This window comes from Thioclava sp. DLFJ5-1, assembly GCF_002020115.1.
Taxonomy (GTDB): domain Bacteria; phylum Pseudomonadota; class Alphaproteobacteria; order Rhodobacterales; family Rhodobacteraceae; genus Thioclava; species Thioclava sediminum.
The window spans coordinates 1,288,304-1,399,697 of sequence record NZ_MPZU01000001.1 but is presented as its reverse complement, the minus strand read 5'-3'; the positions used below and the strand labels follow the sequence as shown (position 1 = coordinate 1,399,697).

At 63.8% G+C, this 111,394-nt stretch carries 109 protein-coding genes (2 of these 109 cut by a window edge); 63 read left to right on the top strand and 46 right to left on the bottom strand.

All coding sequences use genetic code 11. The features are described 5' to 3' along the window. The 3 genes in view from BMI86_RS06680 to fliF are tightly spaced (at most 1 nt apart) and all read right to left on the bottom strand, a layout consistent with a single transcriptional unit that may run on beyond the window. Positions 1 to 245 carry the 5' portion of a FliM/FliN family flagellar motor switch protein gene (locus BMI86_RS06680; RefSeq protein ID WP_078540270.1) on the bottom strand. It extends 157 nt beyond the left edge of the window, so only the first 245 of its 402 coding nucleotides appear in the window; it begins with the start codon at positions 243 to 245; its stop codon lies off the left edge, out of view. Continuing rightward, positions 246 to 896: a FliH/SctL family protein gene (locus BMI86_RS06675; RefSeq protein ID WP_078540269.1), complete on the bottom strand. Its 651-nt coding sequence runs from the start codon at positions 894 to 896 to the stop codon at positions 246 to 248. It lies immediately after the preceding gene. A gap of 1 nt (position 897) precedes the next feature. Then, on the bottom strand, positions 898 to 2,571 hold the full coding sequence (gene fliF / locus BMI86_RS06670; protein WP_246831648.1) for a flagellar basal-body MS-ring/collar protein FliF: 1,674 nt from the start codon (positions 2,569 to 2,571) through the stop codon (positions 898 to 900). Between the two features lie 174 nt (positions 2,572 to 2,745). On the opposite strand from fliF, the gene BMI86_RS06665 reads away from it, so the two are divergent. Genes BMI86_RS06665 through BMI86_RS06650 form a run of 4 tightly spaced genes read left to right on the top strand, consistent with a single transcriptional unit; the run spans position 2,746 to position 5,225 of the window. Further along, the gene (locus BMI86_RS06665) at positions 2,746 to 3,282 is read left to right on the top strand and encodes a flagellar basal body-associated FliL family protein (RefSeq protein WP_078540268.1); all 537 of its coding nucleotides are present in this window, start codon (positions 2,746 to 2,748) and stop codon (positions 3,280 to 3,282) included. A gap of 2 nt (positions 3,283 to 3,284) precedes the next feature. After that, positions 3,285 to 4,238, top strand: a complete 954-nt coding sequence (locus tag BMI86_RS06660; RefSeq protein WP_078540267.1) for a FliM/FliN family flagellar motor switch protein — start codon at positions 3,285 to 3,287, stop codon at positions 4,236 to 4,238. Continuing rightward, on the top strand, positions 4,222 to 4,599 hold the full coding sequence (locus BMI86_RS06655; protein WP_078540463.1) for a hypothetical protein: 378 nt from the start codon (positions 4,222 to 4,224) through the stop codon (positions 4,597 to 4,599). The genes BMI86_RS06660 and BMI86_RS06655 overlap by 17 nt, the downstream gene beginning before the upstream one ends. Then, positions 4,596 to 5,225: a hypothetical protein gene (locus tag BMI86_RS06650; RefSeq protein WP_143594732.1), complete on the top strand. Its 630-nt coding sequence runs from the start codon at positions 4,596 to 4,598 to the stop codon at positions 5,223 to 5,225. The genes BMI86_RS06655 and BMI86_RS06650 overlap by 4 nt, the downstream gene beginning before the upstream one ends. 54 nt (positions 5,226 to 5,279) lie before the next feature. On the opposite strand, the gene flhB is transcribed toward BMI86_RS06650, so the two are convergent. The 8 genes from flhB to BMI86_RS06610 are packed head-to-tail and all read right to left on the bottom strand — an operon-like array spanning position 5,280 to position 11,516. Next, positions 5,280 to 6,413, bottom strand: a complete 1,134-nt coding sequence (gene flhB / locus BMI86_RS06645; protein WP_246831647.1) for a flagellar biosynthesis protein FlhB — start codon at positions 6,411 to 6,413, stop codon at positions 5,280 to 5,282. Between the two features lie 10 nt (positions 6,414 to 6,423). Next, positions 6,424 to 7,185: a flagellar biosynthetic protein FliR gene (locus BMI86_RS06640; RefSeq protein WP_246831646.1), complete on the bottom strand. Its 762-nt coding sequence runs from the start codon at positions 7,183 to 7,185 to the stop codon at positions 6,424 to 6,426. 3 nt (positions 7,186 to 7,188) lie between these two features. After that, positions 7,189 to 9,279, bottom strand: a complete 2,091-nt coding sequence (flhA, locus tag BMI86_RS06635; RefSeq protein ID WP_078540264.1) for a flagellar biosynthesis protein FlhA — start codon at positions 9,277 to 9,279, stop codon at positions 7,189 to 7,191. A 7-nt stretch (positions 9,280 to 9,286) separates the two neighbouring features. After that, on the bottom strand, positions 9,287 to 10,099 hold the full coding sequence (locus BMI86_RS06630; RefSeq protein WP_078540263.1) for a lytic transglycosylase domain-containing protein: 813 nt from the start codon (positions 10,097 to 10,099) through the stop codon (positions 9,287 to 9,289). Then, the gene (fliQ, locus tag BMI86_RS06625) at positions 10,099 to 10,368 is read right to left on the bottom strand and encodes a flagellar biosynthesis protein FliQ (RefSeq protein WP_078540262.1); all 270 of its coding nucleotides are present in this window, start codon (positions 10,366 to 10,368) and stop codon (positions 10,099 to 10,101) included. The genes BMI86_RS06630 and fliQ overlap by 1 nt, the downstream gene beginning before the upstream one ends. A 16-nt stretch (positions 10,369 to 10,384) precedes the next feature. After that, on the bottom strand, positions 10,385 to 10,705 hold the full coding sequence (locus BMI86_RS06620; RefSeq protein ID WP_078540261.1) for a flagellar hook-basal body complex protein FliE: 321 nt from the start codon (positions 10,703 to 10,705) through the stop codon (positions 10,385 to 10,387). 7 nt (positions 10,706 to 10,712) lie between these two features. Then, positions 10,713 to 11,123 carry a flagellar basal body rod protein FlgC gene (gene flgC / locus BMI86_RS06615; RefSeq protein WP_078540461.1) on the bottom strand — a complete coding sequence of 137 codons (411 nt, stop codon included), beginning with the start codon at positions 11,121 to 11,123 and terminating at the stop codon, positions 10,713 to 10,715. Between the two features lie 21 nt (positions 11,124 to 11,144). Then, entirely contained in the window at positions 11,145 to 11,516 is a 372-nt protein-coding gene (locus tag BMI86_RS06610; protein ID WP_210402699.1) for a flagellar basal body protein, read from the bottom strand. 86 nt (positions 11,517 to 11,602) lie between these two features. Between BMI86_RS06610 and BMI86_RS06605 the strand changes: the two genes are divergently transcribed. Continuing rightward, entirely contained in the window at positions 11,603 to 12,952 is a 1,350-nt protein-coding gene (locus BMI86_RS06605) for a FliI/YscN family ATPase (RefSeq protein WP_210402698.1), read from the top strand. Positions 12,953 to 12,973: 21 nt separating this feature from the next. On the opposite strand, the gene BMI86_RS06600 is transcribed toward BMI86_RS06605, so the two are convergent. From BMI86_RS06600 to BMI86_RS06590, 3 genes are read right to left on the bottom strand one after another with little or no spacing between them, the layout of a single operon-like run. Continuing rightward, positions 12,974 to 14,830: a hypothetical protein gene (locus BMI86_RS06600; RefSeq protein ID WP_078540258.1), complete on the bottom strand. Its 1,857-nt coding sequence runs from the start codon at positions 14,828 to 14,830 to the stop codon at positions 12,974 to 12,976. Further along, on the bottom strand, positions 14,827 to 16,173 hold the full coding sequence (locus BMI86_RS06595) for an FkbM family methyltransferase (protein ID WP_078540257.1): 1,347 nt from the start codon (positions 16,171 to 16,173) through the stop codon (positions 14,827 to 14,829). Before BMI86_RS06595 ends, BMI86_RS06600 begins: the two co-directional genes overlap by 4 nt. A 3-nt stretch (positions 16,174 to 16,176) precedes the next feature. After that, positions 16,177 to 17,313 (bottom strand): hypothetical protein, encoded by a 1,137-nt coding sequence (locus BMI86_RS06590; protein WP_078540256.1) that lies wholly within the window; start codon positions 17,311 to 17,313, stop codon positions 16,177 to 16,179. 232 nt (positions 17,314 to 17,545) lie between these two features. On the opposite strand from BMI86_RS06590, the gene motA reads away from it, so the two are divergent. From motA to BMI86_RS06575, 3 genes are all read left to right on the top strand, one after another. Beyond that, positions 17,546 to 18,415: a flagellar motor stator protein MotA gene (motA, locus tag BMI86_RS06585; RefSeq protein ID WP_078521940.1), complete on the top strand. Its 870-nt coding sequence runs from the start codon at positions 17,546 to 17,548 to the stop codon at positions 18,413 to 18,415. 7 nt (positions 18,416 to 18,422) lie between these two features. Next, the gene (locus BMI86_RS06580) at positions 18,423 to 18,854 is read left to right on the top strand and encodes a flagellar FliJ family protein (protein ID WP_078540255.1); all 432 of its coding nucleotides are present in this window, start codon (positions 18,423 to 18,425) and stop codon (positions 18,852 to 18,854) included. Positions 18,855 to 18,933: 79 nt separating this feature from the next. Then, the gene (locus BMI86_RS06575) at positions 18,934 to 19,326 is read left to right on the top strand and encodes a DUF805 domain-containing protein (protein WP_078540254.1); all 393 of its coding nucleotides are present in this window, start codon (positions 18,934 to 18,936) and stop codon (positions 19,324 to 19,326) included. A gap of 62 nt (positions 19,327 to 19,388) precedes the next feature. Here BMI86_RS06575 and ileS read toward each other — a convergent pair whose 3' ends face one another. Further along, entirely contained in the window at positions 19,389 to 22,373 is a 2,985-nt protein-coding gene (gene ileS / locus BMI86_RS06570; protein WP_078540253.1) for an isoleucine--tRNA ligase, read from the bottom strand. A gap of 413 nt (positions 22,374 to 22,786) precedes the next feature. Between ileS and BMI86_RS06565 the strand changes: the two genes are divergently transcribed. The 17 genes from BMI86_RS06565 to BMI86_RS06485 all read left to right on the top strand — a co-directional run bounded on the left by BMI86_RS06565 (position 22,787) and on the right by BMI86_RS06485 (position 38,797). Continuing rightward, the gene (locus BMI86_RS06565) at positions 22,787 to 23,482 is read left to right on the top strand and encodes a hypothetical protein (RefSeq protein WP_244176581.1); all 696 of its coding nucleotides are present in this window, start codon (positions 22,787 to 22,789) and stop codon (positions 23,480 to 23,482) included. Continuing rightward, the gene (ybgC, locus tag BMI86_RS06560; protein ID WP_078521933.1) at positions 23,472 to 23,873 is read left to right on the top strand and encodes a tol-pal system-associated acyl-CoA thioesterase; all 402 of its coding nucleotides are present in this window, start codon (positions 23,472 to 23,474) and stop codon (positions 23,871 to 23,873) included. Before BMI86_RS06565 ends, ybgC begins: the two co-directional genes overlap by 11 nt. Before the next feature lie 115 nt (positions 23,874 to 23,988). Further along, positions 23,989 to 24,684 carry a protein TolQ gene (gene tolQ, locus BMI86_RS06555; RefSeq protein WP_078540252.1) on the top strand — a complete coding sequence of 232 codons (696 nt, stop codon included), beginning with the start codon at positions 23,989 to 23,991 and terminating at the stop codon, positions 24,682 to 24,684. Positions 24,685 to 24,686: 2 nt separating this feature from the next. Continuing rightward, a complete protein-coding gene (tolR, locus tag BMI86_RS06550; RefSeq protein ID WP_078540251.1) occupies positions 24,687 to 25,166 on the top strand; it encodes a protein TolR in 480 nt (159 codons plus the stop codon). 19 nt (positions 25,167 to 25,185) lie between these two features. Then, entirely contained in the window at positions 25,186 to 26,415 is a 1,230-nt protein-coding gene (locus tag BMI86_RS06545) for a hypothetical protein (protein ID WP_078540250.1), read from the top strand. Between the two features lie 138 nt (positions 26,416 to 26,553). After that, the gene (tolB, locus tag BMI86_RS06540; RefSeq protein ID WP_244176580.1) at positions 26,554 to 27,840 is read left to right on the top strand and encodes a Tol-Pal system beta propeller repeat protein TolB; all 1,287 of its coding nucleotides are present in this window, start codon (positions 26,554 to 26,556) and stop codon (positions 27,838 to 27,840) included. A gap of 71 nt (positions 27,841 to 27,911) precedes the next feature. Continuing rightward, positions 27,912 to 28,439, top strand: coding sequence for a peptidoglycan-associated lipoprotein Pal (gene pal / locus BMI86_RS06535; RefSeq protein WP_078540248.1), 528 nt, complete (start codon positions 27,912 to 27,914; stop codon positions 28,437 to 28,439). Positions 28,440 to 28,444: 5 nt separating this feature from the next. Next, a complete protein-coding gene (ybgF, locus tag BMI86_RS06530; protein ID WP_348638949.1) occupies positions 28,445 to 29,278 on the top strand; it encodes a tol-pal system protein YbgF in 834 nt (277 codons plus the stop codon). Beyond that, positions 29,250 to 30,512, top strand: coding sequence for a tRNA lysidine(34) synthetase TilS (tilS, locus tag BMI86_RS06525; protein ID WP_246831645.1), 1,263 nt, complete (start codon positions 29,250 to 29,252; stop codon positions 30,510 to 30,512). The genes ybgF and tilS overlap by 29 nt, the downstream gene beginning before the upstream one ends. Before the next feature lie 82 nt (positions 30,513 to 30,594). Next, positions 30,595 to 32,508 carry an ATP-dependent zinc metalloprotease FtsH gene (gene ftsH / locus BMI86_RS06520; RefSeq protein WP_078521918.1) on the top strand — a complete coding sequence of 638 codons (1,914 nt, stop codon included), beginning with the start codon at positions 30,595 to 30,597 and terminating at the stop codon, positions 32,506 to 32,508. Positions 32,509 to 32,526: 18 nt separating this feature from the next. Further along, positions 32,527 to 33,336, top strand: a complete 810-nt coding sequence (locus tag BMI86_RS06515) for a methyltransferase domain-containing protein (RefSeq protein ID WP_078540247.1) — start codon at positions 32,527 to 32,529, stop codon at positions 33,334 to 33,336. Further along, positions 33,336 to 33,926: a sulfurase gene (locus BMI86_RS06510; protein WP_078521914.1), complete on the top strand. Its 591-nt coding sequence runs from the start codon at positions 33,336 to 33,338 to the stop codon at positions 33,924 to 33,926. Before BMI86_RS06515 ends, BMI86_RS06510 begins: the two co-directional genes overlap by 1 nt. 81 nt (positions 33,927 to 34,007) lie before the next feature. Continuing rightward, a complete protein-coding gene (locus BMI86_RS06505; RefSeq protein WP_078540246.1) occupies positions 34,008 to 35,675 on the top strand; it encodes a formate--tetrahydrofolate ligase in 1,668 nt (555 codons plus the stop codon). Positions 35,676 to 35,742: 67 nt separating this feature from the next. Beyond that, complete coding sequence (locus BMI86_RS06500; protein WP_078521910.1) at positions 35,743 to 36,063, top strand: chorismate mutase; 321 nt, start codon at positions 35,743 to 35,745, stop codon at positions 36,061 to 36,063. Then, positions 36,044 to 36,922 (top strand): bifunctional 5,10-methylenetetrahydrofolate dehydrogenase/5,10-methenyltetrahydrofolate cyclohydrolase, encoded by an 879-nt coding sequence (locus BMI86_RS06495; protein ID WP_078540245.1) that lies wholly within the window; start codon positions 36,044 to 36,046, stop codon positions 36,920 to 36,922. The genes BMI86_RS06500 and BMI86_RS06495 overlap by 20 nt, the downstream gene beginning before the upstream one ends. A 12-nt stretch (positions 36,923 to 36,934) precedes the next feature. Beyond that, positions 36,935 to 37,837 (top strand): bifunctional methylenetetrahydrofolate dehydrogenase/methenyltetrahydrofolate cyclohydrolase FolD, encoded by a 903-nt coding sequence (folD, locus tag BMI86_RS06490; protein WP_078540244.1) that lies wholly within the window; start codon positions 36,935 to 36,937, stop codon positions 37,835 to 37,837. 105 nt (positions 37,838 to 37,942) lie between these two features. Continuing rightward, positions 37,943 to 38,797 carry a LytTR family DNA-binding domain-containing protein gene (locus BMI86_RS06485; RefSeq protein ID WP_143594703.1) on the top strand — a complete coding sequence of 285 codons (855 nt, stop codon included), beginning with the start codon at positions 37,943 to 37,945 and terminating at the stop codon, positions 38,795 to 38,797. Positions 38,798 to 38,802: 5 nt separating this feature from the next. Here BMI86_RS06485 and BMI86_RS06480 read toward each other — a convergent pair whose 3' ends face one another. The 13 genes from BMI86_RS06480 to BMI86_RS06420 form a co-directional block, all read right to left on the bottom strand. Then, positions 38,803 to 40,113 (bottom strand): ATPase, encoded by a 1,311-nt coding sequence (locus BMI86_RS06480; RefSeq protein ID WP_078521903.1) that lies wholly within the window; start codon positions 40,111 to 40,113, stop codon positions 38,803 to 38,805. A 142-nt stretch (positions 40,114 to 40,255) separates the two neighbouring features. Further along, entirely contained in the window at positions 40,256 to 40,756 is a 501-nt protein-coding gene (locus BMI86_RS06475; RefSeq protein ID WP_078540242.1) for a prepilin peptidase, read from the bottom strand. A 4-nt stretch (positions 40,757 to 40,760) separates the two neighbouring features. Further along, positions 40,761 to 41,633: a hypothetical protein gene (locus BMI86_RS06470; protein WP_078540241.1), complete on the bottom strand. Its 873-nt coding sequence runs from the start codon at positions 41,631 to 41,633 to the stop codon at positions 40,761 to 40,763. Positions 41,634 to 41,660: 27 nt separating this feature from the next. Continuing rightward, positions 41,661 to 42,230, bottom strand: a complete 570-nt coding sequence (locus BMI86_RS06465) for a tetratricopeptide repeat protein (RefSeq protein WP_078540240.1) — start codon at positions 42,228 to 42,230, stop codon at positions 41,661 to 41,663. 4 nt (positions 42,231 to 42,234) lie between these two features. Further along, positions 42,235 to 43,242: a type II secretion system F family protein gene (locus tag BMI86_RS06460; protein WP_078540239.1), complete on the bottom strand. Its 1,008-nt coding sequence runs from the start codon at positions 43,240 to 43,242 to the stop codon at positions 42,235 to 42,237. A gap of 10 nt (positions 43,243 to 43,252) precedes the next feature. Then, positions 43,253 to 44,212, bottom strand: coding sequence for a type II secretion system F family protein (locus BMI86_RS06455; RefSeq protein ID WP_078521894.1), 960 nt, complete (start codon positions 44,210 to 44,212; stop codon positions 43,253 to 43,255). Positions 44,213 to 44,224: 12 nt separating this feature from the next. Continuing rightward, positions 44,225 to 45,679: a CpaF family protein gene (locus tag BMI86_RS06450; protein WP_078540238.1), complete on the bottom strand. Its 1,455-nt coding sequence runs from the start codon at positions 45,677 to 45,679 to the stop codon at positions 44,225 to 44,227. A 19-nt stretch (positions 45,680 to 45,698) separates the two neighbouring features. Beyond that, complete coding sequence (locus BMI86_RS06445; RefSeq protein WP_078521890.1) at positions 45,699 to 46,967, bottom strand: AAA family ATPase; 1,269 nt, start codon at positions 46,965 to 46,967, stop codon at positions 45,699 to 45,701. A gap of 261 nt (positions 46,968 to 47,228) precedes the next feature. After that, positions 47,229 to 47,858, bottom strand: coding sequence for an OmpA family protein (locus tag BMI86_RS06440; protein WP_078521888.1), 630 nt, complete (start codon positions 47,856 to 47,858; stop codon positions 47,229 to 47,231). A 17-nt stretch (positions 47,859 to 47,875) separates the two neighbouring features. Continuing rightward, on the bottom strand, positions 47,876 to 49,267 hold the full coding sequence (locus tag BMI86_RS06435) for a type II and III secretion system protein family protein (protein ID WP_078540237.1): 1,392 nt from the start codon (positions 49,265 to 49,267) through the stop codon (positions 47,876 to 47,878). Positions 49,268 to 49,477: 210 nt separating this feature from the next. Beyond that, the gene (gene cpaB, locus BMI86_RS06430) at positions 49,478 to 50,347 is read right to left on the bottom strand and encodes a Flp pilus assembly protein CpaB (RefSeq protein ID WP_078540236.1); all 870 of its coding nucleotides are present in this window, start codon (positions 50,345 to 50,347) and stop codon (positions 49,478 to 49,480) included. 106 nt (positions 50,348 to 50,453) lie between these two features. Then, positions 50,454 to 50,684: a hypothetical protein gene (locus BMI86_RS06425; RefSeq protein ID WP_078540235.1), complete on the bottom strand. Its 231-nt coding sequence runs from the start codon at positions 50,682 to 50,684 to the stop codon at positions 50,454 to 50,456. Between the two features lie 177 nt (positions 50,685 to 50,861). Further along, positions 50,862 to 51,107, bottom strand: a complete 246-nt coding sequence (locus tag BMI86_RS06420) for a hypothetical protein (protein ID WP_078540234.1) — start codon at positions 51,105 to 51,107, stop codon at positions 50,862 to 50,864. A 354-nt stretch (positions 51,108 to 51,461) separates the two neighbouring features. Between BMI86_RS06420 and BMI86_RS06415 the strand changes: the two genes are divergently transcribed. Beyond that, a complete protein-coding gene (locus tag BMI86_RS06415; RefSeq protein ID WP_078540458.1) occupies positions 51,462 to 52,352 on the top strand; it encodes a lytic transglycosylase domain-containing protein in 891 nt (296 codons plus the stop codon). A gap of 36 nt (positions 52,353 to 52,388) precedes the next feature. Here BMI86_RS06415 and BMI86_RS06410 read toward each other — a convergent pair whose 3' ends face one another. From BMI86_RS06410 to tldD, 5 genes are all read right to left on the bottom strand, one after another. Continuing rightward, complete coding sequence (locus BMI86_RS06410; RefSeq protein ID WP_078521878.1) at positions 52,389 to 53,018, bottom strand: CoA transferase subunit B; 630 nt, start codon at positions 53,016 to 53,018, stop codon at positions 52,389 to 52,391. Positions 53,019 to 53,021: 3 nt separating this feature from the next. Then, positions 53,022 to 53,726 (bottom strand): CoA transferase subunit A, encoded by a 705-nt coding sequence (locus tag BMI86_RS06405; RefSeq protein WP_078521876.1) that lies wholly within the window; start codon positions 53,724 to 53,726, stop codon positions 53,022 to 53,024. Positions 53,727 to 53,962: 236 nt separating this feature from the next. Then, positions 53,963 to 56,581 (bottom strand): type I DNA topoisomerase, encoded by a 2,619-nt coding sequence (topA, locus tag BMI86_RS06400; RefSeq protein ID WP_078540233.1) that lies wholly within the window; start codon positions 56,579 to 56,581, stop codon positions 53,963 to 53,965. Positions 56,582 to 56,683: 102 nt separating this feature from the next. After that, positions 56,684 to 57,820 (bottom strand): DNA-processing protein DprA, encoded by a 1,137-nt coding sequence (dprA, locus tag BMI86_RS06395; protein ID WP_078540232.1) that lies wholly within the window; start codon positions 57,818 to 57,820, stop codon positions 56,684 to 56,686. Positions 57,821 to 58,024: 204 nt separating this feature from the next. After that, on the bottom strand, positions 58,025 to 59,449 hold the full coding sequence (gene tldD / locus BMI86_RS06390) for a metalloprotease TldD (protein WP_078540231.1): 1,425 nt from the start codon (positions 59,447 to 59,449) through the stop codon (positions 58,025 to 58,027). A gap of 168 nt (positions 59,450 to 59,617) precedes the next feature. On the opposite strand from tldD, the gene coxB reads away from it, so the two are divergent. From coxB to BMI86_RS06340, 10 genes are all read left to right on the top strand, one after another. After that, positions 59,618 to 60,496, top strand: coding sequence for a cytochrome c oxidase subunit II (coxB, locus tag BMI86_RS06385; protein WP_246831644.1), 879 nt, complete (start codon positions 59,618 to 59,620; stop codon positions 60,494 to 60,496). Positions 60,497 to 60,530: 34 nt separating this feature from the next. Continuing rightward, on the top strand, positions 60,531 to 61,466 hold the full coding sequence (gene cyoE, locus BMI86_RS06380; RefSeq protein WP_078540230.1) for a heme o synthase: 936 nt from the start codon (positions 60,531 to 60,533) through the stop codon (positions 61,464 to 61,466). A gap of 3 nt (positions 61,467 to 61,469) precedes the next feature. Next, positions 61,470 to 61,664, top strand: a complete 195-nt coding sequence (locus BMI86_RS06375; protein WP_078540229.1) for a hypothetical protein — start codon at positions 61,470 to 61,472, stop codon at positions 61,662 to 61,664. Next, complete coding sequence (locus BMI86_RS06370) at positions 61,661 to 62,254, top strand: cytochrome c oxidase assembly protein (protein ID WP_078521866.1); 594 nt, start codon at positions 61,661 to 61,663, stop codon at positions 62,252 to 62,254. The genes BMI86_RS06375 and BMI86_RS06370 overlap by 4 nt, the downstream gene beginning before the upstream one ends. 17 nt (positions 62,255 to 62,271) lie before the next feature. Then, positions 62,272 to 63,075 (top strand): cytochrome c oxidase subunit 3, encoded by an 804-nt coding sequence (locus tag BMI86_RS06365; protein WP_078540228.1) that lies wholly within the window; start codon positions 62,272 to 62,274, stop codon positions 63,073 to 63,075. A gap of 72 nt (positions 63,076 to 63,147) precedes the next feature. Continuing rightward, complete coding sequence (locus BMI86_RS06360; RefSeq protein WP_078540227.1) at positions 63,148 to 63,828, top strand: SURF1 family protein; 681 nt, start codon at positions 63,148 to 63,150, stop codon at positions 63,826 to 63,828. 9 nt (positions 63,829 to 63,837) lie between these two features. Next, a complete protein-coding gene (gene thrC, locus BMI86_RS06355; protein WP_078540226.1) occupies positions 63,838 to 65,235 on the top strand; it encodes a threonine synthase in 1,398 nt (465 codons plus the stop codon). Further along, entirely contained in the window at positions 65,232 to 66,491 is a 1,260-nt protein-coding gene (locus tag BMI86_RS06350) for a pitrilysin family protein (protein WP_078540225.1), read from the top strand. The genes thrC and BMI86_RS06350 overlap by 4 nt, the downstream gene beginning before the upstream one ends. Then, positions 66,491 to 67,075: a GNAT family protein gene (locus BMI86_RS06345; protein ID WP_078521856.1), complete on the top strand. Its 585-nt coding sequence runs from the start codon at positions 66,491 to 66,493 to the stop codon at positions 67,073 to 67,075. Before BMI86_RS06350 ends, BMI86_RS06345 begins: the two co-directional genes overlap by 1 nt. 110 nt (positions 67,076 to 67,185) lie before the next feature. Further along, positions 67,186 to 68,589, top strand: coding sequence for an FAD-binding oxidoreductase (locus BMI86_RS06340; protein WP_078540224.1), 1,404 nt, complete (start codon positions 67,186 to 67,188; stop codon positions 68,587 to 68,589). 123 nt (positions 68,590 to 68,712) lie between these two features. Here BMI86_RS06340 and BMI86_RS06335 read toward each other — a convergent pair whose 3' ends face one another. Genes BMI86_RS06335 through BMI86_RS06325 form a run of 3 tightly spaced genes read right to left on the bottom strand, consistent with a single transcriptional unit; the run spans position 68,713 to position 70,542 of the window. Beyond that, positions 68,713 to 69,135: an NUDIX hydrolase gene (locus BMI86_RS06335; protein WP_078540223.1), complete on the bottom strand. Its 423-nt coding sequence runs from the start codon at positions 69,133 to 69,135 to the stop codon at positions 68,713 to 68,715. Then, positions 69,132 to 69,662, bottom strand: a complete 531-nt coding sequence (locus BMI86_RS06330) for an adenine phosphoribosyltransferase (RefSeq protein WP_078521850.1) — start codon at positions 69,660 to 69,662, stop codon at positions 69,132 to 69,134. Before BMI86_RS06330 ends, BMI86_RS06335 begins: the two co-directional genes overlap by 4 nt. 7 nt (positions 69,663 to 69,669) lie before the next feature. Further along, complete coding sequence (locus BMI86_RS06325; protein WP_078540222.1) at positions 69,670 to 70,542, bottom strand: S-methyl-5'-thioadenosine phosphorylase; 873 nt, start codon at positions 70,540 to 70,542, stop codon at positions 69,670 to 69,672. A gap of 137 nt (positions 70,543 to 70,679) precedes the next feature. Between BMI86_RS06325 and BMI86_RS06320 the strand changes: the two genes are divergently transcribed. Beyond that, a complete protein-coding gene (locus tag BMI86_RS06320; RefSeq protein ID WP_078540221.1) occupies positions 70,680 to 71,558 on the top strand; it encodes a DMT family transporter in 879 nt (292 codons plus the stop codon). Here BMI86_RS06320 and BMI86_RS06315 read toward each other — a convergent pair. Then, entirely contained in the window at positions 71,548 to 72,147 is a 600-nt protein-coding gene (locus BMI86_RS06315) for a flavin reductase family protein (RefSeq protein WP_078540220.1), read from the bottom strand. The two genes, BMI86_RS06320 and BMI86_RS06315, sit on opposite strands and share 11 nt — an antisense overlap. 77 nt (positions 72,148 to 72,224) lie before the next feature. Between BMI86_RS06315 and BMI86_RS06310 the strand changes: the two genes are divergently transcribed. Both BMI86_RS06310 and BMI86_RS06305 read left to right on the top strand, forming a co-directional pair. Beyond that, positions 72,225 to 72,707, top strand: a complete 483-nt coding sequence (locus BMI86_RS06310) for an N-acetyltransferase (protein ID WP_078540219.1) — start codon at positions 72,225 to 72,227, stop codon at positions 72,705 to 72,707. A 48-nt stretch (positions 72,708 to 72,755) separates the two neighbouring features. Continuing rightward, positions 72,756 to 73,511, top strand: coding sequence for an EcsC family protein (locus BMI86_RS06305; protein WP_078540218.1), 756 nt, complete (start codon positions 72,756 to 72,758; stop codon positions 73,509 to 73,511). 156 nt (positions 73,512 to 73,667) lie between these two features. On the opposite strand, the gene BMI86_RS06300 is transcribed toward BMI86_RS06305, so the two are convergent. Beyond that, positions 73,668 to 75,263, bottom strand: coding sequence for a GMC family oxidoreductase N-terminal domain-containing protein (locus BMI86_RS06300; RefSeq protein WP_078540217.1), 1,596 nt, complete (start codon positions 75,261 to 75,263; stop codon positions 73,668 to 73,670). Positions 75,264 to 75,431: 168 nt separating this feature from the next. Between BMI86_RS06300 and BMI86_RS06295 the strand changes: the two genes are divergently transcribed. From BMI86_RS06295 to ptsP, 4 genes are all read left to right on the top strand, one after another. After that, complete coding sequence (locus BMI86_RS06295; protein ID WP_078540456.1) at positions 75,432 to 76,640, top strand: glycosyltransferase N-terminal domain-containing protein; 1,209 nt, start codon at positions 75,432 to 75,434, stop codon at positions 76,638 to 76,640. A 67-nt stretch (positions 76,641 to 76,707) separates the two neighbouring features. After that, positions 76,708 to 77,142, top strand: coding sequence for a DUF1178 family protein (locus BMI86_RS06290; RefSeq protein ID WP_078540216.1), 435 nt, complete (start codon positions 76,708 to 76,710; stop codon positions 77,140 to 77,142). A 156-nt stretch (positions 77,143 to 77,298) separates the two neighbouring features. Further along, positions 77,299 to 78,552 (top strand): aspartate kinase, encoded by a 1,254-nt coding sequence (locus BMI86_RS06285; protein ID WP_078521836.1) that lies wholly within the window; start codon positions 77,299 to 77,301, stop codon positions 78,550 to 78,552. Between the two features lie 40 nt (positions 78,553 to 78,592). After that, a complete protein-coding gene (gene ptsP, locus BMI86_RS06280) occupies positions 78,593 to 80,836 on the top strand; it encodes a phosphoenolpyruvate--protein phosphotransferase (protein WP_078540215.1) in 2,244 nt (747 codons plus the stop codon). Between the two features lie 143 nt (positions 80,837 to 80,979). On the opposite strand, the gene BMI86_RS06275 is transcribed toward ptsP, so the two are convergent. Continuing rightward, positions 80,980 to 84,048, bottom strand: coding sequence for an efflux RND transporter permease subunit (locus BMI86_RS06275; protein ID WP_078540214.1), 3,069 nt, complete (start codon positions 84,046 to 84,048; stop codon positions 80,980 to 80,982). A 10-nt stretch (positions 84,049 to 84,058) separates the two neighbouring features. Continuing rightward, positions 84,059 to 85,327, bottom strand: coding sequence for an efflux RND transporter periplasmic adaptor subunit (locus BMI86_RS06270; RefSeq protein WP_078540213.1), 1,269 nt, complete (start codon positions 85,325 to 85,327; stop codon positions 84,059 to 84,061). Positions 85,328 to 85,645: 318 nt separating this feature from the next. Between BMI86_RS06270 and BMI86_RS06265 the strand changes: the two genes are divergently transcribed. Further along, the gene (locus tag BMI86_RS06265) at positions 85,646 to 85,948 is read left to right on the top strand and encodes a hypothetical protein (protein WP_078545282.1); all 303 of its coding nucleotides are present in this window, start codon (positions 85,646 to 85,648) and stop codon (positions 85,946 to 85,948) included. A 50-nt stretch (positions 85,949 to 85,998) separates the two neighbouring features. Here the strand turns inward: BMI86_RS06265 and BMI86_RS06260 are convergent, their stop codons facing one another. The 3 genes from BMI86_RS06260 to BMI86_RS06250 all read right to left on the bottom strand — a co-directional run bounded on the left by BMI86_RS06260 (position 85,999) and on the right by BMI86_RS06250 (position 89,103). After that, a complete protein-coding gene (locus BMI86_RS06260) occupies positions 85,999 to 87,099 on the bottom strand; it encodes a glycine betaine/L-proline ABC transporter ATP-binding protein (RefSeq protein WP_078540211.1) in 1,101 nt (366 codons plus the stop codon). Continuing rightward, the gene (locus BMI86_RS06255) at positions 87,092 to 88,003 is read right to left on the bottom strand and encodes a proline/glycine betaine ABC transporter permease (protein WP_078521824.1); all 912 of its coding nucleotides are present in this window, start codon (positions 88,001 to 88,003) and stop codon (positions 87,092 to 87,094) included. The genes BMI86_RS06260 and BMI86_RS06255 overlap by 8 nt, the downstream gene beginning before the upstream one ends. A 92-nt stretch (positions 88,004 to 88,095) precedes the next feature. Then, on the bottom strand, positions 88,096 to 89,103 hold the full coding sequence (locus BMI86_RS06250; RefSeq protein WP_078540210.1) for an ABC transporter substrate-binding protein: 1,008 nt from the start codon (positions 89,101 to 89,103) through the stop codon (positions 88,096 to 88,098). A gap of 251 nt (positions 89,104 to 89,354) precedes the next feature. On the opposite strand from BMI86_RS06250, the gene BMI86_RS06245 reads away from it, so the two are divergent. Both BMI86_RS06245 and BMI86_RS06240 read left to right on the top strand, forming a co-directional pair. Beyond that, positions 89,355 to 90,440, top strand: a complete 1,086-nt coding sequence (locus BMI86_RS06245) for a diacylglycerol kinase family protein (protein WP_246831643.1) — start codon at positions 89,355 to 89,357, stop codon at positions 90,438 to 90,440. Then, positions 90,437 to 91,222 carry a metallophosphoesterase family protein gene (locus BMI86_RS06240; protein WP_078540209.1) on the top strand — a complete coding sequence of 262 codons (786 nt, stop codon included), beginning with the start codon at positions 90,437 to 90,439 and terminating at the stop codon, positions 91,220 to 91,222. The genes BMI86_RS06245 and BMI86_RS06240 overlap by 4 nt, the downstream gene beginning before the upstream one ends. On the opposite strand, the gene BMI86_RS06235 is transcribed toward BMI86_RS06240, so the two are convergent. Further along, positions 91,223 to 91,702 carry a MarR family transcriptional regulator gene (locus tag BMI86_RS06235; RefSeq protein WP_078522117.1) on the bottom strand — a complete coding sequence of 160 codons (480 nt, stop codon included), beginning with the start codon at positions 91,700 to 91,702 and terminating at the stop codon, positions 91,223 to 91,225. A 190-nt stretch (positions 91,703 to 91,892) separates the two neighbouring features. On the opposite strand from BMI86_RS06235, the gene ectA reads away from it, so the two are divergent. From ectA to BMI86_RS06200, 7 genes are all read left to right on the top strand, one after another. Further along, positions 91,893 to 92,486 (top strand): diaminobutyrate acetyltransferase, encoded by a 594-nt coding sequence (ectA, locus tag BMI86_RS06230; protein ID WP_246831642.1) that lies wholly within the window; start codon positions 91,893 to 91,895, stop codon positions 92,484 to 92,486. 48 nt (positions 92,487 to 92,534) lie between these two features. After that, entirely contained in the window at positions 92,535 to 93,821 is a 1,287-nt protein-coding gene (gene ectB, locus BMI86_RS06225; protein WP_093476885.1) for a diaminobutyrate--2-oxoglutarate transaminase, read from the top strand. 52 nt (positions 93,822 to 93,873) lie between these two features. Beyond that, a complete protein-coding gene (locus BMI86_RS06220) occupies positions 93,874 to 94,275 on the top strand; it encodes an ectoine synthase (RefSeq protein WP_078540207.1) in 402 nt (133 codons plus the stop codon). Positions 94,276 to 94,285: 10 nt separating this feature from the next. Next, positions 94,286 to 95,716 (top strand): aspartate kinase, encoded by a 1,431-nt coding sequence (locus BMI86_RS06215; protein WP_281480102.1) that lies wholly within the window; start codon positions 94,286 to 94,288, stop codon positions 95,714 to 95,716. Positions 95,717 to 95,881: 165 nt separating this feature from the next. Next, positions 95,882 to 97,300, top strand: a complete 1,419-nt coding sequence (locus BMI86_RS06210) for a cytochrome ubiquinol oxidase subunit I (RefSeq protein WP_078540205.1) — start codon at positions 95,882 to 95,884, stop codon at positions 97,298 to 97,300. Continuing rightward, positions 97,297 to 98,310 carry a cytochrome d ubiquinol oxidase subunit II gene (gene cydB / locus BMI86_RS06205; protein WP_078540204.1) on the top strand — a complete coding sequence of 338 codons (1,014 nt, stop codon included), beginning with the start codon at positions 97,297 to 97,299 and terminating at the stop codon, positions 98,308 to 98,310. The genes BMI86_RS06210 and cydB overlap by 4 nt, the downstream gene beginning before the upstream one ends. Positions 98,311 to 98,496: 186 nt before the next feature. Further along, positions 98,497 to 100,779 (top strand): FdhF/YdeP family oxidoreductase, encoded by a 2,283-nt coding sequence (locus tag BMI86_RS06200; RefSeq protein ID WP_078540203.1) that lies wholly within the window; start codon positions 98,497 to 98,499, stop codon positions 100,777 to 100,779. Here the strand turns inward: BMI86_RS06200 and BMI86_RS06195 are convergent. Then, positions 100,776 to 101,954: an MFS transporter gene (locus tag BMI86_RS06195; RefSeq protein WP_078540202.1), complete on the bottom strand. Its 1,179-nt coding sequence runs from the start codon at positions 101,952 to 101,954 to the stop codon at positions 100,776 to 100,778. The two genes, BMI86_RS06200 and BMI86_RS06195, sit on opposite strands and share 4 nt — an antisense overlap. Before the next feature lie 84 nt (positions 101,955 to 102,038). Continuing rightward, positions 102,039 to 103,052 carry an SDR family NAD(P)-dependent oxidoreductase gene (locus tag BMI86_RS06190; protein WP_078540201.1) on the bottom strand — a complete coding sequence of 338 codons (1,014 nt, stop codon included), beginning with the start codon at positions 103,050 to 103,052 and terminating at the stop codon, positions 102,039 to 102,041. A gap of 421 nt (positions 103,053 to 103,473) precedes the next feature. Here BMI86_RS06190 and rplO point away from each other — a divergent pair, with 421 nt between their 5' ends. The 10 genes from rplO to BMI86_RS06140 form a co-directional block, all read left to right on the top strand. Beyond that, positions 103,474 to 103,941: a 50S ribosomal protein L15 gene (gene rplO, locus BMI86_RS06185; RefSeq protein ID WP_078540200.1), complete on the top strand. Its 468-nt coding sequence runs from the start codon at positions 103,474 to 103,476 to the stop codon at positions 103,939 to 103,941. Between the two features lie 103 nt (positions 103,942 to 104,044). Beyond that, a complete protein-coding gene (secY, locus tag BMI86_RS06180; protein WP_078540199.1) occupies positions 104,045 to 105,415 on the top strand; it encodes a preprotein translocase subunit SecY in 1,371 nt (456 codons plus the stop codon). Positions 105,416 to 105,445: 30 nt separating this feature from the next. Next, positions 105,446 to 106,096: an adenylate kinase gene (locus BMI86_RS06175; protein WP_078521795.1), complete on the top strand. Its 651-nt coding sequence runs from the start codon at positions 105,446 to 105,448 to the stop codon at positions 106,094 to 106,096. Positions 106,097 to 106,280: 184 nt separating this feature from the next. Next, positions 106,281 to 106,649 carry a 30S ribosomal protein S13 gene (rpsM, locus tag BMI86_RS06170; RefSeq protein WP_078521793.1) on the top strand — a complete coding sequence of 123 codons (369 nt, stop codon included), beginning with the start codon at positions 106,281 to 106,283 and terminating at the stop codon, positions 106,647 to 106,649. Positions 106,650 to 106,664: 15 nt separating this feature from the next. Beyond that, positions 106,665 to 107,054 carry a 30S ribosomal protein S11 gene (gene rpsK / locus BMI86_RS06165; RefSeq protein WP_078521791.1) on the top strand — a complete coding sequence of 130 codons (390 nt, stop codon included), beginning with the start codon at positions 106,665 to 106,667 and terminating at the stop codon, positions 107,052 to 107,054. Between the two features lie 120 nt (positions 107,055 to 107,174). Then, positions 107,175 to 108,191: a DNA-directed RNA polymerase subunit alpha gene (locus tag BMI86_RS06160; protein WP_075775948.1), complete on the top strand. Its 1,017-nt coding sequence runs from the start codon at positions 107,175 to 107,177 to the stop codon at positions 108,189 to 108,191. Positions 108,192 to 108,331: 140 nt separating this feature from the next. Continuing rightward, positions 108,332 to 108,751, top strand: a complete 420-nt coding sequence (rplQ, locus tag BMI86_RS06155; protein ID WP_078521789.1) for a 50S ribosomal protein L17 — start codon at positions 108,332 to 108,334, stop codon at positions 108,749 to 108,751. A gap of 245 nt (positions 108,752 to 108,996) precedes the next feature. Beyond that, a complete protein-coding gene (locus BMI86_RS06150) occupies positions 108,997 to 109,608 on the top strand; it encodes an autoinducer binding domain-containing protein (protein ID WP_078521787.1) in 612 nt (203 codons plus the stop codon). A 52-nt stretch (positions 109,609 to 109,660) separates the two neighbouring features. Then, on the top strand, positions 109,661 to 110,251 hold the full coding sequence (locus BMI86_RS06145) for an acyl-homoserine-lactone synthase (protein WP_078540198.1): 591 nt from the start codon (positions 109,661 to 109,663) through the stop codon (positions 110,249 to 110,251). 86 nt (positions 110,252 to 110,337) lie between these two features. Next, positions 110,338 to 111,394 carry the 5' portion of a replication-associated recombination protein A gene (locus tag BMI86_RS06140; protein WP_078540197.1) on the top strand. 260 nt of this gene lie beyond the right edge of the window, so 1,057 of the gene's 1,317 nt are visible here — the first part of the coding sequence; it begins with the start codon at positions 110,338 to 110,340; the stop codon falls past the right edge of the window.

Genomic DNA, 111,394 nt, shown 5'->3' with positions numbered 1-111,394 from the left:
CGGCTGAGGTTGAGAAGCTGCGAGATCGGGATACGGCTCTGGCCCAACACGATCTGAACCGAGAGCCCGACATTGAGCATCGCGTTGACGTTCTGTCCGTCACCGTCACTCGCGGCCTGCTTGCTGGCGAGGCTGTGCAGCAGATTCTCCGCCGCTGCCGCGCGGGCTTCGTCCTGCGTCGGCTGCGCTTCGGTCTCCGGCGTCTCAGGCGGTTGCGTGGATTCGGGCGTATCGTTGTCGGACATTTACACGGCTTTCCTGATTGGTGTGGCTTGGGGGGAGACGGTCTGGCGCAAAGCGATGAGGATGCTGCGGCAGACCGTCTCGAAGCTGTAATCCATCACGCCGTCATCCCAGTCGGCATGGATGTCGCCATCGGCAAGCGCCGGGTCCGCGACGATGTTCAGGGTGGGGCTGTTCGGCCCGGCGCTGGCCTCGATCACCGGCGTCAGCCCCGCGACATTGGCGGGGGAGAGGCGGATCGTGAGGCTCGGTTTGCGCAGCGCGATTTCCATCGCCCGCCGAATCTGCGTCTCGACCCGCGCGGTCGAGCAGCTCGCGATGAATTCGGGGAAGACCTTCTCGCAAACGCGCAGCGCGAAGCCGCAAAGGTGCCGCTCCAGCGCGGCCTGATGGGCCAGTTGATTGCCAAGAAGCGTCGCGACCTCGGGGGCGAATTTCTCCAGCGCCTCGGTCTGGCGCGCCTCGAGCGAGGCTGTGATCTCGGCGCTGGCCTCATTGCGCCCCTGCACACGGCCCGCCTCGAACCCCTCGGCGCGCGCAGCCGCCGCTGCCGCATCGAGATCGGCCTGGGTGAAGACCTTCAGGCGTTCGGCGGCGCGGCGGGCATCTTCCGCCTGCATCTCTTCATCGAAATCGCGCTGGAAAACCGTCATCTCACGCCTCGTTCAACAGCCAGCCGCGCAGGACCTTGAGGGCCTCTTGCGGTTCGTCTTCGGCGATCTTCTGGATCGCGGAGACCTTGCGCTTCAGGATTGCGCCGCTGATCGCGAAGTTGGTGATCAGCTCCTCGTCCCCGGCGGGGTCGTAGCGCTCTGCACGTTGGACGGGGGCTGCGGGCTCGGCGGCCTCCTGCGTTCGGGGCGCTACGGCGTTGGCGGGCGCGGCGGGCAGGTTGTTGCTCGCGGGGGTCGCTGCTTCCGCCTCGCCCTCGGGGGCTGCGAGCGCCCCGGCGCCGGTCGCCTCGCTCAGCCGCGCGCGCTCGCGGTCGGCCCGGTTCAGCAGCGGGCGCAGGCCGAAGACCAGTACCGCGACCACGATCAGCAGGGCGAAGACCCAGCGCAGGATTGAGACGATATTGTTCGAAAGCCGCTGCATCAGCGTCGGGCCAACGGGGCCGCCGACCTCCATCGAGTAATCGATGAAGCGCAGACTATCGACGGAGACGGTGTCGCCGCGGTTCTGGTTATAGCCGATCGCCGATTTCACCAGCGCAGTAAGGCGGGCGATTTCTTCCGGCGAGCGCTGTTCGTATTTCAGCGAGCCGTCGTCCTGCACGTTGTAGATGCCGTTCACCAGCACCGCGACCGAGACGCGTTGCACCGCACCGGCTTCGGTCGTGGTCTCGCGCCGGGTGTTGCCGATCTCGTATTGCACCGACTCGCCGTTCTTGCTGCGGCTGTCGGTCGTGCTGCTCGCACCTGGACCGCCAAGCGCGCCGGGGATGTTGTTGCCGGTGTTCACACCGGAATCGCCGTTCTGCACGCCCTTCTGCTGCTCGGCATTGTTCTGGGTGGAGCGCACGACCTGCTGATCGGGGTCGAAGCTTTGCTGCACCACGACTTCGCGCTGGTTGGATAGATCGACATTGACCTGCACGCGGGCGTTGCCCGCACCGACGCGCGCCGTCAGGATCTGTTCGATCGAGCGCGCCATCCGGTCCTCGGTCGCGGCCTTGTTCGACTGGAGCGTCGCTTGCCCGGCCGCATCGGAGTTCTCCGCGAGGATCGTCTCGCCGCTGGCCGAGAGCACCGTCACCCGGTTGCCGTCGAGATTGGGAACTGCCGCCGCAATCAGGTTGCGAATCGCCAGTGCCTCCTTGCGGCTGATCCCGCGAGAAGAGGCGGCGCGGACGATGACGCTCGCGCTCGGATCGGGGCTGGTGCGCGAGAAGGCTTCGCGTTCGGGCAGAACCAGATGGACGCGGGCGCTGCGCACCCCGTCGATGGTCTGGATCGAGCGCGCCAGCTCGCCCTCCATCGCGCGCAGCCGGTTCACATGCTGCATGAAGGTGTTCATGCCGAAGCCGCTCGCATTGTCGAACAGCTCCCAGCCGGGTTCGCCATCCACGGGCAGGTTCTTCTCGGCCAGCGCCATGCGGGCGCGGGCGATATCGCCTTCGGGGACCGACACCGCGCTGCCATCTGCGGATAGCTGCGTCTTGAACCCTGCCTGATCGAGCGCGTCGACGATTCCCGCGGCGCTGGAGGGCGAAAGCTGGCTGTAGAGCAGCTTGTAGCTCGGGGCCGTCACGACTGAGAGGCCGAAGACCAGCGCGAGAACGCTGACGACACCGACAGCCCCAAGCATCAGGAGCTTGCGCCGTCCCAAGGATTGAAGGTTCTGCAAGAATTGCTGCACGGCGAACACCAGTTATTCTTAATTGATCCTGTAGAGGCTATTCTATCTTTGTATTGCAAGTAAAGTGCGGATGTATATACTTCATGATATCCAGTTGAGATCGGATTTTATCTTTAAATTCGACGAAGAGAGGCGTGATAGCCGATGTTTGATGCGGCCGTTGATGAAGAAGAGGTTGCCGAGGCGCCCGAAACGCGCTGGCGGACCTTGCGCGACCATAAGCGTCTCGTCATGGCGGCGGGTGCGCTCGCGGTCGTGGCCATGTTCTGCGGTGGTTTCGTAGCCTTCGGCGGCGTCTCGGCGCTCACCGGGGGCGGCGCGGCGGATTCGGCCGGGCATGGCGCTTCGGGCGCAGCTGGCGCGGATGCGCTGCTGGATTTCGACGACATCGTGGTGAACATCACCGAGACGACCGCAGACGGCACGCCCGCCGCGCGCTACCTCAAGATTCACCTCGCGCTGGTCTATCCCGAATCGCCGGATGCCGATGCCAAGATGACCGAGAAGAAGCCCTTCATCCGCGACACCTTCACCGGGTTCCTGCGTCAGATGACGGTGGAGGATCTGCGCGGCAGCATCGGCCTCATCAAGCTCAAGGCGGAACTGCTCAAGCGCGCCCGCGCGGTCGTGGGCGATGACACGCCGAGCGAAATTCTCATCAGCGATCTGGTGGTGCAGTGACGATGGCGGAACAGGCGGACATGGCGACGGCGGCCACAACGACGGCGGAGATCGAAGACGAGATTATCCGCATGTCGATGCTCAATTACGAGCGTCTGCCGATGCTGGACGTGATCTTCGAGCGCTTCGTTCTGTCCTTCTCCAGCTCGCTCAAATCGCTGACCGGTTCGGTGTTGGATGTGACGCTGGGCGAGGTCGAATACCTGCCCTTTGCCGACGCGATGAAAAGCCTGCCCAAGCATGGTTTGATCGCGGTCGCGCAGGCCGATCCTTGGGACGACCAGTTTATCCTTTCGCAGGATCCGGTCTTCCTGTTCTCCGCGCTCGAACTGATGCTGGGCGGACAGCCGTCGGGCCGGGCGAAGGATGCCAAGCACGGTTTCACCACGATCGAGCGCCGGATGGGCGAGCAGGTCGCCGAACGCATCCTTGCCGATATGGCGGTGGGGTTCCGGCAGATTTGCGAGGTCTCGTTCCAGGTCGACCGGATGGAGAGCAATCCGCAATTCGCCAATATCGCCCAGCCCAACAGCCCCACGGTCCGCGTGCCGCTCAAGGTCAGTCTCGAGGGATATAATGGCGAGGTCCACCTGATCCTGCCCTATGCAACGCTCGAGCCGGTGCGCCCGCTGCTCACCAAGATCTTCTTCGGGGATCGGCTCGGCGCGGACAGCTCGTGGCGCACGCAGCTGAAGCAGAAGATCGAAGGGTCTTCGGTGGCGCTTACCGCGCAGCTGCACGAGCTGGTGGTGCCGATGCGCGAGATTCTGGACTGGAAAGTCGGGGACACGCTCGATCTGCGGATCGACGACAGCCATCCGGTCCTGTTGCTCTGTGCCGGGAGCCCGGTTCTCGAAGGCGAAATGGGCAAGAAGCAAAACGGGTCGATGGCACTGAAAGTGACCGCGAACCTCATGGGAAAGGACGAGTGGAGCAATGATGTCGATGCTGATTAACGCGATTATTCTCGTGTCTCTTGTCGGGCTGATGGCCTATGGCGTGGTGATCACGCGGCGGGTGAAAAAGCTCATGCTCGTTCTCGAAGAGATGGAGCCGCTCGTCGCGGCCTTCTCCGCGGCCGTGGACAAGTCGCAACTCTCCGTCGAGGAGATGAAGGACGCCGTGGCCGAGGCTCAGAAAGCGCCCACGCCCGAACCGGCGCCCGCGCAAGAGGCCGCGCCCGCCCTGACCTTCAACTCGCGCCGCGCTGCGCCGAAAGCGCCGATGGGGCTGACCCGTGTGACCGGCAAGGCCGAACTGGTCAAAAGCTTCTTCGAGCAGACCCGAGTGCGCCGGGAGGCGCAGGGCCAGTGGTGAAGGGCCGTCCGCTTCAGGTTCTCGTGGGCGTATTGCTGCTCTCTGGCGGTGCGAAACTCGCGACCAGCCTTCCCTCCGACATGATCCCGTTTCCGGATTCGCTGTTGCAGGCCGCGCTCGCAAGCGGGGCGGAGAAGGACGCCGCCGCGACGCCGGCGAGCGATGCCTCCGCCGATGCGACCGGCGGCTGCGGACCGACGCCGGAAGAGCTGTTGATGTCCGTGCGGCAGGAGCGCGATCTCCTCGCCGAGCAGAAGAAGAAACTCGACGCCCGCAGCGCCGAGATCGAGCTTGCCAAGCAGGGTCTCGACACCCAGTCGCAGCATCTGACCGAGTTGAAGGACAAGGTGACCAAGCTGCTCGACAAGGTCGACAAATCGCATAGCGACGAGGTCGATCGTCTCGTGTCGATCTACAAGAACATGAAGCCCGCGGCGGCGGCCTCGATCATGAACGACCTCGATATCGAGGTGACGGTCATGGTGCTGGCCACGATGAAGGAGCGCGACGTCGCCCCGATCATGGCCGAGATGAACCCGGTCCGCGCGCGGGCGGTCTCCAAGATCATTCTCGAACGCTCGAAGCTGCCGGGCGATCAGAAGCTGGTCAACGTCAAGCTAAACTGATCCGCGCGGCGCAGTTGTTGCTGATTGGGGAAAGGGGGCGCGCAGCCCCCTTTTTTAATCTTCGTCGACCCGCAACACCGAGCCTTTCGGCGGTGCGCGCCGGATGTTGCGGCGCAGGTCCATGACGTAGCCGATGATCTCCGCGACCGCCTGCCAATGCTCGACCGGCACCGTGTCATCCACGTCGATCGTGGCGTGAAGCGTGCGGGCGAGGGGCTTGTTCTCGACGATCGGCACCTCATTCTCGCGCGCGATCTGGCGGATGCGCGCGGCCACGGCATCGGCCCCTTTGGCGACGCAAACAGGGGCGGCGTCGCTGCCCTGCTCGTATTTCAGCGCCACCGCGTAATGCGTCGGGTTCGTCACGATCACGCTCGCGGTCGGCACCGCCTGCACCATGCGCTGACGGGCCCGCTGGCGCGCGATCTCCGTGCGGCGACCCTTGATCTGCGGATCGCCCTCGGAATCCTTCATCTCGTCACGGATTTCCTTGAGCGACATGCGCAGTTTGCGCCGCCATTCGAACCGTTTCCAGATGATATCGCCAATTGTGATCGGCACAAGAAACACCATCGCCGCGCTCAGCAGCCAGCTTGCCCAATGAGCCGCGTAGCTGGGGATATGCTCGGGCAGGAAATTCTCGCCCTGCCAGATCCCGGTGACCGCGCGTTTCGCCACCCAGAGCGCGAGCGCGCCGATGACCAGAACCTTGGTGATGCTTTTCGCGAACTCGACCAGCGCGCCGGGCGAGAACATCTTCTTGAGCCCTGCGAGCGGCGAGAGCTTCGACAGTTTCGGCTTCATGCGCTCGGACGAGATCACGGTCTCGCCCTGGATCAACACGCCGAACAGCGCGGCCAGAAGCATCACGCCGAAGATCGGGGCGGCCCAGCCCGCGATCTCGCCGAAAAGCAGGCTGAGGATGTCGCCGATATCGCGCGCACCTGCCGACCCCTGGCCGATCTTCACCTGGCCCGCCCCGGCGAAGACCTGACCGAGCGACGTCATCGCCCGGCCCGCGACGACCGGAAGGACGAACACCACGATCATCAGCAGCGAGAAGACCGACATCATGTTGCCGGTCTCGCGCGAGGAGGGAACATCGCCTTTCTCGCGCGCCGATTTCAGCCGCTTGTCTGTCGGCTCTTCGGTCTTCGAGGATTTGTCCTGTTCGTCGCCTTCGGCCACGGCGCGCTCCTTAGGGTATGACGAAAGTTCCGAGCCAGTCGGTGAACTGGCCGAGGAAGACATGCAGCATGCTGGGCGAGGCCGCCGCGAGGATCAGCAGGCCCGACGCGATCAGCGCAGGCGCTGCGACGAAGAAGACCGGCAGCGCGGGCATCATCCGGTTCGCAAGCCCCATCCCGAGATTGAAGATCAGCCCCATGACGAAGAATGGGGCCGCGATCGCCGCCCCGATATAGAGGCTGGCCGATGCGGCTTTGACGATCTGCTTCGCCATGTCGCCCAGGAGAAGCGTGCCCGGCGGAAAGACGTCGTAGGAATAGAGCAGCGCGCGGATGATAATGTGATGCGTATTCGTGACGAAGATCAGGGCAACGCCGGAAATCAGCAGGAAGCTCGCGATCATGGTGGAGCCCTCGAACGAGCCGAGGCTGGGCGCGAAAGCGTTGGCTAGGCCCGAGACCTGCCCGGCCTGATGGCCCGCGAATTGCAGCGCGCTGAACAGCACCCGCGCCGTCAGCCCGATCCAGAGGCCCGTCGTCACCTCGAGGCCAAGGTAGATGGCGAAGGTCACGAGATTGTCGGGCTGCATCGGCATCACCGGCGTCGCGGGGTAAAGCGCGAGGCTGAACACCACCGCCATCGCCAGACGGCTGCGGGTCGGCACCTGCATCTCGCCGAAACCCGGCATGAACATCAGCGCGCTGCCCAGCCGGGCAAAGACGATGAGATAGCCGAAAAGCTGCCCGTCGAGAAATGCGCTGAGCCCGCTCACCGCTCAGGCCCCGATCGTCCCGACCGTCTTCATCGCGGCCTTCCGGTGGACCTCGTTATGCGAGATCACCTGCGTCATCGGGCTCACGCGTTCGAGCATCGAGCGGACATATCCACGCACTTCCGGTGCGACCATCAGCGCGGGCCATTCGTCGCGTGCCGCGTGGCGCTGGATTTCCTGACGCGCCTCCAAAACGAATTCCTGCACGCGTTGTGGCGACATCAGGAAGGTCCGATCCTTGCCGTTGATCTTCACCGCTTCGCCGAATTCATGCTCCCACGCCCCCGACATGGTCAGGACCGGCACGAAGCCCGAACCATCCGCCAGCGCGCGGCAGATCTGGTTCGCGAGGCGGGCGCGGACCCGCTCGGTGATGACGGCGGGGTTGGTGCTCGACGGCGCGGCCTCGGCCACGGCCTCGATGATCAGCGGCAGGTTTCGGATCGAGATCCGCTCGGCCAGCAGCGATTGCAGCACCTGTTGCAGCAGAATCTCCGGCGCTGAGTTGGAAATATCGCTCGCGAGTTTCTGGTAGTCGCGGTCCAGCTCGGCCAGAAGCTTCTTCACCGCGCCATAGGTGAGCAGTTCGGACATATGCTCCTTGATGATCTCGGTGAGGTGGGTGGTGATCACGCTCTCCGGATCGACGACCGTATGGCCCTGCTGTTCGGCCTCGGACGCGCGCGCCGGGTCGATCCAGACCGCACTCAGCCCGAAGGTGGGCTCCTTGATCCGTTCGCCGGGCAGCTTCACCTGATCGCCGGACGGGTCGATCACCATCACGAGGTTGGGGCGCAGCTCGCCTTTCGCCGCTTCGACGCCCTGCACGAGGATCGAATACCTGTTCGTCGCCAGCATCGGGTCATCTTTGATGCGCACCGAGGGCAGAACGAAACCGTAATCCTTCATGAAAAGGTTGCGCAGGCTTTTGACCTTTCCGGGCAGGGCGGCATCCATGCTCGAAATCAGCGGCACCAGTCCTGCGCCGAGGCTGAGGCGCAGCTCGTCGAGCTTGAGTTGCTGCTGCGTCGTCTCGGCCGATGTCTCTTCCATCTGGGCCGCGCGGGCCTCCGTTGCCGCCTCGTCGCTGGCGCGCAGCGCGGCCTGCTCCTGCATCACATAGCCTAGGCCCGCAAGCAGCCCGGCCAGCGCGAAAAACACAACGATGGGGAAGCCCGGCAGCAGCCCGATTCCGGCAAGAAGCACCGCCGCCATGTAGAGCGCCTTGGGGAAGTTCGACAGCTGCCCCAGCACCGCCTCGTTCGCCGCGCCCTCGGTGCCGCCTTTCGTGACGATCAGGCCTGCCGCCAGCGAGACCACCAGCGCCGGGATCTGTGTCACCAGCCCGTCGCCGATCGTCAGGACCGTGTAGTTGCCCGCCGCCTGAGAGACGCTCAGCCCGTGCTGGACGACGCCGATCAGAATGCCGCCCACGACATTGATCAGCGTGATGATGATCCCGGCCACCGCATCGCCGCGCACGAATTTCGACGCACCGTCCATCGCGCCGAAGAAGCCGCTCTCGTCCTCCAGCTCCTTGCGGCGGCGCTTGGCCTCAACCTCGTCGATCAGCCCGGCACCGAGATCGGCGTCGATCGCCATCTGCTTGCCCGGCATCGCATCGAGCGAGAACCGCGCGGAGACCTCGGCGATCCGGGTCGAGCCCTTGGTGATGACGACGAAGTTGATCACCACGAGGATCGCGAAGATCACGATCCCGATCACGAAATCCCCGCCGACGATGAAGCGCGAGAACCCCTCGATGACGCCGCCCGCCGCGCCGGGGCCGGTATGGCCCTGGCTGAGAATGAGCCGCGTCGAGGAGATGTTGAGCGACAGCCGCAGCATCGTCACCACGAGCAGCAGCGTCGGGAAGGAGTTGAACTCCAGCGGCTTCGGGATCCACAGCGCCACCATCAGGATCAGCACCGACAGCGACAGCGAAATCGCGAGGCCGAAATCGAGGATGATCGGTGGCAGCGGGACGAACAACATCCCGAGGATCAGCGTCACGCCAATCGCGAAGCCGATATCGCGGTTCTTGATGCCAAGCCCTACGAGGTTCTTGCCGAAACTGGTTTGATTTTGGCTCATCGCTCGCTCAATTCGTTCGCGTGAAATTGGGAAGCACGGGTTGCAGGTCGTTGGTCGAATAGATCGACAGCCGCATGTCCTGATCCGCCGTCAGGTCGGCCGACCAGAAGACGGGAAGTTTCCGGCGCGCAGGGCGCGGCGAGGTGCTCGGCGCGGGCGCATCCACGGGGGCGGCCCCTGCGAGCTGGACGAAATAATCGCCACGTTTCTGCGCCACCGCGAGATTGCGTTTCAGCGCGGTCAGATAGGTCTGGCGCGCCTCCGGGGTGAAGGAGTGATAGGAGCCCGCCGCAATCCACCAATCCCCCGTCCGCCGATGCAGATCGACCAGAAACCGCGCGGCATAATCCACATTCGCCGCCGGATCGAAGGACTGGGCCAGCGAGTCGAACGCGTCCGGGTGCCACTTGCGGTTCACCTGCATGCAGCCCGTATCGATCGACGTAACGCCCGCGGCCTGTCTCTGGTGGACCCACGCCATCGCCGCCTCGCGGCTGTCGAACACGCGCCCTTCGCCAGCGGCGTTCACGCTCCACGGCCAAACGGTCAGGCGGCCCTCGTTGCGAAACCCCGCCTCCTGCAGCCCGATCGCGAGCAGCAGGTTGTCGGGGATGCCGTAGCGGTCCTGCGCCGCGAAAATCTGGCGCAGGCATTGCTGGTCATTGCCGAAGGTAGAGGGGAGGGGCGTCGTTGCCTCCGGCACGCTGGGGCGGCTGGAGGTGTAGAACCCCGCCCAGCCTTCGGCCCGTGCGGGGCCTGTCGCGGCGAGGCTCGCGACCGCAAGCACCGCCAAGGCCTGAAGCCACGCCGCCCGCGCCATCACGCGGGTCCGTTCATGATGAGATCGAAGACGGTATCCGACAGATGCGAGAGCGTTGCGTAGATGAAGGGCAGGGCGAGGACGAGACCGACGAAGATCGCGACGATCTTCGGCACGAAGGTCAGCGTCATCTCCTGAACCTGCGTCAGCGCCTGAAAGATCGCGATGCCGAGCCCGACGAGCAGCGCGAGCGCAAGAATAGGGCCGGCCCCCATAAGGATCGTCCAGATCGTGTCCGACATGATCGCATAGACATCGGCCTCTTCCATGTCGCCCCCGCCTGCCTCAGATCGGCATCCGCATGATTTCCTGATAGGCCTCGACCAGCTTGTCGCGCATCGCCACCGTGACCTTGACGGTGGATTCCATCGCCATGGTCGCCTCGACGACCTGCTGCGTGCTGGCCTGCCCGGTCAGACCTGCCTGCGCGGTCGTATCGGCCGTGCGCATGGTCTGCACCGCCTCTTCGGCGGCGCTTTTGAGCATGTCGCCGAAGCTCTGTCCGGCAGATTTTGCTTCATGTGCGGAGGCCGGGCCGCCGCTCAGGCTGCGCGACGCGCCATAGGCACCCCGGATCGCTGCATTGGAGAGGACTGGATCGCTCATGCGTCACCTATTTGAGGAGGTCGATCATCTCGCGGCGCATCTGGCGGCCGGTCTCGAGCATGTTCAGGTTGGCTTCGTAGCTTCGCGCCGCTTCGCGCATATTGCTCATCTCGATGATCGGATTGACGTTCGGCAGTTTCACGAAGCCCTCGGCATTGGCGGCCGGATGGGCAGGGTCGTATTTCAGCACGAAATCAGAGGTGTCGCGGCCGACATCGGTCACGTCGACCATCGAGGCGCCCGAGGCGTCGTCGACCATCTCGCCGAAGGAGATGGTCTTGCGGCGATACGGGTCCGCGCCCGGCGTCGAGCCGGTCGAATCCGCGTTGGCCACGTTTTCGGAGACGACCTTCAGCCGCTCCCCTTGTGCCCGCAACCCGCTTGCCGCGATCGCACCGATTGATTTCAGAGGGTCCATGCTCATGGTCGTCTCCTCGCGTTATTCCTTGCCGCTGGCGGCGTTGAGAAGTTGGTAGGCCTTGCGATAGAGGTTCGCCGCCAGCCGGTATTGATCGGCATTCTCGCTCGCCATCACGGATTGCTGTTCCAGCGCCACGTCGTTGCCGTCGAGGCTGCTGTCCCACGCGCCGCTGCCGCCCACGGTTTCGACCGTGGTCTCGTGTAGCGGGCCGCCCGCGGAGCGGTTCGCGTCGCTCTTCTCGAGGAAGCTATGGAAGTCGGTCACATCCCGCGCGCGATAATTCGGCGTGTCGGCATTGGCGATGTTTTCGGCCAGCACCTTCTGGCGGGCCGCAAGCCACTGCATCCGATCCGAGGCGAGGTTAAAAAAGGATATCGTATCAAGTTTCACGTTGGATCGCTCCGTTTTCATGGATAGTATATCGGTATGAGAATGGATTGGTAGGGTTTATCCTTGTGAATACGATTTTTTCTTCCTTGAATTATGCGGTTGATGAGGCCGACGAGGCAAGAATTGTCGGTCATGTCCATTCGGTCACGGGCCTGTCGCTGACTGTCGTCGGGCTCGAACGCGCGATGGGAATCGGTCAGCGGTGCATCGTGCACGGTCGGCGCGGCCCAGTGCTGGCCGAGGCGGTCGGGTTGAACGAGGCCGGAACCCGCGTTCTGCCGTTCGGCAGCTGGGATGGTGTGTCGGTGGGGGATCGGGTCGAGCTCGATCAGCACGGCGATCTGATCCATCCCGATGAAAGCTGGATCGGTCAGGTCGTGGATGCGCTGGGCCGCCCGGTGCGCAGCGGCACCGGCTGGACTCCGGGCGAGACGGCGCGTGATCTCAAGGCTGCGCCGCCGCGCGCCTTCGACCGCAAGCGGGTCGGCGCGAAGCTGGAGACGCAGATCAAGGTTTTCGACATCTTCACCCCGATCTGCCGTGGCCAGCGCATGGGGGTCTTCGCGGGGTCGGGCGTCGGGAAATCGACGCTTATGGCGATGCTCGCGCGCAATACCGATACGGATGTGATCGTGATCGGGCTGGTGGGCGAGCGCGGCCGCGAGGTGCAGGACTTCATCCAGAACGACCTCGGCCCCGAGGGGATGGCACGCGCGATCGTCGTGGTGGCGACGGGCGACGAGCCGCCCTTGCTGCGCCGTCAGGCGGCCTGGACTGCGACGGCGGTGGCCGAGCATTTCCGCGATCAGGGCAAGCAGGTGCTGCTGCTGATCGATTCCGTCACCCGCTTCGCGATGGCGCAGCGCGAGATCGGCCTCTCCGGGGGCGAGCCGCCAACCACCCGCGGCTACCCGCCGACGGTCTTCGCCGAACTGCCGCATCTTCTGGAACGGGCCGGCCCCGGCGTCGAAGGGACGGGCGACATCACCGGGCTTTACACGGTTCTGGTGGATGGCGACGACATGAACGAGCCCATCGCCGACACCGTGCGCGGGATCGTGGACGGGCATATCGTGCTGGACCGCCACATCGCCGAGCAGGACCGCTACCCGGCGGTGAACGTGCAGAAAAGCATCTCGCGGATGCTGCCCGACTGCCATAACGATGCCGAGTATCGCATCATGCAGGCGGCCCGGCGTGCGCTGGGGAAATATGCGGATATGGAGGATCTGATCCGGGTGGGCGCCTATCGCCCCGGCGCGGATCCCGACACCGATGCCGCGATCCGGTTCCACCAAAGCGCGACGGTGTTCTTCTCGCAGCGGAAATCGGAGCAGCTTGGGTCGATGCGGGCCTTCGCGGAAACCTACAGGCTGCTACTGGAGGCGGGGTTCGACGTGCCGCTTCCCGAAGAAGTGGATGGCGAGGGCGCGTAAGCCCTCGGTCCTGAGCGCCCCTTAAAGCGCGGCGATCTCGGAGAGCGGACCGCTCCAGTCGCCAAGCTGCGTCTGGCGATGAAGTTGCAGATTGCCATACCAGCGATCCGGGCTTCCGTGACGGCCCCAATACCACATGCAAGCCGCCCCTTTCGGGATCAACACATGGCTGTCGGGATGCCCCAGCGCGCCGCAGACATGGGCGGTGGTGTTGTCGATGCTCACCACCCGGTCGAGCGCCATGATCTGCGCCGCGAACCCGTCGAGATCGGCGAGCTGGTCGATCTCTAGATCGTCGAAAAGCGTCAGATCGGGGCGCGTGCGGGCTGCCTGTGCAAGCTCTGCTTCCCGGTCGCCATATTGCAGGTTCACCAGTAGCGCACCCTCGGGCAGCGCCGCCAGCAGGGTCTCGAGCGCGAGGGAGCGATGCGCACCGGTGATCGGGTCGTTGCTGTGCCAGGCGATGCCCACGACCGGCCCGTCCTGCGCCATCTCGCGGTAGCGGGCGCGGATCACCTCGACCCGCTCGGCATCCGCGCGCAGGTAGCCGCCAAGCGGCTGTTCCGCGAGCGCCTCGACGTTGAGATAGCGCACGAGGTCGCCCACGAAGATCATCTCTTCCGGCGCGACGTTCATCTTGTCGACCTCGGTGGTCTCCGCGAAATCGACGCCAAGGCCGCAGCGCTCGATCAGCGGCTTCATCCTTGCCTCGCCCACGAAAGTCACCTTCGCCCCAGGGGGGAGGGGGGCACGGTCGATGATGGGCAGCAGCGCAAGCTGATCGCCGATCCCCTGCTCGTCGACCAGAAAGAGACGCTCGCGCGCGGCGAGGCGATCGGGTTCGGAGTTCTCGTAGGGAATACGGCGGCGGTTCGCCTCGGGTTGACGTCCCGCGTAGTAAGGCGCGCCGCCAGCGAAATCGCCCTGTCCCATCAGGAAAGTGCCATAGGCGCGCTTCACCCAGAGCCCGCCGCCATCGACAAGATGCAGCGCCTCCCGGAAGGCAATATGCGCCTCATGGAACTCCTCGCGGTCGAGGTGGCAATTGGCGGAAAACCCGAGGGCACGCTGAAACTGGGCCGGGTCCTGGAAGCGATGCGAGAGCGTCTCGAGCGCGCGCGGGATGTCACCCAGTGCCCGCAGCGCGGCCATGCGCAGGGTCACGACGTCGTCTCGATGCGCGTTCGTTTCCTCAAGTTCGGACAGCAAGGCGTCGGCTCCGGCGATGAGGCCCTGATAGTCCTGCCGGAAGAGTTTCGCCTTGAGCAGGCCGATCCGGTGGGAAAGGGGCTGCGGGGCGAGACGCGCGGCTTCCTCGTAGGCCGGTGCGGCCTCGCCGTTGCTTTCGCCGGTGGCAAAGGCATCGGCGGTGATGAGCCACATCTCGGCCGTTTTCATGCGTTGAGCCATCTTGCGCAGATTTCGTCCGGCCGTGGTCGAGCGATCGAGCCGCCCCATCAGATCGGCATAAAGGCGGGCCATCGGAACGTCTTCGCTGCCACGCTCGATCGCCTGCGCGAACAGATCGATGGCCGCGAAGATGTCGGCCTTCAGAACCCGCGCTTTGCCCAGCCCCGCCAAACCCATCGCATCTTTGGGCGCGATCAGCAGCGCGCGGTCGAAGAACTGCGCCGCCGCCTCCGCCTCGCGGCGATCCAGCGCCACGGTGCCCAGCACGAGCCACGGGTGGCGGTTGGCCGGGTGGGTCTGGCTGACCTCATGCGCCAGTCGCGCGGCTTTCGGGCCGTCGGCCGCAGCCAGCGCCTCATAGGCTTCGTGCATCGTCAGTGCCGCGGCGCCATCAGCGATGCCGTAATACTTCGCGGCTTTCGCGGCCCGGGCGCGCCGGTCCTTGCGCGAGAGGGTTGTCTGGGTCATGCGCGTTCCCTCGGAATGGCGAAGTAGTCGATCGAGTGGACGTAGAACACGCTGTCGATCAGCACGTAGTCATGCGCGCGGCACCACTCCTGCGCGAAGGCGAGGAGGTTGTCGCGGCGGGTCTCGACCCAGATCAGCGGGCGGTCGCGCGCGATCAGCGCCTCTGCCCCGGCGAGCACGTCCAGCTCCATCCCCTCGGCGTCGATCTTGAGGAAATCGGCGCGGGCATCGGCCATCAGCGCGTCCAGTGTCACGACCTTCAACTCGCCCGCCTCGTCGGCGACCAGTGTCGTAGCCCCGAGGTTGTTTTCCTGCGTCGTCTCGGCGCGGAAACTACCCTCGGCGCGGCCCACGCCGAAGCCCATCCCGCGCCGGTCGATCAGGTCTTCGATCCCGTTCGCGGCGATATTGCCGTCCAGAAGCGTCAGCGCCGCGGGGTTCGGCTCCACCGGATAGATGCGCGCCGGGTCCAGATGCTGCGCGTACCAGACGACGTGGTTGCCGATATTCGCGCCGACCTCGACGATATGCGGGTGCGCCATGCCGATCAGATCGCGCAGCTTTTCGAGCGAGCTATCCTCGAAGAACCGCCCCTGAAGATGGGTGTTCTGGATGATGTCGAGCGGATTGGTGATCTGCATCTTCGCAGCCACGCCCCGATGTTCGAGCTGCGCCCAAACCGGATCGCGTTCGACCGCGTCGGCCCACATCCCCTCGACCTGCCGGGCCCAATCGGCCCCTGTCGCAGAGCGGGGACCGGTGGAATGCTGGTCGCGGCGATTGACGAAGAAGATCTCGGGGCGTTTCGCGCAGTGTCCCGTCTGCCAGAGCTGCAGGTAGAGCTTGTAATCCTCGCCCGTATCCATCGCTTCATCGAAGCCGAAGCGCGCGACCAATTCGGTGCGGATGAAGGCGCCGATCTGGACCGCGAAGAAGGGCGGGGTGGCGAGAAACTCCGCATAGGAGGATATCTCGGCAGGCTGGCCGTCGCGCAGTTGCGGCTCGCCCGCCGCGTCGAATTCGCAGATCAGACCCCAAAGCGCGTCGAGATCAGGCTCCGCTGCAAGGCGCGCGCCGAAGGCCTCGAAGGCATTCGGGGTCAGCACGTCGTCCGCATCGAGGAAGAAAATCCACGCGACGCCCGCCTCCTGCGCCTGCCGGATCGCGGTGTTGCGGCGCGCAGACCGGCCGTGAAGCCCTTGCGTGTCGTCCATCGCGTAATGATGGATCTGGTCGAACGGGCCCTTGGAGAAGCCGATCGCGGTCTCGACGGAGGGCGCGCAGCTTTCCTCGAATAGTGCACGGTGGCCGGGGCCGATCGGGGTGATGATGGCGCAATCCATGGCTCAGCGCTCCTCGCCGGTTTGGTCGTCCGTAAGTGACTGGAAGACGGACTCGCGGATCGTATCGAGCGAGACCTTCCGCGCCTCGCCGTGGCTGAGCGCGGGCGTCAGGCCGAGTTGCAACGCCAGCGCCGAGAAGAACAGCAGTGCCGCACCACCTAGCATCGTACGCATCTGCGGCTTTGCGCCCGCGCGCTTCACCGGGAGCTTGCCTGTCTCTTCGCGCGGCGGGGCGGCGAGGGGGGCGGCCTGTTGCTTCGCGGCCTCGGGTGCGATGAAGATGAAGTGGTCGAGCGCGGTCAGTCGCGCCGAGAGCGGGGTCCGCCGCAGGGTCGCAAGAAGCGAGGCGGGAAAATGGTCTGCGGGGGCGTGAATCTGACCGGGCAGGGCGGTCGCGCCCTGTCGCGCCAGTTCGGCGACCGGAATGGCGAAGCTGTGCAGATCGTCACGGAAATAGACGTCCCGCACCCCGAAACTTTGCGCATCGGCACCGGCGTCTTCGATGGAAATGCGCACGGTGTCGGCGCTGAGGCTGATTTCGCACGTCGCCATCAGCGCCTCGGCCCAGTGGGTGTCGCTCAGCCGCCGGAAGCCGGGCGGGCCGCCATCCTCGCCGGCGGGGCGCACGGGCTCCGCGCTGGCACGTGGCGGGGGCGCGGCGATCTTGCTCGCGGGCGGCGTGGTCGTGGATTGCTCCGGGTTCAGCTCCGACAGAAGCCGCTCCACCTCGCGCATCGCTGGCGAGACCGAGGCCGATTTCGCATCGGTCAGCGCTTCCGGGTCGAGCCCCTCATCGGCGGCATAGGCGAAATTGATCGCGTAATCGCGCGCGATCTCGGGAAGATCGTCGGTCTCATGCACGAGCGACAGGATCTTCTGCTCGTCGGAAAACAGCATCCGCCGGGTCCGGTAGCCGTCGATCTTCGGAATGACGGCGAACTCATCCGCGCGCCAGTTCATCGACCGCGCAAGCCGGGGCAGGACGCGCTCGGCCTCGCTCGCATGAAAGACCAGCATCGCGCAGCCGCCTTCCGGGTCGAGGCCGACGGCCAGACACATCTGCTGCGGCCATTGCTGGAACAGATGGCGCAGGTCCTGCTCTTCGAGCAGAAAGGCTATGGCTTCCGCGCTGGCGCTCATGAAATGCCCTGAATGCAAGATCCGTGTTGGATTGAACCTATCTATTCATGGATAATCGGTCAAGTTTCCTTGTTAAGCCTACGAAATCTTAAATTTATGCTTAATATTGCTCGCGATATTGGCATTTATACTTGACTTAACGGGAGCGTCACCGGAGATTTAGCCAAGAATTTCAGGAAACGGCGGCTGTCGGTGAAAGACCGCAGGACGCGAAACACACGGACAAAGAATAATGACGATCATCCTTGGCCTGTTGGCCGTCGTGGGCCTCGTGTTCGGCGGCTTCCTTCTCTCCGGCGGCAGTATGGACGTTCTCATTCACGCTCTGCCCTTCGAGGGGATGATGATCGGCGGCGCCGCCTTGGGCTCTTTCCTGATCGCGAACTCGTTCAGCATGATCCGCCGCTCGGGGCGCGGGCTTGTGAAAGTGATGAAGGGCAGCCAGTGGAAGACGGCGGATTACACTGATCTGCTCAACCTGCTGTTCGAACTGTCGCGGCTGTATCGCAACAAGGGGATCATCGCGCTCGACTCGCATATCGAGACCCCGGAAGAGAGCGAGATCTTCGGTCGCTATCCGCGCATCCTGAAGGACCATTTCGCGATCCAGCTGATTACTGACAGCTTCCGGATGCTGGCGATGAACTTCGATGACAAATACCAGACCGAGGACGTCATCAACCGCAAGCTCAAGAAGCATCACCGCGAGGTCATGGCACCGGCCTCGGCGCTGCAGACCGTCTCCGACGCATTGCCCGCCATCGGCATCATCGCGGCCGTTCTGGGCGTGATCAAAACGATGGGTGCGATCGACCAGCCGCCGGAGATTCTGGGCGGCATGATCGGCGGTGCGCTTGTCGGTACCTTCCTCGGCGTGTTCCTTGCCTATTGCTTCGTGCAGCCGATGTCCGGTCGTCTGCGCCAGATCGAGGAAGAGGATTCCGCGTTCTATGCCGTGATCCGCGATATCTTCGTGGCGCTGGTGAGTGACCACCCGCCGAATATCTGTATCGAGATCGGTCGCGGCAGCATTCCCACCGTCTATCAGCCCGATTTCTACGCCGTCGAACAGGCGCAGAAAGAGCTGCCGCAGGCGGCGTAAACAGGCGATGGCGCGCAACCGGATCGCGGCTCTGGAGGTGATAGGGCGGCTGCGCAGGCGCGAGCTCGAAGAGCAGGCTGGCGAGCTGTCGAAGCTGAATGCGCAGGTCGCGCGGCTGGAAGGCGAGCGCGATACGTTGACAGAGCGCGCCCGCGCCGAGCTTCACGTCACCTCGCCCGAGACTGCGCCCTATGCCGCCGGGTTTCGCGAGGCGGTGCGCGAGACGGTCTCGTGGCTCGATCAGGAAATCGGCGCGCTGAACGAGCGCCGCGTGCCGCTCGAAGATCGGATGCGAGAGCTGTTTCGAGAGGCGAAGACCTACGACACGCTTCTCGACCGTGCCCGCGCCGAACGCGCGGCGGAACTGGCAAAGCGCGAGCAGGCACAGGCCGAAGAGCGCACGCTCCAGCGCTGGCTGCGCGACAGGGACGCCGTCTGAATCTGCATTGAGGCTGGCGTCGAGAGCGACCCTGCGGCTAAGCTTTCCCTACGGCACATAAACAGAGGGAGACGCTCCGATGGAGTTCAGCGACGCAATCCGCAAATGTTTCTCGAACTACGTGACCTTCACCGGCCGCGCGGCCCGGCCCGAATTCTGGTGGTTCGTTCTGTTCATCTTTCTCGGCAACATCGTCTTCGGCATCTTGGACCGTATCCTTTTCGGTCCGATGATGATGCGGGACGATGCGTCGCTTCTTGGCGCGATCTTCTCGCTCGTCGTGTTCCTGCCCTCGCTCGCGGTGCTGGTGCGGCGGCTGCACGATATCGACCGGACCGGCTGGTGGGCTCTGATCGCGCTGATCCCGGTGATCGGGACGCTGGTCCTGCTCTTCTTTACCGTCCAGCGCGGCTCCACGGGCGGCAACCGGTTCGGGCCTCCGGCTCTGCCGCCGCATCAGATGCCGTCCTGAGGTGACATGAAAAAGGGCACCCGCGCGGGGTGCCCTTCATTCCGTCTTTGGTAGCGGTCTGCTCAGTCCAGCGCCGCATCGCACCGTTTGCAGGTGCCGGGATGCTTATGCGTGCCGACATCGGGCAGGATCTTCCAGCAGCGTTCGCATTTCTCGCCATCCGCCTTCTCGAAGACCACCGAGATGCCCGAAACTTCGGGCAGGCGGTACGCTTCCTGTGGGGCCGGATCGGCGGTCAGCGCGATATCCGAGGTGATGCAGAGATCCTCGAAGGGCACAGATTTCAGCGCCGCAAGAACGTCCGCATCCTCGACATGCACGACAGGTGCCGCCTCGAGCGAGGCCCCGATCACCTTGGCCGAGCGCTGCACTTCCAGCGCCGCCGTCACCACGCGACGGGCGCGGCGGATGCCGTCCCATTTCGCGGCAAGGCTCGCGTCGGCCCAAGCTTCGGGCGTCTCGGGGATGTCCTGCAGGTGCACCGAGGCGTCGTCGCCCGGGAAGCGCGACAGCCACACGTCTTCCATCGTGAAGACGAGGATCGGCGCGAGCCAGGTCGTCAGGCGATGGAACAGAAGGTCCAGCACCGTGCGCGCCGCGCGGCGACGCAGGCCGTCTTCCGGGTCGCAATAGAGCGCGTCCTTGCGGATGTCGAAATAGAAGGCCGACAGGTCCACCGTGCAGAAGTTGAACAGCTGCTGGAACACGCCCTGGAAGTCGAACGCGTCATAGCCCTTGCGCACCTCGGTATCGAGCTGCGCCAGACGGTGTAGCACCCAGCGCTCCAGCTCCGGCATCTCGGCCGGATCGACGCGCTCGGCGTCGGAGAACCCGTCGAGATTGCCCAGCATGAAGCGCAGCGTGTTGCGCAGGCGGCGATAGCTGTCGGCGACGCCTTTCAGGATCTCCGGGCCGATGCGCTGATCCTCGGTGAAGTCGGTCTGCGCGACCCAGAGGCGCAGGATATCCGCGCCGTATTGCTTGATGACTTCCTCGGGCACGATCGTGTTGCCCAGCGATTTGGACATCTTCATGCCCTTCTCGTCGAGCGTGAACCCGTGCGTCACCACGTTGCGATAGGGCGCGCGGCCTTTCGTGGCGCAGGCCTGAAGCAGCGAGGAGTGGAACCAGCCGCGGTGCTGGTCGGTGCCCTCAAGGTAGACATCGGCGATGCCATCCTCGGTGCCGTCTGCGCGGTCGCGCAGCACGAAAGCATGGGTGGACCCGCTGTCGAACCACACGTCGAGCACGTCGAAGACCTGCTCGTAATCGTCGGGGTTCACCAGACCTTCGAGAACCTTCGCTTTGAAGCCGTCCTCATACCACGCATCCGCGCCCTCGGTCTCGAAGGCGGCGATGACGCGGGCGTTGGCTTCGGCATTGCGCAGCAGGAAGTCCTCGTCGGTGGGCTTGGCGCCCTTCTTGACGAAGCAGGTCAGCGGCACGCCCCAGGCGCGCTGACGGCTCAGCACCCAGTCGGGACGGTTCTCGATCATCGAATGCAGGCGGTTCTTGCCCTTCTCGGGCGTGAAGGTCACCAGCTCCTCGATCGAGGTCAGCGCGCGCTTGCGGATCGTGTCACCATAGGTGCCCATGCCATCGTCGAGCGTGTGGTCGATCGCGGCGAACCATTGCGGCGTGTTGCGATAGATCAGCGGCGCTTTCGAGCGCCAGCTATGCGGGTAGGAGTGCTTGATCTTGCCCTTGGCGAGAAGCGCACCGGCCCAAGCGAGCTGCTTGATGTTCGACACGTTCGCCGGGCCGTCCTTGCCATCCGCCGCGACGATCGCCTCGCCGCCGAATAGCGGAAGATCCTTGCGGTAGCTGCCGTCGGGCTCGACGTTGTAGGTCATCGGCAGGCCGAACTTCAGGCCCATCTGATAGTCGTCATCACCATGCGACGGCGCGGTGTGCACGAAGCCCGTCCCCGCCTCGTCGGTCACGTGATCGCCCGGCAGGACCGGCACGTCGAAATCCCATTCGCCATTCGCGCCATCGACACCTGCATAGGGGTGCGACAGGGTCAGCCCTTCCAGCTCCGCAGCGGACACATCGCGCACGCGGGTGAAGCTCTCGACCTTCGCCTGATCCATCACCGATTGCGCCAGCGCATCGGCCATCAGCAGCAGCTCGCCTTCCTCGGCGGTCGATTTCTCGCCCAGCGTATCGACCCGGTAGAGGCCGTAGGCGATCGTCGGGTGGAAGGAGACGGCGCGGTTTTGCGGGATCGTCCACGGCGTCGTGGTCCAGATCACGACGCTCGCCTCATGCAGCTGATCGGCCAGCAGCGCCTGATCGGCCGCGTCATACTCGACCGCATCCTCGGTCGGCATCGCCGCGTTGCCGCCCCGGCGGACCTTGAAGCGCACCCAGATCGTGTGGCTGGTGTGGTCGTGATATTCGACCTCGGCCTCGGCCAGCGCGGTCTTCTCGACCGGCGACCACATCACGGGCTTGGAGCCCTGATAGAGCGTGCCGTTCATCAGGAACTTCATGAACTCCTCGGCGATCACTGCCTCGGCATGGTAGTTCATCGTCAGGTAAGGATCGGCCCAGTTGCCATAGACGCCCAGACGCTTGAATTCCTCGCGCTGGATGTCGACCCAGTTCTCGGCAAAGGCGCGGCATTCGCGGCGGAAATCCACGACGTCGACCGCGTCCTTGTCGAGACCCTTGGCACGATACTGCTCTTCGATCTTCCACTCGATCGGCAGGCCGTGACAGTCCCAGCCCGGAACGTAGCGCGCATCGCGGCCCATCATCTGCTGCGAGCGGGTGATGAAGTCCTTCAGGATCTTGTTGAGCGCGTGACCGATATGGAGATGGCCGTTCGCATAGGGAGGGCCGTCATGGAGCACGAAGCTCGGGCGGTTGTCCTTCGCGGCCTTCTCGCGCAGGCGGTCGTAGACGCCGATCTTCTCCCAACGTGCCAGCCAGTCGGGCTCGCGCATGGGCAGGCCCGCGCGCATCGGGAAATCGGTTTTCGGCAGGAAGACGGTGCCACGATAATCGGGGGCGGTCGTCTCGGTGGTCTGGTCGGAACTCATGGAATTGTCGTCCTTGGGAAAGGGAAGGGCGTGCGCGCGCACGCCTCGGGGCTTGGCGCAATATCCCGGCTACCCTGACGCGTCAGAGCGCCGGGCAGGTAATTCGCGGATATGCAGCCAGCAAGAACATGCCGCCCTTATAGGCGTGCGACCGCAGGGCGGCAAGCGCAGATCAGGGAGGGCTGCCGCCCGTCACTGTGGGTGCGCAATCGACGAAGAAGAGGGGGGCGCTGCCCCCACGCCCTGTCGGGCGCTCCCCCGGGATATTTGTGCCAAGCCGAAATGCATCTGCAGGCAAGAGCCGGGGATACGCGGCAGAAGGGTTGGCCCCTTTCCCCCTCCGTCGCGATCTCTTAGGGTCAGGGCGAAGCGAGGGAGGCAGCATGTCGGAACAGGCAGAGATCACGGGCGAAATGGTGGAGCAGCTCTTCCGGCGTTCCTCCGACGAGTATCTGTTCGCGCGCTGGGGGCGCCCGGTCGTGCCGGTCGTCTTCGGGGTCGAGGCTGCGACGCTGGCGACCGTGAAGGGCGCGGTCGAGGCGGTCGTGGCACTGGCCGGGCACAAGATGGCCGAGACCGATCCTGAGCTTGGCGCGAACCTGATGATCTTCTTCTTCCGCGACTGGCAGGAATTGCTCGAGGTGCCCAATCTCGATCACCTGATCGACGGGCTGCAGGATCTGGTGATCCGGCTCGACGATCAGGGCGCGAACCAGTATCGCGTCTTCCGCTTCGACAAGGACGGTGCGATCCGGGCCTGTTTCGCCTTCGTGCGGATGGATGCCGGGCTCGACGAGGTGCCTGCCGAGGTGATCGCGCTGAGCCAGGCGGTGCAGATGATCCTGCTGTGGTCCGACAAGGCTTTCGTGAAACGCTCGCCGCTGGCGGTTGCGCGCGGGGTGACCGTGCTGCGCCCCGAGATCGCGGCGATCATTGCGGCGGGCTACGATCCGACGATGCCGGCGGTTGCCAAAGATCCGAGCCACGCGCTGCGCCTTGCCGCCCGCGCAGGTCTGCGTCAGGGCGAGGCCGCAGAGGCGGTGCGGGAATTGTCGCGCGAAGTGGGCGAGGCGGAGCCGGACGATCAGGAGAACGAGAATGGCGCATGAGTTTCCGATCCGGGTCTATTACGAGGACACTGATCTCGCGGGGATCGTCTATTACGCCAATTACCTGAAGTTCATCGAGCGCGGGCGGTCCGAATTCGTCCGCGCGCTGGGCGTGGATCAGGTCGCGCTGAAGGCCGATCACGGCGTGGTCTTCGCGGTGCGCCGGGTCGAGGCCGACTATCTGCGCCCCGCGAAATTCGACGACGAGCTGGTGGTCACGACCGATCTGGTGGCCGAGACGGGCGCGCGTTTCGTGATGGAGCAGACCGTGCAGCGCGACGGCGAGGTGCTGTTCACCGCGCAGGTCACCATCGTCTGTCTCAATGAGGCGGGGGCGGCTCAGCGGCTTCCCGCCGATATTCGCCGGAAACTGGCCCCGAAACTGCATTGAAAAGCGGCGGGGTTTCGCCGGTTACATTGTTGTTATGGCGTTCCCCTTACTGCTGATATAGAATCGCTGGTAATCAGAGGCCCGATAACGTGGCCCCAACCGGCGAGCAGTACCTATGGACCAATCTTCGCTTGCGATGGCGCAGGAGATCGACTTCTCCCTGCTTGCGCTCTTTCTGCGCGCATCGCTGACCGTCAAACTCGTGATGATCATCCTTGTGGTGGCCAGCTTCTGGTCCTGGGCGATCATCATCCGCAAATTCATCGCCTATCGCGCGGCGCGCTCCGAGGCGGAAGCCTTCGATCGGGCCTTCTGGTCGGGTGAGCCGCTCGATGAGCTGTTCGACCAGATCGGCCCCGCGCCGGATGGGGCGAGCCAGAAGATCTTCGCCGCCGGCATGCTGGAATGGCGTCGGTCGCACCGTCAGGACGGCGCGCTGATCACCGGCGCGCAGGCGCGGATCGAACGCTCGATGGATGTCGCGATCCAGAAAGCCACCGAGAACCTCAATTACGGGCTGAATTTCTTGGCGACCGTGGGCTCGATCTCGCCCTTCGTGGGCCTGTTCGGCACGGTCTGGGGGATCAAGGTCGCCTTCGAGGAGATCGCGATCTCGCAGAACACCTCGCTCGCCGTCGTGGCGCCCGGCATCTCGGAAGCGCTTGTCGCGACCGCGCTGGGTCTGCTTGCGGCAATCCCGGCGGTGATCTTCTACAACAAGCTGTCGTCCGATGCCGATCGCATCGCGGGCAACTACGAGGCCTTCGCGGACGAATTCTCGACCATCCTGTCGCGCCAGTTGGATAGCTGATCATGGGCGCGGGTGTTGCAAAACGCGGATCGGGCGGATCGCGGCGCCGCAGGAGCGGGCGCGGGCGCCACGCTGCGATGAGCGAGATCAACGTCACGCCGATGGTCGACGTGATGCTGGTGCTGCTGGTGATCTTCATGGTCGCCGCGCCGATGATGACCGTGGGCGTGCCGCTGGAGCTGCCGAAGACGGCGGCCAAGGCCGTGCCGACAGAGCAGGAAACGCCGCTGACGATCTCGCTTCAGGCGGACGGGAAAGTCTCGCTGATGAACTCGGAAGTACCGCAGGACCAGCTGATCGATCGTCTCAAAGCGATCTCGGCCGAGCGTAACAGCAACAAGGTGTTCCTGCGCGCGGATGGCAAGATTTCCTATTCTCAGGTGGTGCAGGTGATGGGCGCGCTCAACGGCGCGGGGTTCTCGAACATCACGCTCGTCACCGATACCGGGGGGCCGCAATTGACGGCGCCTGCGGGGAACTGAGCCCAGGGGGCAGCATCGCATGAACCGTGCGGACAAGATCGGTTACGGCCTGTCGGGCGCGCTGCATGTGGGCGTGCTCTTCTGGGTCATTGCCGGGGGGCAGTGGTTCTTCCCGAAGCCGAACGCGCCGGTGGTGATCAGCCAGGTCGCGGTGATGTCCGAGGAGGACTTCAACACGATGATGGCCTCGGCGCCGAAGGATGCGCCGCAGCCGACGCCGGATCCGGTTGCGCCCACGGCGCCCGATACACCTTCCGAGACGACACCGCCGCCTGAGACGCCCGCGCCCGATCCGCAGGCCAAGCCGGAACCCGAGCCGCAGGCGATGCAGCAGCCCGATCCGGCCCCTGATGCGCAGCCCGACGTCTCGGCCCTGCAAGAGCCGACGCCGCCCGCAGAGGTCAGCGACACGCCGCCCGAAATCGTGCCGCCGGTCGAGGAGCCCTCGCCGACGGTCACGCCCGATATCTCTCCTGCGCCGAAGCCGAAACAGGCGCCACGCGTGGCCCCGACCCCTGCGCCCGAGCCGCCGCCCGAAGCGAAGGTCGATCCGCAGGCCCAGCCGCAAGAGGCGCCAAAACCCGCCGACACGCCCGATCAACCGGTCGAGAAGCCGAAGGAGGCGACTGCGCCGCCGGAAGCCTCGACGGAGATCGTGACCGAAGCGAACAAGACCGAAGACAAGCCGGAAAGCTCTGCGCCGCTGGCCTCGCCGCGTCCGAGCGCCAAGCCGAAACCGCCTGCGCCGAAAGAGACGCAGACGGCCGCCGCGCCTGCCGAGAAGAAGCCCGCCGAGCCGAAACCGGCAGAGACCAAGCCCGCGCCGAGCGAGCCGAAGAAAGTCGACAGCGCCTCGGTCAACGATGCTCTGGCGGCAGCCTTGGGTGGCGAGGGCACGGGCGGCACCGGCTCTGCGCCGACGGGTCCGCCGATCACCGCGGGCGAGAAAGACGCGCTGATCGTCGATATCAAGCAGTGCTGGAATACTGGCGCGCTCAGCTCGGATGCGCTGCGCACCACGGTGACGCTCTCGGTCGACATGCAGCCCGACGGCCACCCGATCATCTCCTCGATCAAGCTGGTCGGGGCGACGGGCGGCAGCGGCAACGCGGTCGATCAGGCCTTCGAGGCCGGGCGTCGCGCTATCGTTCTGTGCGGCTCGGACGGGTTCCCGCTGCCGCCGGAGAAATACGACCGCTGGAAAACGATCACCATCGACTTCAATCCCGAAAAAATGAGGATGAAATGACGATGGATCGGCGAGTTTCCGCGCGGTGTCATGGGGTTGTGATGCACGATCGTGCCGCAGCGCGTTACAAACCGGGCAAGACCCGGAAAGGGAGTGTGTGACATGATGCGTTTCGTTCTCAGTTTGCTGGCGGCTGTGATGCTGGCACCCATCGCCGCAACCGCGCAGGATTCCGAACCGCTGCATATCGAGATCACCGACGGTGTGATCGAGCCGATGCCGTTCGCGATTGCGGGCTTCATCCCCGAAAGTTCCGAGGCCGCCGATATGGCGAGCCAGATCACGCAGGTGATCTCGAGCGATCTGACGGGCACGGGCCTGTTCCGCGAAATCCCGAAATCCGCCTATATCCAGAACGTGTCGAGCTTCGACACGCCGGTGAAATATTCCGACTGGCAGGCGATCAACGCGCAGGCGCTGGTCGTGGGCTCGGTCGGGATGCAGGGCGGCAAGGTGGTCGTGAAGTTCCGCCTCTTCGACGTGTTCTCGGGTCAGCAGATGGGCGACGGGCAGCAGCTCGCGGCCTCGCCGGCAAGCTGGCGGCGTCTGGCGCACAAGGTCTCGGACGTGATCTATTCGCGCATCACGGGCGAGGGGCCCTATTTCGACAGCCGCGTGGTCTTCGTCTCGGAAAGCGGGCCGAAGGACAATCGCCAGAAGCGGCTCGCCGTGATGGATTACGACGGCGCGAACGTGACCTATCTCACCGATGCCTCGACCATCGTGCTCGCGCCGCGCTTCTCGCGTGACGGGACGAAGGTGCTGTTCACCACCTTCGAGACCGGCTTCCCGCGCATCAAGATGCTCGACGTGGCCACCGCCTCGGCGCGGCTTCTGCCGGAAGTGCCCGGCACGATGACCTTCGCGCCGCGCTTCTCGCCCGATGGCACGAAGATCGTCTATTCGATGGAGCAGAACGGCAATACCGATCTGTGGATGATGAATATCAGCTCGGGCCAGACCCAGCGCCTGACGACCTCGCCTGCGATCGAAACCTCGCCCAGCTTCTCGCCCGACGGTTCGCGGATCGTGTTCGAATCCGACCGTTCGGGCACGCAGCAGCTCTACATCATGCCCGCGGGCGGCGGTGACGCGACGCGGATCAGCTTTGGTGACGGGCGCTATTCGACCCCGGTCTGGTCGCCGCGCGGCGACATGATCGCCTTCACCAAGCAAAATCAGGGCCGCTTCCATATCGGCGTGATGCGCACCGATGGCTCGGAAGAGCGTCTGCTGACCTCGTCCTTCCTCGACGAGGGCCCGACCTGGTCGCCCAATGGCCGCGTGATCATGTTCACCCGGGAGAGCCCCGGCGCCCAAGGGTCGGCCTCGCTCTATTCGGTCGACATCTCCGGGCGCAACCTGAAGAAAGTCTCCACGCCGGGAGCCGCATCGGACCCGGCCTGGTCGCCGCTTCTGCCCTGAGGGCGGATTAACAAGCGTTAGAGAAACTGGTAGGCTCGCCCGCAATGGGCAGATCAACAAAGGCGGAACCAATGAATTTTGCAGTGAAGGCCGTGTTGGCCATCTCGATGCTGGGCCTCGCGGCCTGTTCGAACCCCGACCAATACGGCTCCGGTGCGACCGGCCCAGGCGGCGCGCTCGGCCCGGGCGGTGCAGGCGGCATCAGCCAAGGCGGGATCAACGATCCGAACTCGCCGGCCTATTTCAGCCAGACCATCGGCGACATGGTGCATTTCCAGGTTGACCAGTCGACCCTGACCGACACCGCGCGCGGCATCCTGTCCCAGCAGGCAAGCTGGCTGGTGAGCCACCCGAGCTACACTGCGATCATCGAAGGCCATGCCGACGAGCAGGGCACCCGCGAATACAACCTCGCGCTCGGCGCGCGCCGTGCCTCGGCTGTGCAGGAATACCTGATCAGCCAGGGCGTGGCAGGCAACCGTCTGCGCACGGTTTCCTACGGTAAGGAACGCCCGCTGGCGATCTGCTCCACTGAGGAGTGCTACATGAAGAACCGTCGCGCCGTGACGGTGATCTCGCAATCGGCGGTCGGGAGCTGATCGCGATGCTGAGAGCTTTGCTTCTCGGCGCGGCTGTTCTGGCAGCCGCGCCCGCGCTGGCTCAGGACGCGAACCGCGCCCAGACGCTGGCGGATATCAAGACCGAATTGGGTCAGCTTCAGACCGAGATCGACAGCCTGCGCCAGGAGCTGAAATCCTCTGGCCAGGCGGGTCTGCAGAAAGCGGGCGGCGATTCCGCTCTGCAGCGCATGGACTCGATGGAGCTGTCGCTGTCGCATATGACCGACCGCGTCGAAGAGCTGGAAAACAAGATCAACCGCGTCGTGGCCGATGGCACGAAGCGGATCGGCGATCTGAATTTCCGGGTCTGCGAGATGGAAGAGAACTGCGACATTTCGAAGCTGGGTATGGCCAAGCCGCTGGGAGGCGACGCGCCGACCAATGCGCCCTCGGTCACCGGCCCTGCGCCGGATTCCACGCCCGGCCCCGATCTCGCGATCAACGAGAAATCGGATTTCGAAGCGGGCAAGAAAGCCTATGAGGATGGCGATTACGCCTCGGCGGCTGATCTTCTCACCACTTTCCGGCAGACCTATCCCGGCTCCCCGCTGACCAGCGACGCGATGTATTATCGCGGCATGGCGCTGCAAAAGCAGGGCGACGAGGCGGGTGCTGCACGCGCGTGGCTCGACGGGTTCTCCGCCGATCCGAAAGGGTCGCGGGCGGCCGACAACCTGCTGTCGCTCGGCAAGGCGCTGGGGCAGCTTGGCCAACAGAGCGAGGCCTGCACCACGCTGGGTCAGGTGAGCGCACGCTTCCCGGGTTCGTCGGCGGCGGGCGAGGCGCAGAGTGCGCAGCAATCGCTGGGATGCCAGTGAGCGCGCTCCGGTGACGCTGGACGACATCGCAAGACACGGTTTTGACCCCGATGCGCCCCGGCGCGTCGGGGTTGCCGTTTCCGGGGGCTCGGATTCGATGGCGGCGCTGGTGCTGCTGGCTGCGCATTTCGAGGTCGCCGCGGTGACGGTGGATCACGGGCTGCGCCCCGAGGCCGCCGAGGAAGCTGCGTTTGTCGGGCGGTTCTGCGCGGATCGCGGCATTGCACATAGCGTCCTGCGCTGGGACGGAGCCACCGCCGAAGGCAACCTGATGGATGCCGCGCGCCGGGCGCGGTTGCGGCTGATCGGCGCTTGGGCACGCGAAAACGGGATTGCCGATGTCGCGCTGGGGCATACCGCCAACGATCAGGCCGAGACCTTCCTGATGCGGCTCGCCCGCGAGGCAGGGCTGGAGGGGCTCTCGGGCATGCGTCCGCGGTTCGAGGCCGAAGGCGTGACATGGCATCGTCCGTTTCTTGGCCAGACACGCGAGTCGTTGCGCGACCATCTGCGCGCGGAAGGCATCACGTGGATCGACGACCCCTCCAACGCGAATGACCGCTTCGACCGGGTCAAGGCGCGTCAGGCGCTCGGGGCGCTCGCGCCTTTGGGCGTCGATGCGCAGGCGATCGCCGGCGTGACGGCGAACCTCTCGGCGGCGAATGCCGCGCTGAATCGGTTGCTGTCGGCGGAGGTCGCACGTCACGTCTCCGAGGCGTCGGGCGATATGCTGATCGATGCCACGGGCTTCGCCGCGATGGATTCGGAATTGCAACGCCGCCTGATCGTGGCGGCGCTGCGCTGGGTCTCCGGGGCGGAGTATGCGCCGCGCGCCGCGAAGGTGCTGAGCTTGCTGTCGGAGATCGTGCAGCCCGGCGACCGCACCCTGCATGGTTGCCGCATCACCTCCGGCAAAGACGCGATCCGCATTACCCGCGAGGCGCAGGCCGTGGCCGACCTGCGCGTGGCTGTCGAAGCTGGCGCCGCGCTTTGGGACCGCTGGGAGGTCACCGGGCCCGCAACCGACGTCGCGGAAGTCGCGGCGCTGGGGGAGGCGGGATTGCGCCAATGCCCCGACTGGCGCGACACTGGCCTTCCGCGTGCCTCGCTTGCCGCAAGTCCTGCCATTTGGCGCGGCGAGACGCTTGTCGCGGCCCCGATCGCGGGCTTTGGCGCAGGCTGGCGGGCGCGGATTTCCCGCGACGCATTCGCCACTTGGCTAATTCGACGTTGAACCCCGGCGCGTAATGCCTATTTTCACTGAGGAAGAGGCGGCGACCGCAGGTCAGCCGCCCGATACGATTGGAGGATATTCCTTGGGTAATGCGCGCAATCTGGCCTTTTGGGCGGTGCTGTTCCTGCTGATTTTAGCCCTGTTCAACCTTTTCGGTGATGGGCAATCTTCGATGAACTCGTCCCAAGCGACCTACTCGGAGTTCATGGACGCCGTCGATAAAGGCGAGGTGAAGAACGTTCGCCTCGATGGCGAAGAGGTGCGCTACCAGCTCGCCGATGGAACAAGCTTCACCACCATCAAGCCGATGGAAGATCAGATCGCAGAGAAGCTGATCGACAAGGGCATCGCGGTGAGCGTCGTCAAACAACAGCAGTCGGGCTTCATGTCGTTGCTGGGCGTCTGGCTTCCCTTCCTCGTGCTGATCGGCATCTGGATCTTCTTCATGAACCGGATGCAGGGCGGCGGCAAAGGCGGCGCGATGGGCTTCGGCAAGTCCAAGGCGAAGCTGCTGACCGAGAAACATGGCCGCGTGACGTTCGACGACGTGGCGGGTATCGACGAAGCCAAGGAAGAACTCGAAGAGATCGTGGAATTCCTGCGCAACCCGCAGAAATTCTCGCGCCTCGGCGGCAAGATCCCGAAAGGCGCGCTGCTGGTTGGCCCTCCGGGTACCGGTAAGACGCTTCTGGCCCGCGCCATTGCGGGCGAGGCGGGCGTGCCCTTCTTCACCATCTCGGGCTCCGACTTCGTCGAGATGTTCGTGGGTGTGGGCGCATCCCGTGTCCGCGACATGTTCGAGCAGGCCAAGAAGAACGCGCCCTGCATCGTCTTCATCGACGAGATCGACGCGGTGGGTCGTGCCCGCGGCGTCGGCATCGGCGGCGGCAATGACGAGCGCGAACAGACCCTCAACCAGCTTCTGGTCGAGATGGACGGCTTCGAGGCCAATGAAGGCATCATCATCATCGCGGCGACGAACCGTAAAGACGTGCTCGACCCCGCGCTGCTGCGTCCGGGCCGCTTCGACCGTCAGATCCACGTCCCGAACCCCGACATCAAGGGCCGCGAGAAGATCCTGACGGTTCACTCGCGCAAAGTGCCGGTGGGGCCGGATGTCGACCTGCGCACCATTGCGCGCGGCACGCCGGGCTTCTCGGGCGCCGACCTGATGAACCTCGTCAACGAGGCCGCGCTGATGGCGGCCCGCGTCGGGCGCCGTTTCGTCTCGATGGAAGATTTCGAGAACGCGAAGGACAAGGTGATGCTGGGTGTCGAGCGCCGCTCGATGGTCCTCACCCCCGAGCAGAAGGAAATGACCGCCTATCACGAGGCCGGTCACGCCATCGTCGGCCTCTCGCTGCCGAAATGCGATCCGGTCTACAAGGCCACGATCATTCCGCGCGGTCAGGCGCTGGGTATGGTCGTCTCGCTGCCCGAGATGGACAAGCTCAACTACCACAAGGACGAGGCCAAGCAGAAGATCACCATGACCATGGCGGGCAAGGCAGCCGAGATCCTGAAATGGGGCGAAGAGCATGTCTCGAACGGCCCCGCGGGTGACATTCAGCAGGCGTCGGCGATTGCCCGCGCCATGGTGATGCGCTGGGGCATGTCCGAGAAGGTCGGCAATATCGACTATGCCGAGGCACATGAGGGCTATCAGGGCAACACCGCCGGCTTCTCGGTCTCGACCAAGACGAAAGAGCTGATCGAGGAAGAGGTGCGCGGCCTGATCGAAGACGGCTACCAAGAGGCGCGCCGCATCCTGACCGAGCGGATCGAGGATTGGGAACGCCTGGCGCAAGGCCTTCTGGAATACGAAACCCTCACCGGCGACGAGATCAAGAAGGTCCTCTCCGGAGAGCCGCTGGGCGGTGACGACGACGACAGCTCCTCGGGGAGCCTGCCGTCGGTGACCGCGCTGCCCAAAACGTCCAAGAAGAAGGACCAGGGCGACGGCGGGGCGGAAACTACCCCCGAGCCTTCGGCCTGACCGCGAAGGTTCGCGAGAATGGTCACGCGTGACGCTTCAGTGCCGGGCGCAGCCGATTGGGACCCAGACGCTTATGCGCGGTTCCGCAATCTGAGGCTGCGCCCGGCACTCGACCTTCTGGCCCGAGTGCCGCAACTGCCCGAGCGCGGCAAAATCATCGATCTGGGCTGCGGCAACGGCGCGGTGTCCGAGGCGCTGAACCACCACTACCCCAAACGCAAGATCGTGGGCGTCGACAATTCCGAGGCGATGCTGAAGCGCGCCGCGGCGACCGGCGCCTATCACCACTGCGATCTGGTCGATATTTCCGAATGGGTGCCCAACAAGCCGCCGGCAATGATCTTCTCGAACGCCGCGCTGCATTGGCTGCCCGATCACGCCACGCTGTTTCCGCGTCTGGCCGGAGAGCTGCGCGAGGGCGGCGTTCTGGCGGTGCAGATGCCCGCTCAGCATGGCGCGCCGTCGCATCGCATCCTGCGCGACCTGTCGCAGGAGATGTTCCCCGACCGGTTCAACTTCGCGGGCTGGGTGCCGCCCGTGGCCCCGGCGGTGGATTACGCGAAAATGCTTAGCCCTCTGGGCGAGGTCGATATCTGGCACACCGAATATCTGCAGGAATTGCAGCCGACGCCGGGGGCGCATCCGGTGCGCCGCTTCACGGAAAGCACGGCGATGCGTCCTTTCCTGCGACTCCTAGGCGACACTGAAGCGCAGGTTCTCATCGAACGCTATGAAACCGCGCTCGAGACGGTTTATCCTCTGCGGGACGACGGCAGCGTCTTTTTCCCGTTCCGTCGTCTGTTTGTCGTCTTGTCAAAGAGGGGCTGATGGCCGCGCTGAAACCCACGCAATATCAAGGGGAGGTCGTCTGGCTCGGGCTGGTGACCACCGAGGGACAACTGACCTCGACCCCGGTCGAAGAGATCGACTTCACCTTCGACGGTCCCGTGGGAGAGCTGCATGGCGGGCGCACGCGTCCTTCCTGCTCGCGGGTGACCGATCAGCATCCCAAGGGCACCGAGATCGCCAATGTCCGCCAGCTGACGATCCTCTCGGCGGAGGAACTGGCCGAGACTGCGTTCGCCATGGGCGTTCCGGAGATCGACCCTTCCTGGGTCGGCGCGACGATCGTGCTGCGCGGCCTGCCGGATCTGACTCATATCCCGCCCTCGGCGCGGCTGCAGAACGAGACCGGGCTGACCTTCGTGGTGGATATGGAGAACCGTCCCTGTGTCCTGCCGGGCCGGGTGATCGAGGAGCACTATCCCGAGAAGGGCAAGCGCTACAAACCGGCCGCCCAAGGTCGGCGCGGCGTCACCGCATGGGTGGAGCGTCCCGGCCGTCTGGTCGTGGGCGAGACCCTGCGGCTGCATATCCCCGATCAGCGCGCCTGGGAGCTGATGGACGAGGTCCGCTGAGGCGATTTAATCCCGCAACTGTCGCTTCTTTCCCTTTCGCTGCGCCGTCAAATGGCTACCCTCCCTCAGCAGGAGGACCCGATGACCAGTGATCTAGAGATTGCCCGTGCCGCGACGCTGCGCCCGATGCCGGAAATCGCGGCGAAGCTGGATATTCCCGAAGAGGCGCTGATCCCCTATGGCCGCGACAAGGCGAAGCTGGAGGCGGAGTTCATCGCGGGTCTGGACGCGCGCGAAACCGGCAAGCTGATCCTCGTCACCGCGATCTCGCCGACCCCTGCGGGCGAGGGCAAGACCACCACGACAGTTGGCCTCGGCGACGGGCTCTCCCGGATCGGCAAGCGCGCCGCGATCTGCCTGCGCGAAGCCTCGCTCGGTCCGAATTTCGGGATGAAAGGCGGGGCCGCGGGCGGCGGCTACGCGCAGGTCGTGCCGATGGAGTCGATGAACCTCCATTTCACCGGCGATTTCCACGCGGTCGGGGCGGCGCATAACCTGCTCTCGGCGATGATCGACAACCACATCCACTGGGGCAACGCGCTCGAGATCGACGCGCGCCGGATCACGTGGCGGCGCGTGCTCGACATGAACGACCGGGCGCTGCGCGATATCGTCGTCAGCCTTGGCGGCGTCTCGAACGGCTTCCCGCGCCAGACCGGCTTCGACATCACCGTGGCCTCGGAGGTCATGGCCTGCCTCTGCCTCAGCCGCGATCTGACGGATTTGCAGGAGCGGCTGGGTCGGATCGTCGTAGGCTATCGGCGCGACCGCTCGCCCGTGACCTGCGCCGAAATCGGGGCCGATGGCGCGATGGTGGTGCTGCTGAAAGACGCGCTGCAGCCCAATCTCGTGCAGACGCTGGAGGGCACGCCCGCCTTCGTGCATGGCGGGCCCTTCGCCAATATCGCGCATGGCTGCAACTCGGTGATCGCGACGCAAAGCGCGCTGAAACTGGCCGATTACGTCGTGACCGAAGCGGGCTTCGGGGCCGATCTGGGGGCGGAGAAGTTCTTCGACATCAAATGCCGCAAGGCCGGGCTGAGCCCGAATGCTGCGGTGGTCGTGGCGACGGTGCGGGCGCTGAAGATGAATGGCGGTGTCGCGAAAGCGGATCTCGGCGCGGAGAACGTGGCCGCCGTCGAGGCGGGCTGTGCCAATCTCGCGCGTCACATCGCGAATATGAAGAAATTCGGCGTGCCGGTCGTGGTCGCGATCAACCGCTTCACCGCCGACACCGAGGACGAGATTGCAGCGGTGCGCGCCGCCGCCGAAGCGCAGGGCGTGGAGGCGGTTCTGTGCACCCATTGGGCCGAAGGCGGCGCGGGGACCGAGGCGCTGGCGGAGAAGATCGTCGCGCTGACCGAGCGCCCGTCGCAATTCGCGCCGCTCTATCCCGATGACATGCCGCTGTTTGAGAAAATCGAAACCATCGCCACGCGCATCTACCACGCGAGCGACGTCTATGCCGATCAGAAGATCCTCAACCAGCTGCGAGACTGGGAAGAGGCGGGCTATGGCAACCTGCCGATCTGCGTGGCCAAGACGCAGTATTCCTTCAGCGCGGACCCGACGCTGCGCGGGGCGCCCTCGGGCCACACGCTGCCGATCCGCGAAGTGCGGCTCTCGGCGGGGGCGGGGTTCGTCGTGGTGATCTGCGGTGAAATCATGACCATGCCGGGCCTTCCCCGGCACCCGGCTGCGGAGACGATCGGCCTCGATGCCGAAGGCCGCATCACGGGTTTGTTCTAGGGGCGCGGTCTTGAGCTTGTTGGGCCAAGCTGCGATAGGGGGCGCGAGTGTTCCGGGAGCCTTGTCGATGAAATCTCCGTCAGACCTGCACACGATGGAAGAGCTGCGCGTCGCGATCGATGCGCTCGACCGGGAGCTGGTCGAGATGCTCGGTGCGCGCACCCGGCTGATCGCCCGTGCGGCAGAACTCAAACAGGGAAATGGCTGGCCCGCACGCATCCCCGACCGGGTCGAGGATGTGGTGGCGAAAGTGCGCGCCGCCGCCGGTCCTGCCGGGCTCGATCCCGATCTCGCCGACCGTCTGTGGCGCGAGATGATCGAGCATTTCATCGCGCAGGAAGAACAGGTTCTGGGCAAGGGAGATCCCGATGAGCGCCACGATCATTGACGGCAAGGCGCTTGCGCAGGTCAAGCTGGACGAGACCTATGCCGAGGCGCAGAGGCTTTCGGAGGCAGGCTGGGCGCCGCGCCTCGTCTCGATCTCTGTCGGCGATGTCGCGGCGGCCGAACTTTATGTGCGCAACCAGAAGAAATACGCCGAGAAAGCCGGCGTGGCCTTCGAGGTGCGCAACTACCCCGAGACGATCAGCCTCGAACAACTTCAGGGCGTGCTGGCCGGTCTGAACGCGGATCCGCGCGTCAACGGCATCATCATCCAGCGCCCGCTGCCCGCCCATATCCCGGTCAAGGTTCTGCAGAAGGCGGTTCATCCGCTCAAGGACGTGGAGGGGATGCACCCGTCCTCGATCGGCAACATCGTCTATAACGAGCTGGAACTGGGCCCCTGCACCGCCGTCGCGGCGGTGGAGATCCTGAAATCCCTTCCGCTCCAGACCGAAGGGCTCAATGTCTGTGTGATCGGTCACTCGGAGATCGTGGGCAAGCCGATCGCCTTCCTGATGATGGGGCTCGGCGCCACGGTCACCGTGTGCCACCACATGACGCGGCAGGTCTCGGTGCATTCGCGCGCCGCCGATGCCGTGTTCGTCGCGGTGGGCAAGCCGGGGTTGGTCCATGGCGAGATGCTCAAACCCGGTGCGGCGCTGATCGATATCGGCATCAACCGGGTCGAGGGGCGCACCGTGGGCGACGCCGATTTCGACAGCTGCGCCGAAGTGGCGGGCTGGATTACGCCCGTGCCGGGCGGGGTGGGGCCGGTCACGGTCTCGACGCTGATGAACAACGCGGTCCGCGCGACCCGCATGCAGATGGACCATTACCGCACGACCTTCACAGCGGCGGAGTGACGGAGGAATGAAATGACGGCGACGATCATCGACGGGAAGGCCTTCGCAGCGAGCGTGCGCGAGAAAGTGGCCGAGCATGTCACCCGGCTGCAAGAGGAGCACGGCATCACGCCGGGGCTCGCAGTGGTGCTGGTGGGCGAAGACCCGGCCAGTCAGGTCTATGTGCGCAACAAGGGCAAGCAGACGCTCGAAGCCGGGATGAACTCCTACGAGCACAAGCTGCCCGCGGAGACCTCCGAGGCCGATCTGCTGGCACTGGTCGAGAAGCTGAACGCCGATCCGGCGGTGCATGGCATCCTCGTGCAGCTGCCGTTGCCCGATCACATCGACGAGGAGAAGGTGATCAACTCGATCACCCCCGCGAAGGATGTCGATGGCTTCCATATCCTCAATGTGGGCCTTCTGGGCACCGGGCAGAAGTCGATGGTGCCCTGCACGCCGTTGGGCTGCCTGATGATGCTGCGCGACCAACTGGGCAGCCTCTCGGGGCTGAACGCCGTCGTGGTGGGCCGCTCCAACATCGTCGGCAAGCCGATGGCGCAGCTGCTGCTGCGCGACAGCTGCACCGTCACCATCGCGCATAGCCGCACCAAGGATCTCGCCGATGTCTGCCGTGGCGCCGATATCCTCGTCGCCGCCGTGGGCCGCCCGCGCATGATCCCGGGCGACTGGGTGAAGCCCGGCGCGACCGTGATCGATGTCGGTATCAACCGGATCGACGCGCCCGAGAAGGGCGAGGGCAAGACCCGGCTGGTGGGCGATGTCGATTTCGACAGCGCCAAGGAGGTCGCGGGCGCGATCACCCCGGTGCCGGGCGGCGTCGGCCCGATGACCATCGCGTGCCTTCTGGCCAACACCGTGACCGCCTGCTGCCGCGCGAACAATCTGCCCGAACCTGAGGGTTTGACTGCCTGACAAAGGTAGGTAAGGATTTCCACAGGTTGGGTGGGGTAAGCGGCCTTTGCCGTTGTCGGAACCGTAACGCTTGCGTTACCCAAGCGTCATTGGGGCGTGACGGCAATGGCAGGTTTCTGGAAAATATATTGGCGGGCATTGAAGATCCCGGCTCTGCCGGTGATCTGGGTCGTGGCATCGCTATTCGGCATCGTGGCCGGACCATTCAACACTCTCGAATCCATGTCGCTCGGTGCGCGCGTGATTTTCTGGCCGCTCAGTGTCGCGGTCGGCATCCTGATTGGCGCGGCGATCCGCATTTTTGTGCGGCGGAAGCTGGGTTTGCGCCGGTTCCGTTACGAGGCGCCCACGCTTGCCGGCCTTTCCGCTTTGGTACTAACTGTGCCGCTTTACCTGCTCGTCCTGCTGCTTGCGGCGAAGCCCAACTTCCGGGGGTTCGAGATATTCCACATGGCTGGCTATATCCTCGGCCTCTCGATGGCAGGCTCCACCCTGCGGCACTGGATGGCGCCTCAGCAGGGGCATCCGAGGCGGGCGCAGGAGGCCTCGGTGGCCGCCGCGGAGAAGGAGGCCCACCGGGACGTTGAGGCAGCGGGTAAGGGGGCTCTGTCTTCGCCCACGCCGCGTTTGCTGTATCGGCTTGAGCCTGACCTGCGCGCACCGCTGATCCGCCTCGCGGTGAATGACCACTATGTCGACGTGGTGACCGAAGCCGGGGAGACGAGCCTGCTGATCCGGCTTGCCGATGCGATCGCCGAGACCGAGGGCACGTCGGGCCTGCAGGTCCATCGTTCGCATTGGGTGGCGCGAGATGCGGTGCGCGGCATACGTAAGGAGAAGGGGCGCCTCTTCCTGCAGATGGCCGATGGCGAAGAAGTGCCCGTCTCGCGCACCTATCAGCCGCAGGTCGAGTCGGCACGGTTCCGCGCACCCGATACCGATGGGATGGCCGCGCAGTAACACCCTTAGTGGACGATCACCTCGTCTCTGACGAACATGTTGTCCCAGGCGCGATCCACCAGTTCCGGCGTCATCTGATAGGGGATGCCCTCGAATTCGCAGATTGAAATCATCTGGTCGATCAGGAAGACCGGCTGATAATTCGCGTAGATATTGTCGATGGTGGGGTACTTCACCTTGAGGAGATGCAGCAGCGCCTTCTCGTCGAGCGGCATGTTGCGCTTCTTCGCCATCATCTGGAAAATCTTGAGATAGTCGGACTGGTTCGGCCCGTCGATCTTGATCTTGAAGAAGATACGACGCAGCGCCGCCTTATCGAAGATCTCGTTCGGGTGGAAGTTGGTCGAGAAGATCACGAGCGTGTCGAAGGGCACCTCGAATTTCTCGCCCGATTGCAGCGAGAGGATGTCGCGGTTCTCTTCGAGCGGCACGATCCAACGGTTCACCAGCTTCTGCGGCGGCTCGGCCTGACGGCCAAGGTCGTCCACGATGAATACGCCGCCCGCCGATTTGAACTGCAGCGGCGCGGTATAGGTGCGCGCGGTCGCATTGTATTTCAGGTCGAGCATGTCGAGCGAAAGTTCACCACCGGTGATCACGGTCGGGCGCTCGCAATAGACGTAGCGCTGGTCGAACTGCATCCCGCGCTTGCGCAGCGAGGTGGGATCGTCTTCCTCGACCGGGACGGGGGTGTGTACGATCGGGTCGTAGACGGTGATGATCTGGCCCGCATATTCGATGGCGCGGGGGATGAAGATATTGTCGCCGATCGCGTCGCGGATGCCGTTCGAGATCGAGGATTTCCCGTTGCCGGGCGGGCCGTACATCAGGATCGAGCGCCCCGAGGAGACCGCCGGGCCAAGCTGGCCGATCAGGTCGGGCGGCAGGATCAGGTGGCCCATCGCGCCCAGAAGCTGCTGGCGAGTGAGCTGGATGTTGCGGATCGACTGGCGCTTCACCTGCTCGCGATAGACGGTCAGCGGCACCGGCATTGCGCCGTAATATTCCGACTGCGCCAGCGCATCGAGCGCGCGCGCCTTGCCGGTGTCCGACAGCTGGAAGCCCATCTCGCCGCCGGAATTGGCGTGCAGCGTGCCCATCGCCTCCAACAGGCCCTGCTTGCGGCACATGTCGATCAGGTCCTGCACCATCGTCATCGGCAGGCAGACGAGCTTGGACAGCGCAGAGGCCGTGTCCGTATTGGTGCGGAACATCGTTTTGAGCAGGATGTCCCGCATCATCACGACGTTCAGCCCGGTTTCCTCCAGCGCGCGCGGCGGGGCCGGGGCGATGACATTCGAGGTCATCATGTTCATCTGGCGCGTCCTCTCGGCTGTGCACCCCGCTTTGGTCCTGCGCGGGGGCTAAGATCGGTCCGGGCCAATCTTGCCGGTGATTGTGGCCAAATGTTGGAAAAACCGGGTAATCGCCGCGATACCCGATCGCGGAGCTGAACAATCAGCCGAGGGCCACGAGCAGCAGATATGCCCAGAGCGTGCCGACCAGCGCCAGCCCCATCGGGAAGTCCTTGCGCTTCCAGCTCACCCAATCGGGCGTGGCCTTCACCACGGCCGGGATTGCGCGAAAGATCCGGTGCGCGGCAAAGGCCGCAAGCAGGAAGGCGCAGAGCAGGAACATCGTCAGCTGCACGTCGAACAGCTCATGCGAGAAAAACGGCGCGGCGGCGGCTGCGAATTTCGCGTCGCCCGCACCGAAATGCGCGATCTGGTTCAGGATGTAACCGATCACGAAGACGACCAGCGCATGGCTCCACCGCCAGGCATAGACGTCGATCGGCAAGAGGAACGGCCCCGCGAAAGCGAAGATCACCAGAAGCGCCAGCACCGCCTTGTTGCGGATTTTCATGTATTTGAGATCGGTGAAGACCACCCAGGCGCAAACCGGGGTGATCAGCACCAGAAAGATCAGCGCCGACAGGGGCGGGGCGAGACCGAGCATCCTCTTAGCCTTTCAGCGCGCTCGACGATCCCTGATCGAGCGCCTTCAGCGCCCGGTCGGCCTCCGCGAAATACTGCGGATTGGTGTCGATCGCGTCTTGCAACAGCGTCTTACCGATATTGACGTCGCCGCGCTTCACCGCGGCCAGACCCGCCGTATACAGAAGCTGCGCGCGTTCCGTCTGGGTCATGTCGATCACGGGCAGGTCGTATTTGCCCTGGCTGGCCCGCGCGAGCACGAGGTTGTTCTTCGTGGTGAAGCGGGTCGGATCGTAGGTGAGCGCTTCCTTGAACAGCTTCTCGGCGCCTGCGGCATCGCCGCGGCTGAGCTTGGAGAAGCCCCAGTTGTTGTAGATGCCCGCGGGCTTCGTGGTCAGGCCCGCCGCGGTCTCGTAGAAGCTGTCGGCTTTCTTCCACTTTTTCTCGCTATCGGCGACCATCGCTTCGAGCCGGTAGCGGTCATAGGTCTCATGGGTCGGCGGCACGGTGTCCAGCGTGGCCTTCGCCCCGGACCAGTCGTTGGAGCGGATCTGCGCCTCGGCCATCGACACGCGGTCGTCATTGGTCGCGCCCGGCATCGTGAGGACTTCTTGCCAGACCTTCACGGCCTGCACGGGCTTTTGCGCGCGCACCAGCGATTTCGCGAGCCCACGCTTGGCATCAATGCGGTCGGGATGGTCGTTGGACAGCCGCGTGAAATAAGTCACAGCCTCGTTCGGATCGGCGACCGTCAGCATGATGTCGGTGAGGTTGGTCTCATCAACGGCATTCACGCTTTTCATCGCGCGCGCGACTTCGGCGTCGCTGTTATTGCCCATACAGCCGGAGAGAGTCATCGCGCAGCCAGCCAAGGCTGCCAGAAAGATCGGGTGGCGCATGTTACCTGCGTCCTTTTTGCTCGAGCCTCAGTGCTTCGTCAGCAGCAGGTAGTCACCGACCCCTTTCCTGACGAGCGTGAACTGCTTGTCCTGTGGCGCAGCGTAACCCGGCTCTTCTATTTTTGCGAGCGCCCGCTTGAGGTTTTGCTTGATCGCGTCCGATTGGCCACTGTCCAGCGCGAAGGCGAGTTTGAAGACGCGCGCGGCTTCGGCGTATTTGCCGCGCTCCATCAGAACGACGCCAAGGTTATTCCATGCCGGCACGAAGGTCTGATCGGCGTCGGTCGCACGGCGCAGCATCTGTTCGGCTTGGTTCAGGCGTCCCAGTTTCAGGTCGGCCGAACCGATGCCCGAGAGGATTTCCGCCGTCGCGCCATGCTGGCCCGCCGCGCGGTAATAGGCCTTGAGCGCAAGTTCGTATTCGCCCGCTTCCATCAGCCGATGACCGACGAGAAGCCCGTCGACTGCCTGCGCACCGGGTTTCGTGCCGGGGGCGAAAGCGCCCCGTTTCTCAGCCGAAAGGCCGCCCGGGTTGCAGGCGGCCAGTGTGCTTACTGTCAGCGCGGCCAGTAGCAGGCCGCGGCGCTTTGGGGTCATACCGTCAAATGCCCATATTCCTGAAGTTCTCAAGCATATCATGGATCGACGGGCCAACAAGAATGATCAGAAGCGGCGGCACGGTGAACATCATCGTGCCCAGCGTCATCTTGGTCGGGATCTTGTTGGCGGCTTCCTCGGCGCGCATGATCCGCTTGTCGCGCATGTCGGCGGCATAGAGGCGCAGGGCCTCGGCGATCGAGGTGCCGAATTGCTGCGACTGGATCATCACGGTCACGAAGCTTGCAATATCCGGCACACCCGAGCGTTCGCCGAAATTGCGCAGCACGGTCGACTTGTCGAGACCGGCCTTGATCTCGTGGGCGACCATCGCGAATTCCTCCGACAGCGCCGGGTAGGATTTGTTCAGCTCTTTCGAGACCCGGATGATCCCCTGATCGAGCGACTGGCCGGCCTCGACGCAGACGAGCAGCATGTCGAGCGAGTCGGGGAAACCGTTCTGCATTTCGTCGGTGCGCGCTTTCACGCGCTTGTTCACCCAGTATTTCGGGCCGTAATAGCCGACGCCGCCGGGGCCGAGCACCCAGAGCACCGTGCCCAGCATCCCCATGCTTTGCCCCTCGGGCGCGCCGGAGTTGTAGAGCACGACATAAAGCGAGCCGAGCGCGAGCAGGCCGATGCCCGCCGCGAACTGGACCGCGTGGAAGGTGCGCACGGCATTCGGGCCGCGATAGCCGGCCGATTGCAGCCATTTCCGCGACTCCGACAGTTCCTCGGCGTTTTGCGGCTCGAGGAAGGCCGAATATTTCTGCAGCTTGTCGCTCTGGGTATCGCGCAGTTTCTGGTTCGTTTTGTCCGTGTTCCCACCGGTGTTCTGGCGCGGCGGGCGCGGGGCTTTTCCGCGAATCTTGTCGAACGGATCCTCGCGCTTCTTCAGGAGTGCAGGGATCGCGGCGAGCACCAGAAGCCCGCCGAGCGCCGCCAGAGCGATCATCGGCCCCATCGGCCCGAGCGCATCGGTCAGCATCTGGTTGATGGCAGCGAAATCCATTGGGCTCTCCTCAGACCTTGATGGTTGTCATGACCTTCATGAAGATCACGTTGGCGCCGAGCAGCAGGAACACCACGATGGCGGCCGGGATGAAGGCGGCGGTCGTTTTCACCTCGTCGTAATAATCGGGCGAGACGACCTGAATGATCACCATCACCACGACGGGGAAGGCCGACAGGAAGATGCCCGACCAGCGCGGCTCTGCAGTGATCGCCTTCACGCGGCGGAACAGCCGGAAGCGCGAGCGGATGACTTTCGACAGGCCTTCGAGAACTTCGGCGAGGTTGCCGCCCGAGGTCTGCTGGATCGACACGGCAACCGCGAGGAAGCGCAGATCCTGCATATCCAGACGTTCGGCCATTTCCGAGATTGCCTCGGCCACGTTGCGCCCATAGGCGGCCTCGTCGGCGATGATGCCGAACTCGGTGCCCATCGGATCGGGGATTTCGCGTGCAACCGCCTGGATCGCGGAGGCTAGCGGATGGCCCACGCGCAAACTGCGCACCATCAGTTCCACCGCGTCGGGAAGTTGCTCCTCCATCAGCGCCATGCGCTTCTTGGCCTTCGAGCTGACCCAGAAGAACACACCGCCCACGCCCATGAAGAGCGCGAGGAAGATACGGATGAAGAGCCCCGCCTGCGAGGCTACCGTGAGGGCGATGAAGGCGGCGAAACAGGCGAAGGCCATGATGCCGATCAGGGCCATCGGCGAGAAGGCGATATTGCCCTTCTGCGCCTTGTCGGCCAGCAGCGAATAAAGCGGGATCGAGCGCGCATCGTTATGCTGCGTCGCTTCCTTGCGCAGACGTTCCAGCACCTCTTCGCGCCGCTCACCCTTGTTGAGCATCTCGAGGCGGCGATTGACCCGCTTGTTGAGCGAGATCGATTTGCCGAAGAACAGCAGATAGACGCCTTCGACGAGCAGAAGCACTGCGACGAAGATCAGCAGGTAGATAATGGGGGTCGCCATGGCGGGGTGTCCTTAGTCCTGCACGGGTTCGTAGATCGAAGCCGGCAGGTCGTAGCCCCATTGCCGGAACCGATCGGAATAATGCGAGCGCACGCCGGTCGCGGTGAAGCGCCCGATGATCTTGCCGTCGGGGGCGAGGCCGAGACGCTCGTAGCGGAAGACTTCCTGCATCGAGATCACGTCGCCTTCCATGCCGGTGACTTCCGTCACCGAGACCATGCGGCGCGAGCCGTCCTGCAGGCGCGAGGCCTGCACGATCAGGTTCACAGCCGACGCGATCTGGCTGCGCATCGCCTTCATCGGCATCTCGATGCCCGACATCGAGATCATGTTCTCCAGACGCGCCACGCCGTCACGGGCGGAGTTCGCGTGGATCGTGGTCATCGACCCGTCGTGACCGGTGTTCATGGCCTGCAACATGTCGATGACTTCCTCGCCGCGCGTTTCGCCAACGATGATACGGTCGGGACGCATCCGCAGAGCGTTCCTGAGACAGTCGCGCTGCGTGACCGCGCCCTTGCCTTCGACGTTCGGCGGACGGCTTTCCATCCGGCCCACATGGGTCTGTTGCAGCTGAAGTTCGGCCGTGTCCTCGATCGTCAGAATGCGCTCGGCGTTGTCGATGAAGGACGACAGCGCGTTGAGCGTCGTCGTCTTACCCGAGCCCGTCCCGCCCGAGACGATCACGTTGAGACGCGTCGCGACCGCGGCTTGCAGATAGGCCGCCATTTCCTCGGTGAAGGCGCCGTAATTGACGAGATCGTCGATCCCGAGCTTGTCCTTCTTGAACTTACGAATGGAGACGAGCGAGCCGTCCACCGCGATCGGCGGTACCATCGCATTGAAGCGCGAGCCATCGGCAAGACGGGCGTCCACGTAAGGGTTGGATTCATCGACGCGACGACCCACGGCCGACACGATCTTGTCGATGATGCGCAGCAGGTGGCGTTCATCCTTGAAGGTGATGTCGCTCAGTTCGAGTTTGCCATCGCGTTCAATGAAGATCTGCTGCGGGCCGTTGACCAGAATATCGTTGACGGTCTCGTCCTTGAGCAGCGGCTCGAGCGGGCCGAGGCCCATGACCTCGTCGTAAAGCTCCTGCTGTAGGGCCTGACGGTCCTGCGCGTTCAGCGCGACCGAAAGCTCGGTCATCGCCTCGGCGGTGATGTCGGCGATCTCGGCGCGCAGCTCGCGTTCCGATGCGTGCTCGAGCGCGGCGAGGTTCAGGTTCTCCAGTAGCCGCTTGTGCAGCTCCACCTTGAGTTCCTGAAGGCGCTGCTTGCGCTTCTTTTCCTTGTCGACGGCCACCGGGTCGGCTGCGACCTTCTGAGGCGCCATCTTGCGATGCACCTGCGTCTTCGGCGCAGCGTCGATCGGCGGCGGCTTGGCGGCACCGGGCGCGGGCGGCGGGGGGGCGGCCTTGCCGTTGGTGGGCTTTGCCCCGTCTTTCTTGTAGCGCGAAAACATCTGGACGTGTCCTTTCGGGTCAGGCGGCCGCTTCGACGGCTTCGTTCAGCTCAACCAGCGAGCCGGCAAGCTTCTGGAATTCCTTGCGCAGCGGCACTTTCGGCGCCGAGAGCGCCAGCGGAAGCCCGTGATCGTTGGCTTGCGTGATCTGCTTGCCGCCATCGCTCATCAGCAGTTCGAGCGAGATATCGAGGCTCTCGGCCAGTCGCTTCACGCGGGCCTTGCCGTTCAGATCGGTGAATTTCGGCGCGCGGTTGAGCACGTAGCGCAGCTTCTCGGTCGGCAGCCCTTCGGATTTCAGTGCGCGCTGCATCCGCAGCACGTTCTGGGCCGAGCGCATGTCCAGCTCGATCAGCGCGAAGTAGAGATGCGCCTTGTTCAGCACCGTCTCGGTCCAGCTGACCACGGTCGAGGGCATGTCGATCACGACGAAATCGTAATGCGCGCGCGCCATGTCGATCAGGCGCTCCAGATCCTCGCCGCTCAGCAGATCGAGCGGCAGCATGTCGGTCGGCGCGGTCAGCACATCGAGCTTGTCGTTGAAGCTGAGCATCGCCTGCCGGAAGGTTTCCTTATCCATATGCTCGGTATCGGCGAGCATCTCGTAGATCACCTCGCGACGCGGCAGGTCGAGATAGGTCGCCGCAGCGCCGAATTGCAGGTCGAGATCGAGCAGGCAGACCTTCGGCGAGGTCGACGGCGCTTTCTTCTTCTTTTTGCCGTCGTGGATCGTCGCCATTTCCCAGGCGAGGTTCATCGCGAAGGTGCTCGCGCCGACACCGCCGGACAGGCCGTGGACCGGAAGAACGACACCATCATGGTTGCCGGTCGCCGCAAAGGTCGGGGCGTGCATGGGGGTCGACATCTCGGGCGGGGGCGCGGCTTGGCCCAGACGCTCGATCGCGTCATGGAGCGCACCTTCGGGAAGCGGGTAGGGGACGAAATCATCGGCCCCGAGGCGCAGCAGCTGATGCAGCGCGATCGGGCTGACCTCGTCGGCGATCAGGATGACGCGAATATTACGGTCCTTGGCCTCGGTGATGATGCCGGAGATCTTGGTCAGCTCATCCTCGTCTTCGCCATCCACGGCGATCGCGATGAACTCGAGCTGTTCCGCATCGGGTTGGCTCAGGAAGATTGCCGCTTCGTCAAAGGTAAGGTCGCCCCAGCTTTCACCAAGCTCGGTCTCCATATCCTCGATCAACAGGTCGAAATTCGACACATCGCGTGACACGGTGCACGCCTGAATCGGGGCCGGCTCCGAAGTCATGATAGCTGCTGCAGTCATTGCCTCTGTCCTCTTTTTCGTGACCCGCGGCGGGGTTCGGTTAACTCTGTTGCTACGCCGCAGACCGGACGCGACTCGCTGGACGCGCCTATTCCGTCGAGGATCAATCTCGTTTCCAATCTGGGCGACATTGGGGCCAGACTGTTTCAATTGTGGGATAAAGAGAGACGATAAAGAAAAACGGCGGGCTTTGTTGAAAGCGCCCGCCGTTCGGTACTGTGTCGTCTCGCCGCAGCGAGACAAATAGGTGAATCCAGAGCCTTAGTTGCCTTCGCCCCCGGCGCTCGCCGAGGCGATGTAGTCGCGATAGATCACCGCCGCGTACTTGCCGTCGAGCAGCATCGGTTTGCCCTTGGTCACGAAACCCGAGACCTCGGTGACGGTGCGGCGATTCTGTTCGTTCGGGGCCTGCGTGTAGACCAGCGGATGCGTTTCACCGTAGGACACGAGCGCCTCGAGCCGAGACCGAGAGATGCCCTGCGAGACGAGGAAATTCACCACGGCCCGCGCGCGGCGCAGCCCGAGAGCCTTGTTGTAAGCGTTGGAGCCGACAAGGTCGGTATGTCCGTAGACGCGGAAGCGCACTTCCGGGTTCTGCCGGATCCAGTTCGCCTGCTGCGACAGCGCATTGCGCGCCTGCGCATCAAGCACTGACGAGTTGAAGGCGAAGTGCACTGTGTTCGGCACATCGGCGGCGAACTTGCGCGTCATATTGATGACGTAGCTTTTGTCGCCGCTCATCATTGCTTGGTTCTGTGCGATGGCGGAGCCGAAGCCCAGCGATCCTTCCGTGGTTGAGCCGACTTCGGAGTTGAAGGTCTGGGTGCCTTCGGCGCAGCCGGCCAGTGCCGCGACGGTGCCGACGGTGATCGCGAGAGTGCGCAGTTTCATGTTTCCAGTCATCTCGCTCACTCCATCACATAGCCATAGGAGCCGGAGAAGTCCTGCTTGGCGACTTCTGCAGCAGGGCCTTTTTGCGGCGCTTTGCCGCCCGAGGTTCTGCCGTTGAGGAACAGCTCGGCCTCGGTTGGCGGCTTCAGGCGATCCGTCGGCAGCGCCAGCGCGTCACCCTTGACGGGCGAGACAAGATGCGGCGTGACGATGATCACGAGTTCGGATTGCTTGCGTTCGAATTCGGTCGAGCGGAACAGCGCGCCGAGCACCGGCACATCGCCGAGCCACGGGATCTGGCCCACGGAATCGTTGAAGTCGTCCTGAAGGAGGCCCGCGATCGCGAAGCTTTCGCCGTCGCGCATCTCGACCGTGGTCGAGGTCGAGCGTTTCTTGAAGGCGCTGACGTTGAACGTGCCGCTCGTATAGCCGTTCGCCGTGTCGATCGAGGAGACCGAGGCGGCGATTTCGAGGTTGATCACGTCACCGTCCACCACGCGCGGCGTGAAGGACATCTCGACGCCGAACGGTTTGTACTGGATCGAGACATCGCCGTTGTTGAGCACCGGGATCGGATATTCGCCACCGGCGAGGAAATCCGCCGACTGGCCCGAAAGTGCGGTCAGGTTCGGTTCCGCGAGGGTGCGTACGACGCCTTTGTTTTCCAGCGCCTGGATGAGAACGCCCAGTTGGAACGTGCCACGGGTGAGGCCAAGGCCGATGCCGTTGTCGTAGCTTTGAGTGGTCGCGCCGAGGGTGGTAGTCTGGGTGCCGCCGAAGCCAGCCCCGGTCCCGAAGCCACCACGCGGACCGACGCTCGCATTGATCGAGGAGCTAAGGCTTTTCGCGACCGAGCGCTGCATCTCGGCGAAGCGCACTTTCAGCATGACCTGCTGCGTACCGCCGACCATCATCAGGTTCGACACCCGGTCGGGCGCGTAACGATTGGCGAGTTCCAGCGCGCGGCTGAGCTTCTGCGCCGAGGAGACCGTGCCCGATAGGACGATCCCGTCATTCGCAGTGCGCACCTGAATGTTCTCGCCGGGCAGGATCTGTTTGAGGCGTTCCTTGAACTCCGCGAGGTCCGGGGTCACCTGAACGTCGACATTCGAAACCAGCTTGCCATCGGCACCAAGGATCGTCAGCGTCGTCCGGCCCGGCACCTTGCCCAGCACGTAGATCGAGCGATCCGAAAGGGTCTGGATGTCCGCGATGCCGGGATTGGCGATCGAGAGTTCCGAAAACGGCGTGTCGCTTTCCACGACCACCGCGCGGTTCAACGGAACCGTCAGCGGAGCTTGAGTTGCTCCGGACAGAATCCGCAACGTGTCTGCTTGCGCCGGGCTCATTACCGCGACGCTCAGCGCCATGCCGCATAGGCAGGCCTGCATTAAGGTTTTCAATTTCATCTGTGACCCTGCCTCTCCGATCACGCCACTCGCAAATCTTTTGTCTGCTTAGGGACTGTTTTGGTCCGTTATTGCAAAGGAGAATGCGCCAAGACCTGTTTTTTTGCAAGAATCAATGGATTGAGCGGCGTTCTTGATGTGGATAAACGGTCACATGTGAAGGCGGGGCCCCGTAGGACCCCGCGCAAATGACTGATATTTGTCATTTATTTAGTTGGTGCAGGGGATCGGCGTCTCGATGACTTCCGTGCCCTTGCGGGTCTTGATCGTGCAGACCTGCGCTTTTTCTACCTTCTTGGCCTCTTGCTTCTGGATACCAAGCAGCTCGTCACGGTTGATTTCGATCTGGCCAAGCTGTGCGCTGTTGTCGAGGCCGACGAGCGACAGGGTCAGGCGCCCGGTGTTCTGCGCGAGTGTCAGGGCCGCGACCTGCTCAGGGCTAACTTCGGCGGTGACCGAGCGGGCGATTTGGGTGGCGTTGCTACGGTCGGGATTAGTGCTCTGATCAATCGCGATCAGTTTCAGATTACTGTCGATCAACTTGGTCACCGGCTCGCCGCCGATCTCACCGGACCAATAGACATCGACTAGGTCGCCCGGGCGCAGGAAGCCCGACACAGCTGAGCTCGACGAGACTTGAATGGTAAATGCGCGACGACCGTCAGGCAGGCTCGCCATGATGCCCGCGTTCTCGCCAGGCTGGGTGACACGCGAGGCGAGCAGCATTTCGCCGGGCGCAAGTGAGCGCATCGATGCCCGATCACGGGTTTCACCCTCTAAGAACGCGGCACGTGCTGCTTCCGGCGTGCCTTCCTTTGCCGCGATAACGGTAAAGGCGTTTTTGGGCACCGCATTAGCCTGCATCTTGACGATAACGAGATCCTTTGGGCCGAAATGCTCCCCGTATTTCAGACCTTTCCGCACGACGACGACATCGGCGAGCTTCGGCGCATTCTTCTGCATAGCGACCAATTGGTCGCGCTCGGATTGGAACTGAGCGATTTGACCTTGCGCCATCATAACCGCCACCCCCGCGAGCCCGACGCCCGCGACGAGGAAGAGAACAAAGATCAGTCGCATTGGTGCATCCTTCTGTTTTCTGAACGGCGACAATACCGCGACGACAGTTGTTTAATTGCAGAAGAAAATGGCGAAACGTTGGCGCATGAAAGGTCTGGACGTGGAATCAGCCGCTCTTGTCCTCACTGACTTCCTCCGCAGCAAAGGCCGGTACGACCTGTTGCTCGCCGATGTGTTCCGAGATTTTGCCAGACGCCCTGCCAGTCTCCTGCCAAATCAATACTGTCGCCGTGAAACCGAGAGCAACGAGCGACGATGTCAGCACCACCCAGTCGATCGTGACCGCTCCATCTTCGTTGCGCAGCATGGCTTTCAATTCCCAGAACCGATTGCTCATCTAGTTCCCTCTCCACGCGTAAGACATTTTGGATTCGAAACCTCAATCGGGTCGACGAAGGCGCTTTATCCGACTGCGCCGCTGACAGGGTAGCAAGCAGCCCATTTTTGAGGCTCTCAATAATGCAACGGGCCGCTTAAGAGCGGCCCGTGTGTTTGATTTCGAAATTTCCAATTATTAGTTGGAAATGGCGTTAACGCCGTCATCGCCAGCTGCCAGATCGTCGGCAGTGAAGTTGTTTTCGACTTTGGCCGTATCAAGATAGCTTGCGATCTTGCCCGACAGGCCGCCGGTTTCCTGACGGATCAGCGCCATTGCAGCAGCGCCGAGGCCGACGACAGCAGCGGTCAGCACAACCCAGTCAACGGTCACAGCGCCGTCTTCTTCGTCGTGGAACTTCTTGATTTTGAAAAACTTCATCATGGTGTCTCTCCTAAGGTTTGTCTCTGCCCCGCGGTCTCGGTTGGCGTCCGTGCCGGTTTCCGTCTCGCGGTATGGGGACATATGGCCCCCGGAACGTGGCGCGATTTGGGCGCATCGCAGGCGATTTCGCGAAAATGAAAATCCTGCCTGACGAAGGCGCTAAGTCATTGTTAAATAAAGAAACAAAAAACTGAATTTTTGTGAGATTTGCATTTTGCGTCGGAGTTTCGGCCGCCAAACCACGATTCGTCGGCCTAGAAACGGTGGATTTTCTGGAATTTTTCCGGGTTTTCGCAGATAGTCGAAAGAAAGCGGCCCTCGAGAGCCGCGCGAGGCAGTGAGCAGGTGGCGCAGATGCGCAAGGTTTTCGCAGGGATTCTCTGCAGTGCGATGGTGGCCGTGGTCGCGCCCGTGGGGGCCGAGCCTGCAGCCCCCGTCTTCAAGAGCGTGAAGCCCAAGACGGTCAAGCCGCCTGCGCCCGGCACCAAACGCTTCATTACGATCCAGATCGATCCCGAGGAACAGAAGCGCCAGCTTGCCGCGATGGCCAAGCAGCCTTGGGAGCCGGAAACAGCCCCTGCCAAAGAGGACGGCGCGACGGGCGATGCTCCGGCCTCTACGCCCACGCCGCGCGCGCCTGCGCATTACGCGTGGTATTGGAAAAAGGTCTCGCCGCGCCTTGGAGAACGGGCGGGGCGGTTCGATCAGGCGATCTCCGCGCTGTCGCAGGGGCCGAAAGGCACACGGGTGCGCGAGCCGCGGCTCAACGATCTGGCGAAGATCGCGCGCGCTCATGGCACCGATATTCTGCGCTCCACCATCGGAACCGAGGTCTCGCCTGCGCTGGTCCTCGCGATGATCTCGGTGGAATCGGGCGGGCGCCATGATGCGCTGAGCCATGCGGGGGCCGTGGGGCTGATGCAGCTGATCCCGGCGACCGCTGAGCGGTTCGACGTTGCAGACAGCAAGGACCCTGCGCAGAACATCGCGGGCGGGGTAAGCTATCTCGACTGGCTGATGAAGGAATTCGACCGCGATCCGCTGATGGTCATCGCCGCCTATAACGCGGGCGAGAACGCGGTGAAGCGCAATGACGGTGTGCCGCCCTATGCGGAGACGCGCGATTACGTGCCGAAGGTGCTGGCGGCGTGGAACGTGGCGCGGGGGCTTTGTGCGACGCGTCCGCAGCTTGTGAGCGATGGCTGCGTCTTCCAGGTCACCCAAATGGCAAAGAGCGACCCCTGAGGGCCGCTCTTCACGTCTCTAACCTATGGAAGGCGATCAGTTGACGATCGTCGCTTCGGTCGCTTCGCGGATCTCGTCCTCGGTGACGCCCTCGGCGCATTCGACGATCTTCAGGCCGCCCTCGACCACATCAAGCACACCGAGATTGGTGATGATGCGGTTGACGACGCCGGTGCCGGTCAACGGCAGGGTGCATTCCTTCAGCAGCTTGCTGTCGCCATGCTTGTTGGTGTGGTCCATCACGACGATGACGCGCTTCACGCCCGCCACGAGGTCCATCGCGCCGCCCATGCCCTTCACCAGCTTGCCGGGGATCATCCAGTTCGCCAGATCGCCATTCTCGGCCACTTCCATCGCGCCGAGGATCGCCATCGCGATCTTGCCGCCGCGGATCATGCCGAAGCTCATCGAGCTGTCGAAATAGACCGTGTTGGGCAGTTCGGTGATCGTCTGCTTGCCGGCGTTGATCAGGTCGGGATCCTCTTCGCCCTCATAGGGGAAGGGGCCCATGCCCAGCATGCCGTTCTCCGATTGCAGCGTGACGTGCACGCCTTCGGGGATGAAGTTCGGGACCAGCGTCGGGATGCCGATGCCGAGGTTCACATAGGTGCCGTCTTCGAGCTCCTGCGCCGCGCGGGCGGCCATCTGATTTCTATCCCATGCCATGGGTCAGGCCTCCTTCTTTTCGCGGGTGGTGACTTTTTCGATGCGCTTCTCGTGCTCGCCCTGGATCAGGCGGTGCACGTAGATGCCGGGCAGGTGGATGCAGTCGGGGTCGAGCGAGCCCACGGGCACGATCTCTTCGACTTCCATCACGCAGACCTTGCCGCACATCGCCGCCGGCGGATTGAAGTTGCGCGCCGTCTTGCGGAAGATCGCATTGCCGGTCTCATCCGCTTTCCACGCCTTCACGATGGAGACGTCGGCGAAGATGCCCTCTTCGAGGATGTAGTGCTCGCCGTTGAACACCTTCACCTCTTTACCCTCGGCGATCTGCGTGCCGTAGCCGGTCTTGGTGTAGAAGCCGGGGATGCCGTGGCCGGCGGCGCGCATGCGCTCTGCCAGCGTGCCCTGCGGGTTGAATTCCAGCTCGAGCTCGCCGCTCAGATACTGGCGCATGAATTCCGCGTTTTCGCCCACGTAAGACGACATCATCTTCTTGATCTGCTTGGTGTCGAGCAGCTTGCCGAGGCCGAACCCGTCCACGCCGCAGTTGTTCGACGCGACCGTGATGTCCTTGACCTTGCTCTCGACCAGCGCGTCGATCAGCATTTCGGGGATGCCGCAAAGCCCGAAGCCCCCGGCCGCGATCAGCATTCCGTCGAAAAGAAGCCCGTCGAGGGCCTCTTCCGCGGAACCGTAAATCTTGTTCATGGATATCCTCCGCTCATGTGCGCGTGAAGATGACGCCGGGGCGGGGGGGAGTCAATTGCTGCGATGCGGCGAAGGCGGGTGTCAGGATCAACTTCACGCGTAAATAGACCGGGGGAGGGAGCTCTGCCCCCGTCGCCGTAGGGCGATAAGACTTAAGAGAGAGGGGGCTCCGCCCCCGCTCGCGACGCGAGCTCCCCCGGGATATTTTCACCAAGGGGAAGAGGCGCGCGAGCGCCTCACTCCTCGTCGGTCTTCTTGGTCGCCGTCTTTTTCGCCGCGGGTTTCTTGGCGGCGGGTTTCTTGGCGGCGGTCTTCTTGGCGGCCGGTTTCTTTGCAGCGGGCTTTTTCGCGGCCGTCTTCTTCGGCGCGGCTTTCTTCTTCGTGCCGCCCTTCTTCGCCGCTTTCGCCTCGATCAGCGGAAGCGCGTCTTCGAGCGTGACGGATTCCGGTTCCAGCTCTTTCGGAAGGGTCGCGTTGATCTTGCCCCACTTGACGTAGGGCCCGTAGCGCCCGGGCATGACCGCGATCGGGCCGCCCTCGGGATGCTCGCCCAGCTCCTTGAGCGGTTTCGCAGCCGCGCCACGTCCGCCTTTGGCGGCTTTCTGAGCGATCACTTCCACGGCGCGGTTCATGCCGATGGTAAAGACCTCGTCGACCTCGGGCAGGTTCGCGTAGATCCGGCCCTTCTTGACGTAAGGCCCGTAGCGCCCGATCCCGGCTTCGACCAGCTCGCCATCTTCCGGGTGCGGGCCGATCTCGCGCGGCAGGCTCAAGAGCAGCAGCGCTTTCTCGAGGTCGATCTCTTCGGGCTTCCAGCCCTTGGGCAGCGAAGCACGCGGCGGTTTGGGCACATCCTCGGTCGGCTCGCCCTTCTGGACGTAAGGGCCGAAGCGACCGACACGCAGCGTGATCGCCTGATCTTCGTCATAGCCCAGCACCTTGCCGTCGAGCGCCTGCACCTCGTCATCGCCATCGGGCGCCGACAGAGGCCGGGTGAAGCGGCATTCGGGGTAGTTACCGCAGCCGATGAAGGCCCCGCCGGAGCGCGCGGTCTTCAGGTGCAGCTTGCCACTGCCGCAAAGCGGACAGATGCGCGGGTCGGACCCGTCGGGGCGCGGCGGATAGAGATGGGGGCTGAGAACCTCGTCGATCTTGTCGAGCACTTCCGAGATGCGCAGCTCCGACGTCTCTTCCAGAGCCGCCGAGAAATCGCGCCAGAAGCGTTTGAGCACTTCTTTATAGTCGCGATCGCCCGCCGAGATATCGTCGAGCTGGTCTTCCAGATCGGCGGTGAAATCGTATTCGACATAGCGCTTGAAGTAATTCGACAGGAAGGCCGTCACCAGCCGCCCGGTATCCTCGGGCATCAGGCGGTTCTTGTCCTTGCGCACATAGCCGCGGTCCTGAATCGTCGTGACGATCGAGGCATAAGTGGACGGGCGCCCGATGCCGAGCTCTTCCATCCGCTTGACCAACGTCGCCTCGGTGTAGCGCGGCGGCGGTTGGGTGAAGTGCTGCTCGGGCGTGATGTCGCCCTTCTTGGCCTCTTCGCCCTCGTGAATCTGCGGCAGGCGGTTGCTGTCCTCGCCCTCGTCATCGTCGCGGCCTTGGTCGTAGACTTTCAGGAAGCCGTCGAACACGACGACGGAGCCGGTCGCGCGCAGCTCGACCTGCTCATCGCCGGAGCCGACGAGAACGGTCGTGCGCTCGAACCGGGCCGCTTCCATCTGCGACGCGATCGTGCGCTTCCAGATCAGATCGTACAGCTTCCACTGATCGTCGGAGAGCTTCAGCTTGTCGGGCGATTTCGACATATCCGTCGGGCGGATACATTCGTGCGCTTCCTGCGCGTTCTTCGCCTTGTTCTTGTACATGCGCGGGCTTTTCGGGACGTAGCTGTCGCCGAACTTGACCTTGATCGCATCGCGGGCCTGCATCACGGCCTCGGGGGCCATGTCGATGCCGTCGGTCCGCATATAGGTGATGTGACCGGCTTCATAGAGACGCTGCGCCGCCGACATCGTCGCCCGCGCGCCGAAGCCGAACTTGCGGCTGGCTTCCTGCTGCAGCGTCGAGGTCATGAAGGGCGGGTAGGGGTTGCGATTGGCCGGCTTCGCCTCGACCGAGGTCACGGTGAGATCGCGCGACGTGATCGCCTGCACCGCCATCTCGGCCGCGGTCTCGTTCTCGAGGTCGTATTTCTCGAGCTTCTTGCCGCCCAGAACCGACAGGCGCGCCTCGTATTCCTGACCGCGCGGCGTCGTCAGGATCACCTTCACCGTCCAGTATTCGCGCGGCTTGAAGGCTTCGATTTCCATCTCGCGCTCGACGATGAGGCGCAGGCAGACCGACTGCACGCGGCCCGCCGATTTCGCGCCGGGCAGCTTGCGCCACAGAACCGGCGAGAGGTTGAAGCCCACGAGATAGTCGAGCGCGCGGCGGGCCAGATAGGCCTCGACCAGCGGGGCATCGACATCGCGCGGATGTTTCATCGCCTCAAGGATCGCGGTTTTGGTGATCGCGTTGAAGGTGACGCGGGAGACGTTCTTGCCCTTGAGCTTCTTCTCAAGCGCTTCCTGCAGGTGCCACGAGATCGCTTCGCCTTCGCGATCGGGGTCAGTTGCGAGGATCAGTGTGTCGTCATCTTTCAGCGCGTCGGTGATCGCCTTAATGTGTTTTTTCGAGTCGCTCGCGACTTCCCATTTCATCTCGAAATCGTGCTCGGGATCGACCGAGCCGTCTTTCGGAGGCAGGTCACGGACGTGGCCGAAGGAGGCGAGAACGGTGTAGTCAGACCCTAGATACTTGTTGATCGTCTTGGCCTTGGCAGGGGATTCGACGACAACAACAGCCATAAGGTCCTCACTATTCAGTGCAAAAAGGGTCTGGGCGCGGAACATGTGGGCGTTTGGGGCGAATTGTCAATGCGTCCTGACCCTGAGGTAATCCCTTCCCCCTTAGAGCGGACGGCTGATCAGGCCGCCGCGATGCCGCTCTATCCGGCCTTCGATTTCGAGCGCAGTGAGGGCCTGTGAGAAGGCCGCCGCGGGCACGTCGAGATCGCGGATCACCTGATCCTCGGCGGTGGGGGAGGGGCCGAGACGTTCGAGGATCTTCGCGGAGAGATCGCCGCTTTTCACGGCGCGGGGCGCTGGCGTTGGCGGAGGAGGCGGCGCAGGGCGCGGTTCGGGTGGGGCAGCGCGGGCGTTCAGCGCGGCCAGCACATCCTCGGACCCGCGCACCAAGGTCGCCCCGTCGCGGATCAGCGCATTGCAGCCGCCTGCGCGCCCGTCCATCGGGTGGCCCGGAACGGCCATGACCTCGCGCCCCTGATCGAGGGCGTCGCGTGCGGTGATCAGGCTGCCCGATTTCAGCGCCGCCTCGACCACGACGACGCCTGCGCTCAGCCCCGAGATGATCCGATTGCGCGCGGGGAAGTGGCGCGCCTGCGGCTGGGTGCCGGGCGGGGCCTCGGTCAGCCGCAGTCCGGTCTCAGCCATTTGTTGGGCAAGTGCCGTATTCTCCTGCGGATAGATCACATCGATGCCGCCCGCCTGCACCGCGATCGTGCCCGTGGGTAGGGCGGCCTCATGGGCGGCGGCGTCGATCCCGCGCGCCAGTCCGGAGACTACGCAGATGCCCGCCTCTCCGAGACCTTCGCTCAACCGCTTCGCCATGCGCAGCCCCAGCGAAGAGGCATTGCGCGCGCCGACCAGTGCGATCATCGGGCGGGTGAGCAACTCCTGCTGGCCAAGCGCCCAGAGCACGGGGGGCGCGTCGTCGATCTCGGCGAGCGCTGCGGGATATCCCGGCCCGCCATGGATCAGCAGTTGCGCGCCCGCCGCCTTGCCCGCCTTGATCTCGGCGCGGGCCTGTTTCTCGGGGCAGGGGGTGTAATCGGCGACGCCCGCCGCGCGGGCCACTTCGGGCAGAGCCGCGAGCGCTGCCGCAGCAGAACCATGTTCGCCGATCAATCTGTGGAAGGTTGTAGGCCCGACACGTCGGGAACGAATGAGGCGAAGAACCGGCAGTTCATCTTCTTCCGTGGTGGGTGGGGTGAAGGGGGTGGGGTAAGAAAACAAATCTGTTTCCATCCGGCCCTCCGCCTCAATCGCCCACCCTTTCTGCCGCGTTAGTCTTAATAACTCGTTACCAAAACCCGTGTCGTAACGCGTTTGGGATAAATTTTTCACGTTTGGGTTGCAGATTTTCGACGCTACCGATTTGCAGCATTGGGAAGCCGGGTCGGTCTTCCCGGCCCGTCTGCCCTGCGCCTGCTACGATTCCCTTTATGCGGCTTATGCAGCAGAGCCGCCCACGGTCAGGCCGCCGATCATCAGGGTCGGCTGGCCGACGCCCACCGGCACCCATTGGCCCGCCTTGCCGCAATTGCCGATGCCGGGATCCAGCGCGAGGTCGTTGCCGATGGCGCGGATATGCTGCATCGCGGTCGGCCCGTCGCCGATCAGGGTCGCACCCCGCACCGGCGCGCCGACGACACCGTTCTTCACGCGGTAAGCTTCGGTGCAGTTGAAGACGAACTTGCCGTTGGTGATGTCGACCTGACCGCCGCCGAAGCCGACTGCATAGATGCCGTCCTTCAAATCGGCGAGAATCTCGCCCGGATCGGCATCGCCGCCCAGCATGTAGGTGTTGGTCATCCGCGGCATCGGGGCATGGGCAAAGCTCTCGCGCCGTCCGTTGCCGGTGGCCTCCACGCCCATCAGGCGCGCGTTCTGGCGGTCCTGCATGTAGCCCACCAGCACGCCATCCTCGATCAGCACGTTCTTGCCCGAGGGGGTACCCTCGTCGTCGATCGTGATCGAACCGCGCCGGTCGGGGATCGTGCCGTCATCGAGCACGGTCACGCCTTTCGCCGCCACCTGCTGACCCATCAGCCCGGCGAAGGCCGAGGATTTCTTGCGGTTGAAGTCGCCTTCCAGACCATGGCCCACCGCCTCGTGCAGCAACACGCCCGGCCAGCCCGGCCCAAGCACCACATCCATCACCCCCGCAGGTGCGGGCTCGGCGCGCAGGTTCACCAGCGCGATGCGCAGCGCCTCGCGCGCGACCGGCTGCCAATGCGCGGGCTCGATCAGGCCCGACAGGCCGAACCGCCCGCCGCCGCCATGACCGCCGGATTCGCGGCGTCCGTTCTCTTCCACGATGACCGAGATGTTGATCCGCGCCATCGGGCGGATATCCGAGACCAGCCCACCCTCGGGGCGCAGGATGAACACTTCCTGCAGGCTGGCGGCCATCGAGGCCGAGACCTGCACCACGCGCGGGTCGAGGTCGCGGGCAAACGCGTCGATCTCGCGCAGGATGTCGATCTTCGCGGCGAAGGGCGTGTCCGAGACAGGATCGGTGTCACTATAAAGATGTAGGTTCGTGCCCTTGGGCGGGGGCGCCATCGTGCCGCCGCCATCGCCCACGGCGAGGCGCGCGGTCTCGGTCGCCCGCTTCAGCGCGGCCTCGGAAATCTCGGTCGAATGGGCATAGCCCGCGACATCGCCCTTCACCGCGCGCAGGCCGAATCCTTCGGAGGCGTCGTAAGAGGCGGTCTTCACCCGGCCATCGTCGAAGACCAGCGCCTCGGACCGGCGCTGCTCGAGAAACAGCTCGCCATCCTCGGCCCCTGCTGTCGCTTCACGCAGCAGATGCAGCGCGCGATCCTGGTCGAGCTTGTCCTCGAAAGGGGCGAAACGGTCGGGCTTGGTCATCTGGACTCCTGCTAAGGCGATCAATTTTGACAAAATGTCGCAGCTTTTGCTTGCGCCACCCTCCCAATATGATTTTAAAGTGAGAACACGCAACGGTGAACGGTTTGGGAGATCCGAACGCCGTCGGGCGGCAGGGAGAAACGCCGCCAAAAGGGAGACATGGGACTTATGCGCTTTGCAAGCAAGGGCCGCGGCATCGCGGCCGCTGTCACGTCGGCTGTTATGTTGACGCTCGTCGCCGGGCAGGCCTCGGCTCAGGACATGATCAAGGGGCTGCCGGTGATCGGTAAGCCGCATCTGGGCGGGACGGGGTTCCAGCCCGCGTCCTCGAACCTCGCGGAAGATCAGCAATGGCTCGACCATATGCTGCTGGTGATCATCGCCGCGATCTGCGTTTTCGTGTTCGCGCTGATCATCTACGCGATCCTGCGCTTCAACAGCCGCGCCAATCCGACGCCGCGCAGCTTCACCCATAACACGCCGCTCGAGATCACCTGGACCTTCGTGCCGATCGTGATTCTCGTGGCGATCGGGGCCTTCTCGCTGCCCGCGCTCTGGAATCAGCAGGAAATCCCGGAAGGCGACATCACCGTGAAGGTGACCGGCTACCAGTGGTACTGGGGCTATGAATACCCCGATGAGGGCGTGGCGTTCGATTCGCTGATGCTCGCGAAAGACGAGCTCGCAGATCATGGCTATGCGCCCGACGAATATCTGCTGGCAGCTGACAACGCGATGGTGGTGCCCGCGGGCAAGACGATCGTCGTGCAAGTCACTGGCGCGGACGTGATTCACAGCTGGACCGTGCCCGCCTTCGCCGTGAAGCAGGACGCCGTGCCGGGCCGGATCGCGCAATTGTGGTTTAAGGCCGATCAAGAAGGTGTGTATTTCGGCCAATGTTCGGAGCTTTGCGGCACCAACCACGCTTACATGCCCATCGTGGTCAAAGTTGTCTCACCGGAAGTTTACGCTAACTGGCTTGAGCGTGCGAAGAATGACTTCGCCTCGGTCGAGACGGGTGGCGCGGTTCGGGTCGCACAGAACTGAATTCATTGTGCGATAACACCCGAGGGACGCTTTCATGAGTGACATCAGCTATATCCGCCAACAGGACAACGAGGCGCGGTTCGGCGACTACATCGCGCTTCTGAAGCCGCGCGTGATGTCGCTGGTGGTCTTTACCGCCTTCGTCGGTCTCGTGGTCGCGCCGAATCCGGTGCATCCCTTCGTTGGCTTCGTCGCGATCCTGTTCATCGCGCTGGGCGGCGGGGCCTCGGGCGCGCTGAACATGTGGTATGACGCGGATATCGACCGGATCATGCGCCGCACTCGGAACCGTCCGATCCCGGCGGGCCGCATCTCGGAACGCGAGGCGCTGGGCTTCGGTCTCGCGCTGTCGGGTATCTCCTGCGTGATGCTGGCGCTGGCCACGAATATCTTCTCGGGCCTGTTCCTCGCCTTCACCATCTTCTTCTACGTCGTCGTCTACACGATGTGGCTCAAGCGCGCGACGCCGCAGAACATCGTGATCGGCGGCGCGGCGGGCGCTTTCCCTCCGATGATCGGCTGGGCTGTGTCGACAGGCGGCATCTCGATCGAATCCGTGGCGATGTTCCTGCTGGTCTTCCTCTGGACGCCGCCGCATTTCTGGTCGCTCGCGCTGTTCATGAAGGCCGATTACGACGAAGCGAAAGTGCCGATGCTGACCTCGACCCACGGTCGGGTCGTGACGCGCAAGAACATCCTGTTCTACGCCTTCATCCTCGCCCCCATCGCGGTCGGCACTGGTTTCACCTCGATCGGCGGCCCGGTCTATTTCGCGACGGCGCTGATCATGAATGCGCTCTTCATCAAGGGCGCGATCGAGATCCACGCCCGCACCGAAGCGCAGGCGGAGGCCGACAAATACGCGGTCGAGAAGCGCTTCTTCTATTTCTCGCTCATCTACCTCTTCGCGCATTTCGCGGCTTTGCTGGCCGAAGCGGGGCTGAGCTATATCGGTTTGGGAGTCTGGTAAGCGATGGCAATCACCCGGGACAGTGACCTTCATATCCGTCGGTTCTCGCGCAATGCGGGGCTGGGCGCGGTTCTTCTCGGGTTCGTCGCAATCGTCTTCGGCCTGACCGTGGTCAAGGTCGAGAACGGCTCGAAAATGGAAGCCTACGACCACCAGCCGCGCGCCTCTGTGCTGCCGGCGGAAGGGGCTTCGCAATGACCCAACGCCCCGCAGATCGGTCGAACACGCGCGTGCTGCTCTCGCTGCTCGCGGTGATCGTCGTGATGGGGGCAGGGGCTTGGGCTGCGGTGCCGTTCTACAACTGGTTCTGCAAGACGACCGGCTATGGCGGTACGACCAACACCGCCGAGGTGCTGCCCGACAAAGTGCTCGACCGCGAAATCCTCGTGCGTTTCGACGCCAATGTCGCGCGCGGCATGCCGTGGGAGTTCAAGCCGGTCCAGACCGAGATGAAACTGAAGATCGGGCAGAACGGGCTCGCCTTCTACGAGGCCTACAACCCGACCGATCATCCGATCGCGGGCACGGCGAGCTACAATGTCTCGCCCGACGTGGCTGGCTACTATTTCGACAAGATCCAGTGTTTCTGCTTCACCGAACAGGTGCTGCAACCCGGGGAGAGGGTGCAGATGCCGGTGAGCTTCTTCGTCGATCCCGACATCGTCGAGGATGCCGACGCGAAGCGGATTCACGCGATCACGTTGAGCTATACTTTCTATGAAACCGACCTTCCCGAGCCGGAGGAAACTGCCTCGGTCCGTCAAAGGGAGACGGAGACGGTCAACTAGCCATCGGAGGGAGACGCATGGCCCACGCAAAGAACCACGACTACCACATCCTACCGCCCTCGATCTGGCCATTCCTCGGTGCCGTGGGCGGCTTCATCATGCTCTTCGGGGCGGTGCTCTGGATGCAGAGCATTACCCATTACGTCTTCTTCGGCGGCCTGCTCGTGGTGCTCTACACCATGTATGGCTGGTGGTCGGACGTAGTCCACGAGGGCGAAGTGGGCGATCACACCCCGGTGGTGCGGATCGGCCTGCGCTATGGCTTCATCCTGTTCATCATGTCCGAAGTGATGTTCTTCGCGGCCTGGTTCTGGAGCTTCTTCAAGCACGCCATGTATCCGATGGGCCCGATGAGCCCCATTCAGGATGGCGTCTGGCCGCCCGAAGGCATCGTGACCTTCGATCCGTGGCACCTGCCGCTGATCAACACCGTGATCCTGCTCCTGTCGGGTGTGACGCTCACCTGGGCCCACCACGCGCTGGTGCATGAAAACGACCGCAGCCAGGTCAAGCAGGGCCTGATCCTGACGGTCGTTCTCGGCGCCTGTTTCACGGTGCTGCAGGCTTACGAGTATAGCCACGCGGCCTTCGGTCTGGCGGGCAACATCTACGGCGCCAACTTCTTCATGGCGACGGGCTTCCACGGGGCGCACGTCATCATCGGGACGATCTTCCTGCTGGTCTGCCTGCTGCGGATCATGCGCGGCCAGATGACCCAGGACGAGCATGTCGGCTTCGAGGCCGCCGCTTGGTACTGGCACTTCGTCGATGTGGTCTGGCTCTTCCTGTTCGCCTCGATCTATATCTGGGGCAGCGCGTAAGCGCCCCCGGCCATCACACGCAAATGCGCAGATCGGCGCGGGGGGCGACCCTCGCGCCGCTTTGTTGGAGGCTTGATGAAACGCTACATCTTTCCGCTGCTGCTGGGCATCGTCGGCTGCGCGATCCTGATCTCGCTCGGCATCTGGCAGGTGCAGCGCCTTGGCTGGAAAGAGGCGATGCTGGCCGAGATTTCCGCCAAGATCGAAGGTCAGCCGCAGGCGCTACCGCCTGAAGGCACCGACACCAAGCCGCTGAAATACGAACCCGTCACGGCAAGCGGGCGCACGACGGGGCAGGAGATCCTCGTGCTCTCGGGCCAGAAGGGCGTCGGCGCGGGCTACCGGGTCATCGACGCCTTCGAGACGGATCAGGGCCGCAAGATCCTGCTCGATCGTGGCTTCATCCCCGAGGGCGAAAAGGGCACCGACCGCCCCGTCACGGCGCTCAGCGTCATCGGCAACCTCCATTGGCCCGAAGAGACCGACAGCTACACCCCCGAGCCCGATGCCAAGACCGGCATCTGGTTTGCTCGCGACGTGCCCGCGATGGCCGCCAAGCTCGGCACCGAGCCGATCCTGATCGTCGCTCGCACCGTCCAAGGCGCCGCGCAGGGCATAACGCCGGTCCCCGTCACCATCACCGGCATCCCCAATGACCACCTCGGTTACGCGATCACCTGGTTTTTGCTCGCAATCGTCTGGGCTGGGATGACAATCTTTCTTCTCTGGCGTATCAGGCGGCAACAGGCCTGAGGATTGACGATGCGTTATGTTTCCACTCGGGGCAAAGCCCCGGTTCTGAATTTCGGCGATGCGATGCTGACGGGGCTTGCCCGTGACGGCGGGCTCTACGTGCCCGAGACCGTGCCGCAGTTCTCCGCCGACGAGATCGCCGCGCTCGCAGGGCAGCCCTACGAAGAGGTGGCTTTCCGCGTGATGAAGCCCTTCGTCTCTGAGACTTTCTCGGACGAGGAACTGCGCGGCGCCATCACGCGCGCCTATTCCGGTTTCGGCCATGTCGCCCGCGCGCCGATGGTGCAGCTGGCGCCGAACCACTTCCTGCTGGAACTGTTCCACGGTCCCACGCTCGCGTTCAAGGATTTCGCGATGCAGGTGATCGGGCAGCTGTTCCAGATCGAACTGCAAAAGCGCAACCAGAAGATCACCATCGTCGGCGCCACCTCGGGCGATACCGGCTCGGCGGCGATCGAAGCCTTCCGCGGGCTCGACAATGTCGACGTGTTCATCCTCTTCCCGCATGGCCGGGTGTCCGAAGTGCAGCGCCGCCAGATGACGACGCCCATCGAGAGCAATGTCCACGCGCTCGCGCTGGATGGCGATTTCGACGACTGCCAAGGCAAGCTGAAAGACATGTTCAACGATTTCGACTTCCGCGACGAGGTCGGACTGGCGGGTGTGAACTCGATCAACTTCGCCCGCGTGCTGGCGCAGATCGTGTATTTCTTCTCCTCCGCCGTGGCGCTTGGCGCGCCGCATCGTAAGGTCTCCTTCACCGTGCCCACCGGCAATTTCGGCGATATCTTCGCGGGCTTCCTCGCGAAGGAAATGGGTCTGCCGGTCGAGCGTCTGGTGATCGCGACGAACCAGAACGACATCCTGCACCGCTGCCTCGAGAAGGGCGATTACACCAAGCAGGGCGTCACACCCTCGATCTCGCCGTCGATGGATATCGAGGTGAGCTCGAACTTCGAGCGCGCGCTGTTCTGGGCCTATGGCAAGGACGGGGCCGCGATCGAGAAGCTGATGGACGAGCTGAAAACCGAAGGCTCCTTCACCGTCTCCGAAAACGCGATCGGCGCGCTGCGTGACATCTACGACAGCGGTTCGGTCGGCGAGGCGCGCACGATGGAAGAGATCGGCGATACGCTCAAGGAAACCGGCGAACTGCTCTGTCCGCATTCCGCAGTCGGCGTGAACGTGGGCAAAACGGCGGTCGCGCGTGACCCGGCCACACCGATGATCACACTCGCCACCGCGCATCCCGCGAAGTTCCCCGATGCGGTGGAAGAGGCGACGGGCATCCGCCCCGACCTGCCGCCGCGCATGGCCGATCTGTTCACCCGCGAGGAGCGCGTGACCCGCGTGCCGAATGACCTTGCAGACCTTGAAGCCCTGATCCGGGAGCGCCGCCGCACATGATCGAAATGACCACCCTGAAGAACGGTCTGCGCATCATCACCGAGTCGATGCCGGGCCTTGCCTCTGCCGCGATCGGCGTCTGGATCACGGCCGGTGGCCGCCACGAGCGCCCCGAGCAGAACGGCATCGCGCATTTCCTCGAACATATGGCGTTCAAGGGCACGAAGACGCGCTCGGCGCTGCAGATCGCGGAAGCCATCGAGGACGTCGGCGGTTATATCAACGCCTACACCTCGCGCGAGATGACCGCCTATTACGCCCGCGTGCTGGCCGAGGACGTGCCGCTCGCGCTCGACGTGATTTCGGACATCCTCTTGAACCCGGTCTTCGATCAGCGCGAGATCGAGGTGGAGCGCGGTGTGATCCTGCAGGAGATCGGCCAATCGCTCGACACGCCCGACGATGTGATCTTCGACTGGCTGCAAGAGGCCGCGTATCCCGATCAGCCGATGGGCCGCACGATCCTCGGCCCGGCGGAGAAGGTCCGCAGCTTCGCGCGCGACGATCTCTCGGCTTTCGTGACCGAACATTACGGCCCCGATCAGATGATCCTCTCGGCGGCGGGTGCGGTCGATCACGCGGAGATCGTGAAGCGCGCCGAGGATATCTTCGGCGACCTGCGCCCCGCGCTGAACCCCGCGCCCTATCCGGCGAAATGGATCGGCAATGAGCGGCGCGAGATCAAACAGCTCGAACAGGCGCATTTCGCGCTTGGCATCGAGTCGCCCAGCTATCGCGACGCCGATCTCTACACCGCGCAGGTCTATTCGGTGGCGATGGGCGGCGGCATGTCCTCGCGCCTGTTCCAGAAGATCCGCGAAGAACGGGGTCTGTGCTACACGATCTTCTCGCAGGCAGGCGCCTACGAGGATACCGGCATGTTCACCGTCTATGCGGGCACGTCCGGCGACGAGGTCCGCGGTCTGGCCGAACTGACCATCGACGAGCTGAAACGCGCGGCCGAGGACATGACCGAGGTCGAGATCGCCCGCGCCCGCGCCCAGATCAAGGCGGGGCTGCTGATGGGGCTGGAAAGCGCCTCGGCCCGTGCCGAACGCATGGCGCGCAGCCTCTATATCTGGGGCCGCGTGCCCGGGATCGACGAGGCCTCGGCGCGGATCGACAGCGTCACCCGCGATGCGGTGCGCGATTTCGGCGAACGGCTCGCCGTCGGCGGGCGCACGGCCATGGCGCTTTACGGCCCGGTCAAGGATGCGCCCGAGCTTGGGGAGCTGCGCGAAAGGCTTGCCGCCTGATGTTCGCGCGTCGTCGTCAGCTGCGGATCGATACGGATCGAATGATCCTGCGTCCGCCGCAGCATGGGGATTATCGCCCGTGGGCCAGCCTGCGCGAGGACAGCCGCGACTTCCTGACGCCCTGGGAGCCGAGCTGGTCCTCCGATCACCTCAGTCGCAAGGCGTTCTCGAACCGGGTCTATTGGGCGGCGCGCGCGATCGCGAATGGCACCGCCGTTCCCGTCTTCCTGTTCTCGCGCCGCGATGACATTTTTCTGGGGGCGATCACGCTCGACAATATCCGGCGCGGGCCCGCGCAGGCGGGCACGTTGGGCTATTGGATCGGCCAACGCCACGCGCGTCATGGCTATATGCGCGAGGCGATCGAGGCCGTGGTTCATTACGCTTTCACCAAGCTCGATCTAAGCCGCATCGAGGCAGCTTGTCTGCCCGAGAACGCGGCCTCGCGCGGGGTGCTGGAGAAGTCCGGTTTCAAATATGAGGGTGTTGCGCAGAGCTACCTGCAGATCAACGGGCGCTGGCGTAATCATGTCCTTTATTCCAACCTGCGCTCGGATCGCCGGGGACGGACGGATGTCCGATAGGGACGCTTGCGCTCGCGGGGCATGGTGCGGGGCGAACGGTCGAGGGGGCGCTGCCCCCGCTGGCGCAGCCAGCCCCCCGGGATATTTCAGCCAAGCCGAAGGAGGCAGAGATGCGCACCGCCGCTGATGAAAGTTTCGTCGAGACGCTGCGGGACGCGGTGCCGGGCCTGAGCCTCGGGGCGCCGGGCGCGTCCTATCTGGAAGAGCCGCGCGGGCGGTATCACGGCCTTGGCGGAGTTCTGGTCAAGCCGACGTCGACCGAAGAGGTCGCAGCGGTTCTGAAGCACTGTCACGCGGCGGGCGTCGCCGTGCTGCCCTATGGCGGCGGCACCGGTCTGGTCGGTGGCCAGATCACCGAAGACGGTCCCGTGCCAGTCATCCTGAGCCTCGAAAAAATGAATGCCGTCCGTGCGGTCACCGGCCATGTTCTGGAGATCGAGGCCGGCGCGACGCTGCTCGAGGCCCAGCAGGCGGCGGAAGGCGCGGAGCGGCTGTTCCCGCTGAGCATCGCGAGCCAGGGCTCTGCCCGGATCGGTGGCGTATTGGCGACCAATGCGGGCGGGGTGAACGTGCTGCGCTACGGCAATGCGCGCGAGCTGTGTCTGGGCGTCGAGGCGGTGCTGGCCGATGGCACGGTGATCTCCGGCCTCAAGCATCTGCGCAAGGACAATACCGGCTACGATCTCAAAGATCTGCTGATCGGGTCCGAGGGCACGCTCGGGATCATCACAGCGGCGACCCTGCGCCTGTTCCCGCGCCCGGCGGCGGTCGGCACGGCGATGATGGTGGTCGAAAGCCCCGCCGCCGCGCTAGAACTTCTGGAACTGGCCGAGGCCCGGATGCCGGGCTGCGTCTCGGCCTTCGAGATGATCTCGGGGCAGGGGCTGCGCTTTCTCGACGAGGTCGGGCCGGAGGTGCATCAGCCATTTGAGGCGCGCCCCGACTGGTCGGTGCTGATCGAGATCGGCCTGCCCGAAGGGCTGGCACCGGAGGAGGCGCTGGCAGAGCTGTTCGAAGCGGCCGAGGGACTGGTCAGCGACGGGGTGATTGCAAGTTCCGAGAGCCAGCGCGCCCAGATGTGGACCCTGCGCGAGAGCCTGCCGGAGGCGAACAAGCGGATCGGGTCGATTTCGAGCCATGACATCTCGCTGCCGCTGCCGAAGCTGGCGGATTTCATCGAAGAGGCGCGTGATGCGCTTCTCGACCTCGGCAATATCCGGATCAACTGCTTCGGCCATGTCGGCGACGGCAATCTGCATTTCAACGCGTTCCCCGCCGAGGGGCGCGACCGCAAGGAATACGAGAACCTGCGTCGTGCGATCCCCGAAACGGTCTACGATCTGGTGGACCGCTTTGGCGGCTCGATCTCGGCCGAGCACGGGATCGGGCGGCTGAAAGTGGGTGATCTGGAGCGCTACGGCGATCCCGGCAAGCTGGCCGCGATGCGCGCGATCAAGGCGGCGCTGGACCCGAAAGGCATCCTGAACCCCGGCGCGGTGCTGGCGGAGCGCTGAGGGCCAAGAGAAACGCGCCCCGCCAGGAGAGCAGGCGGAGCGCGGCGTTCCGGTTCACGTGTCATTGCAAGCAGCCGAACCATCAGGCCGGCTCAGGGTAAGTCGATTCGCGTAAGAAAGACGTTAACGCCGGCCGAGCGCGGCGGCCTGCCGCGCGATCCGCGCCACGTCGCGGCTGAGGGGCAGGTCCCCCTCCATCCGGTCGATATCGACCCAGCGCGCATCCAGCGCGTCATCGTCCGCGACCGGCTCTCCGGCCTGCCACTGGCATTCGACAGCGACCAGCACGAAGTGATGCTCCAGCGAGCCCTTTCCATCCTCGGCGAGAACGTCGAGCGCGTTGAAGGCATGGGTGGCCCGCGCCTGTACGCCGGTTTCCTCCAGCAACTCGCGTTCTGCCGCCGCAAGAAGCGTCTCGCCGAACTCGACCTTGCCGCCGGGAAAGCCCCAGAGCCCGGCATCGGGCGGGTTCGCCCGCTGCACCAACAGCGCCTGTCCGTCGCGGATCACGACGGCAAGAATGGCGGGTGTCGGGCGGGGGCTCACGCCCCCTCGAATTCGCACAGAACGCTGACATTCATGCCGCGATCTTCGAGCAGCTTGCGCCCGCCCAGTTCCGGCAGATCGACGATGAAGGACAGGCCCACGATCTCGCCGCCGACGCGCTCGATCAGCTGGATGCCCGCCTGCGCGGTGCCGCCAGTGGCCAGAAGATCGTCGACGACCAGAACCTTCTCGCCGGGCTTGATCGCATCCTCGTGCATCTCCATCACCGCCTCGCCATATTCCAGCTGGTAGGCCTGCGAAATCGTCTGACCGGGCAGCTTGCCCTTCTTGCGGATCGGCACGAAGCCTTTCGACAGCTGATGCGCGATCGCGCCGCCGATGATGAAGCCGCGCGCTTCCAGCCCCACGACCTTGTCGATCTGCTGGCCCGCCCACGGGTGCAGCAACTGATCGATCGCCATACGGAAGCCGCGCGGATCGGCGAAGAGCGTCGTCACATCGCGGAACATGATCCCCTCATGGGGGAAATCGGCGATGGTGCGGATATAGTCTTTGACGTTGGTCATGGGGTCCTCAGAGGTCGAGCACGCGGCCCGCGACGGTCTTCAGTTTGCGCGCCATCTCGGGGTCGCGCTTGTCGGGGGCGGTCATGATCGCGCTGTCGAGGGCGTGGGTGCAGCCGGTGGCGCAATCGCCCGCCGCGCCCTTCAGCAGACCGGGCAGAGCCGCGACCAGATCGCGCGCCTTATCGGCGTTCTTCATCGCGACGGCAACGACCTGCGCCACATCCACGGCATCATGATCGGGGTGCCAGCAGTCGTAATCGGTGATCATCGCGACGCAGGCGTAATGCAGTTCCGCCTCGCGGGCGAGCTTGGCCTCGGGCATGCCGGTCATGCCGATCACGTCGGCGCCCCATTGGCGGTAAAGCTCGCTCTCGGCCTTGGTCGAGAATTGCGGCCCCTCCATCGCGACATAGGTGCCGCCTTCGTGGACGCTCACGCCGGTCTTGCGCGCGGCCTCGGCACAGGCGGCCGACAGCTCCGCGCAGACGGGGTGGGCGACCGAGACATGACCCACCATGCCGGGACCGAAGAAAGTTTTCTCACGCGCGAAGGTACGGTCGATATATTGGTCCACGATCAGGAAATCGCCCGGCGCATAGGCCTCTTTCAGCGAGCCCACGGCGGAGACGGCGATCAGATCGGTCACGCCGAGCTGTTTCATCGCGGCGATATTGGCGCGGTAGGGAACGGTGGTCGGCGTCTCGACATGACCGCGCCCGTGGCGGGGCAGGAAGGCCATTTTCACTCCGTCCAGCGTGCCGGTCAGCACCTGATCGGAGGGCGCACCGAACGGCGTCTCGACGGTGATCCATTCGGCCCCTTCGAGCCCGTTGATCTGATAGACGCCCGAGCCGCCGATCACCCCGATCATTCTGTCCATTCTGCGCATCCTTCGCCTGTCTTTTCCGCGTCGCGGCGAGCCTAAGCGCCACGGCCCCGGGAGGAAAGAGGGATTGCAGCCACTTGCCGCGCGGTCTATCGGCGCAGGGGGATATGGGAGTCCCCACGGGAGGATCTATGGAAAATATCCGCGGCTCGGTTCTGATGGTCGTCGCGATGGCGGCCTTCGCGATGGAAGACATGTTCGTCAAATCCGCCTCGACCCATCTCGCGGTGGGCGTGGTGCTGATGCTGTTCGGCCTCGGCGGGATGGCGGTCTTCGCAGTGCTCATCACCGCGCGCGGTCAGCGGCTACTGCATCCGGCGCTCGCTTCGAAACCGCTCCTGATCAAGCTCGCGCTCGAAGTGGTGGGGCGCCTCGGCTACACGCTGGGGATCGCGCTGACGCCGCTCTCGAACGCCTCCGCGATCCTGCAGGCAACGCCGCTGGTCGTCGTCGCAGGCGCGGCGGTGGTGTTTTCCGAACGCGTCGGCATCCGCCGCTGGGTCGCGGTGGGGATCGGGTTCATCGGCGTGCTGATCGTGCTGCGCCCCGGCCTCGACGGCTTCGTCCCGGCTGCCCTTTGGACCGTGCTGGGGATGCTGGGGTTCGCGGGCCGCGATCTGGCGACGCGCGCCTGCCCGCCGGTCCTGTCGAATTTCCAGCTCAGCTTCTACGGCTTCATGATGCTGATCCCGACCGGCGTGCTGATCCTGCTGATCTTCGGCGGTGTGACGACGCCCGATCTCTTTGCGCTGCGTGACGTGGCCGGTGCGGTGGCCTTCGGCAGCCTCGCCTATTGGTCGCTGACCAAAGCGATGCGGATGGGCGAGGTCTCGGTCATCACGCCCTTCCGCTACACCCGCCTGATCTTCGCGCTGATCCTCGGTGCGGTGGTGTTCGGCGAGCGGCCCGATGCGGCGATGATCGTGGGTGCGGCGCTGATCGTGGCGAGCGGCCTCTACACGCTTGTCGAAGGCCGCCGCAGCCGGGCGCGCGCACGGGTCAGAGCTTAGGCCGCAGCATCTCGAAGGTTTCCGACACGGCCGCGTAATCGCCGCGATTGCCGAGCCGCACGAGACGGTCGGGCGGCGAATAAAGCCCGTCCTTGAGGCACTCGTCCGCGATATGGATGCCCGTTACCTCGCCATGGACAAGGTAATTGCCCTCGCCCAGCAGCTTGATCACCTGCACCACGCGGCATTCGAGCGAGGCGGGCGCTGCCGCCACGCGCGGGCAATCGATCGTCTCGCACTCCGCCTTCTCGATCCCGCATTCGGCGAACTCATCGGTGCCGGCCGGATAATTCGCGCAGGAGGCGTTCATCTGATCTTTCAGCGCATAGGTCACGAGATTGGCGCAGAACACGCCCGCTTCGCGCAGCTGCGAGACACTGTCCTTCGTGCCGTCGCGGTCGGGCTTCACACCGGTCGAGGAGAAGATCACCTGCGGCGGCGTATAGGCGACCGCGTTGAAGAAGGAGTAGGGCGCGAGGTTGTCGCCCATCTCGCTGCGCGTCGAAATCCAGCCGATCGGACGCGGGGCGACGATGGAATTGAACGGGTTGTGGGCGAGAGGGTGGCCATCCGAAGTGCGATAGAACATGCTTTCTCCTGTTTGATCCCGAACTTAGCGCATGCTACCGCGCAGGAAAGGGGCAGCCTGAAAGGGGCGGCGGGCGTATGTATCAGCTCGAACAAGAGACGGCGGAAGACTGGTGGGAAGTCGAGGCGCTCTATGACCTCTGCTTCGCGCCGGGTCGCACGGCGCTGTCCTCCTACCGGCTGCGCGACGGGGTCGATCCGGTGCGCCCGCTTTGCCTCACGCTGCGCCAGGACGGCATCCTCGCCGCGGTGATCCGCTTCTGGCCGGTCAGGGTCGGCGGCAAGCGCGTGTTGCTGCTGGGTCCGATCGCGGTCCACCCGACGCGGCAGGGCGAAGGTCTGGGCGGAATCCTGATGCATGAAAGCCTCTCCCGCGCTGCCGATCTGGGCTGGGAGCGGGTGCTGCTGGTGGGCGACGCGCCCTATTACCAGCGCTTTGGCTTTGCAAAGCTCGACGATGTCGAGATGCCGCCGCCCACCAATCCCGACCGCGTTCTGGGGCTCGAACTGGTGCCCGGCGCCTGGGAGGGCGTGCGCGGTCAGGTCGAGAAAGACGACTGATTGCCGAAGCGCCCCCGCCGCCCCATATCAGGAAAAGGCAAGGAGGCGATGATGGCAGATATTCTTCCCCCCGTAAGCGACCCGGCGATTCTGGGTCAACTCGACTCGCTCGCGAAACGCCACCGCGCGGCGGGCGGCGTGGTGATGCAGGTGATCGGCTATATCGGAGGCTCTGCCGAGGGGCTGCTGGGCAAATTGCCCACCCCGGTCCGCAATGGGCTCGACGGGGCGACCGAACGCGCGTTGTCAGGGGCGATGACCGCTGCTGAGCGTTCGCGCGGGATCGTCTCGGACCGGCCCGACTGGATGAACCGGACGCTGACCACCGCGATGGGGGCTGCGGGCGGCGTCGGGGGTCTGGGCAGTTCGCTCGCCGAATTGCCCTTCACGGTCACCATGCTGCTGCGCGCGATCCAAGGCATCGCCGCCGAGCACGGCTTCGACCCGGCGTCCGAGGAAGTGCGGCTGGAATGTCTGCGCGTTTTCGCCTCTGCCGGGCCGCTGGAGGACGATGACGGGATGGACCTGAGCTTCCTCGCCGCGCGCGCCACGATCACCGGGCCGAGCCTGAAGTCGCTGATCGCCAAGGTCGCGCCGCGCCTGTCGATCGTGCTGGGCCAGAAACTCGCCGCCCAAGCCGCGCCGCTTCTGGGCGCGGTCGCGGGCGCGGCCGTCAACTACGCCTTCACCAGCTATTATCAGGAAATCGCCCGCGTCCATTTCGGTCTCAAGCGCCTAGCCCGCGACACCGGCACCGATGAGGGAGTGCTGCGCGAGGAGTTGGTCGCCCGCATCGCCAAGTGATCGAAACGCCGCGCCTCTGGCTGCAGTCGGATGCCTCCGGCGGGGATATTTAGACCAAGAGGAAGGAAAGCCGTTCTTCCCCTTGGCGAAAATATCCCGGGGGGCTCCGAAGGAGCGGGGGCAGCGCCCCCTCCGCATTTCAGGGGCAGCGGAGCCTCAGCCCTTCGCATCTTCGAGGATCATTTGCGCCGCCTTCTCGGCGATCATCATCGTCGGCGCGTTGGTGTTGCCCGAGGTGATCGTCGGCATCACCGAGGCATCCGCGATGCGCAGCCCTTTCAGCGCCTTCAGCCGCAGCCGCGAGTCCACCACCGCGCCGTCATCCGAGCCCATCCGGCAGGTGCCGACGGGGTGGAAGATCGTGGTGCCGATATCGCCCGCCGCTTTCACGAGATCCGCCTCGGTCTGATAGTCCGGGCCGGGCTTGTATTCCTCGGGTTTGTATTTCGCGAAAGCGGGTTGCGAGGCGACGCGGCGGACCTGCCGGATCGCTTCGGCGGCGACGCGGCGATCGCCCTCGGTCGAGAGGTAATTCGGCGCGATCTCCGGATGGGCGCGGAAATCGGGCGAGGTGATATGCACATGGCCGCGGCTTTCGGGGCGCAGGTTGCACACGCTCGCCGTCATGCCGGGGAAGGGGTGGACCGCATCGCCGAACTTGTCGAGGCTGACCGGCTGGACGTGATATTCCAGATCGGGCGTTTCCTTCTCGGGGAAGCTGCGCGTGAAGATGCCGGCTTGCGAGGGCGACATCGACATCGGACCCGAGCGGAACAGCGCATATTCCATGCCGATCTTCGCCTTGCCCCAAAGGGTCGAGGACATGGTGTTGAGGCTTTTGACGCCCGAGACCTTGTAGATGAGGCGCAGTTGCAGGTGGTCCTGCAGGTTCTCGCCCACGCCATCGACCTCGGCCACCGGGGTGATGCCATGCTCGGACAGCACGTCGCCGCGCCCGATCCCCGACAGCTCAAGAATCTGCACCGAGCCGACCGAACCTGCCGAAAGGACCGTCTCGCCCGCTTTCACGTCATGGCTCTGGCCGTTCTGATTGTAGCGGATACCGATAACGCGGCCCTCCTCGATCAGGAGTTTTTCGACCTGCGCATTGGTCTCGATCCGCAGGTTGGGGCGTTTCATCGCGGGTTTCAGGAAGGCTTTCACCGCGCTCCAGCGCCAGCCGGATTTCTGTGTGACGTGGAAATAGCCGCCGCCCTCGTTGGTGCCGGTGTTGAAATCGTCGGTGCGCGGGAAGCCTGCCTCTTCGGCGGCCTCGAGGAAGGTGTCGAGCATCTCCCAGCGCACGCGGGCTTCTTCCACCCGCAATTCGCCGCCCGCGCCATGCAGGTCGCTCTCGCCGCGATAGAAATCTTCCTGCTTCTTGAACAGCGGCAGCACGTCGTCCCAGCTCCAGCCGGGATTGCCGGATTGCGCCCACATATCGTAATCGCGCGCCTGACCGCGCATGTAGATCATGCCGTTGATCGAGGAGCAGCCGCCAAGGATGCGCCCGCGCGGATAGAGCAGTTCGCGCCCGTTCAGCCCGGCATCGGCTTTCGACTTGTAGCCCCAATCGGTGCGCGGATTGCCGATGCAGTACAGGTAGCCCACCGGGATATGCACCCAGTGGTAATTGTCGCGCCCGCCTGCTTCGAGCAGCAGCACCTTGTGCTTGGGGTTCTCCGACAGGCGGTTCGCCAGAACGCAGCCTGCGCTGCCGCCGCCGACCACGATATAATCGTATTGCTCCATAAGCCCCTCCCGAACTGCGCCTCCGGGCAAGACTTTCGCAAGCTGCCGCTCGGGAAACAAGGCCGTGACCCGTTCATTCGCGCAAAGTCGCTTTGCGAAAACGCAAGGAGGGGCTTGCCTGAGAGGGGGGTGATCCGTTCTATGGCGCAAATCTCGCCGGAGCCTTTCATGGTCCTTTACCGCCTTCTCGTCAGTATCGCGAGCCTGCCTGTTCTGGCGGCGCTGCTCTGGCGCGTGCTGCGCGGGCGCGAAAGCCGGACCGCCCTGGCGGAGCGGTTGGGCGGCGGGGAAGCCGCGCCGCACCGTCTGTGGCTGCATGCCGCGTCGAATGGAGAGCTGACCTCCGCCAAGCCTTTGATCGATGCGCTGCTGGCCGCAGATCCCGCGTCGCAGCTATTGGTGACGGTGAATACGGTGACGGCGCGCGAGCTGGGGCAGGGCTGGGCCGATCCGCGCATCGCGATCCGCATGGCGCCGCTCGATCATCGGGCGGTGCTGCGCCGGTTCCTGTCGCGGCACGATCCCCGCGCGCTGGTCGTGATCGAGAATGAGCTTTGGCCGAACCGCATGGCTCTGATGGCCGATGCGGGGCGGCCGATCTTCGTGATCGGCGCACGGATGTCGGCTCGCTCTGCCGCGCGCTGGGCGAAGATCGGGATGGCGCAGCCGATGGTCGCGCAGATCAGCGCGCTCTCGGCGCAGGATGCGGGATCCGAGGCGCGGTTCGTCGATCTCGGACTGCCGCGTGATCGACTGATGCCCCCCGCCAATCTCAAGACGGCGATCACCGTCGCGCCCGGCACGCCGCTCGACTGGCCGCGCAGCGATACGGTTCTGGCTGCCTCGACCCATGAGGGAGAAGACGCGCCGATCCTTGCCGCCTTCGCAAAGGCGCGCGCGCGCCGCCCCGGCCTGCGCCTGATCCTCGCTCCACGCCATCCGCGCCGTGCGCCCGAGATCGCGGCGCTGATCGCCAGGGCCGGGCTGCGTCATACCACTCGCTCGAAGGACGAGCCTCCGACGGCGGAGGTCTATCTGGCCGATACTCTGGGCGAAATGGGCCGCTGGTATGCGAGCGCAGGCCTGTGTTTCGTCGGCGGCTCGCTCGTCGAAAAGGGCGGCCATACCCCCTATGAGCCCGCGGGCTTCGGCTGCGCCTTGCTGCACGGCCCCGATGTCGCGAATTTCGCCGATGCCTATGCCGCGCTCGATGCGGCAGGCGGGGCGCGGCTTTGCGAAACCGAAGCCGATATTGCGACCGCCTTTGCCACGCTCGACGCCGACGCGCAGGCCGAAATGGCGCGTGCCGCACGGGGGGCTCTCGGTCCGCCTGCCGATGTCGAAAGCCTTGCTAAGGCGCTCCTCGCACGGCTCTGAGCGACGGCGATGCGCTTGCATCGCGGCGCGAAACGCTTATTTCCATATGCATCCGGGAGATGCAGACATGATCCGTTATACGCTGCAATGCGAGAATGAGCACCGCTTCGACAGTTGGTTCCCCTCGGCCTCCGGGTTCGAGGCGCTCAAAGCCGCAGGCCAGCTGGAATGTGCGATCTGCGGTTCGAAAAAGGTCGAGAAATCCCTGATGGCGCCGCCTGTCGCACAGACGCGCAAGACGGGCGAGCCCGCCCCCGAACGCCCTCTCTCGCAGCCGCAATCCGAGGCCGAACAGGCCCTCGCCGCGATGCGCCGCGAGATCGAGAAGAATTCCGATTACGTCGGCATGAACTTCGCCACCGAAGCGCGCGCCATGCACGAAGGCACCGCCAAGAAACGTGCGATCCACGGCGAGGCGAAACCCGAAGAGGCGCGCAAGATGCTGGAGGACGGGCTGCCGGTTCTGCCGCTGCCCTTCCTGTCGACTCGCAAGACGAACTGATCCTTTTCGCTCTTTCCAAATATCCCGGGGTGAATTCGCGCGGGCGAAGAGGGGCAGCGCCCCAGCGCCGATCTGAGACCCTCGAAACGCCAAATCTCTTGCGCGGCCCAACGGCTTGAGCTAGCAGAGGCCCGACTCTGCCCAAGGGGGATTTCCATGCCCATTCTGGTGATGAAATTCGGCGGCACTTCCGTCGCCGATCTCGACCGGATCGCCAACGCCGCCGAAAAGGTGAAGCGCGAAGTCGAACGCGGTTACGATGTCATCGTGATTGTCTCGGCGATGTCGGGCAAGACCAATGAACTCGTCAACTGGGTCGAGACCACTTCGCCGCTCTATGACGCGCGCGAATACGATGCCGTGGTCGCCTCGGGCGAGAATATCACAGCTGGTCTGATGTCGCTGCGTCTGCAGGAGATGGGTGTGTCCGCGCGCAGCTGGCAGGGCTGGCAGGTGCCGATCAACACGACCTCGGCGCATGGCGCGGCGCGCTTCGTGTCGATCCCGCGCGAAAATCTCGACCAGAAATTCTCCGAAGGCTTCAAGGTCGCGGTGATCGCGGGCTTCCAGGGGCTTTCGCCGGAAAACCGGATCACCACGCTCGGCCGGGGCGGCTCCGACACGACCGCCGTGGCTTTCGCCGCCGCATTCGGCGCGGAGCGTTGCGACATCTACACCGATGTCGACGGCATCTACACCACCGACCCGCGCGTCTCCTCCAAGGCGCGCAAGCTCGACCGCATCGCCTTCGAGGAGATGCTGGAACTCGCGAGCCTCGGGGCGAAGGTTCTGCAAACCCGCTCGGTCGAGCTCGCGATGCGCTACAAGGTGCCGCTGCGCGTGCTAAGCTCCTTCGAGGAAACCACGGAGAATTCGGGCACTCTGGTCTGCGACGAGGATAAAATCATGGAATCGAAAGTTGTCTCCGGCGTCGCCTTTTCCCGCGACGAAGCGAAAATGACCCTCGTGACGGTCGAAGACCGCCCCGGCATCGCCAGCGCGATCTTCGGGCCGCTCGCGGATGCGGGGGTGAATGTCGACATGATCGTCCAGAACATCTCCGAGCGTCAGGCCGAACACGAGGTCAAGGTCACCGATATGACCTTCTCCTGCCCGGTCAATCAGGTCGCCCGCGCCCGCAAGGCGATGGAAGACGCCCGCGACGCCGGGCTGATCAAGTTCGACGAGCTGGTCGCCGACGAAGACGTGGCAAAGATTTCCGTCGTGGGCATCGGTATGCGCTCCCACGCGGGGGTCGCGGCGAAGATGTTCAAGGCGCTGGCCGCTGAAAACGTCAACATCAAGGTTATCGCTACGTCGGAAATCAAGATTTCGGTGCTGGTCGACCGCAAATATCTGGAACTGGCGGTTCAGGCCCTGCATGATGCCTTCGAACTCGACAAGGCCTGAGTAACCCGAAGGGCCGCAGCAACAGGGGCAACCTGCGCGGATGGTGGAACTGAGCGAAAGTGATAGTCGCACGCTGTTGCGACGCCTGCGCGATACGCTGGCCACGGAGGGCGACGGGCAGGACCGGCTCAATCACATCACGCAGATCATTGCGGATTCGATGGGCACCGAAGTGTGCTCGATCTACCTGTTCCGCGATCCCGAAACGCTCGAGCTTTGCGCGACCGAAGGCCTGAAGGCAGAGGCTGTACACCACACGCGGATGCGGCTGGGCGAGGGGCTCGTGGGCCGCGTGGCGCGGTCGGGTCGTCCGATCAACTCCGCCGATGCGCCTTCCGAGCCGGGCTTCCGCTACATGCCGGAGACGGGCGAAGAGATCTATTCCAGCTTCGTCGGCGTGCCGATCCAGCGCGTGGGCGAGAAGCTGGGCGTTCTGGTCGTGCAGTCGAAGGACGAGCGCAGCTTCTCGGATGACGAACTTTACGGGCTCGAGGTCGTCGCGATGGTGCTGGCCGAAATGACCGAACTCGGCGCTTTCACCGGTGGCGAGAATTCCGAGATCGGCGCGACGCATCGCTTCCCGGTCATGTTCCGCGGTGCGACGGGCCAAGAGGGCGCCGCCGAGGGCCGCGTCTGGCTGCACGAGCCGCGCGTCGTCGTGACGAACCCGGTCGCCGAAGATCCGGAGGCCGAGGCCGCGCGGCTCGAAGAGGCCATCACCGAACTGCGCGGCAAGATCGACGAGATGCTGGCCAGCCCCACGCTGATCGACAAGGATCAGCGGCAGGTGCTGGAGACCTTCAAGATGCTCGCGGCCTCGAAGGGCTGGAAGCGGCGGATGCTCGAAGACATCGCCGCCGGTCTATCTGCCGAAGCCGCGGTCGAGAAAGAACAGAACGCCGCGCGCGACCGGATGCGCAAGGCGCCCGATCCCTACCTGCGTGAACGGCTCAACGATCTCGACGACCTGTCGAACCGCCTGCTGCGGCAGCTGACGGGGCAGGGCAGCGATACCGGCGCCGAGATGCCGGAGAACCCGGTGCTGGTGGCGCGCAATATCGGCCCGGCGGAACTGCTCGACTATGACCGCAAGCTTAAGGGCGTGGTGCTGGAGGAGGGCTCGGTCGGCTCGCATGCCGCGATTGTCACCCGCGCGCTGTCGATCCCGCTGGTGATCCATGCGGGCCGGATCACCGCGGAGGCGCTGAACGGCGATCCGATCCTCGTCGACGGCGATCAGGGCGTGGTGCATCTGCGGCCCGAGGAAAGCGTGGCCCATGCGTTCCGCGACAAGATCGCGATGCAGGCGGAGGCGCAGAAACGCTATGCCTCGCTGCGCGACCAGCCCGCGATAGACAAATCGGGCCAGACCGTCTCGCTGATGATGAATGCGGGGCTGATGGCGGATCTGCCTTCACTGAAGGGCTCCGGCGCTGATGGGGTGGGCCTGTTCCGCACCGAGCTGCAATTCCTGACCCGCACCAAGGTGCCGCGCCGCAATGAACTCGTGCAGCTCTACAAGCGGGTGATGGACGCCGCCGACGGCAAGCGGGTGAATTTCCGTACGCTCGATATCGGCTCCGACAAGGTCGTGCCCTACATGAAGCCGCAGGACGAGCCGAACCCCGCGATGGGCTGGCGCGCGCTGCGGGTGGGGCTCGACAAGCCGGGGATTCTGCGGATGCAGCTGCAGGCTCTGCTGCGCGCCGCCGACGGTCGCCCGACCTCGATCATGTTCCCCTTCATCGCGCTGCCCGAGGAATTCTACGCCGCGCGCGACACGCTGCTGCGGGTCCGCGACCGCGAGGCGCAGATGGGCCGCCCGGTGCCCGAAGAACTGCGCATCGGCGCGATGCTGGAAACCCCGAGCCTCGGCTTCGCGCCCGACAGCTTCTACCGCGATTGCGATTTCATCTCGATCGGCGGCAACGATCTGAAGCAGTTCTTCTTCGCCGCCGACCGCGAGAACGAACGAGTGCGCCGCCGCTACGATACGCTCGACGGGTCCTTCCTGAACTTCCTCGAACGGATCATCGCGCGCTGTGCGGTCTCGGATACCCATCTCAGCTTCTGCGGTGAGGATGCGGGCCGCCCGATCGAGTCACTGACCTTCGCGGCGCTCGGCATCCGTACGCTCTCGATGCGGCCCGCCTCGATCGGCCCGGTCAAACACCTGATCCGCCGCGCCGATCTGGGCGAGCTGCGGCAGGTGATCCAGCAGGCGCGCAATGCCGGTCAATCCAGCGTGCGCCCCGCCGTGACGAGCTACCTCGCCCATCTCTGAGCGGGGCAGGGGCTGCCGCTCCTATCCACGAAATCACACCCCCGGAATGATTTTGGGCCAAGGCGAAGCTCTGACACTTCGCCTTGGCCCAAATATCCCGCGGGGGTCTGGGGGCGCGAAGCCCCCAGCCTTGTCTTTATGCGTCAGCCTGCGGCCAGACGTTTCGCTTCCGCTTCCTTGAAGGATTTATCCGAGGGCGCGATGAACGTGTAGAACATCGGCACCACGAACAGCGTGAACATCGTCCCGATCAGGATCCCCGAGAAGATCACGAGGCCCATCGCCTTGCGCGCCTCTGCGCCCGCGCCTTGCGCGAGGATCAGCGGCACCACGGCCAGCGCCATCGCAGCGGTGGTCATCAGGATCGGACGCAGACGGGTTTGCGCTGCCTTCACGATGGCCTGCCGACGGGTGAGGCCCGACTGCTCGCGCTGCTGATTGGCGAATTCGACCATCAGAATCCCGTGCTTCGTGATCAGACCGACCAGCGTGATCAGCCCGACCTCGGAATAGATGTTGAGCGTGCCCAACCCGAGGTTCAGGGGCAGCACGGCCCCGAAGATCGTCAGCGGCACCGTCATCATGATGATGAAGGGGTCGCGGAAGCTCTCGAACTGGGCGGCGAGCACGAGGTAGATCACCAGCACGGCCGCCGCGAAGGCGATCAGGATGGTGTTGCCCTGCTGCGTCTCGATCCGCGACTGACCCGAATAGTTCACGTAGAAGCCTTCGGGCATCACCTGCTTGGCGATGTCGACGATGGTCTGCACGCCCTCGCCGGTGGAGCCACCGGGCAGCGGCAGCGCCGTGATCGTGGCCGCGTTCAACTGGTCGAACTGTTCGATCGAAGACGCGTTCACCCCGGTGTCGATCTTCACGAGCGACGACAGCGGGATCATCGCCCCCGAGGACGAGCGCACGAAGTAGCGGCCCAGCTCTTCGGGATTCGCGCGGAACTCCTGCGGCACCTGCGGGATGATGTCGTAGCTGTTGGAGTCGCGGTCGAACTGCGCCACCGACGCCTCGCCCACCAGCAAGCCCAAGGTCGAGCCGATATCGGAGACCGGCACGTTCAGCGCCGCCGCCCGGTCGCGGTCGATCGTGACATTGACCTGCGGGCTGTCGAAGTTGAGCGAGTTCTGCACGACGATGAACTTGCCCGAGGCCTGCGCCTTGTTCTTGATCTCCTCGGCCACCTCGGCGACGCGTTTCGCGGAGTGGATCGACTGGATCACCACCGAGATCGGCAGGCCGCCACCGGTGCCCGGCAGCGACGGCGGGGCGAAGGCGAAGCCTTTCAACCCGGTCGATTTGCCGAGATCGCCCTGAATCTCCTGCTGGATTTCCTTCTGGCTACGATTGCGATCCGCCCAGTCTTTCAGCGCCCAGATATAGATGCCCTGAGAGCTGTCCCCGCCGAAGCCCGCGATCGAGAAATCGGTGCGCACTTCGGGAATATCGGCCGTGTCGCGCCCGACCTGGTCGATATATTTCTGGGTGTACTCGCTGGTCGCGTAGCGCGGCCCGTTCAGGATCGCGAAGAGCGCACCGTTATCCTCGTCCGGGGCAAGCTCGGAATTGGTGTTCATCAGCATGAACCCGGTCACACCCACGAGAGAGGCGACGATGAGCAGCGTGATCCCCCGCAGATCGAGCGAGCCATCGACGCGCCGCCCGTACCAGCCCGAGAGCCGGTCGAAATTGCGGTCGACGAAGGCCTGGAAGCCCTTGGACTCGCCATGTCTCAGCAGGCGACCCGACATCATCGGCGTGATCGTCAGGGCGATCACCCCCGACAGGATCACCGACCCCGCCAGTGCGAAGGCGAATTCCCGGAACAACTGTCCCGTCAGCCCGCCGGTGAAGCCCAGAGGGGCGAGCACCGCGGCCAGCGTGATCGTCATCGCGATGACCGGCCCGGTGATCTCTTTCATGCCCTGCACGGCCGCCGGGATCGGTTTCATTCCCTCTTCAATATGTCGGTGGATATTCTCCACCACCACGATCGCGTCATCGACGACGAGGCCGATCGCCAGCACCATTGCCAGCAGCGTCAGAAGGTTGATCGAGTATCCCAGCGCCAAGAGCACCGCGAGCACCCCGATCAGCGAGAGCGGAATGGTCACGATCGGCATCGCGACGGAGCGCAGCGACCCGAGGAACAGCAGGATAACCACGGTCACGATCGCGACCGCTTCGCCGATGGTCTTGAACACCTCGTGGATCGAGGCCGAGATCGTCTCGGTCGAGTCGTAGACCAGCTGGATTTTCATCCCTTCGGGGAGCGAGGCGTTGATGTCGGGCAGCGCCTCGCGCACCGCCGCCGCCGTATCGAGCGGGTTGGCGGCGGGCGTCGGGTAGACGCCTAGGAACGTGCCCTCCTTGCCCTCGAAAGTGACGATCTCGTTCTCGGAGGCCTTGGCGAGTTCGATCTTCGCGACATCGCGCAGCCGCACCACGTCATCGCCCTTGCCCGAGATCGGCAGTTTGCCGAAGGCTTCGGGCGTTTGCAGCGTGGATTGCAGCGTGATCGACTGGGCGACGTATTCGTTCTTCGTCTTGCCCGGGGCCGAGAGGAAGTTCGACGCCTGAATCGCGCCCACGACTTCCGATGCCGTGACGCCGCGCGCGGCGAGCTTGTCGGGATCGATCCAGACCCGCATCGCGTAATCGGAAGCGCCGATGATCTGGGTCTGGGCCACGCCCGGAATCGTGGACATGCGCGGACGGATCACCCGGCGCAGATATTCGGTCAACTGCTCGGGCGTCATGTTGGGGTTGAGTGCCGCGAGATACATCAGCGCGAAGGTCTGGCCGGTGCCCTTCTGGATCACCGGGTCCTTCGCCGCCGAGGGCAGCTGGCCCTTGACCTGCTGCACTTTCGAGAGCACCTCGGTCATCGCCGCGTCGGAGTTGGACCCGAGCTTCATGTGGACCGAAATGACCGAGGCCGAGGGCCGCGACTGTGTGGTGACGTAATCGACGTTCTCAGTGGTCGCCACGGCGGCGGCGAGCGGCGAGGTGATGAAGCCCTGAATCAGTTCGGGCGAGGCGCCGGGATAGGCGGTGGTGATCGTGACCACCGTTTCCTCGACTTCCGGATATTGGCGGACGGGCAGGTTGAAATAGGCCTGCGCGCCCAGCAGGAGCATGAACGCGCCCAGCACCATCGACAGGACGGGGCGGCGGATGAAGATCTCGGAGATGTTCATGGGCTTGGCCTTACTGCGCCTTCGCGCCGTCTGAGGTCGTGTCCGACGTCGTGTCCGATGCCTCGTCAGAGGCGGCGTCCGAAGCGCTATCCGCGGAAGCGTCCGACGTCGTGTCGGAGCTAGCCGCCGCGTTGCCCGCCATGCCGAAGGCTTTCATGACCTCTTCGGTCGAGGGTGCGTCGGGATCGGGCGAAATCGCGTTGTCGATGCTCACCGTCGCGCCGGAGTTCAGCTTGTTCTGGCCCGCGTTGACGACCATGTCGCCCGCCTTCAGCCCCTTCGTCACTTCGACGAGCGTGCCCGAGCGGCGTCCGAGCGTGATGAAGACCTGCTTGGCCACCAGTTGCGGCTGGTCCGCGCCTTCGGGCGTTTGCTTGCGCACCACGAAGACCGAGTCGCCGTAGAGGTTGGAGCTCACCACCGTTTGCGGCAGCGCGATCACGTTGTCCTCGGAGGGCAGCACGACCGTGACATGGACGAACTGGCCGGGCGTCAGCTTTCCTTCGCCATTGGGCACCTCGGCGCGCAGGGTCACGAGCCGCGAATTCGGGTCGATCTTGGGCTCGATGCCGGTGATCTTGCCTTCCAGATCGACCGAGCCGTCCTCGGTCTTCACCTTGACGGTCTGACCCGCTTCGGCGTGCCGCGCCTGCTGTTCGGACAGGGTGAAATCGACGCGCATGTGGTCGCGATCCTGCAGCGTCGCATAGGTGGTGCCGGTGCCGACATACTGGCCGACCTCCACCTGCGGAATACCGATGATGCCCGCGAAGGGCGCGGTCAGGCGCTTCTTCTCGAGCACGGCCTGCAGCTTCGCGACGCTTGCGCGCGCTTCCTGCGCGCTGGCTTCAGCCTGATCGAGATTGGACGTGGCGGACACGCCCCGGTCGGCAAGCTGGCGCGCGCGCTTGAGATTGGTCTCGGCGAGGTCCTGCGCGGCCTTGGCCGAGGCCAGATCGGCGCGCTCGGAGCTGTCGTCGATCTGCATGAGGACCTGGCCCTTCTCGACCTTGTCATTCGCCTTGAAATGGATCTCCTGCACCGTGCCGCCCATTTCGACGGCCAGTTCGGTGCCGCGCACGGCGGCGGCGGTGCCGATCGCCTCGAGGCCCGGCTGCCAGGTGATCGGCTTCACTTCGCTGACCGAAACCGCCACGGGGGGCTGTGTCATGTTTGCGAAGAACTGCGCGATCATCTTCGAGCGGAAAAGATTGTAGCCGACGACGCCACCCACCACGAGGATGAGCGCGACGAGGGCGATGAGGAGGCGTTTGATCATTTGGCTGTCCCGTCAAAATCCCTGTTTGCACGCAAATACGACCCCGCCGGCCGAGCTGCGCGCGATTTCTGAACCATTTGGTTCACGTCCTTGTCATGTCAATACGCGAGTGACGTTAAAAGGATGGGTCACAGTGCCGTGAAGGCAAGGCGGAAAGTCTGTGCGTCAGAGCAATTACAGGGCTTCACGAATGCTCACCTCGCGAAAATCTGATTTTTCTGTGCTCGACGGTGAAGAAGAGTGCATTATCTCAACCTGTACCTGCGATCCTGACGACCTGACGTCGCTTTGCAGCGATGTCTGGTTTTAGGAGTTTATATGGATCCCCTGTCTTTTATGCGCATCGGCTTCGAGGCCGCGCGGATCGGCTTTGAGGCCCAAGCGGTGATTTCGATGCGCGTCGCGGGAATGATGGGGCTCTGGGATGTCTCCCCGCTCGAATCGCTCCAGATGGTGCAGGAAAAGCCCGTGGCGGTCGTAGCTGCAGCGGAGGCTGCGGCATTCGCGCTTCTACGGGGGCAAACGGCGGATCGGGCGATTTCGGCGTCGATCACGCAGATCGGAAACCACACCAGCGCCAATATGACGCGATTGTCGCGTCGTGGACCCAGCTGGCTCTGACGGCACGAGCCGGGCAGGGCCGCCACGCTGACGCGGCGACCCCGTAGTCATCAGGCGGCGCTGTCTTCCTCGACCTCGTCATCGCCTTCTTCGACGCTTGCAGGCGTCACCATGGCGGTCAGGATCGTCGTCATGTCGACCATGCCGATCGGCTTGTTGGCCGCGTCGACAACCGTCGCCGTGCGCACCTCGGCGTCGGCCATCCGGCGCGCGATCTTTTCGAGCACCGAGCTGGCTTTCACCTTCATCTTCGGCAACTCGCCCTCGGGCAGCGGCAACGCGATGGTCTCGGCACGGATGACCCGGCCACGGTTCACCTCGCGCACGAACTCGGCGATGTACTCGTTCGCCGGGCGCAGCACGATTTCCTGCCCCGTGCCGACCTGATTGAGCGCCCCGTCCCGCAGGATGGCGATCTTGTCGCCAAGGCGCAGCGCCTCGTCGAGGTCGTGGGTGATGAAGACGATGGTCTTCTTCAGCTCGGCCTGCAGGTCCAGAAGCACCTTCTGCATATCCATCCGGATCAGCGGGTCGAGTGCCGAGAACGCTTCGTCCATCAACAGGATGTCCGCGTCGTTGGCCAGTGCGCGGGCAAGGCCCACCCGCTGCTGCATCCCGCCCGAGAGCTGGTTCGGATAGTTGTCCTCGTAGCCCGCAAGACCAACGCGCGCGATCCATTTCTTCGCGATCGGCTCGGACTCCTTGCGGTCGATGCCCTGGATATCGAGGCCGTAGCAGGTGTTTTCCAGCACGGTCCGGTGCGGCAGAAGCGCGAACTTCTGGAACACCATCGCAGTCTCATGGCGACGGAATTCCCGCAGCTCCTCTTCGTTCATCTTCACCACGTCGCGGCCGTTATAGAGGATCTCCCCGGCCGTGGGCATGATCAGCCCGTTGATGTGGCGGATGAGCGTCGACTTGCCCGAGCCCGACAGGCCCATGATCACCGAGATCTTGCCCGGCGGCAGGGTCAGGTTGATGTCCTGCAGGCCCAGAACGTGCTTGTGCTTGTCGTTGAGCTCTTCCTTGCCCATGCCGGCCTGCACCTTCTCCACGTAATCCTTGGGGCGCGCCCCGAAGATCTTGTAGAGATTGCGGATCTCGATGCCCGAGCGGTTGCCGGTATCGGTGTTGGTCGTGGCATCAGTCATGGCCAGCCTCCGAATGTTTCTGCAGCCGCTTGCCGAACGCCTGGCTTGCGCGGTCGAAGATGATCGCGATCGCAACAAGTGCGAAGCCGTTCAGGAAGCCGATGGTGAAGAACTGGTTGTTAATCGCCTGCAGCACGTTTTTACCGAGGCCACCAACGCCGACCATCGAGGCCACGACGACCATCGCCAGCGCCATCATGATGGTCTGGTTGACGCCCGCCATGATCGTCGGCAGCGACAGCGGAAGCTGCACGCCCCAAAGCTTCTGACGGGGGTTAGCGCCGAAGGCGTCCGCAGCTTCGATGACTTCCTTGTCCACGAGGCGGATGCCCAGATTGGTGAGGCGGATCATCGGCGGGATCGCGTAAATCACCACAGCGATCACGCCCGGCACCTTGCCGATGCCGAAGATCACGACGACCGGGATCAGGTAGACGAAGGATGGCATGGTCTGCATGACATCGAGCACCGGCGTCAGGATTTTCTGCATCCGGTCCGAGCGCGCCATCAGGATGCCGATCGGCAGGCCGAGGATGATCGCGATCAGCGTCGCCACCGTGACCATCGCGAGGGTGGTCATCGTGTCTTCCCACAGTCCGAAGATGCCGATGAAGGCAAGGCCCATGGACGAGCCGAGAACGATCTTCGGATTGCGCGAGGCGAACCACACCACGACGAGGATCAGCGCGAAGATGATGAACCACGGCGTGTCCACGAAGGCGTGTTCGAGAGTGTTGAGAAACCATTGAAGCGGCCGGGTGGCCGCGTCGATTTGATCGGAATAAGCGCGGACGATGCCGCGAAACCCGTCGTCGATGCCCATGCGCATGTGGCGCAGGGTGGAGTTGGGAAGGGAAGGGAACTCACAGAGCAGTTCCGGCAAGCCCCAGCATGAAGATGCCATCTTGTTATGTCCTCCGGTCGATTATGTGCGCCGGTTAAAAGAAAACGCGCGCGAGGCTCCCCTCACGCGCGCCAAAATCTCGGATCGCCCGCTCAGAGCGCGTCCTCGACCTTCTTGATCACATCGTCAGAAAGCCAAGCCTTCCAGACGTCCGGATAGTTCTCGAGGAAGTAGTAAGCGGTGTCCTCGTTGGTGCCTTGGTTATCGGCCTGCCATGCGAGGAATTCGCCCACGGTCTTGTTCGACCATTCACGCTTGCCGAGGTAGTCCATCGCCACCGCGTTGTTCTCGGCGAATTCCTTGGTCACGACCGTGTACACGTCCGAGGTCGGGTAGGCGTTGGGCTTGGGATCGACGCAATCGGCCTGCGAGTTGCACTTGTCCCAGGCTTCCTTGTCGCCCTCGACGCCCGCGTCGAGCTTGACCATCGGGTATTTGCCGAGGATCGCGGTCGGGGCCCAGTAGTAACCCAGCCAGCCCTTCTTGGACTCGTAGGCATTGGCGATCGAGCCGTCGAGGCCCGCAGCCGAACCGGTGTCGACCAGCTTGAAGCCCTTCTCCTCGGCCTTGTGGGCCTTGAAGCGGTTCGCGGTCGAGATCTGGCAGTTCCATCCCGACGGGCAGTTGTAGACGCCACCGATGGACGGTTCTTCCGGATCGGGGAACAGATCGGGATGCTTGAGAGCATCGTCGACCGTCTTGATCTCGGGGTGCTCGTCAGCGACGTATTTCGGAATCCACCAGCCTTCTTCGCCGCCATCCTTGAGGATTTCTGCAGCGATCACGAGGCGATCTTCGCTGACGGCTTTGTCGAGCGCGACCTTCACCGCGTTCACCCAAAGCTCGGGTGCGATGTCGGGCTCGCCCTTCTCGTTCATCGAGGTGAAGGTGGGCATCGTGTCGCCGGTCACCAGCGTCACGTCACAGCCGTAGCCGTTTTCGAGAATGATCTTGTCGACCCAAGCAGCGACCCCGGCCGAAGCCCAGTTCATTTCGGCTTCGGTAACGGAACCACATTCGCCGTCTGCGGCGAAAGCAGGCGCCGAGAAGGTCGCCAGCGGCAGCGCCGTCAGTAACGCGGCAAGCGCTTTCTTGTTCATCCAGGTCCTCCTGTTGCGGCAGCTTTGATTGATGCGATCCGCGCGGGCTGCCGCCGCGATATCGGTCGCGATAAGTCCCGGGTTTTTCCCCAGGTTGGAATCTTCGCACAGTCACGCTCACGCGATAACGGTCGCAAGACTTGCCAAATTCCGACACTCTATGTCGTAAATAACCAAGTCCCGAGGCGCAACCTTTTCACGGACCTTTCAACCTCCCTGCGGCGTTACAGCCGCGACGAAGAGGTAACATCATGACGACCGAGCCGAAGGATTCCGTCAAACCGGAGAATGATATGGGGCCTGAAAGCCTCGTGGATCGAGACGCGAGATCCGCGCTCCAGTCCGGGATGAATGGCGAAAAAGGCGATGAAAAATTGACGAATGGCACCCCGCCGGAGCCAAGCGTCGCATTGCGTCGACAGGCGGTTGCGCTGATTGCGAACCCCTCGTCGGGCGGGAACGCGAAAGATGAAGAGGCGATCCGCCGCGCGATGGACGCGCTTGGTGACGGTGCGTCGCTTTACCGGTGGTCCCCGGAAAGCGACATTGTAGCGACCGTCCGCAAGGCGCTCGACGACGGTGCGGAGATGATCGTCGCAGCGGGTGGAGATGGCACTGCGATGGCCGTCGCGGGCGCGCTGGTGGGGCAGGAGGTGCCGATGGCCGTGCTGCCGCTCGGCACGTTCAACTTCTTTGCGCGCGGCCTGCGCCTCTCCGAGGATCCGGAGGAGGCGGCGCGCGCGATCCGCGAGGGCAGCGCCCATCCGATCCGGGTCGGCGAAGTGAACGGGCAGGTGTTTCTGAACAACGCATCGCTCGGTATCTACCCGTCGATCCTCAAGGCGCGCGAAGATATTTACGCCCGCTGGGGCCGTCGCCGGATCGTTGCGCATTGGTCGGTCTTCAAGACCTTCCTGCGCTTTCAGCGCCCGATGCGGCTGAAGATCACGGCGGACGGGGAAACCAGGAACCGTCGCACCGCGCTCGTCTTCATCGCGCGCTCGGCCTATCAGCTCGATTTCTTCGGGCTCGACGGGGCGACGGTCATCAGCGACGACGCCTTCGCCGTGCTGGTCGCGAAGGCACAAAGCCGCCGCGACCTCTTCCGCCTGTCGTCGAGGCTGGTGCGCCGCAAAACCAAGCAGGGCGAGGATTACGAATTGATCCGCGCGAAATCCTTCGAGATCGAAACCGCCCGAGGGCGCGGCCTGCTGGCCTTCGACGGTGAGAAGTGCCGCGAAGAAAGCCCTTTCCGCTTCAAGATGTCCGACGCGCCGCTCTGGATCGTGCTGCCAGCCAAGGACACAGAAAACGAGACCCAAGACGCTAACGCATGACCCGTATCGTTCACCTTTCCGATCTGCATTTCGGGCGCAGCCTGCCCGAGCTCGAGGCGCCACTGCTGACAGCGGTGAACCGCCTCGCGCCGGACCTGACGGTGATCTCCGGAGACTTCACGCAGCGCGCCCGGCGCGGCCAGTTCGCGCAGGCGCGGCTGTTCGTGGAGCAGATCGAAAGCGAGACCCTTTCGGTGCCCGGCAATCATGACACACCGCTCGACAATCTCTTCCTGCGGATGCTCAAACCCTTCGGGCGCTACAAATCCGATATCAATCATAATCTGGAGCCGGTCTTCGAGACCGATCACCTCAAGGCGGTCGGCGTGAACACCGTGAACCGCTTCGCTTGGCAGCGCGGCAAGGTGCCCGAGCGGACGATCTCCCGCCTGTGTCGGGAATTCGGCGAGGCGGGCGAGAGGCTGCGAATCGCGGTGATGCACCATCCGCTCGAACATGGGCCCGAAGTCGACAAGGCGCTCATGGACGGGGCAGGGGATGCGCTGGAGGGCATGTCGGACTGCGGCGCGGATCTCGTGCTCTCGGGGCATCTGCACAGCGGATCGGTGGCGCCTTTCTCGGCGGTGCCGGGCATCCTGTTCGTGCAAGCGGGGACGGGTCTGTCCTCGCGCCTGCGCGGCGAGCCGAATACGTTCAATGTGATTGAAGGGGGGCGCGATGCTCTGTCGATCACGCTCTATGGTGCGCGCGACATGAGCTTCGAGCCAATCGGGGCCGACGAGTTCACGCGGGGCCCCGATGGGGCTTGGGTCAAGGGCTGATCAGTTCGGCTTGCCCGAGATATCGCCCCAGTCCAGAACCGGCGCCGCGTCGATATCATGTGCGTCGAGCATCGAGGCCACGCGCTCGAGCGATGCGATGATCTGCGCCTGCTCCCAATCTTCCAGCGCCTCGAAGCGGCGAACGAAGATCTGTTGCAGCGCGTCGGGGGCCTCGTCGATCGCGCTCGCGCCAAGTTCGGTAATCACGATATCGGTCTGACGGCGATCCCGCTCGGAACGCTGACGGGTCACCATGCCCTTGCGCTCGAGCTTGTCGATCAGCGCCGTCATCGTCGCCTGACTCACGCCCATGCGCTGGGCGATCGCCTTCGGTGTGGACCAACCTTTTTCGGAAATCACCTGCAGCACGCGGAACTGCGCAGGCGTAAGCCCGGCAGCCTTGGCCAGGTCGCGGCCGAACATTTCGGTCGCGCGCAGGATTCTACGCAAAGCGATCAGGCTCGTATCGACACGCTCCATCAGGCGGCGGGCCCCTTTTTTATCAAGACGACCCAGTATCGCAGAGAGTTCCGTGCTCTGCAATTGCTTGGCTTTGCTAAGTTTATCGTGTTCGTTTTTACTCATTTGCTTTGTCATGCTAATGGTATTTAGGGCTTATAAGCAAGAATATAAGGCTATGAGCGGAACTTTTCCGGGTTCCATTAGTTAGGTGGTTGAAATTTTCGACCACATGAACTACTTAGGCTACCGAAGCAAACGAGAGGAAAGAGCCGTGCCGCAAGTCGAGTCTATCAAGAAGGGTTCTAAACTGGTCTTCCGTAAGCCGGAGTCCGAAGACGGCAGCGAAATCTGGAAGCTGATCCGTCGCTGCAAGCCGCTTGATGAAAATTCGATGTATTGCAACCTTCTGCAGTGCGATCACTTCGGGGACACCTGTGTCCTCGTCGAGCGCGAAGGCGAAGTCGTCGGCTGGATTTCGGGCTACATCGCCCCGTCCGAGCCGGACACGTTCTTCGTGTGGCAAGTGGCTGTTTCCCCCGACGCACGCGGTCTTGGCCTTGGTAAGCGCATGCTGCGCCACCTCATCCAGCGCGACGTCGCCGAAGACTGCACCAAGCTGAAGACGACCATCACCGAAAGCAACGAAGCGAGCTGGGCGCTCTTCCGCTCCTTCGCACGTTCGATGGGCGGCGAGCTGACCGATGAGGCGCACTTCCACGAAGAAGACCATTTCGACGGCCACGCCTCGACCGAGCATATGGTCACCATCACCTTCCCCGAGGAGGCGCGTGCCGCCGCCTGATCTCAGGCCGCGCACCCTCCTCATTCCCCCAATTCTATGGAGTCCCCCATGACCGTTCATTCGACGGATAAAACGATCTTTACCCAACGCGAATCTGAGGCCCGCTCCTACTGCCGTGGCTTCGATACCGTTTTCACCAGCGCGCAAGGCTCGGAATTGACCGACGCCGAGGGCAACACCTATATCGACTTCCTCGCCGGTTGCTCGTCGCTGAACTACGGGCATAACGACCCGGACATGAAGCAGGCGCTGATCGAGCACTTGACCGAAAACAAGATGGGTCACGCGCTCGACCTGCACACCGATAGCAAGGCCAAGTTCCTGAGCGCTTTCGAGGAGCACATCCTCGCGCCGCGCGGCATGGACCATAAGCTGATGTTCATCGGCCCGACCGGTGCGAACGCCGTCGAAGCCGCGATGAAGATCGCGCGCAAGGCGACCGGCCGCACCAACATCATTGCCTTCACCAACGGCTTCCATGGCGTGACCATGGGTGCGCTGGCGGCGACCGGTAACGGCTACCACCGCGGTGGCGCCGGCATGGACACGCATGGCGTGACCCGCATGCCGTACGACGCCTATGCCGATGGTGTGGATTCGGTCGCGCTGCTCGACCAGATGCTCTCGGACGCCTCGGGCGGTATCGACGCTCCGGCGGCGATCATGCTGGAGACGGTTCAGGGCGAGGGCGGTCTCAACGCCGCAAGCCCGGAATTCGTGAAAGGCGTCGAGCAAGTCGCCCGCAAGCACGGTGCGCTGTTCATCATCGACGACATTCAGGCTGGCTGCGGCCGCACCGGCACCTTCTTCTCCTTCGAGGAGATGGACGTGATGCCGGACGTCGTGACCCAAGCGAAGTCGATCTCGGGCTTCGGCATGCCGATGGCGCTGGTTCTGGTGCGTCCCGACTATGACGTGTTCGGCCCGGCCGAGCATAACGGCACCTTCCGCGGCAACACCCATGCCTTCGTGACCGCCACCGTGGCGATCGAGAAGTTCTGGGCCGACGACAAGTTCCAGAAGGAACTGGCCGTGAAATCGGACGTCCTGCGTGAAGGTCTGGCCGCCGTGGCCGATCTCGTGCCGGGTGCCTTCCTCAAGGGCCGTGGCCTGATGCAGGGTGTCGATGTCGGCACCGGCGAGCTGGCTTCGGCGATCTGCGGTCGCTGCTTCGAGAAAGGTCTCGTGATCGAGACTTCGGGCAATGACGACCAGGTCGTGAAGGTTCTCGCACCGCTGACCACGCCGATGGAACAATTCCGCAAGGGTCTGGAAATCCTGCGCGAAGCCGCCACCGAGGTGACGGGCGAGCGCACGGACATCGCGGCGGAATAATCCGCCGCTGCCTCGCCCAGCGACCAAGAAATTAAGATACGGAGACACGACAATGATCGTTCGCGACTTCAACGAACTGAAAAACACCGACCGTGCCGTGGCGGATGCCGACTGGACGAGCGTGCGCATGCTGCTCGCCGACGACAAGATGGGCTTCAGCTTCCACATCACCACGCTGAAGGCCGGTTCGGACCACACGTTCCACTACAAGCACCATTTCGAGAGCGTCTACTGCATCTCGGGCAACGGCCACATCACCGAGCTCGACAACGGCACGCGCCACGAAATCAAGCCGGGTGTCATGTATGCGCTGAACCTGCATGACCATCACCGCCTCGTCGCGGGTGACGAAGACCTCGTCATGGCCTGCTGCTTCAACCCGCCGGTGACCGGCAACGAGGTTCACCGTGAGGACGGCTCTTATGCGCCGGCCGAAGAACTGGAAAATTCGTAAGGGGGCCAAATTGACCCACCAGAATCACACAGTCGAAAAGATCGGCGGCACGTCGATGAGCCGCGTGGACGAGTTGCTCGACACGCTGTTCATCGGAGACCGCAAGGGCGCCGATCTTTACAACCGCATTTTCGTCGTCTCGGCGTTTGGTGGCATCACCAATCTGCTGCTCGAACATAAGAAGTCGGGCGAGGCGGGCGTCTATGCGCAATTCGCCAAGGCCGATAGCGAACATGGCTGGCACGAGGCGCTGAGCCGCGTATCGTCGGCGATGGTCGAAGCTCATGAGAGCGTGCTGACGCATCCGGGCGACATCTCGCAGGCCACCGAATTCGTGCGCGAGCGTATCGAAGGCGCGCGCAACTGCCTGATCGACCTGCAGCGCCTGTGCTCCTACGGGCACTTCCGGCTCTCGCAGCACATGCTGCAGATCCGCGAGCTGCTGTCGGGTCTGGGCGAGGCGCATTCCGCCTTCGTTACTACCCTCCTGCTGCAGCGCAACGGCGTGAACGCACGTCTCGTTGACCTCTCCGGTTGGCGCGATGAGACCGATCACGACCTCGAAGGCCGGATCATGGGGGCGATGAAGGATGTCGACCCCGCGACCGAGATGCCGATCGTGACGGGCTATGCGCAATGCGCGGAAGGCCTGATGCGGGAATTCGACCGTGGCTATTCCGAGGTGACCTTCTCCAAGCTCGCAGCCCTCACCGGCGCGCGCGAGGCGATCATCCATAAGGAATTCCACCTGTCCTCCGCCGACCCGAAGCTGGTGGGCGAAGGCAAGGTGCGCAAGCTGGGTCACACGAACTATGACGTGGCCGACCAGATGTCGAACATGGGCATGGAGGCGATCCACCCGAAAGCCGCCAAGACCCTGCGCCAGGCGGACGTTCCGCTGCGCGTCACCAACGCGTTCGACCCGGGCGATCCGGGCACGCTGATCGACGACAAGCCTGCCAAGGACGCGGCGGTCGAGATGGTGACCGGGCTCGATATCATCGCGCTGGAAGTGTTCGAACAGGACATGGTCGGCGTGAAGGGTTACGACGCCAAGATCCTCGAAGTGCTGACGCGTCATGGCGTGCGCATCGTGTCGAAAGCGTCGAACGCGAACACGATCACCCACTATGTCGACGCGCCGATCGAAGTGCTCCAGAAGGTCGAGAAAGACCTCTGCGAGATCTACCCTTCGGCGGAGATCTCGGCGCGGATGCTCTCGATGGCTTCGGTCATCGGGCGTGACCTGAAGGGCCTCTCGGTTCTGACCCGGGGTCTGCAGGCGATCGCCAAGGACGGCATGGAAAGCCTCGGCGCGACCCAAGGTCCGCGCAATGTCGATGTGCAATTCGTGCTCGAACGCGGTGATCTGAAACCCGTTATCAAGGCGCTCCATGAGGAGTTCATCCCGGAAGAAAGCGCCCTCAAACAAGTCGCCTGAAATAAGCGACATTGAACTGATGAAGCCCGTGCGGATCTCCGTGCGGGCTTTTTTCTTTGGCTGCGACAACCCGTCCCAGTTGGGCTTTGAACCACGTTCCGGCGGTTGCCGTATCCTCGGGCAAGTCTAGTTCTTATCACGCAACGTGCAGAAACGCGGACGGCCATGAGCATTTTCGACATACCGACACTCGATCTGGCGCGGGCACAATTCGCCTTCGTCGTCTCGGCGCATATCGTCTTTCCAGCCTTCTCCATCGGGACGGCAAGTTACCTGATGGTGCTGGAAGCCCTGCGGATGATTACGGGCAAGGAAGTCTTCCTGAGGATCTTCGAGTTCTGGAAACATATCTTCGCGGTGGTCTTCGGGATGGGCGTCGTCTCTGGCGTCGTTATGTCCTACGAGTTCGGCCTGAACTTCGCGCATTTCTCCGACAAGGCGGGACCGGTGATCGGGCCGCTGATGGGCTACGAGGTGATGACGGCCTTCTTCCTCGAGGCGGGCTTTCTCGGGATCATGCTCTTCGGACGCAACCGGGTGAACAAGTGGATCTACATGTTCGCCGTGACGATGGTGGCCTTTGGCACGCTGCTCTCGGCTTTCTGGATCCTCTCGGTCAACAGCTGGATGCAGACGCCCGCGGGCTTTGCGATGAACGATGTCGGCCAGTTCATCCCGAAGGACTGGTGGGAGGTGATCTTCAATCCCTCGCTGCCCTATCGCTTTGTGCACATGGTGCTGGCGGCCTACCTGACCACGGCGCTCGTCGTGGCCGGGGTCGGAGCTTGGCACCACATCAAGGGCACGGCGGATGACGCGGTGCGCACGATGTTCCGCATGGCGGTGGCGATGATCCTCGTGACCGCGCCGATCCAGATCCTTGCAGGCGACCAGCACGGGCTCAACACGCTGGAACATCAGCCCGCCAAGATCGCCGCGATGGAAGGGCATTGGGAAACCAGCAAGGGCGCGGGCCTGATCCTGTTTGGCATCCCGAACCCGAGCCAGGAGCGCACCAATTACAAGATCGAGGTGCCCTATGCGTCCTCGCTGATCCTGACCCACTCGCTCGACGGCGAAGTGCCCGGCCTCGGGGATTTCCCGCCGGATGAACGCCCGCCGATGACGATCGTCTTCTTCACCTTCCGCATCATGGTGGGGCTCGGCTTCGCCTTCGCGGCGATCGGGCTTTGGGGCGGCTGGCTGATGTGGCGCAAGCGCCTGCACGAGCCGGGGCTGTTCCACAAAGTGGCGCTGGTCTTCGCGCCGGGCGGGTTCCTCGCGATCATCATGGGCTGGTTCACCACCGAATTCGGCCGCCAGCCCTATACGGTCTATGGCCACTTCACGACCGCGGAATCGGTGTCGAACCTCAGCCACGGCGCGGCCTGGGCGGCTCTGATCGGCTTCGTGCTGGTCTATGCGTTCCTGTTCGGCTCGGGGATCTTCTACCTCGGCCGTCTGATGAAGCGCGGCCCCGAAGGCGCCGAGCGCGTCGAGAATACGCCCCAGCGCGCCGGCGGCGTCGCGGGTGCGATGCTCGCCAATGACGTCACCACCGAGAAAGAGGAGGCCCACGCATGAGCGGCTTCGCCCACTACCTGCCCGACATCTGGGCCGCAATCATCGCCTTCGCGATCCTGACCTATGTCGTGCTCGACGGGTTCGACCTTGGCATCGGCATCCTCTTTCCCTTCCTCGGCTCCGAGGAGAACCGCACCCGCGCGATGAATTCGGTCGCGCCGGTCTGGGACGGTAACGAGACATGGCTGGTGATGGGGGGCGGCGGTCTGCTCGCCGTTTTCCCGCTGGCCTACGGGATCATTCTCAACGCGCTTTATGTTCCGATCATCATCATGCTGCTCTCGCTCGCCTTTCGTGGCGTGGCCTTCGAGTTTCGCGGCAAGACCCGGCGCTGGCAGAAGCTCTGGGACAAGGCGTTCTTCGGCGGCTCGCTGATCGCGACGCTGGCGCAGGGCGCCATCCTTGGTGGGTTGCTGCGCGGCCCCGAAGTGACCGACCGCACCTTCACCGGCGGCCCGCTCGACTGGGTGAGTTGGTTCTCGCTTGGCACGGCGCTGGCGCTGGTCGCGGGTTATGTGATGCTGGGCTCGGCCTGGCTCGTCATCAAGACCTCGCACGGGCTCTATGATCTCGCGCGGCGCGTCGGGCAGGTGTCCTTGATCGTGACACTCGGGTTTATCGCTCTCGCCTCGCTCGCGACGCCGTTCCTGCATCCCGAATATTACCACCGCTGGTTCCAGTGGCCGGGCGTCATCTGGAGCGCCGTGGTGCCGCTTTTGCTGATGGTGGCGGGCTTCGGCTACTGGACCGCGATCCGCTCGGATCGGGGCGTGGTCGCCTACCTGTCCGGTATCGCGATCTTCGTTCTGTGTTTCGCGGGGCTCGGCCTGTCGATCTTCCCCTATATCGTGCCCGCCTCGATCACGATCCGCGAGGCTTCCACCACGGCAATGTCGCAGGGCTTCATTCTGGTCGGTGCGGCGATCTTCCTGCCGATCATTCTCGCCTATACGGCCTACGCATATTGGGTGTTCCGCGGCAAGACGTCGGAGCATGAGCATCACTACTGAGTGAGACTACGGGACGGCCGGAACCGACCGGGCGCAGGCAGGGTTGGAACGATGTGACCAACATCCCGCGCATCATAAGCAGAGCCTTTCCCTCTGCGGTATTCAGCCGGTCGGCTGGCCTGCGCGCGCCCGTTGGGGCGCGCGCAATTTCATGTGCGCGGATCGACCCCGGAGGAGCTACGCGCCATGTCTGACAAGCTTGATAAACTACCCGAAGAAAGCGGCCCCTCCGGTGGTTGGGGCTCGATGCGGGGCATCGCCCGGGTCTTTGGCGACTCGTGGCCCTCGCCGGATGTGCTGCGCGAGCTGGAGCGTCAGAACAAACCGGGCGGTCTCATGTGCTCGTCCTGCGCCTTCCCGAAACCCGCCAATTACCACCCGTTCGAATTTTGCGAAAATGGGGCGAAGGCGACGCTGTGGGAGATGACCAAGTCGCGCCACACGCCCGAGTTCTGGGACGACCACACGGTCTCGGACCTGATGGACTGGTCCGACCACGAGCTGGAGAAGACCGGCCGTCTGACCGCGCCGATGCGCTACGACCGCGCCACCGATCGCTATGTCGAGGTGAGCTGGGACGAGGCCTTTTCCGAGATCGGGTCGATCCTGAAAGGTCTGCCGAAGCAGGAGGTGGTCTTCTACTCCTCGGGCCATGCCGGGTTGGAGGCCAGCTATCTCTGGGCGCTGATGGCGCGCGCCTATGGCAACAACAACCTGCCGCAAAGCTCGAACATGTGTCACGAGACGACCTCGGTCGGCCTGAAGAAGGTGATCGGGTCGTCGGTGGGCACGGTGCTTTGGGAAGACCTGGAGGAGACCGATTGCTACTTCTTCTTCGGACAGAACCCCGGCACCAACTCGCCGCGCTTCCTGCATCCGCTGAAGGCGGCGAAGGATCGCGGTGCGAAGATCGTCACCTTCAACCCGGTGAAAGAGCAGGGGCTCGTCAGCTTCGTCGATCCGCAGAACATCCGTGACATGGCGACGGGGCGTGAGACGATCATCTCCGATCAATATCACCAGCTCAAAGCGGGCTCGGATATTGCGGCGCTGACCGGGCTGTGCAAAGCGGTGATCGAAGAGGATGAGAAGGCGCAGGCACAGGGCCGCTCGGCGATCATCGACTGGGACTTCCTGAAGGAACACGCGGTCAATTATGACGGGTTCCTGACCTTCTGCCGCACGACGCCTTGGGACAAGATCACCGAGGAATGCGGGTTGTCCGAGGCCGAGCTACGGCAGGCGGCCGACGTCTATATCCACGCCGAGAAGGTCATCGGCGTTTATGGCATGGGGCTGACCCAGCACGCCCATGGCGCGACCAATATCGGCATGCTGGTGAACTTCCTCGCGCTGCGCGGCAATATCGGGCGCAAGGGCGCGGGCTGTTGCCCGGTGCGCGGACACTCCAACGTGCAGGGCCAGCGGACCGTCGGCATTGCCGAGAAGGCCAAGCTGATCCCGATGGACAAGCTCCGCGAGCTTTACGGCTTCGAGCCGCCGCAGGAAGACGGCTATCACATCGTCGACGCGGCGCAGGCGATGATGGAGGGCAAGGTCTCGGCCATGTTCTCGCTTGGCGGTAACCTCGTGCGCGCGCTGCCCGATAGCGAGCGGATCGAAGAGGCGTGGCCGAAGCAGAAGCTGACGGTGATGATCTCTACCAAGCTCAACCGCTCGCATCTCTATCCGGGCGAGGTGGCCTATATTCTGCCGTGTCTCAGCCGGTCCGAGAAGGACGAGCAGGAAACCGGCAATCAATATGTCTCGGTCGAGGACAGCTTCTCGAAAATCCACGGCTCGCTCGGCAAAAGCGCGCCTGCCTCGGACAAGCTGAAATCCGAACTGGCCATCACCTGCGGTATTGCGAAAGCCGCCTGCGATCCGAACCCGAAGCTGCAATGGGACGAATGGGTGAAAGACTATTCCGTCGTCCGCGATCTGATCGAGGCGACTTACCCGGACGACTTCCGCGGCTTCAACGCGCGGATGAACGAACCGGGCGGCTTCTGGCGCGGCAACCCGGCGCATGATCGCATCTGGAAGACAGAAAGCGGCAAGCTGGAATTCACCACGCCGTCTAAGCTGAACGCGCTTGGGTTCGAGGACAAGCCGGGCCGTTTCCGCATGATCACCATGCGCTCGAACGACCAGTTCAACACCACGATCTACGGCTATTCGGACCGTTTCCGCGGCATCGAAGGGACGCGCGACGTGCTGTTGATGAACAAGATCGACATGGCCGATCTCGGGCTCGAGCACGGCGATCCGGTCGTGGTCCATGGCGACATGGATGACGGCGTCGCGCGCCGCAAGACCGGGCTAAAGGTCATAACGTTCGAACTGCCGCGCGGCACGGTCGGGGGCTATTACCCGGAATGCAACCTGCTGGTGCCGGTGGGGCTCAATGACGAGCTGTCGAAGACGCCGGGCTCCAAGGGCGTCCCGGTCCGCATCGAGAAGGCCTAAGCGGGAACGGCGGCGGGGCGACGGCTATCGAGCCATGCGATGGCAAGGAAGACGAGCCCCGCCGCCGCCAGCCCTGCGCCGACATAGCCGGTGGCCGTCCAGCCATAGCCGTTCGCAAGCGCGATCCCGGCAAGGAACGGCCCGATCGCATTGGCGAGGTTGAAGGCCGCGTGGTTGAGGGCGGCGGCGAGCGTCTGGGCCTCGCCCGCGACCTCCATCAGTCGCATCTGCATCGGGATCACCATCCCGGCGGTCGACCCCAGCGCGATCATCGCCACCGACATCGCGACCCAGTTGCCGATCGTGAAGGTGTAGAGGACCGACATCACGATCATCCCGCAAAGCAGGATCACGCCTGCGCCGAAGCGCGACCAATCCGACAGCTTGCCCGAGATCCAGTTGCCCAGCGTGCCGCCCACGCCGAAGGCCGAAAGCGCCACGGGGATCGTCCAGGCGGGGCCTGCCTGCGTGTCGATCATCGCCGCCGACAGGTAGGAATAAACCGCGAAGATGCCGCCGAAGCCGATCGAGCCCACCAGCAGCGTCAGCCAGACCGAGCGATTGGCCAGCGCGCCCAGCTCGCGCATCGGGCTGGCATTCGGGTCGCGCGGCGTCGCAGGGGCGACGCGCGCGATCATCAATGCGGAGGCCGCGCAGATCACCGCGACGATGGCAAAGCCCCAGCGCCAGCCGAAGTTCTGCCCGATCGCACCTGCGAGCGGCACGCCCACGATATTCGCGATGGTCAGCCCGGTGATCACCATCGCAATGCCCTGCGCCCGTTTGCCCACGGGCATCAGATCGGCGGCGAACAGCATCGCCATCCCGAAATAGGCGCCATGCGGCAGGCCCGACGCGAAGCGCGCCGCCATGAAGCTATCCATGTTCGGTGCGAACCCGGCCAGCAGGTTCGCCACCGCATAGAACCCCATCAACCCAATCAGGAACTGCTTGCGCGGGATTTTCGCACCGATCACCGCCAGAAGCGGCGCGCCGATCACAACGCCAAGGGCATAGGCCGAGATCGCATGACCCGCCCGCGCCTCGGAGATCCCGAAATCGGACGCGTAATAGGGCAGCAGCCCCATGGACGCGAATTCGATCACGCCGATACCGAAAGTGCCAAGGGCCAGCGACAGGATCACGGCCCGCGCGTGGCGGGGTTCGAGCGTCATGGGTAGTCTCCGAAAATAGGTGTAGCGCCGGGTATCAGCCCCGTGACTTAGGCGATCGCTGCGCTGCGGCAAGGGGAAGAGGGGTTATTTCCCGTAATAGTCGCGGAACCACGCCACGAATTTCGCGATCCCCTCGCGCACATCGGTCTGCGGGCGATAGCCGGTGAGGGATTGCAGAAGCGAGGCATCTGCCCAGGTCGCGGGCACGTCGCCTTTCTGCATCTCCATGTAATTGCGCTTTGCGGGGCGGCCCAGCTCGGCCTCCAGCGCATCGACGAAATCCAGAAGCTTCACCTTGTCGGAATTGCCGATATTGACGATCCGGTAGGGGGCCACGGGCGAGAGGCTGTCGCCCTCGGCAATCTCGTCGCGCGACGCGGGGCGCTCGGGGACTGCGTCGATCAGCAGGCGGATGCCGCGCACGAGGTCTTCGACATAGGTGAAGTCGCGATACATCTCGCCGTGATTATAGATGTCGATGGGGCGGTCGTTGAGGATCGCGTCGGTGAACTTGAACAGCGCCATATCGGGACGGCCCCACGGTCCATAGACCGTGAAGAAGCGGAACATCGTCGTCGGCAGGTTCCACAGATGGGCATAGGAATGGCCCATCGACTCGGTCGCCTTCTTCGTCGCCGCATAGATCGTTAGCTGCGTGTCGGCCTTGTCGGTCTCGGCATAGGGCATGTCCTCGTTCGCCCCGTAGACAGAGGAGGTCGAGGCCATCAGAAGGTGCTGCACCTCGTGGCGGCGCGCGGCTTCCATCACGTTGAAGGTGCCGACGATATTCGCGTCGATATAGGCGCGGGGCTGCTCGAGGCTGTAGCGCACGCCGGCCTGCGCTGCGAGATGGACGATGATCTCGGGTTTGAACTCATCCGCCATCGCGTCGAAGGTTTCGAGATCTTCGAGCATCCCCTCGGTCGCGGAGAAATTCGGGTTCTGCAGCAGCATCGCATGGCGGCGCTGTTTCAGGGCGACATCATAATAGTCGGTCATCCCGTCATAGCCATGCACCCGATAGCCCTCGTCGAGCAGCAACTTCGCCAGATGGTAGCCGATGAAACCTGCGGTGCCGGTAATCAGGATGCGCGTCATGAATGTCCCTCGCAAATGCTGCATCTGCAGTAGCGAGCGGGGGGCGGGAAGGTCAAGCGCCGCGCGGGATAAGAGAAGGCCCCGGTCGTGCGGACAGCTTCGTCTGCTCGGGTTCGCCGACCGGCGCGTTGGCGTCTATATAGACTATCGGCTGGCTCATCGCGGCATCGTGATGGGGCAGCGAGAGAACGGAGGCGCCATACCACGCCTGAGGTGCGTGACCTTCGGGCGACCGGCCCGGTGGGGCAGGGCGCGCGCTAGTCGCGACACCGCCCCGATTGCGCGAAAACGCGGGAGTTGCGTGCGCGGGGCAAACGCACTATACGCCCCCGGTGGCCCGACGGCCGCATCAGAATCAACACGAAAAGCCGTGTCCCTTCCGCACTCGCTTCGGGAAGGTGTTCCGGCAAGGAGAAGCGATATGAAACTCAATGAACTGCGCGACAACGAAGGCGCGGCCCAGAAGAAAAAACGCGTCGCCCGCGGTCCCGGCTCGGGCAAAGGCAAGATGGCTGGCCGTGGTATCAAAGGTCAGAAGTCGCGTTCGGGTGTGGCCCTGAACGGTTACGAAGGCGGCCAGATGCCGCTCTATCGTCGTCTGCCGAAGCGTGGCTTCACCAAGCCGAACGCGAAGAAGTTCAACGTCGTGAACCTCGGCCAGATCGAGAAATTCATCGAGGCCGGCAAGCTCGACGCGAAGTCGGACATCACCGAAGACGCGCTGGTCGCGGCCGGTGTCGTGCGCCGCAAGCTCGATGGCGTGCGTGTTCTCGCCAAGGGCGACATCAAGTCGAAAGTGACCCTGAACGTCACCGGTGCTTCGAAATCGGCTGTTGAGGCTGTCGAGAAGGCTGGCGGCTCGGTCACGGTGGCGCAGGCCGCTGAATAAGCTGTTGTGAGCGGGCTCCGGCCCGATTACATAGGCGAAGGTTTTCTAGGCGCCGCCGACCGGGAACCGGTTGGGCGGCGCTTTACATGAAAGAGACGAGCATATGGCATCTGCTGCAGAGCAAATGGCGGCGAACCTCAGCTGGGACGCCCTGGGCAAAGCCACCGAGCTGCGCCAGCGCATCTTCTTCACCATTGGTTTGCTGATCATCTACCGCCTCGGGACCTATATTCCGGTTCCGGGCATCGACGCGCAGGCACTGCGCGAATTCATGCAAAGCGCGGGCTCTGGCCTCGGCGGCGTGTTGTCGATGTTCACGGGCGGTGCGCTCGGCCGGATGGGCGTCTTCGCGCTCGGCATCATGCCCTACATCTCGGCCTCGATCATCATCCAGCTTCTGACCGCTCTGGTGCCCGCACTCGAGCAGATGAAGAAGGAAGGCGAGCAGGGCCGCAAGAAGATCAACCAGATCACGCGCTATGCGACCGTGGCTCTGGCGACCTTCCAGGCATGGGGTCTGGCCGTGTCGCTCGAAAAGGGCGATCTGGCGCATGATCCGGGCCTGTTCTTCGTCGCTGCCGTGGTCATCACGCTCGTCGGCGGCACCATGTTCCTGATGTGGCTGGGTGAGCAGATCACCGCACGCGGCATCGGCAACGGCATCTCGCTGATCATCTTCGTCGGTATCGTCGCGGAAATCCCGGCGGCTCTGGCCCGCTTCCTCGAGCAGGGCCGTGCCGGTGCGATCTCAACTCCGGTGATCCTCGGGGTGATCCTGATGATCGCGATCGTGATTACCTTCGTCGTCTTCATGGAACGCGCGCTGCGCAAGATCCATATCCAGTATCCGCGCCGTCAGGTGGGGATGAAGGTCTATGACGGCGGCTCCAGCCACCTGCCGATCAAGGTGAACCCGGCGGGCGTCATCCCGGCGATCTTCGCCTCGTCGCTGCTGCTGCTGCCGACCACCATCGCGACCTTCTCGGGTCAGAACACCGGTCCGGTGATGTCGACGATCCTCGCCTATTTCGGCCCGGGGCAGCCGCTCTACCTGCTGTTCTACGTCGCGATGATCGTGTTCTTCGCCTACTTCTACACCGCGAACGTGTCGTTCAAATCGGACGAGGTCGCGGACAATCTGAAGAGCCAGGGCGGCTTCGTGCCCGGCATCCGTCCCGGCAAGAAGACCGAGGAATATCTCGACTACGTCGTCAGCCGCATTCTCGTGATCGGTTCTGCCTATCTCGCCGCGGTCTGCCTTCTGCCCGAGATCCTGCGTTCGCAGCTGTCCATCCCGTTCTACTTCGGCGGCACCTCGGTTCTGATCGTGGTCACCGTGTCGATGGACACCATCAACCAAATTCAGTCGCATCTTCTGGCCCACCAATACGAGGGTCTGATCGAGCGCTCGCAACTTCGCGGCCGTTCGGGCAAGAAGAAGAAGGGGCCGCGCAAGCCGCCCGCGCGCCGCTAAATCCGCCAAGCGTTTTCAGGGGGAGCCGACATGGCAAATATCATTCTTCTCGGCCCGCCCGGCGCGGGCAAGGGCACCCAGGCCCGCCGTCTCGTCGAAGAGCGCGGCATGGTCCAACTTTCCACCGGCGACATGCTGCGTGAAGCGAAGGACTCGGGCACCGAGATGGGCAATCTCGTCGCCGATGTCATGGCCAAGGGCCAGCTCGTGACCGACGAGATCGTCATCGGTCTGATCGAGGAAAAGCTCGCCGCCGGTGGCGAGGGCTTCATCTTCGACGGCTTCCCGCGCACGCTGGGACAGGCCGACGCTCTGGGCAAGCTGCTTGCCAAGATGGGCACCAAGCTCGACGCGGTGATCGAGATGCAGGTGGATGACGAAGCGCTCGTCGCCCGCATCACCGGTCGCTCGACCTGCGGCGGCTGCGGCGAGGTCTATCACGACCAGACCAAGCCCTGGCCCGCAGACGGCAAATGCGAAAAGTGCGGCAGCACCGACGTGAAGCGCCGCGCGGACGACAACGAAGACAGCCTGCGCACCCGGTTGATGGAGTATTACAAGAAGACCTCTCCGCTGATCGGCTACTACTACCACGCGGGCGATCTGTTCACGATCGACGGGCTGGCCGAAATCGAGACCGTGGCGACCTCGATCGCACGAATTCTCGATCAGCAAGAGTAATCGTAAATGAAGCCTTGACCCGGAGGGCGTTTACCTCTAGGTCACGGCGTCTCCGACGGGAATCGTTTCCGAGAAGGGAAGATTCTCGAGGGAGTTAATCGTGGGGTCCGAAGCGCCAGTTTCGGGCCTCGTGTTGTGAAAAAAGGGCCTGGGGTTACGGGCTCGCAACGAAAGGATACACGCTTTGGCACGTATTGCTGGCGTCAACATTCCGACCGGGAAACGCGTCCCGATCGCACTTACCTACATCACCGGGATCGGTCCTCACTCGGCTAAGCAGATCTGCGAAGCAACCGGTGTCGACGTGACCCGTCGCGTCAACGAGCTTTCGGATTCCGAAGTGCTCGCCATCCGCGAACACATCGACGCCAACTACACCGTCGAGGGCGACCTGCGCCGTGAAGTTCAGATGAACGTCAAGCGCCTGATGGATCTCGGCTGCTACCGTGGCCTGCGTCACCGTCGCAACCTGCCCGTGCGCGGTCAGCGCACCCATACGAATGCGCGTACGCGCAAAGGTCCGGCGAAACCCATCGCTGGCAAGAAGAAGTAAGGGGAGGCAGGACAAATGGCTCGTGATAAGGTTCGCGCTAAGCGCAAGGAACGCAAGAACATCGCCGCTGGCGTCGTTCATGTGAACTCCTCGTTCAACAACACCAAAATCCTGATTTCTGATGTGCAGGGCAACGCGATCTCGTGGTCGTCGGCTGGCACGATGGGCTTCAAGGGCTCGCGTAAGTCGACCCCCTACGCCGCTCAGATGGCTGCAGAAGATGCGGCCAAGAAGGCTCAGGATCACGGTCTGCGCACCGTGGACGTCGAAGTTCAGGGCCCCGGTTCGGGTCGTGAATCGGCGCTGCGCGCGCTGGCTGCGGTCGGTCTGACCGTCACCTCGATCCGTGACGTGACCCCGATCGCCCATAACGGCTGCCGCCCGCCGAAGCGTCGCCGCGTCTAATCAAGATTACGACGGTCGGGCCGTGCGGATTTCCCGTGCGGCCCGCCCGCATTTTTCGGTTTTATCCTCGGGCGTCCCCGACTTTGGGCATGGGTCTGGGACAGGTATGGAGGCAAACGCATGATCCACAAGAATTGGGCTGAACTCATCAAGCCGACGCAGCTTGAAATCAAGCCCGGCAACGACCCGCTGCGTCAGGCGACGATCGTCGCTGAACCGCTCGAGCGTGGCTTTGGCCTGACGCTCGGCAACGCACTGCGCCGCGTGCTGCTCTCGTCGCTTCAGGGCGCCGCGATCACCAGCGTCCAGATCGACAACGTGCTGCACGAGTTCTCCTCGGTCGCAGGCGTTCGTGAAGACGTCACCGACATCGTCCTGAACCTCAAGGGCGTGGCTCTGCGTATGGACGTTGAAGGTCCGAAGCGCCTCTCGATCTCGGCCAAGGGGCCGGGCGTCGTGACCGCTGGCGACATCACCGAGACCGCGGGCATCGAGGTCCTGAACAAGGATCACGTGATCTGCCACCTCGACGATGGTGCCGACCTGTTCATGGAATTGACCGTGAACACCGGCAAGGGCTACGTCGCCGCCGACAAGAACCGTCCCGAGGATGCGCCGATCGGCCTGATCCCGGTCGACGCGATCTATTCGCCGGTCAAGAAAGTTGCCTACGAAGTGCAGCCGACCCGTGAAGGTCAGGTTCTGGACTATGACAAGCTGACCATGAAGGTCGAGACCGACGGTTCGCTCTCGGCCGAGGACGCGGTGGCTTTCGCTGCTCGCATCCTGCAGGACCAGCTGTCGATCTTCGTGAACTTCGAAGAGCCGGAATCGGCTGGCAAGCAGGACCAGGACGACGGTCTCGAGTTCAACCCGCTTCTGCTGAAGAAAGTGGACGAGCTGGAACTGTCCGTGCGTTCGGCGAACTGCCTGAAGAACGACAACATCGTCTATATCGGCGACCTGATCCAGAAGACCGAAGCCGAGATGCTCCGCACCCCGAACTTCGGCCGCAAGTCGCTGAACGAGATCAAGGAAGTGCTCTCGGGCATGGGTCTGCATCTCGGGATGGAAGTCGAAGATTGGCCGCCGGAGAACATCGAAGACCTGGCCAAGCGTTTCGAAGACCAGTTCTGATTGACGAATTGAGGGGCGTTGGCTAAACGCCCCTCCAATGCCCGGACTGCCGGGGACGATCTGGGTCACAAGACCCCAAGGTGAGCCGGTGACACGCATCGCCGGCCTGACAAAGCAAAACGCAAGATTGGAGAATGACAATGCGTCACGCACGTGGCTACCGCCGCCTCAACCGCACCCATGAGCACCGCAAGGCGCTCTTCGCCAACATGGCTGGCTCGCTGATCGAGCACGAGCAGATCAAGACGACCCTGCCGAAGGCGAAAGAACTGCGCCCGGTCATCGAGAAGCTGATCACGCTCGCCAAGCGCGGCGATCTGCACGCACGCCGTCAGGCGGCCTCGCAGCTCAAGCAGGACCAGTATGTCGCGAAACTCTTCGACATCCTCGGCCCGCGCTACAAGGACCGTCAGGGCGGCTACGTTCGCATTATGAAAGCCGGTTTCCGTTACGGCGACATGGCTCCGATGGCGATCATCGAATTCGTCGAGCGCGATCTGGACGCAAAAGGTGCGGCAGATAAGGCACGCGTCGAAGCCGAAGAGGCTGCCGAGGATTGATCCTCGCGACCGATTTCCCTGCGAAATCAATGAGAATTGCGAAATCCCGCCTATTAGGCGGGATTTTCTTATTTCCGCCTGCATTTTCCCGCATTTCTCACGCAAAAGGTTATTGCGCAGATGATGCGCATTCGCGAGTGTAAGCGCGTGGGCGGGTAGGGACGTAATGTCACTGTCGGAGCGAACTCCGCACGGCGCGAACACTTTTAAGTTGACCGGGTTAATTCCAAACTGTCTAAAAAGATATGTCGATACAGAGCAGAATCGATTTGAAACTTCGTGACTTGGATCGTTTAGCTCCAAGCGGTTATTTTGTTGGACTGCATATTCGTTTTACGGCGCCTTTGATGACGTTCCAGACTTACGACAAAGCCTGGCTCGATCATTATACCGCAAACGGCTATGTGCTCCGTGACCCTATGACTGCTTGGGGGTTTAGCGAGACCGGCTCAATCCGGTGGAGCGACCCGCGGTTACCCGATCCTTTCCGTCTCTTCGATGAGGCCAAACACTATGGTCTGATCTACGGGGCGACAGTCTCATGCGGCCCGATCCGGTCCCGTACTATCGCAAGCATGGCGCGCGATGATCGGGAATTCGACCTACCCGAGATCGAGACCTTTGAGCTTATCGTGCGCGAATTGCACGACATGACTCAACCGCCTGAGGAACTCACGAGAGCTCAGATCGAAGCCCTGCGCTGTGTTGCTGGGGGTGACCGACACGCGGCGGCGGCCGCGAAACTTGGAATTTCGGAAAGCGCGCTCAAGGCGCGGCTGAATTCTGCGCGCGCAAGACTGATGGCTCGGACGACCGCCGAAGCTATTCAGCGCGCAAAGGATTTCCGCCTGTTATAGTGTTGTTGACCCTCCGCACGGCTGTACTGTGACTAACCTGCAGGAGGAAGACATGCAGACCACTACGCTTTCGTTCACCAATTTTCATAATCACGGTGAGCTTTTCGCAAACATGCTGCGCGCCAGGCGCGAGCTCTTCATTGTCCAGAATAAATGGGATCTCCCAGAAGCGATGGGCATGGAATATGACCAGTATGACACCCCGGCGAGCCGCTGGGTGGTCGTCCATGACGAGCTGGGCAAGGTGCTGGCAGGCAACCGTCTGACGCCCACGACGACGACCTGCGGGATCTATAGCTACATGATCCGCGATGCGCAGCGGGGGCTGCTCGCGACGATCCCGTCCAATCTTCTCTATGACGAAGCTCCGGTCAGCGAGACCGTCTGGGAAAGCTCGCGCCTCTTCGTGTCCCATGACGTTCCGATGGCGATGCGCCGCAAGGTTCATGCGCGTCTCGTGCAGGAAATCGGCAATTCGGCGCGTGAACTCGGCGCAAGTTCCGCCCTTACCCTTCTGAACGCGAATTGGCCGCGTTGGGCGGGTCGGGTTGGCGTGGACATGACTGCGATGGGACCGGTGATGGAGATCGACGGGATCAAGAACCAGGTCGTATCGATGAACTTTTCCCAAAACCTTCATTAAAGGGATGGGAAAGATTAGAGCCCCCGTGCGCCCCACACGCGCGGGGGCTTTTCGTTGGCGGACCGAGACACTAGGTTCACGCCATCATGGCCGACCTATTCGACACGCCCCCCGATCCCAATGCGCCTGCGCCCGAAGCGCCGCGCCCTCTCGCTGATCGCATCCGCCCAAAAACTCTGGGTGAGGTGATTGGTCAGGAACAGGTGCTTGGCCCCGATGGGCCTTTGGGGGCAATGCTGGCGGCAGGCTCGCTCGGATCTCTGATCCTTTGGGGGCCGCCGGGTGTCGGCAAGACCACCATCGCGCGACTGCTGGCCGATGCCTCCGATCGCGCCTTCGTCCAGATTTCCGCGATCTTCACCGGCGTGCCTGAACTGCGCAAAGTCTTCGAGGCCGCCAAGCTGCGGCGCGGGCAGGGCAGGGGCACGCTCCTCTTCGTCGACGAGATCCACCGCTTCAACAAGGCGCAGCAGGACAGCTTCCTGCCGCATATGGAAGACGGCACGATCATGCTGGTGGGCGCCACCACCGAGAACCCGAGCTTCGAGCTGAACGCCGCTGTGCTCAGCCGGGCGCAGGTCATGGTGCTGGAGCGCCTCGACCTCGCCGATCTCGAACGCCTCGCACAGCGCGCCGAGAAGGCGCTCGGTCGTCCACTGCCGCTCAGTGGCAAGGCGCGCGAGGCGCTGCTGGAAATGGCCGACGGCGACGGCCGCGCGCTTCTCAACCTGATAGAGCAGGTGGCGGCGTGGAAAGTCACCGGTACGCTCGACACCGACGCCCTATCGACCCGACTGATGCGCCGCGCGGCGAAATACGACAAATCCGGAGATGAGCATTACAACCTGATCTCGGCGCTCCATAAATCCGTGCGGGGTTCGGATCCGGATGCGGCGCTCTATTGGTTCGCGCGGATGCTGGAGGGCGGCGAGGACCCGCGCTATCTCGCGCGGCGCTTCGTCCGCATGGCGGTCGAGGATATCGGGCTGGCCGACCCGCAGGCCCAGACCCATGCGCTCCATGCGTGGGAAATATACGAGCGGATCGGCTCGCCCGAGGGGGAACTGGCTTTGGCGCAGACGGTGATCTACCTCGCGCTCGCCCCGAAATCCAACGCGGGCTACGTCGCCTACAAGGGCGCGC

What these genes read in the sequence shown, in the direction of transcription:
- rpsK (WP_078521791.1), top strand. Translation starts at nt 106,665, where the DNA reads ATGGCTCGTGATAAGGTTCGCGCTAAGCGCAAGGAACGCAAGAACATC.
- ybgC (WP_078521933.1), top strand. Translation starts at nt 23,472, where the DNA reads ATGGCGCATGAGTTTCCGATCCGGGTCTATTACGAGGACACTGATCTC.
- BMI86_RS06470 (WP_078540241.1), bottom strand. Translation starts at nt 41,633, where the DNA reads ATGCGCCACCCGATCTTTCTGGCAGCCTTGGCTGGCTGCGCGATGACT.
- BMI86_RS06595 (WP_078540257.1), bottom strand. Translation starts at nt 16,173, where the DNA reads ATGGATTGCGCCATCATCACCCCGATCGGCCCCGGCCACCGTGCACTA.
- BMI86_RS06590 (WP_078540256.1), bottom strand. Translation starts at nt 17,313, where the DNA reads ATGAGCGCCAGCGCGGAAGCCATAGCCTTTCTGCTCGAAGAGCAGGAC.
- BMI86_RS06435 (WP_078540237.1), bottom strand. Translation starts at nt 49,267, where the DNA reads ATGAAATTGAAAACCTTAATGCAGGCCTGCCTATGCGGCATGGCGCTG.
- BMI86_RS06300 (WP_078540217.1), bottom strand. Translation starts at nt 75,263, where the DNA reads ATGGAGCAATACGATTATATCGTGGTCGGCGGCGGCAGCGCAGGCTGC.
- ileS (WP_078540253.1), bottom strand. Translation starts at nt 22,373, where the DNA reads ATGAGTTCCGACCAGACCACCGAGACGACCGCCCCCGATTATCGTGGC.
- rplO (WP_078540200.1), top strand. Translation starts at nt 103,474, where the DNA reads ATGAAACTCAATGAACTGCGCGACAACGAAGGCGCGGCCCAGAAGAAA.
- BMI86_RS06545 (WP_078540250.1), top strand. Translation starts at nt 25,186, where the DNA reads ATGAACCGTGCGGACAAGATCGGTTACGGCCTGTCGGGCGCGCTGCAT.
- BMI86_RS06145 (WP_078540198.1), top strand. Translation starts at nt 109,661, where the DNA reads ATGCAGACCACTACGCTTTCGTTCACCAATTTTCATAATCACGGTGAG.
- BMI86_RS06460 (WP_078540239.1), bottom strand. Translation starts at nt 43,242, where the DNA reads ATGGATTTCGCTGCCATCAACCAGATGCTGACCGATGCGCTCGGGCCG.
- BMI86_RS06210 (WP_078540205.1), top strand. Translation starts at nt 95,882, where the DNA reads ATGAGCATTTTCGACATACCGACACTCGATCTGGCGCGGGCACAATTC.
- BMI86_RS06285 (WP_078521836.1), top strand. Translation starts at nt 77,299, where the DNA reads ATGCCCATTCTGGTGATGAAATTCGGCGGCACTTCCGTCGCCGATCTC.
- BMI86_RS06325 (WP_078540222.1), bottom strand. Translation starts at nt 70,542, where the DNA reads ATGGACAGAATGATCGGGGTGATCGGCGGCTCGGGCGTCTATCAGATC.
- BMI86_RS06245 (WP_246831643.1), top strand. Translation starts at nt 89,355, where the DNA reads ATGACGACCGAGCCGAAGGATTCCGTCAAACCGGAGAATGATATGGGG.
- dprA (WP_078540232.1), bottom strand. Translation starts at nt 57,820, where the DNA reads ATGGAAACAGATTTGTTTTCTTACCCCACCCCCTTCACCCCACCCACC.
- BMI86_RS06295 (WP_078540456.1), top strand. Translation starts at nt 75,432, where the DNA reads ATGGTCCTTTACCGCCTTCTCGTCAGTATCGCGAGCCTGCCTGTTCTG.
- cydB (WP_078540204.1), top strand. Translation starts at nt 97,297, where the DNA reads ATGAGCGGCTTCGCCCACTACCTGCCCGACATCTGGGCCGCAATCATC.
- BMI86_RS06250 (WP_078540210.1), bottom strand. Translation starts at nt 89,103, where the DNA reads ATGAACAAGAAAGCGCTTGCCGCGTTACTGACGGCGCTGCCGCTGGCG.
- BMI86_RS06290 (WP_078540216.1), top strand. Translation starts at nt 76,708, where the DNA reads ATGATCCGTTATACGCTGCAATGCGAGAATGAGCACCGCTTCGACAGT.
- BMI86_RS06315 (WP_078540220.1), bottom strand. Translation starts at nt 72,147, where the DNA reads ATGTTCTATCGCACTTCGGATGGCCACCCTCTCGCCCACAACCCGTTC.
- flhA (WP_078540264.1), bottom strand. Translation starts at nt 9,279, where the DNA reads ATGAGCCAAAATCAAACCAGTTTCGGCAAGAACCTCGTAGGGCTTGGC.
- BMI86_RS06175 (WP_078521795.1), top strand. Translation starts at nt 105,446, where the DNA reads ATGGCAAATATCATTCTTCTCGGCCCGCCCGGCGCGGGCAAGGGCACC.
- ectB (WP_093476885.1), top strand. Translation starts at nt 92,535, where the DNA reads ATGACCGTTCATTCGACGGATAAAACGATCTTTACCCAACGCGAATCT.
- thrC (WP_078540226.1), top strand. Translation starts at nt 63,838, where the DNA reads ATGCGTTATGTTTCCACTCGGGGCAAAGCCCCGGTTCTGAATTTCGGC.
- BMI86_RS06320 (WP_078540221.1), top strand. Translation starts at nt 70,680, where the DNA reads ATGGAAAATATCCGCGGCTCGGTTCTGATGGTCGTCGCGATGGCGGCC.
- secY (WP_078540199.1), top strand. Translation starts at nt 104,045, where the DNA reads ATGGCATCTGCTGCAGAGCAAATGGCGGCGAACCTCAGCTGGGACGCC.
- BMI86_RS06620 (WP_078540261.1), bottom strand. Translation starts at nt 10,705, where the DNA reads ATGAGCGATCCAGTCCTCTCCAATGCAGCGATCCGGGGTGCCTATGGC.
- BMI86_RS06600 (WP_078540258.1), bottom strand. Translation starts at nt 14,830, where the DNA reads ATGACCCAGACAACCCTCTCGCGCAAGGACCGGCGCGCCCGGGCCGCG.
- ybgF (WP_348638949.1), top strand. Translation starts at nt 28,445, where the DNA reads ATGCTGAGAGCTTTGCTTCTCGGCGCGGCTGTTCTGGCAGCCGCGCCC.
- BMI86_RS06200 (WP_078540203.1), top strand. Translation starts at nt 98,497, where the DNA reads ATGTCTGACAAGCTTGATAAACTACCCGAAGAAAGCGGCCCCTCCGGT.
- BMI86_RS06310 (WP_078540219.1), top strand. Translation starts at nt 72,225, where the DNA reads ATGTATCAGCTCGAACAAGAGACGGCGGAAGACTGGTGGGAAGTCGAG.
- BMI86_RS06465 (WP_078540240.1), bottom strand. Translation starts at nt 42,230, where the DNA reads ATGACCCCAAAGCGCCGCGGCCTGCTACTGGCCGCGCTGACAGTAAGC.
- BMI86_RS06445 (WP_078521890.1), bottom strand. Translation starts at nt 46,967, where the DNA reads ATGACTGCAGCAGCTATCATGACTTCGGAGCCGGCCCCGATTCAGGCG.
- BMI86_RS06575 (WP_078540254.1), top strand. Translation starts at nt 18,934, where the DNA reads ATGGAGTTCAGCGACGCAATCCGCAAATGTTTCTCGAACTACGTGACC.
- BMI86_RS06510 (WP_078521914.1), top strand. Translation starts at nt 33,336, where the DNA reads ATGGCCGCGCTGAAACCCACGCAATATCAAGGGGAGGTCGTCTGGCTC.
- folD (WP_078540244.1), top strand. Translation starts at nt 36,935, where the DNA reads ATGACGGCGACGATCATCGACGGGAAGGCCTTCGCAGCGAGCGTGCGC.
- BMI86_RS06305 (WP_078540218.1), top strand. Translation starts at nt 72,756, where the DNA reads ATGATGGCAGATATTCTTCCCCCCGTAAGCGACCCGGCGATTCTGGGT.
- BMI86_RS06500 (WP_078521910.1), top strand. Translation starts at nt 35,743, where the DNA reads ATGAAATCTCCGTCAGACCTGCACACGATGGAAGAGCTGCGCGTCGCG.
- BMI86_RS06515 (WP_078540247.1), top strand. Translation starts at nt 32,527, where the DNA reads ATGGTCACGCGTGACGCTTCAGTGCCGGGCGCAGCCGATTGGGACCCA.
- BMI86_RS06660 (WP_078540267.1), top strand. Translation starts at nt 3,285, where the DNA reads ATGGCGGAACAGGCGGACATGGCGACGGCGGCCACAACGACGGCGGAG.
- BMI86_RS06410 (WP_078521878.1), bottom strand. Translation starts at nt 53,018, where the DNA reads ATGGCATGGGATAGAAATCAGATGGCCGCCCGCGCGGCGCAGGAGCTC.
- BMI86_RS06345 (WP_078521856.1), top strand. Translation starts at nt 66,491, where the DNA reads ATGTTCGCGCGTCGTCGTCAGCTGCGGATCGATACGGATCGAATGATC.
- BMI86_RS06370 (WP_078521866.1), top strand. Translation starts at nt 61,661, where the DNA reads ATGACCCAACGCCCCGCAGATCGGTCGAACACGCGCGTGCTGCTCTCG.
- BMI86_RS06240 (WP_078540209.1), top strand. Translation starts at nt 90,437, where the DNA reads ATGACCCGTATCGTTCACCTTTCCGATCTGCATTTCGGGCGCAGCCTG.
- BMI86_RS06150 (WP_078521787.1), top strand. Translation starts at nt 108,997, where the DNA reads ATGTCGATACAGAGCAGAATCGATTTGAAACTTCGTGACTTGGATCGT.
- BMI86_RS06160 (WP_075775948.1), top strand. Translation starts at nt 107,175, where the DNA reads ATGATCCACAAGAATTGGGCTGAACTCATCAAGCCGACGCAGCTTGAA.
- BMI86_RS06330 (WP_078521850.1), bottom strand. Translation starts at nt 69,662, where the DNA reads ATGACCAACGTCAAAGACTATATCCGCACCATCGCCGATTTCCCCCAT.
- BMI86_RS06485 (WP_143594703.1), top strand. Translation starts at nt 37,943, where the DNA reads ATGGCAGGTTTCTGGAAAATATATTGGCGGGCATTGAAGATCCCGGCT.
- BMI86_RS06365 (WP_078540228.1), top strand. Translation starts at nt 62,272, where the DNA reads ATGGCCCACGCAAAGAACCACGACTACCACATCCTACCGCCCTCGATC.
- BMI86_RS06350 (WP_078540225.1), top strand. Translation starts at nt 65,232, where the DNA reads ATGATCGAAATGACCACCCTGAAGAACGGTCTGCGCATCATCACCGAG.
- BMI86_RS06235 (WP_078522117.1), bottom strand. Translation starts at nt 91,702, where the DNA reads ATGGAGCGTGTCGATACGAGCCTGATCGCTTTGCGTAGAATCCTGCGC.
- BMI86_RS06505 (WP_078540246.1), top strand. Translation starts at nt 34,008, where the DNA reads ATGACCAGTGATCTAGAGATTGCCCGTGCCGCGACGCTGCGCCCGATG.
- BMI86_RS06260 (WP_078540211.1), bottom strand. Translation starts at nt 87,099, where the DNA reads ATGACTGATGCCACGACCAACACCGATACCGGCAACCGCTCGGGCATC.
- ptsP (WP_078540215.1), top strand. Translation starts at nt 78,593, where the DNA reads ATGGTGGAACTGAGCGAAAGTGATAGTCGCACGCTGTTGCGACGCCTG.
- cyoE (WP_078540230.1), top strand. Translation starts at nt 60,531, where the DNA reads ATGAGTGACATCAGCTATATCCGCCAACAGGACAACGAGGCGCGGTTC.
- coxB (WP_246831644.1), top strand. Translation starts at nt 59,618, where the DNA reads ATGCGCTTTGCAAGCAAGGGCCGCGGCATCGCGGCCGCTGTCACGTCG.
- BMI86_RS06655 (WP_078540463.1), top strand. Translation starts at nt 4,222, where the DNA reads ATGTCGATGCTGATTAACGCGATTATTCTCGTGTCTCTTGTCGGGCTG.
- BMI86_RS06475 (WP_078540242.1), bottom strand. Translation starts at nt 40,756, where the DNA reads ATGCTCGGTCTCGCCCCGCCCCTGTCGGCGCTGATCTTTCTGGTGCTG.
- BMI86_RS06415 (WP_078540458.1), top strand. Translation starts at nt 51,462, where the DNA reads ATGCGCAAGGTTTTCGCAGGGATTCTCTGCAGTGCGATGGTGGCCGTG.
- BMI86_RS06440 (WP_078521888.1), bottom strand. Translation starts at nt 47,858, where the DNA reads ATGAAACTGCGCACTCTCGCGATCACCGTCGGCACCGTCGCGGCACTG.
- pal (WP_078540248.1), top strand. Translation starts at nt 27,912, where the DNA reads ATGAATTTTGCAGTGAAGGCCGTGTTGGCCATCTCGATGCTGGGCCTC.
- BMI86_RS06265 (WP_078545282.1), top strand. Translation starts at nt 85,646, where the DNA reads ATGGATCCCCTGTCTTTTATGCGCATCGGCTTCGAGGCCGCGCGGATC.
- BMI86_RS06565 (WP_244176581.1), top strand. Translation starts at nt 22,787, where the DNA reads ATGGTGGAGCAGCTCTTCCGGCGTTCCTCCGACGAGTATCTGTTCGCG.
- cpaB (WP_078540236.1), bottom strand. Translation starts at nt 50,347, where the DNA reads ATGCGACTGATCTTTGTTCTCTTCCTCGTCGCGGGCGTCGGGCTCGCG.
- BMI86_RS06580 (WP_078540255.1), top strand. Translation starts at nt 18,423, where the DNA reads ATGGCGCGCAACCGGATCGCGGCTCTGGAGGTGATAGGGCGGCTGCGC.
- flgC (WP_078540461.1), bottom strand. Translation starts at nt 11,123, where the DNA reads ATGGACCCTCTGAAATCAATCGGTGCGATCGCGGCAAGCGGGTTGCGG.
- BMI86_RS06195 (WP_078540202.1), bottom strand. Translation starts at nt 101,954, where the DNA reads ATGACGCTCGAACCCCGCCACGCGCGGGCCGTGATCCTGTCGCTGGCC.
- tolQ (WP_078540252.1), top strand. Translation starts at nt 23,989, where the DNA reads ATGGACCAATCTTCGCTTGCGATGGCGCAGGAGATCGACTTCTCCCTG.
- topA (WP_078540233.1), bottom strand. Translation starts at nt 56,581, where the DNA reads ATGGCTGTTGTTGTCGTCGAATCCCCTGCCAAGGCCAAGACGATCAAC.
- BMI86_RS06405 (WP_078521876.1), bottom strand. Translation starts at nt 53,726, where the DNA reads ATGAACAAGATTTACGGTTCCGCGGAAGAGGCCCTCGACGGGCTTCTT.
- rplQ (WP_078521789.1), top strand. Translation starts at nt 108,332, where the DNA reads ATGCGTCACGCACGTGGCTACCGCCGCCTCAACCGCACCCATGAGCAC.
- tolB (WP_244176580.1), top strand. Translation starts at nt 26,554, where the DNA reads ATGCTGGCACCCATCGCCGCAACCGCGCAGGATTCCGAACCGCTGCAT.
- BMI86_RS06255 (WP_078521824.1), bottom strand. Translation starts at nt 88,003, where the DNA reads ATGGCATCTTCATGCTGGGGCTTGCCGGAACTGCTCTGTGAGTTCCCT.
- fliQ (WP_078540262.1), bottom strand. Translation starts at nt 10,368, where the DNA reads ATGGAAGAGGCCGATGTCTATGCGATCATGTCGGACACGATCTGGACG.
- BMI86_RS06480 (WP_078521903.1), bottom strand. Translation starts at nt 40,113, where the DNA reads ATGAACATGATGACCTCGAATGTCATCGCCCCGGCCCCGCCGCGCGCG.
- BMI86_RS06675 (WP_078540269.1), bottom strand. Translation starts at nt 896, where the DNA reads ATGACGGTTTTCCAGCGCGATTTCGATGAAGAGATGCAGGCGGAAGAT.
- BMI86_RS06420 (WP_078540234.1), bottom strand. Translation starts at nt 51,107, where the DNA reads ATGATGAAGTTTTTCAAAATCAAGAAGTTCCACGACGAAGAAGACGGC.
- BMI86_RS06375 (WP_078540229.1), top strand. Translation starts at nt 61,470, where the DNA reads ATGGCAATCACCCGGGACAGTGACCTTCATATCCGTCGGTTCTCGCGC.
- BMI86_RS06220 (WP_078540207.1), top strand. Translation starts at nt 93,874, where the DNA reads ATGATCGTTCGCGACTTCAACGAACTGAAAAACACCGACCGTGCCGTG.
- BMI86_RS06450 (WP_078540238.1), bottom strand. Translation starts at nt 45,679, where the DNA reads ATGTTTTCGCGCTACAAGAAAGACGGGGCAAAGCCCACCAACGGCAAG.
- BMI86_RS06270 (WP_078540213.1), bottom strand. Translation starts at nt 85,327, where the DNA reads ATGATCAAACGCCTCCTCATCGCCCTCGTCGCGCTCATCCTCGTGGTG.
- BMI86_RS06455 (WP_078521894.1), bottom strand. Translation starts at nt 44,212, where the DNA reads ATGGCGACCCCCATTATCTACCTGCTGATCTTCGTCGCAGTGCTTCTG.
- BMI86_RS06425 (WP_078540235.1), bottom strand. Translation starts at nt 50,684, where the DNA reads ATGAGCAATCGGTTCTGGGAATTGAAAGCCATGCTGCGCAACGAAGAT.
- BMI86_RS06190 (WP_078540201.1), bottom strand. Translation starts at nt 103,052, where the DNA reads ATGACGCGCATCCTGATTACCGGCACCGCAGGTTTCATCGGCTACCAT.
- motA (WP_078521940.1), top strand. Translation starts at nt 17,546, where the DNA reads ATGACGATCATCCTTGGCCTGTTGGCCGTCGTGGGCCTCGTGTTCGGC.
- BMI86_RS06630 (WP_078540263.1), bottom strand. Translation starts at nt 10,099, where the DNA reads ATGGCGCGGGCGGCGTGGCTTCAGGCCTTGGCGGTGCTTGCGGTCGCG.
- BMI86_RS06340 (WP_078540224.1), top strand. Translation starts at nt 67,186, where the DNA reads ATGCGCACCGCCGCTGATGAAAGTTTCGTCGAGACGCTGCGGGACGCG.
- BMI86_RS06495 (WP_078540245.1), top strand. Translation starts at nt 36,044, where the DNA reads ATGAGCGCCACGATCATTGACGGCAAGGCGCTTGCGCAGGTCAAGCTG.
- tolR (WP_078540251.1), top strand. Translation starts at nt 24,687, where the DNA reads ATGGGCGCGGGTGTTGCAAAACGCGGATCGGGCGGATCGCGGCGCCGC.
- tldD (WP_078540231.1), bottom strand. Translation starts at nt 59,449, where the DNA reads ATGACCAAGCCCGACCGTTTCGCCCCTTTCGAGGACAAGCTCGACCAG.
- BMI86_RS06275 (WP_078540214.1), bottom strand. Translation starts at nt 84,048, where the DNA reads ATGAACATCTCCGAGATCTTCATCCGCCGCCCCGTCCTGTCGATGGTG.
- BMI86_RS06665 (WP_078540268.1), top strand. Translation starts at nt 2,746, where the DNA reads ATGTTTGATGCGGCCGTTGATGAAGAAGAGGTTGCCGAGGCGCCCGAA.